This is a genomic window from Rhizobium anhuiense bv. trifolii, from assembly GCF_024346605.1.
GTDB lineage: Bacteria > Pseudomonadota > Alphaproteobacteria > Rhizobiales > Rhizobiaceae > Rhizobium > Rhizobium anhuiense.
Genome location: NZ_CP098804.1, coordinates 1 through 115,343, shown reverse-complemented (window position 1 = coordinate 115,343; position 115,343 = coordinate 1). Strand labels below are relative to the sequence as shown.

The window sequence follows — 115,343 nt, the reverse complement described above, 5'->3', positions numbered from 1 at the left end:
GATTGCACCCAAGGTTTCATACCGACAGGACAAATACTTCTCTTCACTTCAAAGAGAATTGTTTTCTTCATCTGAGTAAAGAAACAAAACGTTTAAGGTTATTCACCTAAAGGCGTATCTACTTATGACGACTTACGCCCTTATTCACGCATCGACCGACATTGGTGGTGGGGCCACCTCCCACACCCGTTACCGGACCCATGCCGGAGACGACGATTGTTTCCATGCATTTAGTGGCCCGCCCAAAATGCGGTGTAACGGCGCAGACTATTCTACAAACCGCCTAGTAATATATAAGTCTACCTTAGATTTATCATTCTATTTCCGCCTTACGATGGTAGTTGTGCGCTACTTAGCCTATATTAGCTACTGTAACGTTCCGCGAATTGTGGTATTCGATTCCTACTTTAGAGTTTCCTAAACCCCCGTATTGAGAGGGGTTGGTACTCGAAGCCGTAGTGAGAGCGTAAACGTGTTAGGGGAGGGTGAAGCTGTGAATTCAGCACTTATACCGAATTTAGACTCCAGGCAGGAGAACCTAGCATTTCCCCTTACGATAGAAAGTAATTCGACGGCACTTGCCTTGTCGACAAGACAAACGCATTCGCTTGTCATTCTCGATAATCGTGAACTCGATCGGCAATGCTTGGCGCAATGCATGGCTGCCCAAAAGACGGATTTGCAGATTCTGGCATTTGGATCAATTGAGGAGTGGAAGCAGAAGCGGGACGACTATCCTCCGCTTTCGGCAATCCTCTTGAACGTCGGCGGCAAAAAGATCGATGAACCGGCCGTTTCGGAGCAAATCCGGAAGCTCTCGTCGGAATTTGCATCAACGCCACTCATCGTATTGGCCGATAGCGACGATTTCGGCCAAATCGTCAGGGCGCTCGAGTACGGAGCCAAGGGGTTCATACCCGCCTCGGTCAGCGTCAGTGTGTGCATGGAGCTGATCGCGCTGTCGGTGGCGGGAGGAATTTTTGTACCTGCAAGCGCCCTGTTCGCCATGCGTCACTTGCTGGACTCGAGCAATTCGACCGCGCGCCCGCTAGCCGGCATATTCACGGATCGTCAGGTGGAAGTCGTTGAAGCGCTCCGACGCGGAAAGGCGAATAAAATTATCGCCTATGAGCTCAATCTGCGAGAAAGCACTGTAAAGGTGCATGTTCGTAACATTATGAAAAAGGTCAAAGCAACGAACAGGACGGAAGTCGTGTTCAAGCTCAACGACTTGTTCCAAACCAGTATTCCGGCATGAGCGTGGATAAGGCGTTGTACTGATCGTTGTTGAGGCAAACCTCTTCGTATCTTGGAACCACGGTCTTGCTCAAAAAACCCGATGGCGCGAATGCGTCACCGGGTTTTTTGATGCCGGGGTTCGTCTCCATCCCGTCTCCCGCGATCTTGGCATAATAGCGATCGAGCGCTCGACCACCTGACTGTTGTTTGCGTACTTGCGGATGAACGGCCCCGTCCTGCCCATTCATCCTGCAACGCGTCGCCCGATAGAATTCAGGGCGTACCAGTATTTTGGCCCGATTGTTTGCTTGCAGACCAATTTGATCCAGGGCAATGAATTTCGCACTTCGGGCGAAACTTCAAGAGCAAAGCGCTGAATAGCCATGGCTGTGGCAATATCGAAATTATTGAATGCCATGCCTGCCAGCCGAAGCGCCTCTTTCCCGAGATCCCTGGCAAGAAAACGTCTGAGTTTCTCATCTTTCCTGAGGCTTTCCGCGCCTTGACGAAACAGAATATCGAAAGCCTGTTTTCTTTGCCGGAGGTCGGGAAGGATACTTTGTCCATAGTATTGTAGCGACATGTTCGAAGCATGTCTGCGGTATACGGCTTGGTCTTGGTTGATGTAGCCCACTCCGGCATGTGATGCGAGCCGCAGCCACATCTCCATATCACCGGTATGCGGCAGTTCCTTATGATAGCCGCCGACCTGTTTTTGCAGCGTCGTTCTGATGACGGCCGTCGGTGTCGGAACCAGGTTGTTTGCTCCACTCAACCGTATGAATTGCGGGCCCGACAAGACCTGCATGGGAGCCACACCATTGTCCCCGAGAGGATCGACGCGCTTACTGACGCCGCTCGGCTCAGCTATGAGCGCGTTCCCGAAGGTGAACCCCACATTCGGATGATTGCGCATCAACTCCGAAGCGCGACCCAGCGCGCCCGGCAAGAGATAATCATCCGCGGAGAGAAGCAGGAATAAGTCGCCGCCCGCCCACTCGATTCCGCCATTATAGGTGGCGATGTGGCCCTTGTTTGCCGTGTGCCGCCGATAGGTGACCCGTTTGTCCCGGGATGCCAGAGCCTTTCCGACTTCCGGCGTATTGTCTGGCGAGCAGTCATCCAGAATAAGCACGCGTACATCGACGCCTGCCTGTGACAGAACACTTCCAACACATTCCTCAAGGAAATGAGCGTAGTTGTAGCAGGGAATGACGACATCAACGCGTTGCAAACTTAATCCTCCGCAGGCAATCGTTACGTTCGGGAGTATTTCATGGAACCCGAACCCGGCTTCGTTTCGCTCTGACGCGTTCGTCGCTCCCGATTCATTGGCGCGACGTCGATGCGTGTGCCCGCATCGCTGATTTCGTGCAGGACCATGCAGCTCTCAACAAGGAGGATCGGGCAAGCAGCCGCGAGCCTACACGCTTCAAGCCACTCCGAGCGCGCTCCCACCGGGTAAGCGCAAAACGGGTCCGGGACCGAAATGCATCGTAGAAGGCGACGTTCGGGCTCAAGCTTCCTGATTTCCAGGGCTTCACGTTGGTCACGAAATGAACGATCGCGAGCTTCTGCTCGAGCGCGATGCGGGCGATCGCCTGCGTTGGCTCGAACTGAAAATTCCAGGCGCGGTTCAGGATCTTCCACTTTCCGTCGCAGGCAAAGTTAAGGGCGTCCTGATCCGAATATTCCGTCGTCGGAAAGCGGTCGAGATACTCCAGCGAACGTTCCGTTATCCGCTCGTTTCGCCATTTTTCAAGGTCGATGAGAAGAATGCCGGCGTTGAAATAACGTTCGACCCGAGGGCCGCCTGTCGCACTTGGTCCGATGCTTACAACATTGTCCAGCCAGTAATCCGGTACGGCGCCGATCACTGCCTCGCCGAGATCGATATTCCACAACTGTTCAAGCGCAGTCAGGACCAGGATGTCGCCATCCAGATACAGAGCCCGATTGCAGGTCTGCGGAAGGAACTGCGGCAGAAGGATCCTTGCGAAGGTCATCCTCGATACGCCAGGGCGAGTGGAAAATCCATTTGCGAAGGACAATGTGGCGATGGGATGCCACTGAATGACTGCAGAATTTGCGGGCAGAGAGTCAAAGATCAGTCGCTTTATTTCTTCGCCTATTCCCTCATGAATGACATGGATATTCAAGGGCCATGCGCTTTGGTTATTCTCGGCGATCGATCTAAGGGCGGTCGCCAAGGGAACGGCGTAGGCCGCATCGACTGCAAAGACGATGGGGCCTAACCGCTGTTTTGCACCCGCAAGGGCGGCTCCTGTTGGTATGCTATGCACATTCATGTTTCCGGCACCATCCCATCGAAAGAACACGAGCTTGCAATGATCGATCTTTCTGTTCACGGCCCGATTGGTACGGCTTCCTGAACGGGAAGGCCGACGGCCGGGGTAGGCAGATGGGTGTAGGCCATTCGCGAGGACTGGACGCCAAGCGTGCTCTTGGTTCCGCCAGACAGCTTCCACTCGAAATACGCGATCGTTTTCTCAAGCCCCTGTCGCAGGTTTACGGTCGGCTGCCAGCCCAGGTCCTGCTTTGCGTGGGTGATGTCGGGCTTGCGCTGCGTCGGATCGTCAATCGGCAGAGGCTTGTAAACAATGCTTGATTTCGATCCCGTCATCTCGATGACCATTTCGGCCAGTTCCCGGACCTGGAATTCTCCTGGATTACCGAGATTGATCGGACCCGTAACGCCGGCCGGCGCCCCCATCAGGCGGATAAAGCCCTCAATCAGATCGTCTACATAGCAGAAGGAGCGCGTTTGCTTACCGTTGCCGAAGATGGTGATCGGCTCGTTTTGAAGCGCCTGAACGATGAAATTGGAGACGACGCGGCCATCATTGGTTTGCATGCGAGGCCCGTATGTATTGAAGATCCGTGCCACGCGGATCTCCACGCCATATTGGCGATGGTAATCGAAGAACAATGTTTCGGCACACCGTTTGCCTTCGTCATAACATGCGCGCGGCCCTATGGGATTGACGCTGCCTCGATACTCCTCGGGCTGAGGGTGGACTGCCGGATCGCCATAGACTTCGCTCGTGGATGCCTGGAAGATCTTCGCCTTGGTGCGTTTTGCCAGGCCGAGCATATTGATGGCCCCGTGCACATTGGTCTTCACGGTCTGCACGGGGTCGTGCTGATAGTGAACCGGAGATGCCGGACAGGCGAGATTGTAGATCTCGTCGACCTCCACATAGAGCGGGAAGGTAATGTCATGACGGAGCACCTCAAAGCGAGGATCGTCAAGAAGATGCAGCACATTGTCGCGCGAACCGGTGTAGTAATTGTCCACGCAGAGGACATCATTGCCCTCTCGCAAAAGCCTTTCGCACAGGAATGACCCCAGAAACCCGGTGCCGCCGGTTACCATAATTCGCTTTTGTCCGTGCATTGGTGTGCTCCGTTGTTGTGATGATTGCCGAAGGACGAGGAACAGGTCAGCAAGCTCCCTTGCCCTTTAAGACCGCAGGAATTGTGCTCAGAAGGATGTGCAAGTCGAACCACAAGGACCGGTTGTCGATGTAGAACTCATCGAGTTGCTGCTGCAGCTCGATATCCGCATTGCTTCGCTCGGATATTTGCCAGAGACCCGTCAGCCCCGGCGTGACGGAACGGCGTTTGGCCCGAAATTCGCCGTCCATCGCCGAAAGGTGGTACTCGGGAAACGGGCGTGGTCCCACGAAGGCCATCTCGCCCGCAATGATGTTTGCCAATTGCGGGAGCTCGTCGATGCTCGAAGAGCGCAGCATATGTCCGATGACCGGAAGGATGCGCGGATCGTCCTTGAGCTTGAAGTGGCTCAACCACTCGGCGCGCATGCTGGGGTTGTCTCGGAATAATGCTTCAAGGCGCTGTTCTGCATCTTGGTACATCGTCCTTAATTTCAGGACGTGCACCGGCTTGCCGGACCGCCCTTCCCTTGTATGCCGGAAGAAGACGGGACCTGGATCGATGGCATAGACTGCAGCCGCTGCGAACGCGATGAATGGCGCAACCACGATCGTTGCAGGGATGGCGATCGCGAGATCGAGGATTCGGCGAACCAGATCCGAGTTGACCCAACTCCCACCAGTGGTGAGGCGAATGCCGATCTCTCCGCCGACATCTGCAGGTCGCAATCCGCTTACCTTGAGGCTCGGCGTGTCGGACAGCAAAATGACTTCCACGAACTTCCGACGCATCGCCGCCAAGTCGGGTCCAAGCGAGCCTGTGTCGCCGGCAATCACGGCAATGGATGGCCCGCCATCGGGCAATGCCTCCAAAGTATCGGGGGAAAAGGGCTCCGGCCTGATACCACACTGCCAGTGGTCCTCGAAATGTGCCACAAGCGCGGGAGTAAGGTTGCGCGCCCCTATGACAACCGCGCGCTCCCCCCAGATTCCAAGTCTCCGGCACAGGCCTCGTGCAAGCCAATGCGCAAGTGGCTGGACAATCAGCCCGAGAGCGAGGAACCCAATAACGGCAAGCAGCAGTCGTTCCCCCTCCGGCAGGACAATTGCTCCGAATGCCGTCAGGACAGCCACCTTGACGGTAGCTATGGTGCGCCGCCGGAGATGTTCGTGGTCATACAACCGATATCCAGGATAGAGGCCGGCCGACGCGTAAAGGATCATCGCAGCGAATGCTGCGATCGTGAACGTACGCTCCACCATTGTGCCCTCCGAACCCATGGGGAGAACGGACAGGAGAACAAAGTAGGCAATCAAATAGCTTGCAATGTCGCCGGCGACCAGGAAAGACGATGTTGCAAGCCGAGCAAGCTGGCGCCCTAGTGCGACTGATATATTCAACGCTGCCTGTGCAAAGGGATCGGCGGTCTTAGCTGCTATGGGCGGCACGGAACCTGCCGGAATCGCCCGCGACGTCATGTCATTTGATGTGGATGCCTTCGACGGACCTGGTCTCATTGCTGACGAAGCAAATAGGGACATGATGGCTACACCTTTACAGCTGCCGCTTTTGGCACGCTTGATCCAAAAACCTTGTCTTCGATTGGAAACTTCCGAAGCCCCAGTCTCTGGAATGCCGTCAGTGAGATGAAGGTCGGCACGACGAGCGCATAGCGCCGCCACAGCCGTCGCGGCTCGCACAAGAGCCGAAACGCCCATTCGAAGCCGCTTCTTTGAATGAACCTTGGAGCCTGCCGCTTGAGGCCGGCGTGGAAATCGAATGCGGCTCCGACACCGATGAGCATCGATGCTTCCAGACGATCGCGCATGCGCGCCATCCAGAGTTCCTGCTTGGGACTGCTCAGCCCGACCCAGATGATATCGGCACCCGACCGATTGAGCCGGTCAGCAATATCCGTTTCCTCCCGCGTCGACAGGTTGCGAAAAGGTGGCGCATAGGAGCCGACGATCCGTGCTTGCGGAAATTTTGCCAGAAGGCGCGCCTGCAGTTGCTCGAGTGTTTCGGCCGTTGCGCCATAAAGGAAATGGCGCAAGCCCTTGGAGCTGCTGGCATCGAAGACGGATAACATCAGATCCGGTCCATAGACCCTGTCGCTTTCCACATGACCAGCATGTCTCAGCGCCCAAACAAGCGGCATGCCGTCGGGGGTTACGAGGAACGCCCGGTTGTGGATCGACCGGAGCTCGGGATCATCTTGGCAGCGGACGATGCCGTGTGCGTCGCGAACGCACACATATTCCTTTCTGCCGTCTTCGATCGCTTCTTGAATAAATCCCGTCGCGCTTTTGAGATTGACTGCCGAAACGCGAACACCAAGGACATTCGTCCATTCTAGGGAACCCTTTGGATGAAGAACTGAAGTTTGGCTGCTGCCTGCTGATTGATTTCCCATGACCTACGCTTTCGCGATCGAAACTGTCATCAGAATATCCCGGCAGGCCGATTGCCTCCATACTTGCCGCTCCAGCTATTGGACGTAGAAGAGATTTCATATTTACGTCTTATGCCGCGACGACGTACAATATTCGAAGTAAGTCCATGTACCCCACCGCTTGCCATATTGCTCTTTTTGATGACCGTTGGCCCGAAATGGCGCTTCGACCCGCGCAGAGCCGCAGAAGCTATTCACTCTAGCGTGATCAACGCTCGTGAGGTTTGAGCGCGAACAAAGTCGGGAAGAGAGACATGCTCAACCCGATAGGCGAGATGAAGACCCCGGCCGGCGAGCGTTCGGAGACGTCCGACACAACCAACCAGCTGCGGACAGATCTAAGTTCCAGCGGCGATGTGCCGTATAGTTATAGTCATCAGGGAATTCCTGACCCCTATGCCGGGAAGGCTGCAATCGCGATCTTGACGTTCGCGGAACGCTCAGTGCAGAGATGCTGAGACAGCTCGCTGCCAATAATATTGCCCCGCCCACTATGGGAAACCTGCCTCACCCTACCAGATCTCTAGGTCCCCGATTTTGATGCGCATGCCTGCATGCGCTATACCCGCAAGCCTCGCACAGCGCGGGCACGCCGTGGTTGAAGGGCGTTATAGGTCGCCATAGCTGCGGACTTTATCGCCGCATAACACCCCTCGTCGCGGCGCCTTTTGTTACTCGGGCGGCGCGACTACGCTTCCGGTGTCCTCTCCAGCCTTCTGAAGATCTCCTAGGCCGCCGAATTCTCCCGAAAGCATGATCTCCGGATGGACCCTGAAGCTCTTGTCGTTCAAGTTACCGCTGTAGCGGTTGCGCGCGAATTGCACAAATCCAAGCCCAAGATCGGGAGCGTTGACATAGGCCACAATGCCACTGTCACTGTCGACAGATACAACATTCTCCTCAATGCGATTGGGGCGTGCCCATGGCGGACGCCAACCCTTGCCGGTACCCTCATCGACCCGAAAAGCCGCGCCCGATCCGTGTGTGATGACGTTTCCCGCCACCAGGTTGCTCCAACCGCCATTGATACCGATCGCCGCGATGTTGCCCGAGAGCGTATTTCCCTCGATACGCAGTCCGCTCGCCTTCCCATCCGTATAGATCGCCCAGCTGATAGGAGACGGCCATTCGCTGGTATTCTCGTATCCGGGAGGCCAGAACGTTCCATCGACCCTGTTCATGAGATGACCGGTCCCGGTCACCAGATTGGAGCGGATGACGCTGTTGAGAGAGTCGGCTTGCTCCCCCATCATCTTGATGGCGCCGCCATCTGCCGTCTGCTGGTTGGCGTTATGGATCACGTTGTGCTCGATGACAGCGTTATAGACGGCGTCGTTGGAACCCCATAGCGAACCGCCGGCGATTCCGAACTGCGCCGTGTTTTCGATCAGATTGTTGGCGATCCTGACATTGTCAGCCGCCTGGAACCATATTCCTGCGGTTTCAATGTAAACCTTTCCGATGTCATGGATGTGGTTCGAAAGGATTCTGGAGCCGTTCGACTTGCCGAACGTGCCATAATTTGTGCCGACGTAAATCCCGTTGCCAGCCACATCGGCAATCACATTGCCGGCAATCAACGCATCCTTGCTTTCCGTCACATGGACCCCGACGCCGACATTTTCGATGCTGTTGCCGAGAATCTTGACGCCGTCAGCGTGTTCGATCCGTATGGCGCCAAATCCTCTGGTTTCCGTATAGAACTTGCCGCTGCCTTCAGGAGCGCCGTCTCTAAACTCGAGCCCTGATACAACCATCCCATTGGCCCCATCCAATTTGAACAAGGTCGGCAAAATGCCCGCAACGACTACGGAACTGGGTAACGACTGATCGACGGGGATATAATGAAGCTGGCCCGCAACAAGATCGTACCACCACTCTCCGGGAGCATCGAGCAAGGCCTTGGCTCCGGTTAGGAAATAGCGGCTGCCTTCTGCGGTAAAGAAATAGTCTGTGCCTTTGGTATGGACAGTTCGGCCGGCGCCATCGATCGATACAACTGGGAGCGTATCATTGCCCCACTGGCTTCCGGGTTGATACCCTCCAACGATGTCCACGACCAGTCCACTTGTATCACCCACTGCCGGAAGGTCGCCGGCATGGAAACAAAAGCGCGTGTTTCCCTCCCGCACGTCGATGGCAGGCTGGCACTTTGCGGCAAACAACCATCCTTTGCGTGGATCGCCATCAGCGGGAACGTCGGGAAATCGAGCCCGAGTTTGGCGTATCCCATTGACGAAAAGGTCACCGACCCCCTCATCCGGTGGCAATTTCAGCGGCGCCGTCCAGCGACCATCGGCCTGCTGCGTCCAGTTGAACACGCGTTGCCCCCCATGCAAAATCGGCGCTTCATTGCATCTTGCCGTGACGATCAAGCCCTTATCGCGGGAGTCAAAGACGATCGGGTGAGCAAGGTAGTAATCGCCTTTACCCAGCGCGATTGTGTTGTTGCCGCCCTTCTCACGGGCAGCATCACGGGCTCTTTCAATGCTGGCGAAAGGGCCGTCGCCGCCCTGCTGATCTGCGGTCGGAAGGAGGCCACTCCAGCTGTCTTTGCCATTGGGAGAAACGTAAAATATCGTCCGTGCCTCGGTGCTGCTGCTCAATACCTCGCTTAATGAAGTCCCATTCAACTTGGCGGACAAAGTCGGCGAAGCTTCCGCGCAAGTCGCCTCCCTGACGAGCATCTGCAAGCGCTCGGGCGCATCTATCTCTGTCCCGACCGGAGCCGGATTACCGGACTGCGGAAACAGCATGACAGGCAACATGCTCAGCGTCAGTCCAAAACGCCGCCTCATGATATCTGCAACCCGCTCGCAAGGCCGCGCGAGGGCGCTTGCCAAGGTGGCGCACGGCTGATCGAAACGACGGGCGCATATAGCGAAAACATGATGATGGCTGCGGTAAACAGGATGAAGATGGCGTCATTCTGAGTGAAAAAAATACTCTCGGTCAGATTCATCACCAGAATCATGATCGTAAAAACATTGAGCCAGAGCCACCCGTAGTGCGGATCATTGCAGTGAAGGGTCGCGCCTTGGCGGATTGCATGGAGAAGCAGCAGAACAAACGGAATCATTCCCATTATTCCAAAGCTCAACAAGATATCGCGGTATCCATTATGCGCGTGGGGTGCCGCCCATCCGATCTTCAACCACATGCGCGTCGCTTCGGGGTTCACGGTTGTCCAGAATGCCTGGTAACCGTAGCCAACCATCCAACGATCGGATATTTCGCGATCAACCAGCTCCCACAATGGCACCCGACCGGTCAGAGTCGCGTCCTTGCCGAGCGCTTCAAGGGCCGGAACCAGGAATTCGTGAAGCGAAATCAGAATGCCGAGCGACAGCTGAACGAAAAGCAGGACGACGACCACGCGGCCAATGCTGCTGCTTCTTTTCAGGAGGGTATAAAAGCCGATCAGGCAATACGCCACTGACGTTGCAATGATCGCGGTCATCGATCCGGAGCTTGCAAGGCAGATCACACCCGCGGCCAACAAGATGAACGCGGTTCGCCGCAGGCCGAGCGTCCCGTCGATCAGCACAGCCGTCGCCGCCAAGATCATCAGGGACGCGTACCAGCCCAGGACATTCTTGTGAATGAAAATGCCCCGCATTGTGCCATCCGGCATACTGGCGAGGCTTGGTGACACCACTGACATAACCACACTGAGGACGATACAGGCTCCGAGGGTTACAAATAACAGGAACAGCAGTTGCCTTGGGGTGAAACGTATCGCGAGCACATAGGAAAGAAGCACGCAAAACAAAAGACCGATTGCGCGCCTCAAGGTCGTTTGAGGCCCTATTGACCACAGGGTAGACAAAAACGGCAGGATAAGGATCGAGGGAACGATCAGATTTCGCCTGAGCGCTGTTAGAAATTGCGGAAAATTGCGTATCAGGATCACGATTGTAAAGACATATACAGGAAAGCAAGGAAGACGCAGTATAGATTTGGCGGATTCCCTGAGCGTTCCGTCCGCATCTGCCAGGATAAGCGGCAGAAGGGCGCCTGCCTGAAAAAAAAGGGATATGCCGGCACCCCAGCATTCTATAGCCCGCCAACTGATGGTTGGTCCGCTGGCAGTTCCGAGGCTATCTACTCTCATTGTCCGTCCCGACTGACTTGAAAAGACAAGCGACTGTTGATCGCGGCAGATCAAAAAACAGGTGTCGGCCTCCGCGCTGCGCTGCTCTCAAGCAATCATTCAGCCACAGCCGCAGTCAATCTGTCCTAGTGAAGGGCGGGCTACGCCTAATGCACCTTCGCTCCACCCAAAGACGGTGTTGGGCGTAAGCTTTCAGCCGGTCTTTACCCAAAAGACGGGTCTTCATGTCCGCGGATTGCCCTTAAGAGCAGGTGTTGCGCATGTCCGTTCGCCGGTACCGTGGCGATGAGTGTCTTGTGAAGCGTGGCGGGTAAGCCGCGGTTCTACTGGAATGAGGCAACAATTCTGACAGAGGCTCTCTCTGCAGTCGAAGCCTGGAAGGTTTAGGATTACTATGTTCCTGCGTCATGATCCTAGTTCTCTATGCAACACGACGGGCGCTCTATTCGTCGCGGCGACCTCACCGGTTCTGTGCGAGATGCTGTTCGGCCGACAAGCTATTATGGATATCACCATCGCCGAGGCTCCAAACCTCGATGGCTGCGTAAAGGTCGACCTCTCAAGCAACTTTGCGCTGCTGTACGGCGGTGCATCGCCGCAACCGGTCTGAGACGCGTCATGGAACGGCCGGCCCTCAGTGTCCTCATTAATAATTACAACTACGCTCGCTTCGTTGGGCGGGCGATAGACAGCGTGTTGAGCCAAGACGCCCGCAACGTCGAGATAATCGTCGTCGATGACGGCTCCACCGACCAGTCGCGGTCCGTTCTGGAAGCGTATGGCAGCCGAGTGAAGGTGATCTTCCAGGAGAACGCAGGACAGGCCGCTGCGATCAACGCCGCTGTGGGATTAAGCATGGGCGAGATCCTCTGCTTTCTGGACGCCGACGACTGGTGGGCGCCGAGCAAGCTGTCGGCGACGGCTGCAGCATTCCGCGCCAACCCTCAGGCATCGCTCGTCTATCACCGGCTGCAGCCAACGCTTGTCGATGGCACGCCGACTTCCAAGCCGATCCCTCGAAGCCTGTGTTCGGGCGCGTTGTCGGCGCTGCTCACCAGATCGGCTGGTTGGTGGCCTTTTCCGATGACGTCAGCCATCGCGGTACGACGTAGCGCATGGAATGCTGCGGGCAGCATTCCCGAACAATTCCGCATTTCAGCCGACGCCTGGCTCGTGGGCATCTACCCGTTTCTGGGGGACGTCATTGCCCTGCCGGATCCGCTTGGATTCTACCGCATCCACAATAACAACTGGTATCGCTCGACCGAGGATGCGACCACGCTGAGGAGGCGGATGACGCACTGGCAGCATACCGTTGAAGCGACGAACCTGTTTCTCTCAACCCATCAACTGCCGGCAAGACTACATCTGACGGATCACTATCCCTATCGCATCGCGTCGGCAAAGCTGCAGGGAGCCGATGCGCGCACCCGGTTCAAGCTTGCCGTCGAAGGCCTCTTCTTTGCCGGCGAACCAAACCTTGTCAGGCGGACGCGCGATAGTTTGCGCTCGGTGCGCGGCCTGTCACGGCTCGGTCTGGACGTCGGCTTGTCGGAGGCAGCAAAATGAAGGCGCTGCTGTTAGTTTCCGAACTGGAAGACTATACCATCTCATTTGCCAGCGGCGTTGCCCAACACCTAAACGTTGTGCTTGCCGTACCGCGCCGGCGCTATGCACATCTCGCCTCTTCCATTGATCCGGCTGTCGACCTGCACCTTCTGGACTGGCCGAGACACCGTTCTCTCTCCAATCCCTGGTTTCTGTACCAGCTTACGCGTCTGATCCGGCGGGAACGGCCGAACCTCATTCATCTCCTCAGCAATTCTACACTTTGGCTGAACCTCGCCGTGCCGTTCTGGCGCCCGATCCCGCTCGTGACCACCGTTCATGACGTGCAAATCCATCCCGGCGATTCCGATACGCGAACGCTGCCCGGCTGGGCCCCCGAATTGATGGTGAAACAATCCGGACATCTTGTCGTCCACGGCGAGGGACTGAAGCGGTTGGTCCTCGATCGATATTCAAAATCGCCGGACTGCGTCCATGTCCTGTCGCATCCTTCCATCCTTCGCTATGCGGAACTCGCCCGGCAACAGAAGATGGCGCCGCGCGAAGCGGATGGAACTATACGCGTCCTGCTCTTCGGACGGATTTTTGCCTACAAGGGCCTGGAACATCTGGTCCGGGCCGAGGCGATGCTCAAGGACGCACTTCCCAACCTGCGCATCACTGTCGCAGGCCGTGGCGACAATCCGATGATATTCCAGCCGCTCATGGGGGATGCCGGCCGCTACGATATTCGCAATCGTTTTATCGAGGATGCAGAGGTCGCCCAGCTTTTCCTGGACGCCGACATCGTCGTGCTTCCCTATACGGAAGCATCCCAAAGCGGTGTGCTCAACCTTGCCGCCGCATTTGGCAAACCGGTCATCGTGACGGATGTCGGCGAGTTGCGGGGCACTGTTCAGCCCAATGGGTTGGGAATGGTGGTCCCTCCCGGGGATCCCAAAGAGCTCGCGGCAGCTATCAGGACATTGGCAGACAACGGCGAGCTTAGAAACAATTTCGGTGCCAATGCACTCGAATGGGCCAAAGGGCCGAATTCGCCTGAACGCGTCGGCGCCCAGGCCGCGGCCGTTTATCGGGAGGTGGTCGGGTCATGCTGACAGAGGCCCTCACGGACAGAATTCGAGTGGCGGCACGGAGCGCGGCTAGCGTCCGCCACTATGTTCCGGGCGGCTGCGAGAACGGTGGCGGCATTGGCAGGCTGGTCGGCTATATCACAGAAACAGCCAAAGAGACCGGCACGAAACATTTCGTCACCGATACCAGAGGGGCTCGATGGTCCAAGGTGACGTCACCCGCACGGCTGCTCGGGGCCATCCTGACGATGGCAAAGGACCGGATTGTTGCGCCAGCCCGCATTCACCATATCCATATCGCCGGCCGCGGCAGCACCTCCCGAAAGCTGATCCTGACCGAGGCTGCCCGTTTGTTCGGGTGCTGCCATATATTGCACCTGCACGACTACGACTACGCCGGCGACTTCGAGAAACGCTCGCCGCGCCAACAACGGCTCATCCGTCGGATGTTTCAGAATGCCGATTGCGTTGTGGCGCTCGGCCGGCGCGATCGCATGACGCTGACGACACTTTTGGGCGTTGACGAGCGCCGCACGGTCGTTGCTCACAATTGCGTCCCCGATCCCGGGGCGCACGATATTCGCGTCGGTCAGACGCCGTTGATCGTATTCCTTGGCCGGCTGAGCGAACGCAAGGGGGTCACGGAGCTTCTGTTGGCCCTGAGCCACCCGATCATGAAAGAACTCCAGTGGCGGGCTGTACTGGCAGGCGACGGACCTGTCGAGGAATATCGCCGTCAGGCTGACGCCATGGCGCTTTCAAACCTGGTAGAGATGCCCGGCTGGCTTGACGCCGGAGAGGCGCGAGCCCTGTGTGCGCATGCAGATATCCTGGTCTTGCCTTCGCACGCCGAAGGTCTGGCAATGGCCGTGCTCGAAGGGCTGTCCCACGGCCTCGCCGTCGTCACCACGCGTGTTGGGGCCCATGACGAAGTCATTACCGACGGCGAAACCGGCATCTTCGTCCCAGTCGGAGACCAGGATGCCCTGGCTGCAGCCCTGGCGAAGCTGGTGTCCGATCCGGAAATCTGCATCCGCCTCTCGGTCCAGGGGCGCGCACATTATCTCAACCATTTCAGCATGATGGCCTATATGCGATCGCTCGAGAACCTCTACGAGACCGTTTCCGCGAAACCTCAAGCAATGGTTGGCGCACGATGACGATTTCCACTGTTCCGCCGGACCGCAACCTTCCCATCTCGCCGATGCGCTATGACCCTCGCTTTCAGGTGGAGACCAAGGCGGACAACTTCGATCTGGCATCCGCCTTCCGTCTCGTCCGGCGAAGAATGATCATGATCATCGCGATAACCGTGCTGCTGATGACGCCCACGGTGATTATTATCGCTGGGTTGAAGCCCACGTATCAGGCCTGGGCCCGATTGATCGTCCACCAGCCTCTCGCAACATCACTTGGTGCCGACGACAGCAGCCGCAGTGATCTACTTGACGCAAAATCGGAGACTGAGCGGCTTCTATCCAGAAGCATCGCAGAGCGAGTCGTCCGCGAACTGCGGTTTAACCTGCGGCCGGAATTCAATCCAGCGCTGCGCGAGGTCTCGCTCGTTGACAGTATCCGGGCAAAGTTGCGCGGCCTGTTCGACACGGAAAAACCCACCTCGCCGTCACGGGACAGCGTCGACGCCATCATCCCGGAATATTATAGGGCGCTCGGCGTGTGGCACGAAGATAAGAGTGACGTTATCCAGGTCAGCTTCACTTCCTATGATCCTCAACTCGCAGCCGCAGTCCCGAACCGGGTCATCAGCGTTTACCTCGATGAACGGAAGTTCAGTGTCAGTGGCCGCCTGGATTCAGCGCAAGAATGGATCCGACAGCGCATCACCGAACAGCAGGCCCGCGCGGATATTGCTCGCGAAGCTGCGCGCAACTATCAAGAATCGATGGACGTCGTCTCGAAAGAGGATGCTCAGGATGAACGGATCAAGTCACTCATAGAAGTCACTGGCCGCGAAGGGAAAATCGAAGAAAGCCGGCTTGAGGTAAAGGCGACGATATCCACGCTGGAAGCAACGGATAACGCTTCGGTCGCCGCGGAGAATATCGCCGTCCCCGACAACATTGCCACAAAACAACGCGATCTTCGCGCACAGGAGCAAGATCTCGCCCGTCTTCTTCAGACATATGACGGCAATGCCGAGGCCGTGGTGGATCTGCGTGGGAAGATCGAGCAATCCCGTGCCGATCTCAACCTTGCGACCAAGCAATATCTCCGAACAATGCGTGCCAAGCTCGCCGCACTCGATCACGAAGCGGAGGCAATACAATCCATCTTGGCTGAGGCTCATGAAAAACGCACACGCGATGCCATGGTGCAGACGGAATTGACGCGGCTGCAGCATATCGCCGACAAGGAACAAACGGCACTCGACAAGCTTGAGGACCAGCGCCGCGACCTCGCCGCGAAGGCCATGCTGCCGGGGGCGGAATTGGAAGTTTTGTCACCGGCTTCAGTGCCGCTCGCGTCACAGGGACGTGGACGGCTTTTCTATCTGGTGGGCGCCCTCCTGGCCGCAATCTCGGGAGCCGTAACGGCCGCTTTCGTGATCGAAATGTCGGACCGGACGGTCCGGAGTTTCGACCAGATAGCTGCGATGGCGCGTACGATACCGGCTGGACTTATCCCGCGTCTGGCGCGGTGGGAAAATTCGAAAACGATGTTCGAACATATGCCGGTCCCGATGTTTGACGAAGCAATCCGTACCGTGGTGCTTTCACTCAAGCAGTCCAATGGCGGCAAGTTGCCGAACAGTATCGTCGTTACGTCGGCTCACAGCGGAGAAGGCAAGTCGCTGGTCGCGAGATCGCTGGCTATCGAACTTGCCGCCGCCGCAATTCCGGTGCTGCTGGTTGACGGCGACCTCAAACGGGGAAAACTCAATTCGTTTTTCAGGTCGGGTCTAGTGCACGGACTGAACGAATTCCTGAATGGTCGGGCCGATGTCCGCGACATCGTCTACCGCCACCCAAGCGGTATCGATTTCATTCCATCTGGCAAATTCAGTCTTCAGCGGCGCGTCCGTTCGAACGGCCTGGCAGAAATCATCGAGATGGCGGGCGCGGCCGGCCAGATTGTCATCTTCGACAGCGCGCCTGTGCTCGCCTCGACAGATACCGTGCATTTGACCGCCCTGGCGGAAAGAACACTGGCAGTTGTTAGATGGGGAAAGACGAGCCGCCGCGCGGTCGAGTTCAGCCTGCAGCAAATGAAAAGCTCGCGAAACTCGGAAATTGTTGTCGCAATCAACAATGTAAATCCCAAAAACCACGCGCTTTATAATTTCAGTGACTCGGAATTATTTTCGAAATCTTTGATGAAATACTATAGCTTCAAGGAATGAATACTTAATATATTAGGAGATGCGCTTTCATTTTTGTGATACCGTACGACATGAACAGCATCATATACTTCTGCATTGGTATTCGAGTTGGAGGGCAACCATGGATATGGGAATGACAAAGAACCGAAAAGTCGCGCTAATTACCGGCATAACAGGCCAAGACGGTGCGTATTTGGCCGAGTTGCTCTTGGAGAAGGGCTATATTGTTCACGGCCTCAAGCGACGCTCATCGTCCTTCAACACCAGCCGCATCGAGCATCTATACGAGGATCCCCATGTCGAGAATCCTCGGTTTATTCTGCATTTCGGCGACATGACGGATTCAACGAATCTCATCCGTGTCGTTCAGGAAACGCAGCCGGACGAGATCTATAATCTCGCCGCACAGAGCCACGTTCAAGTCTCTTTCGAGACGCCGGAATATACGGCCAACGCCGATGGAACCGGCACCCTTCGGCTACTTGAAGCTATTCGACTCCTGGGGTTGACCAAGAAGACCCGCTTCTATCAGGCGTCCACCTCAGAACTCTACGGCAAAGTCCAGGAAGTCCCGCAGAGTGAAACGACACCGTTCTACCCTCGATCACCCTACGCGGCGGCCAAGCTCTACGCCTATTGGATAGTGGTCAATTATCGCGAGGCATACGGCATGCACGCCTCGAACGGCATTCTGTTCAATCATGAAAGCCCGATCCGCGGCGAAACATTCGTGACGCGTAAAATCACCCGGGCGGCGGCGGCGATCCATCTTGGACTGCAGGAAAGGCTCTATCTCGGCAATTTGGATGCCAAGCGCGACTGGGGACACGCACGAGAATATGTTCGCGGCATGTGGCTGATGCTGCAACAGGACGAACCGGAGGACTATGTGCTTGCGACCGGCGAAACGCACTCGGTTCGTTCCTTTGTCGACAAGGCCTTTGCCAAGGTGGGCATGCCGATTGATTGGCGTGGGAACGGGGTTGAAGAAAAGGGATACGACAAGACATCAGGCCAGTGTGTGGTGGAGATCGATCCAGCTTACTTCCGTCCGACTGAGGTTGATCTTCTGATTGGCGATCCGACGAAGGCGCACACGAAGCTTGGCTGGAAACATGAGACCAGTCTTGATCAGCTGGTGACGGAGATGGTTCGCGAAGATTTGAAAGTCATGGCACGAAATGTCCCGTCGGTCGGTGTCACGAAAGGTTTTGCCTATGCCTGAGGTGATCTACGGCCTTGCCGGAAAGAGGGTCTATGTCGCGGGCCACCGCGGCATGGTGGGCTCTGCGATCGTGCGGCGTCTCGCTTCCGAGGGCTGCGAGATTTTGACGGCCACCCGCGCCGAGGTCGATCTCAGACGGCAAGAGCAGGTGGAGACCTGGATGAGTAAGAATCGTCCCGACGCTGTCTTCCTGGCTGCTGCGAGGGTCGGCGGCATTCTCGCGAACGCCACCTATCCGGCCGACTTCCTTTACGACAACTTGATTCTCCAGGCGAACATCATCCACGCAGCCCATAAGGCTCAGGTCGAAAAACTGATGTTTCTGGGATCGTCCTGCATCTATCCGAAATTCGCCGATCAGCCGATCGTTGAGGACTCACTTCTGACAGGATCGCTCGAGCCCACGAATGAATGGTATGCGATCGCCAAAATTGCCGGATTAAAACTCTGCCAGGCCTATCGCAACCAGCACGGTAGAGATTTCATCTCGGCCATGCCTACCAATCTTTATGGTCCAGAGGACAATTTTGACCTGTGGTCAAGCCATGTCATGCCGGCGCTCATACGCAAGGCGCATGAGGCCAAGATCAACCAGCAGCAAGAGATATGCATCTGGGGTACTGGCACGCCGCGGCGCGAATTCCTGCATGTTGACGATTGCGCCGACGCCTGCATCCATCTCATGAAGACCTATTCCGCCGAAAGTCATGTGAACGTAGGTTCTGGCGAAGACATTACCATCCTCGAATTGGGATATCTCGTCTCCAAGGTCGTCGGTTTCGAAGGCAAGATCACGTGTGATCTCACCAAGCCAGATGGCACGCCACGTAAACTCTTGAACGTCGACAAGCTTCGCGCTCTCGGCTGGTTTCCTAAGATAGGCCTTGAGGAGGGTATCGCAGACGCCTACCGCTCCTTCCTTGCTGGCCATTATCTCGAACGCAGCAACAGCGCTGCGTCCGGCGACTTGATCGGTCAAAGCGACATCAGCTTTGAGAAAGCCAAGACTTCGGCGCTGCACGCGCCCATGCTCTCCACGGTCGCACATCATCCCTCGCGCTAGCGGATTTACGCGAGGGATAACAAGGTTTTGTCTCGGGGGAGGCATATGCTGGGGCGGAACGAATAGTGCAACCAGTAGAAATCAGGATCGCAGCGCTCATTTTCCTGATGGTCGTGTGGGCGGTGATTATCGGTGCGGTGATGGATTTTTTCGCGGTCGAGATGCCGACATCGCTGGTCGCGCTATTGCGCAGATAGTCCCACGTCGGATCGCGCCGCGAGATTGCCTTCAGCTGGACTGTCGAACGACACTCGCTGCGGTAAAGTCGGCAGGCCTGGCCACAGCCGCGCCGTTCAGCTGCCCGGTGCAGATCCCCGCGCTTTAGTTCTTTATCGTGCCGCCGGCAGCCCCGATATCGTCCGGCGTGTCGACGTCGAGGCAAGCTGCGTCGCCAATTTCGACATCGAGCACGGGCAGGCCTGACGTGGCGATGATACCGCGCGCACCGACGTCGCCTTCAAGTCGCAGGATCGCGGGATGGAGAGAACGCGGCAGAATGACAGGATTGCCGGGCTTGCCGCGCGAGACGGCGCGCACGACGGCTTGGCCGCCCGCATTGCGAAAGGCGACAATCAAGGCATCGAGGTGGGCGGTCGAAATGCCGGGCATATCGGCCAGCATGACGAGAATGCCGTCGGCACTGTGAGCGTGCCTTGATGACACCCCCGCGACGAGCGAGCTCGCCATGCCTTCCGCATAATCGGGATTATCGACGAGAGTGAGATCAATCCCAGCGAGCGCGGCCTCGATCTCGCGCCGGCGATGGCCCGTGACAACGACGACAGAGGCTGCGTCCGACCCGAACGCGGTCATTGCTGTCCGCCGCACGAGCGAAACGCCGTCGAACTCGGCCAGCAGCTTGTGTTTTCCGCCCTCGCCCATCCGGCTTGCCCGGCCGGCGGCGAGAATGACGATCGCCACCGACGCCTTAAGCAAAAGCCACCAGTCTTGCCGCAGCGATATCCGCCAGCACCGATAGCGCCAGCGACGTTGCATCCCGTGTCGGGCCGAACAGTCCGATCGGCGCTTTGATACGGCGGATGTCGTCCTCTGCGAAAGCCATGGCCGTCAACCGCTCGATGCGCCGGCGATGCGTCCGGGTGCTCCCGAGCGCGCCGATGTAGAAGCCGGGCGAGGCAAGCGCGGTCTCGAGAATGGCGGCTTCGGCGTCGAGGTCATGATGCAGGAGTACAACGGCCGTGAAAGGATCGATGGTGTCGGCTGCGACCCTGCCCTTCTCGCCCTGCTCCCGGACGATTACGTCGTAGCTGGAAGCCTCGGCCAGTCGCGCGACGGCCTGTGCTTCGATCGTCTGCCCGGAAAGAACGACGCGGGTGCGCGGACGATAGACGCCCACGAATTCTCGCCCGAGCCAGCATGCCCGTGGCGGTGGGCCGACCGGTTCGATCGTCTGCCGCGCCGGCGAATATACAAGGCCGGCGGCCCGCCTTCGTCGAAGACGATCCAGAACATGCTGCAAAGCGCCGACTTCCCTTAGAACATGGATCGCAACGGAGATTCCTCCGCCGCAAGGAAGGACGATGTCGAAGAAGGGCGAGCCTTCGCCGAACTTCACCGTGCGGTCGTGTCCTTCCGCCATTGCCAGAAGCGCTTCGGAAGCGACTGCGGCTTCGACGCATCCGCCGGAGACATAGCCGCAGAAGCGCCCGTCTGCGGCAACCGCCACATGCGCGCCGAGCGCGCGCGCGGCCCCGCCCCGGATTTCGACCAGGGTGGCGAGTGCTGCCGCACCAACACCATGGGCGTCTATTGCGAAGCGAAGCAGTTCCGCAGGATCGTCGCTGGACGAGGCTCTGACGGGAATTGGCGCCATTATCGGCGCGATTATCTGATTCATGGACAATCCTACAGGAAGCGACGGCGAGCCCACTTCGAGACCGCCGTCGAAATCATCAGGCCACGTCCGGCAGGCCGCCGATCAGCTTGTCGAGCGTGAGCGGATAATGCCGGACCCTCACGCCGGTCGCGTTGTAGACGGCGTTGGCGATCGCTGCCGCGACGCCGCAAAGGCCAAGCTCGCCGACGCCCTTGGCTTTCATCGGCGACGACATCGGATCGGTTTCGTCCATGAAGATCACCTCCTGGTGCGGAATATCGGCATGCACCGCCACTTCGTAGCTGGCGAGATCGTGGTTGACGAAGAAGCCGCGACGGGTATCGACCACGAGTTCCTCGGAGAGCGCTCCGCCGGCCCCCATCGTCATTGCGCCGATGACCTGGCTGCGGGCGGTGATCGGGTTGAGGATGCGGCCCGCCGCGCAGACTGCGAGCATCCTGCGAATGCGGCTTTCACCGGTGGCGATGTCGACGCCAACCTCCACGAAATGCGCTCCGAACGTCGATTGCTGATGCGTGTCGGTGAGATCGCCCCATGTGATCGTGTCCTCGCCGACAAGACCATCTGGACCGGTGGCCTCGGCAAGAGGCACTGAACGATCGCCCGAGCGGACCTCTCCATTCTCGAAGACGATGTCTCCTGAGTTGAAGCCGAGCTTTTTGGCGACGGCCTCACGCAGCTTGACACAGGCTGCGTAGACGCCCGAGGTGGAAGAATTGGCGCCGAACTGTCCGCCGGAGCCCGCCGAAACAGGAAAACGCGAGTCGCCCAATTGGACAGCGACCTTGTCGATCGTAACCCCCATCATTTCGGCGGCCGTCTGCGCGATGATCGTATAGCTGCCCGTCCCGATGTCGGTCATGTCGGTTTCAACCGTCACGACGCCTTCCCGGTCGAGCTTTACCCGAGCGCCGGAGGGAAGCACGAGGTTGTTGCGGACGGCAGCGGCAACACCCATGCCGACCAGCCAGTTGCCGTCCCGTTTGGAACCCGGCCTTCCCCGTTCACTCCAACCAAACCGCTCCGCACCGAGCCTGAGGCAGCCGATGAGATTGCGCTGGGAAAAAGGCCGCTGCGGTTTCTCGGGATCGATCTGCGTGTCGTTGACGATCCGGAACTGAACAGGATCCATACCAACTTTTTCGGCAATCTCGTCGATGGCGATTTCGAGCGCCATCAGTCCCGGCGCCTCGCCGGGAGCGCGCATGGCGTTGCCCTCGGGGAGGTGAAGCGTCGCCAGCCGCATCGCCGTCATCCGGTTCGCGCCGGCGTAGAGAAGACGGGTCTGGTTGACGGCGGTCTCCAGGCCTCCGCCGGGAAGGTCCCCGGACCAGCTTTCGTGGGCAATGGCGGTTATCTTGCCGTCACGCTCGGTTCCAATGCGAATTCGCTGGATCGTCGCCGGCCGGTGGGTCGTGTTGTTCATCATGAACGGGCGCGGCAAGGCAACCTTGACGGGGCGTCCAATCGCACGCGCGCCGACAACGGCAAGCACGGCATCCGCCCGCAGAAACAGCTTGCCACCGAAGCCGCCGCCGATGAAGGGCGACATCAGGTGGATCTTCTCCTTGTCGATGTCGAGTGTCGTTGCAAGATCGGACCGCCACCAATCGATCATCTGGCTTGATGTCCAGACCGTCACCTCATCGCCGTTCCAGGCGGCGATCGATGCATGCGGCTCCATCATCGCATGCGATTGGTCGGGCGTGGTGTAAGTCTCGTCCAGAGTGACGGGAACTGCGCTGAAGGCAGTCTCGAAATCGCCGGTCGCGGTATCGGGCTGCTGCGATTCATCCGGCTTGACCGCTGAGACCTTTGCCTCACCGAGGTCGAATACACCCTTTTCCTCGGCATAGTCGACCTTGACCAGCGCGGCTGCGGCGCGCGCCTGTTCGAAGGTTTCGGCGACGACGACCGCGATTGCCTGGTGATAGTGCTGAACCTCGTCGCCGCCGAAAAGCTTGGCGGTGTTGAACTTGCCCTTCTTCCGCTCGCCGATGTCGAGCGTCGTCACGACAGCAAGCACCCCGGGAGACCTCTTGGCGGCGGAGACATCCATCGACGTGATGCGGCCCTTGGCGATGGCCGAGCCGACGGGATAGCCATAGGCATAGCGCATGTTCGGGTCATGCCACTCATAGGCGTACATCGCCCGGCCGGTCGTCTTGAGCTGACCGTCGATGCGGTGGATCGGCTGGCCGACGACCTTCAGATTGTCGATCGGGTTGGTTGTCGCTGGTGTGTCGAACTGCATGGCTCACCCCCTTGCTTCGGCGATGACCGCGCCGAGCGTGCGCTCGACCAGGTCGACCTTGAAACGGTTCTGTTCTGTAGGATGGGCATCGGCAAGAAGAACGCCCGCCGCCGCCCGCGCACCTTTCGGCAATTCAGCTTCAGCTGCCTCGATGCGCCACGGCTTGTGAGCGACGCCACCGACGGCGATGCGTCCTGTGCCGTCCGACTGGATAACGGCGCCGACCGAGACCAGCGCGAAGGCATAGGAGGCGCGGTCGCGGACCTTGCGATAGATGTGGTTGCCGCCGATCGGCGGCGGCAGCAGGACCGCGGTGATGAATTCGCCACGCTCGAGAACAGTCTCGATATCAGGCGTGTCGCCGGGCAGCCGATGAAAGTCGGCAATAGGTACCGAGCGGCGGCTGCCGTCCGCCTTTACCGTCTCGATGACGGCATCGAGCGCCCGCATCGCGATGGCCATGTCGCTCGGATGCGTGGCGATACAGCTCTCGCTCACGCCGACCACCGCATGCTGACGGCTGAAACCGCCGATAGCGGAACAGCCGCTGCCCGGCTGCCGCTTGTTGCACGGCTGGTTCGGGTCATAAAAATAGGGACAGCGCGTGCGCTGCAGGAGGTTGCCGGCCGTCGTCGCCTTGTTGCGCAACTGCCCGGAGGCGCCCGCAACGAGCGCCCTGGAGAGCAAGCCATAGTCACGGCGAACGGTCTCATGGGCGGCAAGGTCGGTGTTGCGGACCAAGGCTCCGATGCGCAGCCCGCCCTCGGGGGTGGATTCGATCCTGTCGAGGCCGAGACCGTTGATGTCGATCAGATGCGTCGGTGTCTCGATCTCGAGCTTCATCAGGTCGAGGAGGTTGGTGCCGCCGGCGATGAATTTTGTTTCGGGATTGGAGGCGACCGCCTTGGCCGCGGCCTCGACCGACGAGGCGCGTTCATAGGTGAAGGCTCTCATGCTTTTATCCCCGCGACTTCCGAAATGGCATCGAGAATGTTGGAGTAGGCGCCGCATCGACAGATATTGCCGCTCATGCGTTCGCGGATCTCGACGGGAGTGACGACCGCCTGTGCCGTAAGGTCGCCGGTGACGTGGCTTGGTATGTTGGCCTTGATCTCCTCGAGCACCGCCACGGAGGAACAGATCTGTCCCGGCGTGCAGTAGCCGCACTGAAACCCGTCATGCTTCACGAACGCAGCCTGCATCGGATGAAGATTTCCGGGTTGGCCGAGACCTTCGATGGTAGTGATCCGATCGCCTTCGTGCATGACCGCCAACGTCAGACAGGAGTTGATCCGGTGGCCGTCGACCATGACGGTGCAGGCGCCGCATTGACCGTGATCGCATCCCTTTTTCGTGCCTGTGAGATGCAGGTGCTCGCGCAGCGCGTCGAGCAGCGAAGTTCTGTTGTCGACCTCAAGATCACGTCTTTCGCCGTTGACCGTGAAGGAAACTTTCGATGTATGCGCCATTTCATTTCCTGGGGACTGTGCCGCCGCGGGAGTGACGGCTCCGGTGACCGCGATCGTTGCGGCCGACGAGATAAGCAAATCTCGACGGGAAAGTTCCAGTTGTGTCTGGCTTGGCATGAACTGTTCCACCTTGCTCGTTGGACATAGGCGCGGGTCGACGCCGTCAGCAGAGGTAGTGCAACTCCGTCCTTTGATTAGGCCCTTTCCGTTGCATACGGTTATCAATCTGGTTCATGAATGCGTGAGCCATAGTCACCCAAAGCCCAGTCCATGGTCATCTTCAAATCAGCTTCGAATGTGATTTGCGGGGTTACCGACCATGCCCCTCGCCCTTATTCGTCGCATTACGTCACGCAGGCGTATGGATGACGCATTCCGCCTGCTGTTCGACGCATATGCCATCATCTTTCCCAGGCGTTCGCTTCATTATCGGCACCATGCCCCGGCTCAAGCACAGATAGGCAAACAATGATGAATATCGCGCAGATGCAGGAACAGCGACTGAAGGCGCTCGAATTGACCGGATCGGGCGCACCGAAGCGGCCTTCCAACCCGTTCTTCGGCGTCGGTCCGATCACGGATGCGACCACCGACGAAGTGGACAGCCGTCTTCGGAGCGCGGCCTTCGACGCGTGGATCGAGAAGACCTATCGCAAGTTCGATGACAGGGGTAACGACATCGGCGGCTTTACGACCGCCGAGATTTCCCGGAGCATGCATCGCGGCTATCCCGCAGACAAAATCCTGACCGACATGATGCGGGCGATCCATCGCTATTTCGGCTTTCCGAAGACGAACCGCATGGCAGTGGGACTCGGCGGCGGCCACAGCGGCTACACGGTCTGCATCCAGCATCTGATGAACGCCAACGACGCGACCCAGCATGTCTATGTCGATACGCCGCGGCCAGAGAGCGATCCCTCCAGGGCGGCCGGTTTCTTCCGCCAGTCTTGGGCCACGCAGTTGATCGAGATGCAGCGCTTCGCCGAAAAGGGCTGCGAGAGCCGCATTCATTTTGCCGCCTCCGAAGGCGTGATCCCGACGGCAGCGGAGCTGTCAGCCCTGGGCGTTTCGATCTTCGTCGGCGTCGGTCACGAAACGACCGGCGCCAATGCCTATACCAGCCGTGAGATCCGCGAGCTTTTGAACTGGCTCGATGGCGACCCGGCAAATCGCCATGCGGTGTTCGATGCCACCTCGATGCTCGGCGCCATGCCGTGGGAGCCCGAACTGGTCAGCGCCGTCATGGCGAAGTGCTGCCTGTTCATGCCGTTCCAGAAGGCGATCGGCGGGGTTTCCGGCTATTTCGTCGCCTCCTTCACGCCGCATGCTTTGGCATTGATCGAGAAGAACCAGCAGGATCCGGCCTGGGCGATCCCACGCCAGTTGAAGATCGCACCGCCGATCGATCCGAGGCGGCCGTTTTCGGCGAAGCGCTCCGTCGATGCAGGGCCGTTCTACGATGCTGCCGAAGACCGCATGCTCGGCGGCGTCATCAACACCTACAGCGCGCTCGCTTTTGCCGAGACCACCTTCGGCCTGTTGCAGTCGGAGGCCCGGGTCGGCTCCGTCGTCGAGCTCAATCGCCGCTCTGCCGCCAATCGCAACGTGATCGACGACTGGGTCAAGTCGCATCCGCTTCTGTCGCTGACCGTCACCGATGCCGAGCGGCGCGGCGCGGCGGTGACGCTTCTGAAGGTCGAGGATGTCGGCATCGCCGATGCCGACATCCATGCCCGCATCATCGCGCGTTCGAAACAACTGCTCGGCTATGAGGGCATGACCCATCCGAACGGCGAATACGAGCCCGGCCTCGACGCCGCCCGCTACGTCAATGCTTTCCCAGGCACACCCGGCGACTACCGCGCCTGGGTTGGCGGCATCCGCGAGCCGGATGATGTCGTCGCACTGCTGGAGAATCTGCAATACGCCTATCTGCGCGCCAAGATCGTCGTTCTCGAAGAGGAGTTGGCGAAGGAGGGCGTCACGTTCGAGGCGCCTGCCGGCGCTGGTGCAACGGCCCGCAAGGACGATCCGGCGCGCGCCTATACCGTGCTGATCGCCGACCTGGTCGGCCTGCGCTTCGACGCTGGCGGTCAGCCGGATCACAGCGAGATCAAGGCCTATATCGAGGAAAAGGGTGGCGTCTTCCACCTCAGGGCGCTAAGCGATCGCTCGGCGCTCGAGAAGGGCCGCGTCCATTTCTTCTATCAGCCGAACCTGAGCACGGAGGCAGAGATCCTGCCGCAAACCGACAAGGGCCAGTACGACGCGCTGATCGCGGCGGCGACCTTCGTTCCAAAAGCCTCCGTATTCCCGTTCGGCGGCGTGCGCATCGGTGCGGGCACCGGCAATATGGGCTCGGCCTCCTGGGGTGGCGGCAATGGCGAGGGCGGCAACGCGCCGCTGATGAATACGCCGGGCATCAACAGCCGGGCGACCGCTCAGATGGCGATCAAGGCGATCCTGAAGGTCGTGCCCGATCTGCCGGTCGACAGGCTGCATCGGATGGTCGCCGGGGGCGACTTCGATACAGGCCGCCAGCTCAAGGATTTTCCGACCGCCAAGCTCGAAGGCCGGAAAATCGCCATTCTCGGCTATGGCAATATCGGCCGCGAAGTCGCCAAGCTCGCCAAGGCTTTCGGCATGAAGGTGGCGATCTACGCCCGCCAGCATCACCAGCGCTGGATTGAGGCGGAAGGCTTCGACTACGCCAAGACTCCGGTTGAAGCGGCGAGCGGCGCCGACATACTCTCCGTCCATATCGGTCTCGGCCGCCTGGACGGGTCAACCGGCGTCTATTCCAACGCCGGCACTGTCGATGCGAAGGTGCTCGGCGCTATGAAGGATGGCGCGGTGCTGGTCAACTACGATCGGGGCGAGGTCGTCGATGTCGCCGCGCTCGACGAGGCCCTGTCGTCGGGCAAGATTGCTCATGCGGCGATCGACGCCGACCTCTTCAAGGACGCCGCGACCGGCAAGCTCAGCGGGCCGATACTTCCTTACCTGCCACTCGAAGAGCGCCATAAGGGCAAGCTGGAACTGCTGCCGCACGCCGCCGCCGACACCGACCATCCCTCACGGGTGAACGGCGCCAAGCAGGCGGTCGACCAGATCTTCGACGTCATCCGCTTCAAATCGGTCACCAATCTCAAGGGCGACCTGCCGGAGGGTTACGTGTCGGCCGGCAGCCGCACGCCGGCAGGCATCGGCCGGGTAACGAAGCAGGCAGTCGCGGAGGCCGGCGGCAAGACGGAGATCCTCAACGAGTTGCAGCAGACCTCGATGAAGGTCGCGGCGATCCTGGGCGGGCTCTCGGCCGTTTCGGATCCCTGCCATCGCAGCCGGCTCATCGATCGCTACACCGCCCTGCTCGTCGAAAGCGCCGACCGGCAGCGGGCGCTGCTCGACCAACTCGGGCTCTACGGTCCGGCGGAGGACTAACTTGCTGGCGGCCAACCAGCGCCGCCGGTCTTTGATGTCGCTCTGATGCCGCCGTGTTGCCATGGCGGCATGATTTCGGTCCTTTGACGCTCCACATTTGAGGATCGACAGCTATCGCGCAGCCCGAAAACAGTCAGTCGGGCCAAACGCCGTCGAATGCGTCCGTCAACAGCGCGCGAATGGCCGGTTCGGTGACGGGCGCCGGGTTCCAATAGGGATTGGAAGTTGCCTCGATGGCCGCCGTCCCTATGCCTTCGGCCGGCATTCCGATCTGCGCAAGTGACAGGGGTGCCCCGATCTCCTGTGCGAGGTTGCGAAGCCCGGTTGCGGCATTGTCCGCTCGGAGTGCCCGCGCGACCTTCTGGGCCGCATCGGGAGCGGCCTGCATATTATACCGCATCACGTAAGGCAGGATCACGCTGTGGGTTTCGGCATGCGGCAGGTCGAACATGCCGCCCAGCGTGTGGCAAAGCTTGTGATGGAGCGCCATGCCGACGCAACCCAGGCTGATGCCGCAGAGCCATGCGCCGTAGAGAGCATCCGAGCGGGCCTCCACATCCAGGCCATCGCGGCCGATACGCGGCAATGCCCGCGCCAGGGCGCGGATCCCGTCCTCTGCCATCAGATCGGTCACCGGATTGCGGTCGCGAGCATAGAGCGCTTCAACCGCATGCGCGATCGCGTTGAGGCCGCTGACCGCAGATAGACCCACTGGCAGCCCCAATGTCAGCGAGACATCATAGATCACCGTTTCCGGCAGCACGCGATTGTCCCGAAGCGTTGTCTTGCTGCCATTTTCGGTCTGTCCGAGAATGGGTGTCATTTCCGACCCTGCATAGGTCGTGGGCACGATGAGCTGCGGCAAATCCGTGCGAAGCGCGATCGCTTTGGAAAGACCGGTGGTCGAGCCGCCGCCAATCGCGATCACGCCGTCGGCGCCGGCTTCCGCAGCGACCTTCATCGCCTCCATCGTCACCTCGACGGGAGTATGCATGACGGCGCCGGAAAAGACCGCGGCCTGGGGTCCGATCAGGCCCGCCACTCTTTCCGCGTCGCTCACCTGATGCGGCGTCGAGAGGACCAGCGGCCGGGACATGCCGAGCCGCTTGGCCTCATCGGCAAGCTGTTTGAGCGTGCCGGTGCCGAAAATCACGCGCGTTGCCAATCCGGTATAGACGAAGTCCTCCATCTCAGATCTCAGCCCTTTTTGTCAGCACGAAATCCCAGTCCACCTGCCAATAAGGCGCCTTGAGGCCCTCGTCCTCGCCCACGGCGTCCTCCTGCTGCGTCCGGAAATCGGCGATGAGACTCTCCTTCACTCCGAACACCGCATCCTGATCCAGATATTGGCAATCAGGGGGGAACATATGGGTGACAACGGGATCATACCCCTCGGCGCTGACGATGAAATGGATATGCGCCGCGCGGTTCGGATGCCGGCCCAGGCGGCCCAGAAGCTTGCCCACCGGCCCGTCGTCGGGGATGGGATAATAGCGCGGCTTGACGGAGCGGAACCGATAGCTGCCCTCGCCGTCCGTCGTGAAGACACCACGCAGGTTCCAGTCCGGCTGCGTGCCCTTTTGCTGGACGTCATAGAAGCCGTCGTCATTGGTCTGCCAGACGTCGATCAATGCGTGCTCGATCGGATTGCCAGCGGTATCCCTGACGAAGCCGCCGACCACGAGCGGCTCGCCCTTGCCGTCGAGGCAGATATTCGCTCCCCGTGCATAACGCGGTGCTTCCGGCACGTAGAACGGACCGAGAATGGTGTTTTCCGTCGCGCCGGAAGGCCGGCGATGGTTGATCGCATCGACCAGCATCGAAACACCCAGCACATCTGAGAGCAGAATGTATTCCTGCCGCCATTCATTGCACATCTGGCCAGTTCTGGTGAGAAAGTCGATCGCCGTCAGCCATTCCTCATGAGTCGGCTCGATCTCTTTCACTGCAGCATGGAGATGCCGCACGAGAACCGACATGATCTCACGCAGGCGGGGATCGATATCCCCGCCCATGCGCGCATTGACGGCCTCGACCGAGTTTTCTTCGGTGAAAAGCGGGTACTTCGTCGCAGCCATCTCACCCTCCATCAAATGCCGAAGAGCAGTTTGGCATTTGTCCGGCCGATTTTCACCCTGTCCGCCTCCGCAATCGTCGTGGTGTCGAACCAATCGGCGGCATGATCGATATTCTCGAACGGCCAATCGGTCGAAAACAGGATCCGGTCGGCGCCGATTTCCAGCATGGCATCGATCAGCGTCTGGGTGCGGAAATTGCCTGAAGTCGTGATGTAGAAATTCTCGTTGAAATAGTCGGCGATGCGGCGTTTGGCCGGATATTTCGGCGGCACCTTGACCCAGGCGTTACGATTGTCGATGCGCCACATCATGTAGGGCAGACCTTCGCCCATATGGCCGAGGATGATACGGAGGTTCGGGTGTTCGTCGAAAAGTCCCGATCCCATGAGGCGCAACGCGTGGACCGCCGTCTCCTGGGCGAAGGCCCAGGTCGGCCCCATCAGCCAGGGGTGGCCCTCATAGATGCGGCTGTCCTCAGCCAGCGGATTGCGCGGGTGCAGATAGAAGGGCACATCGAGCGCGGCGACCGTCGCCCAGAAGCCGCGATATTGCGGCAGGTCGTAATAGAGCAGCGCATTAGTATCGGCGCGCTGGCTGAAGCCGTTGACCAGGGCTCCGACGAAGCCCATGTCCTTCACGCACCGTTCCAGCTCCCGTGCGGCGGCCTCGGGATCCTGGAGCGGCAGGGCCGCAAAGGCGCGAAAGCGGTCGGGACGTTTGGCGCATTCTTCGGCCAGCGCATCGTTGGCGCGGCGGGCAATATCTATGGCCCGTCCGGTTTCGGCGATTGCCTGGACGGCCGGTGCGTTGAGCGACAGGATCATGGTCTCGATCCCGTGCGCATCCATCAGCTTCAGTCGTTTGTCCTGAATGTCGAGCAATCGGGACTGAAGCTCTGTCCAGTAGTCTCCCGGGACGAAACCCGCCGAATCCATCAGCGTCTCGGGAATGGCGAAATGCTCTTCGAGCGCGATCTTGCCTTGCATGTTTCTCCTCCAACTTTCTCGTTTTAATATTGACCCTTGGGCTCGAGGCCGAGCATGTGCTGGCCGACCATCGTGCCGACGGCGTCCCAGTTCATGCTGATATGACGGCCGACGGCATTGGCGTCGCGCCAGGCGCGCTGAACCGGATTGTCCATGTTGAGGCCAAGTCCGCCGGTGGAAGCGTTCAGGGCTTCGACGGCCCGGAGCGCCAGGGTGACGGCAAAGGACTGGCCGCGCCGGCTGAGCAATCTGTCCTCGATGGTGAATTCTCGTCCTGAACCCGCCAGCTCCTCGGCGCGCGCCACATCCCGGAGCAGGATCTCGCGGGCTGCGTCGACGCTGGCAGCGGCATCCGCCACCCTGAGCTGGATTGTCGCAAATTCTGCCATGCGGCTGTTGCCGCCCGCGACCGCCCCCCGGGTCACACGGCTACCTGTTGATGCGACATAGCTTTCCAACGCGCCTTTCGCGGCGCCGACAGCGGCGGAAGCGAGGCAGGACGGAATGCCGGTGAGAAGCGGCATGTTGAAAAGGCCCTTGTCGGCATAGAGGCCGGCGCCCGGCGTCCGGCCGCTGGTGGCCTCCGGGAAAGTGAGCACGCGATGCTTCGGCACAACGACATTGGCGAGAATGAGGGTCTTGGAGCCGGTGCCCGCCAGTCCCGCGACATCCCATGTGTCTTCGATTTCATACTGCGTCGCAGGCACCAGCAGGAAGGCCGGAACCGGCTTGCTGGCACCTTCAGCGGGCAGGACGGCGGCGCAGAGCGACCAGTCGGCATTCTCGCAGCCGCTGGCAAAAGCCCAGCGGCCGTTCAGCCGATAACCGTCTTCGGTGGCCTCGGCCAAGGAGGCGGGCGCATAGGAGCCGCAGAGAAGCGCATCCGGATTTTTGCCCCAGACGTCATCCTGCGCGGCCTTCGGAAACATTGCGAGCAGCCATTGATGGGCTGCAAGAAGACCCGCGACCCAGCCGGTCGAGGCACAGGCCGAGGCCAGTTCGAGATTGGCGTCGACGAGATCGGCGAAAGGCCCGGGCGCGCCACCATAAGCGGCCGGCTTGACCGCATCGAAATAACCGGCAGCGCGAAGAGCTGCGATGTTTTCCGCCGGTACCCGGCGTGCCTTTTCGGTTGCCTGCGCACGGTCCTTGAAGGCCGGCAGGAGCGGCAGGATGCGGTCCTTCAGTACAGCGCCGCGAATGGGGCGTGCGATATTATCGGCACCGCCTTCGATGATCTCAAGCTTCATATTCTCCTCCTTGGCGGGATCAAGCCGCCGGCTGCGAGACGCAGTAGCGGGCGTCCTCGTAGATGAGCGGTATGGTGTTGGGGTCGACGGTCGCGTGAACGACCTGCCCGATGAAAAGTGTGTGAGTGCCATAGGGCACGGCAGCCATGCGGCGGCAGACGACATTGGCGTTGGCGCCGTCGAGGAGCTGCATTCCGGCTTCGTGCCGCCGCCAGTTCGCCAGTCCGAAGCGCGCATGCGGCTCGACTTTGCCGGCGAATGCCTCAGACAGCGGCCGCTGCGCGTGACTGAGGACATTCACCGCGAAATCCGGCTGACAAAGCAGCATTTCGTGCAGCAGGGTCCTGTTGTTGAGACAGACCACAAGCGAGGGCGGATCCATGGAAACGGAGGTGACCGCCGTGACCGTCATGCCATGGTCGACACCGTCCTTCACCGCCGTGATCACGGTCACTGTCGCTGGAAATTTGCGCATTGCGGCACGAAAATTCGCGCCGACCACTCCATCGGATAAAATCTGCATGATCTCTCTCCCATTCCGATTTCCATCATTTATTTGCATTTGCAATTATTGTCAACGCAAATAATTTTCCGTTCGTGATGACGAGAGCTGCGATTGGATAACCTGCAGATGCGTTCCCACCGCCTGCCGAAGATAATTTTGATCGCACCATATTTTCTATTGCAATATTTGCATTTGCAATATTCTATTGTCTTACGTATCGGGTGGGAGAGGATTATCGGGCAGCGTGCCTAGCGCGCCGTTCAGAAGCCCGATGACGACGGAGGTAATCTTTGATTTTCTAGGCTCCAGGACAGCTGAAGCCTTTTTCAAAGCGAGATCACGGAGGAGGAGCCATGTCTTCGCAGGAAATGAGCGCCATGGTGGCGCAGACCAAAACGACGGCAAGTGTCATTGCCATGTGCGGCTTCATGATATTGTTCGACGGCTATGACCTGGTCGTCTATGGGGTAATCGCACCAGCGCTACTCAAACAGGCGGAATGGGCGCTGGATCCATCCCTCGTCGGCCGTGCCGCCGCCTTGACCCTGTTCGGCATGCTGCTGGGTGCGGCAATCGCCGGGACGCTCGCCGATCGCATCGGCCGGAAAAAAGTCGTTCTCGGCAGCCTCGCCAGTTTTTCCTTCATGATGATCGCCAGCGGGCTTGCTCCGAACTTCCCGGTCTTCGCAGCCACGCGTTTCCTGAGCGGGCTCGGGCTCGGCGCACTTCTGCCGACCGTAACCGCGCTCATTCTCGAATTTTCGCCCGCCAAACGGAAGGCCCTGGCCAACTCCCTGTCCTTCATGGGCTATCTGCTGGGCGGCATCCTTTCCGGCATTCTCGGCATGCTTCTTCTTGAGCATTACGGCTGGCGCCCCCTGATGATCATTGGCGGCGCGCCTTTGCTGGCACTGCCGTTCCTGATCAAATCACTGCCCGAATCGCCCGACTGGCTCGCCGCCAAGGGCCGCCGCGCCGAGGCCGACGCGGTTTGCGACAGCTTTGGCCTGGAACGGGTTCCGCACCAGCCGACAACTTCGGAAAAACAGGGCGTACGGGCGCTGTTTGCGGAAGGGCGGCTTGCGCTGACGCTGAATGCCTGGGCGATTCACTTCTGCTCTCTGTTGCTGACTTTCGGCATGGTGAACTGGCTGCCGACCATCATGAACAAAATGGGCTACGACATCAGTTCGGCGCTGCTGTTTGCAATCATGCTCAATGTCGGCGCCGCCATCGGTATCGTCATTGCCGGCCGGATTGCCGATAGGGGCCATGTGAAGATGACTGTCGCCGTGCTGTTCGCCATCGGCGCTGGGGCGATCTACATGCTCACACTGAAGCAGGGTGTTTTCATGTACGCGCTTGTCGCTCTTGCCGGCGCTGGAACGATCGGCACCCAGATCCTCTCGAATGTTCTGGTTGGCCGCTTCTATCCAGTCCAGATCCGCGGAACCGGGCTCGGATTTTCGCTCGCGGTCGGCCGCCTTGGTGGCATGGCCGGGCCGCTGATCGGCGGCGCAGTGCTGCAGCGGGGGCTCGCACCGGAGTGGAACTTCTACATCTTCGCCATAGCGGCCGTGGTCGGCTGCGCTTTGACGGCCCTCACCTTCCTCCATGGCACGACCGAAAAGGGAGACGTCGTCGTGCACTGACTAGCTAAGGCAAGCACGCCCGCGACCATGGCCGGCCTCGATGAGGCCGGCTTTCATTTGTCCTGACGAACGCGACTTTTGATTGCACATGCTCTCGCCTAAGGCTATTCAGTGCGGATGCAATAGTTGTGAGCGAAAATGTCCTATCGATTTACCGGATCCTTTCCCTACCTTCTCAATCGCGTCGGCGTGCGCATGGGGGAGCTTTTTTCGGAGCGGCTGCACGATTTTGACGTTACCTTGCCCATGTACCGCGTCCTTGCGATCCTGAAGCAGGAGGGACCGCAAAGGCTGACAGATCTGAGCCCCATGGTTACGGTCGAGCTCTCCACCCTGTCGCGCCTGGTCACTGTGATGAAGAAGAAAGAACTGGTGTCGCGCACCCGGCCCGACGACGGCCGCACGGTTTCGATTGCGCTGACCCCCTCGGGCGATGCGCTGGTGCAGAAATTGATGCCGCTCGCAGCAGAATTCGAGGCGGTCGGCGTCGAGACGTTCAGCGAGGCGGAGGTGGCCTGGCTGAAATCGGCGCTGAAGATCATCCATACCAACCTGGACAAGCTCGAAGCACGCTGATCTGCTGATGTGGACGCAGGCCCGTCCCGATGGCGCAAAGGAGCGCGGGGAAGGCCCCGCACCACCTTCGACACGCCATCTTGATGACTATCCGAAGAGCAGCAGACCCGTCCGCGATTCTCCTGAATTCTCCGTACAATGTGGTTTTGATGCAGATAGGTAGCTGCCCACGTGTTCGCGGTCCATCGGCTTGTTAAACAAATAGCCCTGGAGGGTGGTGCAGCCCATTTCCAGCAAGCACATCGCCTGCCGATGGCTTTCGACGCCCTCCGCCGTGACCTTCATGTCGAGCTTCCGCGCCAGGTTGAGCACCAGTTCTACGATTGCGAGGCTCGATTCATCCACGAGCATGGTGTCGATGAAGCTCTTGTCGATTTTGATGATATCGACGGGCAGGCTCCGCAAATGTGTCAGCGATGCATAGCCCGTCCCGAAATCATCGAGCGCCACGGCCAAGCCTCTTTTCCGCAAACGTTGCAGCGTTGTTGCAACAGTGTCTTCCAAGCCCTGCAGGAAGACGGTTTCCGTCACTTCGAGCACGAGCTTATCGAGCGGAATGCCTCTCGACGCGAACGCACCAACGATGCGGCTTTCCAGGTCACCCCTCATGAAATCAGAGGCGCTGACATTGATGCCAACCCGTCCGAAACTCAGCCCCCGGTCCATCCATTTGCAGATATCGGTCGCGACATGATCGAGCATGCATGTCGTAATGTGATGGGAAACACTCGAGTCCGTGAAGGCTTCATGAAATTGCGCCGCCGATACGACTGATCCATCGGGACGTTGCATTCTCACCAGCGCTTCAAACGCCCATACCTGACCGTCGGCGCAGCTCACGATTGGCTGATAATGCGGCACCATTCGATGCTCGGTAAGCGCCAACTCCACCTCTCGGACGATCTGAATGCGATGGGCTATCCTCGAACGCAGGCTGGGCTCATATTGAACGTAGCTTCCACGCCGTGTTTCCTTGGCGTGATACAGGGCGAAGTCTGCGTTTTGCGAAAGCGTCGCCGCATCCATTTCACCTTCCGAAATCGCGCCTCCCACGGTTATCGTGGGATTTATCGTTGATCCCGCGACCTCCAGAGGGCGGCCGATATATTCAATCAGGTGTCGCGCGAGTGAACGCATTACCCGCGCGTTTGCGGGTGCGTCCAGAACAACCGAGAATTCGTCGCCGCCGAGGCGAAAGACCTTTCCGCGCTTTCCCAAGCGCTCGTCCAGACGAGATGCCACGCCTTTCAGCAGCAGGTCACCGGTCGCATGGCCCAGGATATCGTTCACCTGCTTCAGGCGATCGACGTCGACCAGCAGCAAACCAATGGAGGCGGCATCCGTCGCTGTGAGCCTCGCCATGTGAGCATTGTATGCCGCCCGGTTGGCAAGCCCGGTCAGGGGATCGGCATTTGCCGCCTGCAGCAAGCGTTGCTCGTAGCGCACTTTTTCGGAAACATCCTGAACGATGCCGAACAAACGTTTTGGCTCACCGTGCAGGTGTTCGATATCGCTGACCACGCGAATCCATCGTTCTTCGCCTTCTGGCGTTATGATGCGATACTCTTTGTCAACGCCGATCTCCGAGCCATTCAGGAGACCGCGAATCCTGCGACTGACGCCGTCGCGCTCTTCCGGAGCATAGCAGCCGATCACCTCCTCCGAGGTCATTCGTTTACCGACCGGCAATCCGACAGTGCGATAAATCTGGTCCGACCAGATGATCGTACCGGTGTTGAGATCCATCTCAAAGCCACCGACTTTGGCAGAGCGCTCGGTCTGTTCGAACCGAGCCTGCTTCAACTCCAGTTCACGTTGCTGCTCTTTCAGCTGGCTTTGCTGACGATGCTCCCGAATCAGGCCCACGATGACGCTTGCCAAGTTACGGAGCTGTTCGATATCCCGATCGCCGAAACGGCGGGTCTTCGTATCGAGGACACAAAAACTGCCGTAGCAGGTCTCCCCTTCCAAAAGCGGAACGCCCGCGTAGAATTGGACGGAACACTCGTTCACGAATGTGTTTTCCCAAAAGCGGGAATCTTTGCCGGCATCTTCAACGACGAGCGGCAACCCTGTTTCCACAACATGGCCGCAAAAGGAATGCTCGCGTGACGCCTCTTTCAAAGTGAAGCCTTGCTGGGCCTTGAACCACTGCCGCTGCTCGTCGACGAACGAAACCAATGCCATCGGCATGTTGAATATATTGCAGGCCAGACGGACGATAGCGTCGAACTCTGTCGTCGGCGGTGTATCGAGAATGCTTGCCTCGTAGAGAAGGTTCAATCTTTCATCTTCGGTAAGGGACATGCGACCTTACTCCTCGCAGTGCTGCGTGACGCGGAGTGAGACCCTTCATGGATCATGGAAGCGGACGAACTTGCCGCCGACAGCAATTTCTGGGTTGATCAGAATTCTTCCCAATCAGACTTCAGCGCGGCGGCGGCCGACCCGCGCTGGACGGACGCGGCGGGCGACGTACGAACAACTTTCAAAGCCGTCGGTGCGGGCACATGACGATCCGCCTGCGTGGATGAAAGTCTCGATATCGGAGCATCGTCGAAACGGAACTGTTCAAGAAGCTTGAAAAGTGCGGCGGCCTCGCGTGCGAGGCCATGGCTCGCAGCCGTCTGTTCCTCGACCATCGCGGCATTCTGCTGCGTTCCCTGGTCGACGGTGTTGATGGCCTGGTTGATCTCGCCGAGCGCCGTCGATTGCTCGCGCGCCGCCTCCACGATCGCCGTGACATTGGTGTTGATGTCGTGAACCTGACTGGCGATTTCCTGAAGCGCGGATCCGGCATTCGTGACGAGGGCGACGCCCTTTGCGACGTGAGAACCGGAGGCTGTAATCAGGCTCTTTATCTCCTTTGCAGCTTTCGCCGACCGCTGCGCCAACTCCCGGACCTCCTGAGCAACGACCGCAAAACCCTTGCCGGCCTCCCCTGCCCGTGCCGCCTCTACGCCGGCATTGAGCGCCAAGAGGTTCGTCTGGAAGGCAATCTCATCGATGACGCCGATGATATTGGAAATTTCGCGCGACGAGGTTTCGATCTGGTCCATCGCTCCGATCGCATCACGAACCACCTGGCCGGAATGTTCCGCGTGGTCTTTGGTGCGGGAGACGAGTTGACCGGCCTCCTCGGCGCGGCGGCTCGAATCCTTGACCGTCGTCGTGATTTCCTCAAGGGCGGCCGCCGTCTCTTCGACGGATGCCGCCTGCTGCTCGGTACGCTTTGCCAGGTCGTCGGCGGCGGTGCGGATTTCGTTGGAACCGGCCGAGATCGCCTTGGCATTTTCGGCCACCGTTGCCATCGCGTCCTTCAACTTTTCCGAAGCGCTGTTGAAGTCGGTGCGCAGCCGTTCCAGCGAAGGAATGAAAGGCTTCTGGATCGTCTGCGACAGGTCGCCATCTGCAAAATTCGTCAGGCAACGGGCGAGCTGTTCAACATTCTCGACACGCGCCGTGACATCGGTTGCGAACTTCACGACTTTGAACACTTTGCCGTTCAGGTCGAAGATCGGATTATAGGAAGCCTGGATGTAAACCTTCCGTCCGCCCTTGCCCACACGCATGAATTCGTCGGCAACCAGTTGGCCGCCCGCAAGTTTCCGTCAGAATTCCTTGTAGGCCTCCGACTTGGAATAGTCGCTTTCGCAGAACATCGAGTGATGCTTGCCCTGGATTTCGGCAAGCGAATAACCAAGCGCGGTCAGGAAATTGTCGTTTGCGGTCAGGATTTCGCCGGCCGGCGTGAATTCGATGATCGCCTGAGCCCGGGACAATGCGTCGATCTTGCCCGCATGCTCGGCAGATTTCAGCTTCTGCGCGGTGATATCGGTTGCAATCTTGATGACCTTGACCGGCTTCCCGCGACGGAACACCGGATTGTAGGACGCTTCGATCCAGACCTCGCGCCCGCCTTTGCCGAGACGTTTATACTGTTGTTGATCGAATTTTCCTGCTGACAGCTTCGTCCAGAAAGCCTTGTATTCTGCCGAGGATGCATAGGCAGGTTCGACAAACATGCTGTGATGTTTTCCGACGATCTCCCTCAACTCGTAACCAAGCGCCCTGCAGAAGTTTTCGTTTGCGGTGAGGATTTTGCCCGACAAATCAAACTCGATCATGGCTTGCGAATTCGATAGAGCCGCCAGAACAGCGACAGCATTTGCACCACGATCAAGAATATTCACTCGCAAATCCTCCTAGATTCATCGCTGTCGATCCAGCCATTTTGCGAATATTCGCTCATGCTCATTAACGGGGATTTAATTATGAATGTGACGTGCAGTATAATTTATTTTCAACCAGCGCTGCATTCATCAGGCGCATCCGGGGGCAAAGACAGCCGGCGGCCCGCCCTGCCGCGGGCAGCGATGCAGCCTCCCCGGGAACGGCGCACTGCGGGCCGCTCAGCTGCTTTTCAACTGCGCCACCGCAAGCAGCGTGTCAGCGCTTATTGTCGACGAGCCGGTCAGGATCGAAAGGGCTGACGACGTGGTGCCCGTACCGTTGGCCATGTCATACATGGCGGTGAAGCGTTGGATCAGATCGTCGACTTTGTCAGGATCCGACAGATCCTCCATGTCGATGAAATTGTTGACCATCTCGGCTTGCTTCTCGACGTCCATATTCGAGACGTAACTGGACAGGTTGAAGGTCGTCGTAAAGAACTCGAAGAGCGCGCTGTCGCCCAGAATATCATAGGCGTTCGAGATCTCCGGCGCCTTGCGTTCGAAATAGAGGGCAAGGCGCACGCCGGTGTTGCTGTCGCCCTGATCGTCTTCGAGCGTCAGCCTGACATAGGAGTCGATCGTTTCCAGCACGTCGCCGCGCTGCTGCACGGTCCCGGTCGGATCGGCGGAAATATTGCCGTCCTGATCGAAATTGAACGAGCCGACGAGTTCGGCGAAACGATTGTCGTCCTGCTTGTTGACATAACTATCTTCGTCGTCGAGATCGGAAGAGAACATCTTCTTCAGTTCGTCCGACGTGACATCGTCCGGATCGAGCCCCTTCGCCTCAAGCGCGAAGCTAACCAGGCGATCGTCGGCCAGGAATTCGCTGGCCGTCGTGATCGTCGCCATCTGCTCGCGAAAATAGGTGATCTCGTCATTCGCCGCGTCGGTCGCCTCGGTCAGCTCGTCGCCTTCAAGGTATCGGATCTTGTTCTGCTTGTAATAGGCGGCGTAGTCGTCGACGACGGATTCCGACATGGCCTGCAAGGGAACGGTGACGTCGCCATTGTCGTCGAAGTTGAATGCTTTGCGAAAGGCTACGAACCGGTCGTCCTTCAGGCTGTTGACATAGCTTTTCGAGTCCGTGGGATCGCTTTCGAGAATTTTCCGGACCTCGCTTCTCGAAACGCTGTCGGGGTCTATATCATAGGCGCGCAACGCCATTTCCCACAGCTCGGGGAGATCGTCGTTGTCGTCATCGTCGTCATCGGCATTCGACACGAGGAAATCATCGATCGAGGTGACGCTGGCGATGCGCGTCGTATAGTTGTCGGTGGCGTCTTCCGTGCTGGTATTGGCGACCAGCACTTCATAATTTTCATCGAAGGCTGCCGTGGTCGTGGCGGTCTGGTCCGAGGTCTGGGCGGTGTCGCCATCGGCAAGCGCGCCGTCCTCGTCGAAATTGAAGGCCTCGTGCAGGTCGGACAAGCCGATCGCTTCGGCGATGTCGGCGCTTTTCAGGGCCGCCGAAATGTAGCTGTCGGATTCGTCGTCGGAAAGACCGTAGGCAATCCTGAGATAGCCGACCAGCTTGTCGTCGCTCATCAATTGGTCGACGGAGGTGATGTTGCCAATTTCAGCAGCGAAATAGGTGTCGTAGGCCTCCCCGGTTTCCGTGGACGCGATCGTCGACGAGGCCACCGCATAGCCACTCGTCACCAGCGAGATCTGGTCTTCCGACATCACATCGCCGTCGGTCGAGCCATCCTCGTTGAAGTTGAAGGCCTTTGCCAGGCTGACATAGACGTCGTCGCCGAGCTGGTTGACGAAACTGTCGGCATCATCCAGATCGCTCGTCAAAACCTGCTTCAGGAAGCTGCTGGACGTGTATTCGGTGCTGAGGCCGAAGGCCGTAAGCGCATAGTTCTTCAGTCTGGAGCTCGACAGGAAATCATCGACCGAGGTGATCGACGAGATATTCTCTTCGAAATAATCCGTCTCATCCGTGATGTCGTCCGCCTCGGTGTCGAAGGATTCCTCATAGGCATCGAGCAGATTGTCCCGCTGCACGTCTGACTGCGCCGTCTTCGTCTCGCCCCCGAATTTGAAGGCGGCGGCGAATTCGGCATAGCGGCTATCGCTCAAAGTGTTGGCGAAACTCGATGAATCGCTGAGGTCGCTTTCCAGCACCTTCTTCATGAAGGCCTTGGCATAGGTCATGTCCTCTAGCCCGTATGCCTTCATGGCATAGGAGTAGAGTTTGTAATCGCCCATGAATTCATCGACCGTCGTGACCTTGTCGATGTTTTCCTCGTAGTAGTCACTGTCGCGGGAAACCGTTGCCTGTGAAGCCACACTCGAGAGACTGGCGCTCAGATTTCTGGCAACCGAGAGGTAGCTCACATAGGTGGAAACCAACGCCTGTCCCTTTCATGAGCATGCGCGCGCGAAAGCCTGCCGGCCGCCACGGTTGAAACTTTTCATGTTTGCTGAGATGTTGCCGCCGTTCATGGCGCTGACGGACCGCATTCATGCGGCCGAATCAATTTAATAGAACCACATGGTACTATAATTCTTCAAAAATGCAACAGGACGTCGAAAGCCGAGGGATCGCGGCTTTATCGGGTCACGCGGCGCCGACGCCCGCGGCAAAGATTGCAATGCAGCGCCGGAGATGGGCAAGCAGTGCCGCCCGGTCGGGCCAGGCCTGAGCACGCCCTTCCGGCGGCCCCATGCCACCGAAGATCATATCCATCAGCATGCGGGCTCCGCTGGTCGGATCATCAAGCGACAGCCTGCCTTCGGCCCCGCGGTCGCTCAGCCAGTCGGCAAGCTGCTGCCGGCTGGCACGCATGCCTTCGCGCTGCAGAATGTCGACGAGTTCGGGAAACTGCCCCGCTTCGCGAAAGACAAGTTGCAGGAAACCGGCACGATCGGCATCCTTGTCCTCATCCATGTCGATCATGAAGATGCGTTCAAGGCTCTCGGCGAGCGAGAGATCTTCCGGAGGCCGAGGCAGGTCGAGCATCATGCGCCGATGAGCACCGACCACGGCGGCAAACAGCTCTTCCTTGCTCTGAAACAGCTTGTAGAGCGTCTGTTTCGAAACACCCGCCTCGGTGGCGACGACCGCGGTCGTGCTTCCGGCGTAGCCGTATTTTACAAAAACGCGGCGGGCAATCTCGACGATATGCACGCGCTTGTCATCGTCGCTGGAGACTTTCGGCCGGCCCCGTTTGCGCGGCTCATCTGCGGCATCGTCGGCAACATCCATGATGATCTAGACCGCCTCATCGAAGCACAAGCCGACGCCCGCAGAAAGGAGACTACGATTTCTGAGGGACGATTTTTTCGGTTGTGGCATTAGTAATTTCGATTTAGAGAACTCATCAGTTCTGTAATGCGTTGCATCCCCACCCTCTAGCGATGGAGCGCTTATGACGACCATTTCCGCCGCAACGTCAATGTCTTCCTATTCCTATAGCAAGAGTTCGACGTCAGCGTCCCAGGACGTCCTATCCTGTAATACGGTTTCGGCAAAAAAATCAACCACAACCCAGCAGCTCAGCGAAGACGCGGCCAACAGCGCTGAGAAACTCATGTCGCAGTTGATGTCGCTGACGATGAACGGCCTCGCCGATCAGTCCGCTTCCAGCGAGCAGCAGGACGGCGGCGCAGACATGGACGTTGCGCAGCTGGACAGCGACGGCGACGGCTACGTCAGCAAGGCCGAGTTCGTCGCAGCCCGGCCGTCCGATGTGTCGGAGGATCAAGCCGGCACGCTGTTCGACAGCTTCGACAGCGAAGGTGCCGGCTCGCTATCGGTCGATGCGCTGACCGAAGCCATGTCCGCCCAGCAGTCGGAACGTGCCGAGGGGCCGCCACCCCCGCCACCTTCCGACGATGACGATCTTGCATCCCTGCTCTCCGATCTCGATACCGACGGCGACGGGCAGGTAAGCAAAGCCGAATTCGTTGCAGGTCGGCCGTCCGATGTGAGCGAGGAGCAGGCCGGCACGCTGTTCGACAGCTTCGACAGCGAAGGTGCCGGCTCGCTATCGATCGATACGCTGACCGAGGCCATGTCCGCTCAGCAGTCGGAACGCCCCGAAGGACCGCCGCCGTCGTCCAGTGACGATGACGACGACCAGTTTGCATCCCTACTCTCCGATCTCGATACGGACGGCGACGGGCTCGTGACATTGGACGAATTCATGGCGGGTAAGCCGGATGACGTCACCGAAAGCCAGGCGAGCCAGCTCTTTAGTCTGCTCGACACGTCAGGCGCCGGTTCATTGTCTGCACAGTCCACGAGCTGACGGTCGTTAAGCCGTCGCCATTGCGGTCGCTGGAGGATCTGCAATGAGACGGTTTTAAGCGACCCGGCAGTTGAGCCGGCAGAGCCTTCAGTCGGGTCGCTCCCGAAATATGGAAACGTTCGAAGTGTGCGCCGTCACAGGCGCACGGATAACCAGCGCGCGGATGAGCCGAAGCGCCTATCGCCATCACGGGGTCAGTCCAGACAATCAGATCATCGACCGGTGTCGGCTTTTGCCCGGCGCCAGCGATGTCGTGCGCCCGCCATCCGGGCTCTGGAAGCCTTTCGTCACATGGCATGTTCCCAAACCTTAAAGGATCGAGCCATGAGCATTTTTGGAAGCATGAAAACCGCCGTCTCCGGCATGAGCGCCCAGGCAAACCGGCTCAGCACGGTTTCCGACAATATCGCCAATGCCAACACCACCGGCTACAAGGCCGTTTCCACGTCCTTCTCGTCGCTGGTCCTGCCGTCTTCGTCGGGTAATTACAATTCCGGCGGCGTCCAGACTTCCGTGCGCCAGGCGATTTCCGAACAGGGCGACATCTCCTACACGACCTCCGATTACGACCTGGCGATCTCGGGAGACGGGTTCTTCATCGTGCAAGGTGCCGACGGCACGCCGGTGCTCACCCGGGCCGGCGACTTCTCTGTCGACAGCGACGGCAATCTCGTCAACGGCGCCGGCTACACGCTGATGGGATATTCCTATGATTCCGGCGTGCCGGCGGTGGTCGTCAACGGTTTTGACGGCCTGGTGCCGGTCAACGTGTCCCAGTCGGGATTGAGCGCCGTTGCCTCGAGCAGCGCCTATTTCAGCGGCAACCTGAACTCCGAAGCGACCGTCGTTACCGATACGACGACTTTGCCGAGCGCCAACACGTCTGATGTCACCGACGACACGCAGAAAATGTCGCTGGTTGCCTATGACAGCCTCGGCGCTACCGTCCAATACGACTACTATTTCACCAAAACCGGTGTGACGACGGATTCGAGCGGCGCGGTCACCGGAAGCACCTGGGAGGTCGCGGTTTATCGCAATGCCGACGCAACCACCGGCGGCACGACGTCCTTCCCCTACTCCTCCGACGCCGTCAGCGTCGCGACGCTCTCCTTCGACGCCGACGGACAGCTCACCTCGGCGACCGACACGGATATCGTCGATCCGACGACGGCACAGACGATCACCATGGACTATTCGGATTTCACCCAGCTCGCCTCCGACTTCTCGGCGACGGGCTCGGCCGACGGCCAGGCCGCGAGCGCTGTGAGTGCGGTCTCGATCGGCACGGATGGTGTGGTGTCGGTCTCCTATGCCAACGGCACGACGAAGTCTCTCTACCAGATTCCTCTCGCGACGGTCGCAAGCCCCGACAATCTGACGCTGCTCAGCGGCAACGTCTACACCGCCAACGGAATGTCCGGCGTGACGGTAACCGGCTTCCCGCAGACCAACGGCCTCGGCTCCATCCAGTCCGGCGCTCTCGAAAGCTCGAACGTCGATCTCGCCGGCGAACTGACGGAGATGATCGAAGCGCAGCGCAGCTATACCGCCAATTCGAAGGTGTTCCAGACCGGCTCCGATATCATGGATGTCCTCGTCAATCTGAAACGATAGGGAGGGCGTCGGCATGTCGCTCACCTCCGCCTTAAACAGCGCACAAAGCATCTTCAACAATACCGGCCAGCAAAGCAGCGTCGTCTCGACGAACATCGCCAATGCAGGAAACTCCGACTATGTGAGACGGGAAGCGTCGATCACGACATCCCTTTCCGGCGCGCAGGTCGTCAGCATCAGCCGGGCGCAGGAAACCGCGCTTCTGTCTCAGTACCTGCAGACGAATTCCAAGGACAGCGCCCAGCAAACGCTTCTGACCGGCCTTGAAAGCTTGAAGTCGCTGGTGGGCGGCAATGACTACGAGACCTCGCCAAGCACTTATCTCGCGGCATTCCAGCAGGCGCTCCAGACGTTCGGCACCTCGCCGAGCAGCACGACCGCGGCACAATCGGCCGTCACCGCCGCGCAGGATCTTGCCAATTCGCTGAATACCGCAAGCGACGGCGTTCAGTCGATCAGAACCGACGCCGACGCGGAAATCGCCACGCAGGTCTCGACGCTGAATACGCTGCTGTCGCAGTTCGAGACGGCAAACAACGCAGTCAAACTGGCGACATCGACCGGCGCGGATACATCCTCGGCGCTCGACGAGCGCGAAAAGCTCTTGAAGCAGATCTCCTCGATCGTCGGCGTCAATTCCGTCGTCCGCAGCAATAACGACATGGCGCTCTACACCTCAGATGGCACCGTGCTGTTCGAGACCGTACCGCGCACCGTCTCATTCACCTCGACAGCAACCTATGTCGCGGGAACGGAGGGCAATTCCGTCTACATAGACGGGGTTGCGCTCGACGCCGGCGAAGGATCAACGACCACTGCCTCGGGCAGCCTGCAGTCATTGCTGCAGCTTCGCGACGAGGTCGCCCCGACCTTCCAGGCCCAGCTGGACGAGATCGCCAAATCGCTCGTCCAGATCTTCTCCGAAACCGACGGCAGCACGAGCGCACCCGGACTTTTCGTGTGGACGACAGCGTCGGGCGCAACCGGGACAACGCCGTCCGACACCGACGATATCACCGGGATCGCGTCCACCATCTCGGTCAATACAGCCGTCGTCACGAGCGAGGGCGGCGATGCGACGAAGCTGCGCGACGGAACGATCAGCGGCATCACCGATCTCAATACGTCGGGAGACAGCGGCTTCTCGGACAATCTCGACGCCCTGTACGAGGCATTGACGGAACAGCGCTCTTTCTCTTCCGATGCCGGCCTCTCCACGACGCAAAGCCTGACGGACTATGCCAGCGCCTCCATCGGCTGGCTCGAGCAATATCGCAGCGATGCGACGACGGCCTCCGAAACCACTTCGGCGGCCCTGTCGCGCTCCGACGAGGCTTATTCCAATGAAGCGGGCGTGAACCTCGACGAGGAGCTGACGCTGCTTCTCGACATCGAACAATCCTACAAAGCGGCGACGAAAATCCTGAACGTCATCGACGACATGTTCAAGTCGCTCCTCGACATAGCGAGCTAGTCATGAAAGCATCTTTTGTCTCATCATCGGCGATGCAAAACGTTCTCAAGCTGACCATCAGCCAGTCCCAGTCCAAGCTGCAGAGCGCTTCGACAGAGGCAACGACGGGAACCTACAGCGATATCGGCACGGCCCTTGGTGCCGGCGCTGCAAAGTCTCTCAACCTCACCAGCGCCATCAACCAGGCCGCGTCGTTTCAAACGAGCAATTCCGTCGTCGCATTGCGCATGGACGCGTCGCAGACGGCCCTTTCAAACCTCAAGGATGCCGGCGACAGCCTGGTTTCGAACCTGACCGCGCTTCAGGCGAGCCAGGATACGACGAGTATCGCCGTCGCCTTGCAGACAGCGAGCTCCACGGTTTCGCAACTGATCTCGACGGCGAATACGGCCGTCAACGGCGAGTTCCTGTTTGGCGGGACAAACCTCGACAGCCAGCCCCTGACCGACCAAACTTCCACAGTCTCGGATACGATCGTGACGGCGCTGAGCGACTATGCAACCGGCCTTGGAAAAGACGTGAACGAGCTGACGGGCGAGGAAATCGGCACATTCATCACCGACACGGTCGAGCCGATGTTTTCCGAGAGCGCCTGGACGGACTCTGCAGACGGCTGGTCGACCGCCTCGAGCACCGACATGACAAGCCGGATCAGCGGATCGGAAACCATTACCTCGTCCACCAACGCGAATTCGGAAGGCATGCGTTATCTCGCGCTTGCATCCGTCGTCGTGTCGTCCCTCTTCGGTCAGGATCTCGCATCCGATGCGCAGAGCACCGTTGCATCCAAGGCTATCGCTTATGCGGCGCAGGCAACGGCCGGCATCGTCACGCAGCAAAGCGAACTCGGCCTCTCGCAGGAGCGGGTCGAAAAGGCAAATGATGCTCTCGACGCTCAATCAACCCTGCTTCAGGGCAAGCTCGTCGATCTCCAGGGCGTGGATGTCTATGAGGCGTCGACACTCGTCAACCAACTGCAAACGCAACTGGAAACGGCCTATACGCTCGTCTCGAAACTCCAGGGGCTGAGTTTGGTCAATTACCTCTGACGGATCTGACATGAAGGAGTTCAAGCGGTTGCAGATACCAGCCTTAAGCAAACAGCCCAGCACGGATTGCTCCGAAATCGTGACGGAAGCCGCCTTCGCGCTCGCCTCCGGCATTATCGATACAATCCCTTTCGTCGGCTGCAAACTCGACGAACAACAGCCGCGGGCATGGCCGCGATCAGGCGTTTTCACCGATGACGGCGTCGAGATGACCGGCACGCCGCCCGAAATATTCGAGCTGTGCGAGCTTTTGGCCGGCCATATCGAGAAAGGCGCGTCATTCGATGTCTTCGAGGTTTTCCACAAGATTGCACGTATCGACCGGCTGATCGACTGGAGCCATGGCGCGGTGCTCTCACCCGAGCCGCATCCGGTAACTCATTAACGGAGCACGCTAAATCTCCTTTCAAAGTCGGCACGATCGCGGCCGCGCCGCCCAGCAGCACGGCATAGCCCGGTCTTGCATCTGGCTTGTCCGTTGCAGCAGTCTGGACTTTACAATAGGGAGATGGAGGGCGACCGTCGAAGTCTGCCGGCAATGGTCTTTCAGGGACCGAGTGTATTGTTGATGTCAAAGCCGCGCGCGAAGCTTCCATTCTCCGAAGAGACCTTGCAGGCCATGCTCGTCCGCGTGCTTCGCCCGCTGGTCAAACTCGCTCTCGCCTCCGGCTTCAACTTCACTGCCTTTTCGGCCATTCTTCGCCGACTCTATATCGAGGTTGCGGAGAACGATTTTACGCTGCCGAACAAACAGCAGACGGATAGCCGTATCTCGCTTCTAACCGGCATCCACCGCAAGGACGTCAACCGGCTGCGTGGACAGGCCCTGACGGCATCCTTTCTCACCGTGAGTGTTTCGCAGACGAGCCGCATTCTTGCGAGATGGCTTGCCGAGCCACTCTATTGCGATGCGGAGGATAGGCCGAGCGCCCTGCCCCGCACATCCAGCGATGGCGGTCCGTCATTCGAAGGCCTGGTGAGCGACATCACCAAGGACGTCCATCCTCGCTCCATCCTGGACGAGTGGCTGGACAGAGACATTGTCGTTGTCGATCAGAACGGTTGGATCCAGCTCAACCTCGCATCGATCGTCCCGAATGCCGGGGACGAAGCTCGCCGGCATTATTTTACCCGCAACCTTCGTGACCACGTCCAGGCTTCGGTCATGAATCTGATGAACGACCCTCCTCCCTATTTCGAACGCGCCGTTCATTATGACGGGATATCTCCAGCGCTGGCAGCCCGGCTCGACGAGATTGGGCGCAAGGAAGGGATGGCGCTGCTCCTGAAGCTCAACAAGATCGCCCATCAGGCCATCAAGGACGATCCCGGCGGCAATAGCCGCTGGATCACGGGCGTCTATGTCATGACCGAGGAGGGTGACGCAGTTCCTCCGGCAGCCGCTTCCGAGAGGGAGACTGACGCATGAGCCCGTCAACGATCTCTAGAAGACAGTTTCTCCTGGGCGGAATAGCGCTCCAGGTTCTGATGCCAGCGATGACCGCCGCGCAGCCGACAGGCACCAGCGACCATGGCATCGGCGGCTCCGGTCTTTCCATTGCAGGTGGAGAGAACGAAGACCACGGTATCGGCGGAACCGGCATCGTCGGAACCATCCAGGGTTTTGGCAGCATCATCGTCAACAACATCCACATACCGTTCAGTGCGACGACGCCGATCGACATCGATGGACGACGCGCGCCTGCAAGCGCGATGAAGGTCGGTCATGTCGTCCGTGTGCTGCTGGCAGGAAAGCGTGCTGCCCGCATCGCGATCATCAGCGAGGTCCAGGGCCGCATCGACGAGATGGGTAAGACCGGGATGACCATCCTGTCGCAAACCGTCGACACGACCGGTTTGGTCACGAAGGGCTTACGAAAGGGCAAGCGGGTCGCCGTGTTCGGCATCCGCAAACCGGATGGCACCATCATTGCCAGACGCATCGAGCATCGCGCCGTTTCCGATGGCGCCCATGTTCGCGGTGTCCCCGTAAGGAGCGGCAATCGCGTCTTGCTCGGCGGCCTTTCGCTCGGGCAGGCGCAAGCACATTTGGTCGGCAAGCAAACCGTCGTGCGTCTCAGGACGGACGCCAATCGATCGGTCATTATACGCATTCAGGCCGAACCTGTGGTGCCGGGTCTGAAACGAGGCGTCGTCAACGTCGAGACCTTCAAACCCGCAGAAAAGGGCGGAGCTGGCGCAGGACCTGGGGGCTCAGCGCCTTACGGCTCGATGCGAATGTCTCCCGATGGCCATGGATTTGTCGACGTCACCGTTCGCGATTCAAGCAGAATGACGGGCTTTGCGGACAGGCAAGGCCCAGACGGCTTTGGTCCTCGCCCGCCGGATGGTCCTCCAGACGGGCCAGAGCGTGGCCATCCGTCTTTCGGCAGAGGCGGGCCTGGCGGAGATTATCCTGATCCGAACAGGCGGGGTCCGCCGCCGCAAGACCCCTTGCGCCGCGGTCCACCGCCTACGGATCCTCCAGTTCCGCGCTAACGCGCCATCAATCAGATTGACATATGGGAAAATTTCCCATTTATTGCTCTTGCGATTCCTGATTTGGGTTCCCAAGAAGGACTTGCCGATTGTCTATCGGGTTCGCCCCACACCCGACAGACAATCGTTTGATTTTCAATCGCTGCTGACTGCCGAACCAACCCGCCGTCGCCAAGAGGAATCAGGAATTGCTTTTGCTGGAACGCGAACCGGACGTGTCGATGGAAATGAACGAATCGACCGTCGTTGCAACCTGGGAAAACCGCGCGCAAATCATCGAAATCATGAGCAGCGCGCGCCAGACGAGCCAACAATTTCAACATCTTTGGCAGAGCAGCGCCGGAACGGGCCGGCTCAGCCAAGATGATACGGACAAGTTGGTCGAACTGCTCCGCCAGATCAGCGACCTGAATGAAATGCTCATGCGATTGGCCTGAAAGACGCTTGACGGCGCGCCGATCGACCCATTCAGAAGCTAATCGCTTGACAACGCTATCCGCGATAACCTCGACGCCGCGATAGGATATCCTTGGGCTTCGGTCTGCTCGACACCGCGGATGTCATCCCCTGAAGCGTTCAGCTTTCATGGAAACGCAGAACCGTTGGTATCGAGAAGATTCAAAGCTCGATGCCCATCCAATGCTGCCGGCCTTCGTTGATCGGGGCTTCAATACCGATGTCCGTCCCCGCGAAAGCCTGGCATGGAAGGACACCGCCGGTTCCCGTCCAGCTTCGCCTATCTCGTCCAATTCAAAGGTCCGCGTGACTATGGCGGCTATCGAGCCGTTTTCACGGCGAGCAAGATCACGCGCTTTTGCACTTCGTACGGAAAGCTGAGGGCAGCCAAGCTGATCTCCTTCACGATGAATGTGATGTCGCCTTGAGCCATCATGATGGCTGGTGATGGTTTGATAGCACCGCTTCAACCTATCAACCCAATTTTGGACGGTTGCCCCAGACCTGAAAGAGCTGGCTAAGCTCCGACCTCATAAGAATTAACCATATTTCAGTGTTCTTGCCAAATAATGCCGTACGTAGATCAGGTCTCTCGAAGTAGAGAGGCCAAAAGTTATTTGGAGACAGTCTTGGCATTCACCATCGCTCGCAGTCTGGTGGCGTTCGGCGTCGCCGTTTCAGTAGGTCTTTTCATGTCGATCGGATTGCAGCAGTCGGCGCTCGAACGGCTGAAGGTCAACGGTCCGGTTTACGAGCAGGTCGTCTACGGCAAGGATTTGATTGCCGATATTCTACCGCCGCCGCTCTTCGTGGTCGAATCCTACATGCTCTCCTTCGAGGCGAGCAAATTTCCCGAACTCACAGACACCAATCTTGCCAAGATCGCCAATCTCAAGGCTGCTTACGACGACCGCCGCGCCTATTGGAAAACCACCCGGCTGCCGCAGGTGTTGAAGGACGAGCTTGAAAACGATGTCATCGCCAAGGGCGATGCATTCTGGGGGGTGATGAACCGCGAGATCATCCCCGCCTTGAATGCCAAGGATGAAGACAAGGCGCATGGTGCGATCGAGCAGTTGCGCGTTGCCTTCCATTCGCATCAGGATGCGGTCGAGAAACTCGTTGCCAATTCCGACGCCTTCCTGAAGGGCGAGGAGCGCAATGCCGCTTCGGAAATCGTCACCTGGACGATCTATGCCGGTGCTGCGGGTTTCGGCTCGTTCGGCCTGCTGCTGATCGGCCTCTATCTCCTGCGCCGTCGCGCCATCGTGCCGCTCGACGGTATGAAGGCCTATATGGGCAACCTCGCCGAAGGCGATTTTTCGACCGAAGTTCCCTATGCCAACCGTTCCGACGAGATCGGCGCCATGTCCAAGGCCGTCGCGGTATTCCGCCGCAATGCGCTCGAACGGCAGGACGCGCAGAAGCGCGAGACCGCACTTCGCGACGCGGAATTCGAGCGCGAGCGCAGCCAGCTGGCCGAAAAGGCCGCTGAGGAACAGATCCGCGAAACGGTGATCGCCCAGCTGACATACGGCCTGGAACAGCTATCGAACGGCAATCTCGATTGCCGCATCACGACGCCCTTCGCCACGGCCTACGAAACTTTGCGCGCAAAGTTCAACGACAGCATGGATGCGCTTTGCGCTTCGATGGCCGAGATCGCCCAGACCTCCAAGCAAGTGGGCAGTTCCTCGGCCGGCATCACCGATGCCGCCGACAGCCTTGCCTCGCGCACGGAACAGCAGGCCGCGATGCTCGAAGAGGCCACAGCCGCGCTCGACGAGATGAATGCCAAGGCGAAAGACGCCTCCGATCATGCCGGCAAGGCAACCGGCATGATGACCGAGACCCGCACCAGCGCCGAACATTCGGCGGCCGTCGTTCGCGAAGCGATCGCCGCCATGGAACGGATCGAAGGTTCGTCCTCCCAGATCGGCGACATCGTCAATGTCATCGATGAAATCGCCTTCCAGACCAATCTTCTGGCGCTCAATGCCGGGGTCGAGGCGGCCCGCGCGGGCGACGCGGGCAAGGGTTTCGCCGTCGTTGCCCAGGAAGTGCGCGAACTCGCCATGCGCTCGGCCAACGCCGCCAAGGAGATCAGAGCGCTGATTTCCACCTCCTCGTCTCAGGTCTCCACCGGGGTGCAGCTCGTCAACCGCACCGGCAAGGCGCTTCTGGAAATCGAAGGACAGGTCGAGCAGGTTGCTGGTCTGATCGCCCGCATCGTCTCGGTGTCCTCCGAGCAGGCGGTGGCGATCGGCGAGATCAACGCCTCCGTCAACGCTCTGGATCAGGTCACCCAACGCAACGCCGCCATGGCCGTCGAAACCGCCTCGGCCTGCCGAGCGCTCGGCAGCCAGACGCAGACATTGGAAGGGGTCGTCAGCCGCTTTCAGATCGACGCGGCCGCCAGCCCGTCAAGAACGCAGAAAGCGGCCTGACGCGTCCGCGGCAAAGGGAAGGGCCGGGCCCTTCCCACCTCAGTCCGTAACGATCGCCACGACGGCAACGCAGTCGCCTGCTTTGACCAGCCCCGGGAAATGCCGGGCACAGAGAATGCCGTTCATGCCGGCGCGGATCTCGCGGGGCGCCATTCCGGTCCGGCCGATCGGATGGATGCGCGCGACGACGGCGTCTTCGGCCACGGCTTCACCGAGATCAATGACAGGCTCGATCAACCCGCCCTCCTCTGCGAAAGAGAAGCAGCGGCCGTCCGGCATATCGAGCCAGCTCGTCGGGCCGGTCTCGACGGCGCCCGCGACGATCCCCGCATGGCGCAGCACGTTGATGGTGCCGCGTTTGGCAATCGCCGCACTTTTGGCCGTGGCGGTGCCGCCGCCGCCGAGTTCCGTGGTGATGAAGATCTTGCCCATCTCCTCGGCCGCGGTGTCGTACATGCCGATCGCGTCGATCTCGAGCATCTTCATCGAATAGGGAGCTGCAAAGGCCGTCACCAATTCGAAGGCCTTTTTCTCCTGTTGCTTGTTCGCCAGGATGTGAGCCGCGCAGAACGGCAGAAAATCGAGCGTCTTGCCGCCGGAATGGAAGTCGAGGACGAGATCCGCCATCGGCAGAAGCACCCGCTGGAAATAGTCGGCGATTTTCTCCGTCACCGTGCCGTCCGGCCGGCCCGGGAAGCTGCGGTTCATGTTGCCCCTGTCGATCGGCGAGGTCCTGGTTCCCGCCTGGAATGCCGGATAATTCATGGCCGGCACGATGATGACAGTGCCGCTCACCTCCTCGGCTTTCAGCGTGCGGGCAAGATCGAAGAGCGCGATCGGTCCTTCATACTCGTCGCCGTGATTGCCGCCGGTCAGAAGAGCCGTTGACCCCTTGCCGTTCCTGATGACCGTTATCGGCACCATCACCGATCCCCAGGCGGAATCGTCGCGGCTGTAGGGCAACCGCAGGAAGCCGTGCTGGACGCCCTCGGCGGCGAAATTGACCGTCGCGCTGATCGGCGACGGTCGCAAGCCAATCTCTGTCATCGCAGCCTCAATCCTTGACCATCAGCCTGCGCGGCACGTTCGCGAAGCACTCGACACCGCTCTCGGTGATGAGGATGCTCTCGGTCGTCTCGAAGCCCATGTCGTCGAGCCAGAGGCCGGTCATGAAATGGAAGGTCATGCCGGGCTTCAGTTCCGTCCGGTCGCCCGGTCGCAGGCTCATGGTGCGCTCGCCCCAGTCCGGCGGATAGGAAAGGCCGATCGGGTAACCGGTGCGGTTGTCCTTGACGATGCCGTATTTTTTCAGCACCGCGAAGAAGGCGTTGGCGATATCCTCGCAGCTATTGCCGGGTCTGGCGACCGCAAGACCGGCCTCCATGCCCTCCAGCGTCGCCTTTTCGGCATCGAGAAAGGCCTGCGTCGGCTTGCCGAGGAAGACGGTGCGCGACAGCGGCAGGTGATAACGGTTGTAGCAGCCGGCGATCTCGAAGAAGGTGCCCTCGCCCGTCTTCATCGGCCGGTCGTCCCAGGTCAGATGCGGTGCGGATGCTTCGACGCCAGACGGCAGCAGCGGCACGATCGCCGGATAATCGCCGCCGATGCCGTCGACGCCGCGGGTGCCGGCATCATAGATTTCCGCGACCAGATCGCATTTGCGCATGCCGACCTCGATCTTGTCGAAGATGCGGGCATGCATCGCCTCGACGATGCGGGCGGCATTGCGCATATACTTGATTTCGGTCTCGCTCTTGACCGCGCGCTGCCAGTTGACGAGGGCGGTCGTATCGACGAAGCGCGCATTCGGCAGGTGCTTCTGCAGCGCCGCGAAGGCCGCCGCCGAGAACCAGTAATTGTCCATCTCGACGCCGATCGTCAGCTTGCCGAAGCCGCGTTCGGTCAAGATGCCCGAGAGATAATCCATCGGATGGCGTTCGGTCGATTGCACATAGTGATCGGGATAGCCAATGATGTTGTCATGCTTCAGATAGGCGGTGAACTTGGCGCCGTTGGCATCCTGGCCGCGGCCGAACCAGATCGGCTCTCCCTGTGGCGGCACGATCACCGCCTGGTGCACATAGAAGGACCAGCCATCATAGCCGGTGAGCCAGGCCATGTTCGACGGGTCGCTGACGATCAGCAGGTCGACGCCCTTCGCCTCCATGGCACGCCGTGTCTTTTCCAGCCGCGCGGCATATTCGCCGAGCGAGAATTTGAGGTTGGGCTGGGTCATGTCTCTTCCCTTCTTTTCCGGCGCCGCGCCGGTCAGCTTTCGAACGTGGTCCCGGCCTTCGCCGCGCCGGCTCGGGCAAAGGCGAGGGTGGCGATGGCGGTGTCCTGAATGCCGGTCCCGGTCAGGTCCGCAATGGTGATCTGGTCGTTGCTCGTCCGCCCCGGCGCCCGGCCGGCGACGATCTGGCCGAGTTCGGCGAAGACCGCATCGGCCGCGACTAGGCCGGCATCGATTGCATGATGCAGCTCGCCGAGGCGCCGTGTCTGCTTCAGGCTGTCGGCGACGTAGAGGCCGGCACCGGCGATGGCGGCCGGATCGATCTCGTTCTTGTGTTCGGCATCCGAGCCCATGGCCGTCAGATGCTGTCCGGGTTCCAGCCACCCCGCCTTGATGATCGGCATTTCCGACGGCGTGGTGGTGACGATGAGGTCGACGCCGGTCACTGCTCCCCTGGCGTCCGATGTCGCGATTACGGGAAAGCCGAGTTTTCCGGCCAATTCCGCAGCCGTGGCTTGCGCCTTGGCGGCATCGCGCGCCCATATCCTTGCTTCGCGGATCGGCCGCACCAGCGTCAGCGCTTCGAGCTGCAGCCGCGCCTGCATACCGGCGCCGAAGATCGTGGCCACGGACGCATTTTGGCGCGACAGATGTTGCGCCGCGACAGCGCCGGCTGCTGCGGTGCGCACGTCGGTGAGATAGCCGTTGTCCAGCAGCAGTGCCTGCACCAGTCCGGTCCGGCTCGACAGCAGCACCATCATGCCGTTGGTGCTCGGCAGGCCGATCTGGGGGTTGTCGAAGAAACCGGGGCTGATCTTGATCGCGAAGCCCTCGATGCCGGGCACATAGGCCGTCTTCACATCGACTTCGCCCCGATATTCCGGAATGTCGAGCCGCAGGATCGGGGGCATGGCGACGGCCTTGGTCGCAAGCGCTGCGAAAGCCTCCTCGACGCAGGCGACCGCATCTCGATCAAGCCCGATGACCTTCCTCAGTTCCGCTTCCGTCAGAATGATCATCCGGCTCATGGCCCCTCCTCGCCGTAGAGCGGCTGCGTCCCGTTGATCACCCGCAGGTGCTGACCCATGTCGACATTCGCCCCGGACAAGATCGCGACGATGGGACCGCCGCCCCTGATTTTTCCGGCAAGCAGCGCGGCGATACCGACCGCGCCCGCGCCTTCGACGACCTGGCGTTCGCAGGCATAGACATGGCGCATGCCGGCGGCGATTTCCGTCTCGGTCAGCAGGATGACGTCGTCGAGAAGTTCGCGGCACATGGCAAAGGTGACGCGGTTGTCGAGACCAATGCCGCCGCCGAGCGAGTCGGCAAGGCTCGCCACTTCCTCGACCTGCACCGGCTGCCCGGCATCGAGGCTTGCCTTCATCGCGGCACCCTTCTCCATGGTCAGGCCGATCACTTTGGTCGTCGGACTGATGGCTTTGACCGCGGCCGCAACCCCCGCCGCAAGGCCGCCGCCCGAGAGCGGCACCAGCACGCTCGCCGCCTCCGGCAAGTCGTCGATGATTTCAAGCCCCAGCGTCCCCTGCCCGGCCACGACATCGGGATGGTCGAAGGGCGGCACCATCACCAACCCTTCCTCGCGGACCAACCGGTCGACTTCCTGCTGCGCCTCGTCCTGCGATACGCCGACGATGCGGACATCGGCGCCGAGACGGCGGATCTCCGAAACCTTGTTCTCCGGCACCAGCCGCGACATGCAGATGGTCGCAACGGCACCTTCGGCCTTTGCCGCATAGGCAAGCGCACGGCCGTGATTTCCGGTCGAGGCTGCGACGACGCCACGTAAGCGCTGCGCCGGCGACAAGGACAGCACCGCATTGGTCGCCCCACGGAGCTTGAAGCTGCCGGTCGTCTGATGATGTTCGAGCTTGAGATGCACTGGCACGCCGGCCAATTCGCCAAGCGACGCGGACTGCACCATCGGAGTGGTGGTCACGCGGCCGGCAATCCGTCGCGCCGCCGCACGGATGTCGTCCAGCGAAACGGGCAAGGTGCTCACCATGATCTCAGCCTTCCCAATAGGACTTGGTCATCAACTGACCGAGTTCGGGCCGCGCCCGATCATCGCCGCAAAGCCTCAGACAGGACCAGGCCGTCGCCAGATTGCTGGTCACCACCGGCTTGCCGGTCTCACTTTCGATGCGGGCAGCGACCTGGGCTGCGCGCACCGCCGTACAGGAGATGAACAGCGCGTCCGATTGCGGCGCCAGCGCCTGGCGCGCAAAGGCAAGGATCTCCTCCGGTGCGATCCGCGCCATCTCGCGATCATCGGTCAGGCCGAGACAGGTGAAGCGGTCAATCGCAAAACCGAGATCCGAAAAATAGTCCGCCATCGGCCGACTGGTCTCGACCGTATAGGGCGTCAGCACCGAGATCCGTCTGGCGCCAAGCGCTTTCAGACCTTTCACGGCGGCCGCCGTCGGCGTCACGACGGGAATCCCGGGCTTGGCCGCATGGATCGCCGCCTCGATGTTGCGATCGCCGATCACCACCGAGGCGGAGGTGCAGGAATAGACGATGGCATCGAGCGCCTCGTCCGGCAGGATCAGTGCCGCGCCTTGCGTCAGCGACGGCTGCATCCTCAGGAGGTTTTCGGCCGTGACCGGATTGGCGTAGTGGATGCGGCTGACATAGACGCCGAGGCGATCGCTGGCGACCATGCGCTGGAAGTCGACTTCCGTCGTGTGGTCGGTCGCGAGGATGATCAGGCCGATGCGCTTTTCCAGCGGCCGATTCTCCAGTCGCGGCAGCCTGCCGGCAGGGATGATCTCAATCTCTACGGTCATGGTCAGTCATCCATCCTGGCGTAGCGTTCCTCAAGCCAGCGCAATCCCACTACGGAGATCAGGCTGATGACGAGGAAGAAGACGCCGACCAGCGTCATCGGTTCGATGTAGCGGTAGTTGCTGTTGGCGATGCTCTTGGCCTGGTTCATCAGTTCGAGCACGGTGATCGCCGAAAGCAGCGGCGTCTCCTTGAACATGGCGATGAAATAATTGGCGAGTGCCGGGATCATCGGCGGGATCGCCTGCGGCAGGACCACGTGGATCCATGCCTGGCGCGTCGTCAGATTTGTGGCCTTGGCCGCCTCCCATTGTCCGCGCGGCACATTCTCGATGCCGGCGCGATAGACCTCGGCGGTATAGGTCGCATAGTGAATGCCCATACCGATCACGCCTGCGACCAGCGGCGCCAGCCGAATGCCGATATCGGGCAGCACGTAGAAGATGAAATAGAGCTGCACCAGCAGCGGCGTGCCGCGGATGAATTCCGAGACGAAGCCGACCGTGCGGGACACGCCGGCGACCGGTGATCGCCGGGCAATCGCAAGAGCCAGGCCAACGATCATCGCGACGGCAGCGCCGAGGATGGTCGCGAGAATGGTGATCTGGAACCCTTCGAGAAGGGTCGGCATGATCTGCCAGACGAAGTCCCAATCCCATTCCATCCGATCAGGTCCTTATGCCGTCGAGGCTGCGCGCCATCCGCCGCTCCAGCCAGCGCATCGTCGCGGAGATCGCCGAGGCCATGAGAAAATAGAGGATGAGGATCGTCGCGAAGGGCACCAGCGTATTGCCGGTCTGCGCCCGCACGACCTGCGCCTGGAACGTCATATCCGTCAGCGAGATCAGCGACACGACGGCCGTGCCTTTGAGAAGTTCGATCGCATTGTTGCAGAAGGTCGGCAGCATCAGCGGCAGCGCCTGCGGCAGGATGACGTGGCGCATGCGCTGGTATCGCGACAGGTTGAGCGCGATGCAGGCTTCCGACTGTTCGCGCCCGACGGCCTTGACGGCGCCGCGCACCACCTCCGCCGCATAGGCACCGACATTCAGCCCGAGCGCCAGCACGCCCGCCTGCAGCGGCGTCAGGGTCAAACCCGCAAAAGGCAGCACAAAATAGACCCAGAAAAGCTGGACGAAGATCGAGGTGCCGCGGAAGAATTCGATATAGGCCGTCGCCAGAGCCCGCACGGCGAAGAAGCGCGACAGCCGGCCGAGGCCCGCCAGGAAGGCCATCACCAGTGCCAGCGCAGACCCCATGACCGTCAGTTCGAGCGTCACCAGGGCGCCCTCAAGGATCAGTGTCAGATAGCCGGACCATACCGACATCGGCAACTCACTTCCTAGAGCATGCCGCGCAAAACTGTGCAGCGGTTTTGCGATGACGACATGCGTAAAAACAAGGACCTAAAGCGCAACACGCTTTAGGAGATCGTTCGGGGACAACCCGGCCATGCCGATGGCATGGCCGGCTGCCACGATTACTTCGCCGCGGCGCAGAGCTTTTCGCGGCTCGTCGACATCGCGGCCTTGGCCGAGAAGCCGTAGGGCTCGATGATCTTGGCGAATTCGCCCGATTCCTTCAGCTTCTTCAGCTCGACGTCGAAGGCGTCGCGCAGGGCGACGTCCTGCTTGCGGAATGCAGCGCCATCGCAATAGACCGGCGCATTGACGACCGGAGCGACGGTTTCGAGGTTCGGATCGTTCGCCTTGGCCATCAGGTCATGGATCGACAGGACCGGCAGCGAGTAGACGTCGATGCGGCCGTCCTGCAGCATCTTGATGCCGCTCTGGCCATCCGGAACAACGATGACGCGGTCGCGCGGCACGCCGGCCTCAAGCGCCAGCTTCTCCTCGGTCCCGCCGCCCGGCGCGCCGATCTTGGCGTCCGGATTGTCGGCGATGTCCTTGTAGCTGGTCAGTTTCAGCGGATTGCCCTTCTTGAGAGCGAAAGCTTCGGCGTCGCAGAGGATCGGTTCGGAATAGGCGACGGCGGCGCAACGCTCGGGCTTCATGAAGAGGCCCGCGGTGATCGCATCGTGGCGGCCGGCCTGCAGGCCGGGGATCATCGCGCCATATTCCGAAATCGAGGCGACGACTTCCTTGACGCCGAGCTTTTCGAAGATGGCGCGCGCCACATCGGGTGCGGCGCCGGACACCTTGCCATCGGCGCCGACGGCGGTGAACGGCGGTTCGTTGGCAATGGCAATACGCGCAAAGCCCTGCTCCTTCAGCTGCTCGAGCTTGTCATCGGCAGCCGAGGCCGGGGCAGCTGCTGCAACCAGAAGCACCGACAGGCTGGCGGCGCTCAAAAAATATCCTGCTTTCATCGTTCCCAACTCCTCTGATTTTCCTTGAGTTTGTTCTTGCGGGCAATGTCTGAGCTCAGACGCGGTGCCCCGCCGCAATGATCTTGCGCAGGAAGGTCTGCGTCCTCTCCTGCGTCGGATTGCGAAAGATGTCGCCCGGCTTGCCTTCCTCGACGATCTTGCCGCGGTCGAAGAACAGGACACGGTCGGCGAAATCATGGGCAAAGCCCATTTCATGGGTGACGAGAAGCATGGTCATATCGGTCTCGGACGCCAGCCGCCGCATGACGTTCAGCACCTCCTCGACCAGCTCCGGGTCGAGCGCCGAGGTCACCTCGTCGAACAGCATGATCTTCGGCGACAGCGCCAGCGCTCGGGCAATAGCAACGCGCTGCTTCTGCCCGCCAGAAAGCTGCGCCGGAACACTTCTCGCCTTGTCGGCCAGGCCGACCATGTCGAGAAGCTCCATAGCCCGTTTTTCGGCCTGCGGCCGCTTGATGCCCTTGGTCAGCATCGGCGCCAGCGTCACATTGTCGAGCACGCATTTGTGCGGGAACAGATTGAAATGTTGAAAGACCATGCCGATCTTTTCGCGCATGCGGTGCAGATGCCGCTCATCGGCCGGCACCAGCCCACTGCTGCCGGGCATATGGTAGAGCTGTTCGCCGTCGACCTCGATATGGCCGCCGCTGATCGTCTCCAGCGTCATCAGAATGCGCAGGATCGTCGTCTTGCCGGAGCCCGACGGCCCGATCAGCGCCAGCTTCTCGCCCGGCATGACATTCATCGACAGGCTGTCGAGTACGGTCAGTGGGCCGTATTTCTTGACGATGTTGTCGATGCGGATGATGGGCGGAAGCATTCATGTCTCTCCCTGTTGAGACAAGCAATGTCCTAACGATGACTGCCCACCAAAATCATGTCAATTCGTAAAATAATATCATGACAATTATTCTGCGTATGCCCAAACGCAAGGCAGTTGCGTCAGATCGCAAGCAGCAGCTCTTCCGGATTGCCTTGCGCCAATGAGGCGACGATCCCAAGCCCGGTCCGCAACTCGCTTTCCGTCGTCGAACCAAGCGAGATGCGCACAGCCGGCGTCCAGCCCTGATCGGTGGTATGGAAGGATTTGCCGGGCGCGATCGCCACCCCGCGCAGTCTTGCCTGCGATACGAACCCATCCTCCGTATGATTGCCGGAGAGCGGCAGCCAGACGTGCAGGCTTTGCGGATGCGCCCGGTAGGGAAGCCCGGCCAACATCTCCGCCGCGATCGCGTGCCGGCTCAAAAGCGCACGGCGCTGCCAGTTGACGAGTTCCATTGCCGTGCCATCGCCGACCCAGCGGGTGGCGATCTCGGCCATGGCAGGCGTCGCCATCCAGTTGGACACGAGATGCCGGTTGGCGACGGCGGCGACATAGCGGTCGGGCGCGGTGAGATAGCCGATCCGCAGACCCGGAACGGTGATCTTGGTGAAACTCGTGACGTACAGTGTCCGCTCCGGCGCAAAGGCTGCCATCGGCGGCGCGCGGTTCTCGACCATCGGGCCGAGAATATCGTTTTCGATGATCGCGATATCATGCTTGGCGGCGACGGTGGCGAGCGCCTGCCTGCGCTCCGCGCTCATCAGCGCCGCCATCGGATTGATCACCGAGGGCTGCAGGAAAATTGCCCGGATCGGTCCCTTCCGACAGGCTTCATCCAGCGCCTCGGGGATCATGCCCTCCTCATCGATCGCCAGCCCTTCGAGATGCAGACCGAGATAGGTGGCGAGCGGAACCAGCGTATGGTGGCTGATCGCTTCGGTCGCAATCGTCGAGCCGGGCGGGGCAACGCTCATCAGCGCCACCGTCATGCCCGACGTCGCACCGTTCGTCAGGCTGATGTTCAGCGGCGATACCTCCAGCCCGCAGCGCGCCAGCCATTCCGTGGCGACGGTACGGTGGCGCGGAAACACCATGTTCGGCCTGAAGGAAAGGGCCGAACTGGAGGGCAGGTTTTCCGAAAGCCAGCCGAAGGCCTGCCGCAGCCTTTCCAGATGGATCTGCTCGCAGACCGGTTTCAGGATCGACAGATCGATCAGCTCGCCCAGCCGTTCCGGCAGGTAGGGCGGTTCCGGCTCGCGCGGGCGCGTCTGGACGAAGCTGCCGCGTCCAATCTCGCCTGATATCAGCCCCCGGCGGATCAGCTCGTCATAGGCGCGGCTGACCGTCTGCACCGAGAGATGCAGATCATCCGCCATCTTGCGGTGCGGCGGCAATTGCGTGCCGTCGGAGAGCTTGCCGTCTGTGATCGCGTTTGCGATCTGCTCGGCAAGCGAGAGATAGGCCGGCCGGCGGAGTTGCGAGGGATCGGGGCGCCACTTTGTCATGATTTCAACACTGCTGAAAATCAGTTCAATTGACAATGCCAAAATGCGCTTCCATTGTCTTTTCCCTGCGTTTGAAATGATTTCTTTCTAAAGAAAGCACCATGAAGCTCGACGCCATCGACCTGCGCATTCTCGACGCCGTCCAGCGCGACGGCCGCATCACCAAGCTGGCGCTGGCCGAAAAGGCCGGACTGTCGCCGACGCCCTGCTGGATGCGGCTGCGCAAACTCGAAAAGGCCGGTGTTATCACCGGTTATCACGCACGCGTCGCGCCACGACGCATCGCGCCGGTCGCCAGCGTGATGATGGAAGTGACGCTCGCCAATCATCGCCAGGCGGATTTCGAACGCTTCGAACGCGCCATCAGCGCAATCCCGGAGATCGTCGCCTGCTGGTCGGTCGGCGGCGGCGTCGATTACATCCTGAAGATCATCGCACCCGATATCGACGCCTATCAGCGGCTGGTCGACGGGCTTCTCGACCGCGAACTCGGCATCGACCGCTACTTCACCTACATCGTCACCAAGACGGTGAAGGAGGAAACAGTCCTTCCGATCTCTTCGTTCACTGCGGCCGGCGAAGAGACCGCGTCGTAGACAATCTCTCTGCCAGGCCGCCGTTCTTTAGACCATCTCTCTCTTTTTGCATCCGCCAACAGACAATCTCTCGCCAGCTCGCGTGGAAGACTGACGTCAACCGCCACGAGGAGATTGGACATGAGCGCTGTTTTTGCCCGCCCCGCCTACCATGACGCGCTGGCTCGGCTCGCCGACCGTCATCTCCTGCGCGATCTGGCCTATGTCGGCGGCCGATGGGTCGCCGGCAAATCAGGGAAAAGCTTCGAGGTCACCGATCCCGCCTCGTCGGCGACGCTGGCCTGGGTGGCAAGCCTTGGCGCAACCGAGACGGCGGTGGCAATCGATGCAGCGTCGCAAGCTTTCGCCGCCTGGCGCGCAATGCTGCCGCAGAGCCGCGCGGCGATCCTGCGCAAATGGTTTGAGCTGATGCTCGCGGCCAGGGAGGATCTGGCCCTGATCATGACGCTCGAACAGGGCAAACCGCTCGCGGAATCACGCGGCGAGATCGATTACGCCGCCTCCTTCGTCGAATGGTATGCCGAGGAAGGCAAGCGGCTGAACGCCGAGAGCGTCACCAGCCACCTGCCCGACGCGGAAATGATCGTTCGCCGCGAGGCGCTCGGCGTCGTCGGCATCGTCACGCCCTGGAATTTTCCCTCTGCCATGCTCACCCGAAAGGCTGCGGCCGCGCTCGCCGCCGGTTGCGCGGTCGTTGCTCACCCCTCCTCCGAGACGCCGCTTTCAGCACTTGCCCTTGCCGAGCTCGGCGAACGCGCCGGTATTCCGGCCGGCGTCTTCAATGTCGTCACCGGCCACGCCGCAACGATCGTCGGGCGGATGTGCGCCGACATCCGCCTGCGTGCCATGAGCTTCACTGGCTCCACCGGCATCGGACGTCTGATCGCCGCCCAGTGCGCGCCGACCCTGAAGCGGCTGGTGATGGAACTCGGCGGCCACGCCCCGCTGATCATCTTCGATGACGCCGACATATCAAAGGCGGTCGAGATCGCCGTCAACGCCAAGTTTGCCACGTCAGGCCAGGATTGCCTCGCCGCCAACCGCATTTTCGTCCAGCGGCGCATCGCCGATGCCTTCACCAAAGCCTTTGCAGACCGCATTGCCGAACTGAAGCTCGGTGCGGGGCTCGAGGATGGCGCCGAGATCGGGCCGCTGATGCATGAACGCGCCGTCGCCAAGGTCGAGGAGCAGGTCTCCGACGCGCTGGCGCGTGGCGCACAGCTGGTCACCGGCGGCAAACGCCACACGACAGGCCGGCTCTTTTACGAGCCGACGCTGCTGACCGACGTGCCGGCGGATGCGCTGGTCATGCGCGAGGAGACCTTCGGGCCGGTGGCGGCGGTTGCCACCTTCGACACGGAGGAAGAGGTCATCGCCCGCGCCAACGATACCGAATGTGGTCTGGTCGCCTATGTCGTCACGGAAAATGGCGCCCGCCAGCTGCGGCTCGGCCGCGCGCTGGAATACGGCATGGTGGCGATCAACCGCGTCAAGATCACCGGCGGGCCTATTCCCTTCGGCGGCTGGAAGCAGTCCGGCCTCGGCCGCGAGGGCTCCCGCCACGGGCTCGAGGCCTTCACCGAGCTCAAATATCTCTGCATCGACACGGCCGCCTGAGCCGCTCCATTTCAAGAAAGAGGCTACGACATGCTCGACAGAAGCAACGAACTCACCGCCTGGGACCGCGATCATTTCTTCCACCCATCGACCCATATGGGCGCGCATGCCCGCGGCGAGACGCCGACCCGTGTCATCGCCGGCGGCGAAGGCGTCTACATCACCGACACGACGGGCCGCAAAAGCCTCGACGCCTTTGCCGGCCTCTATTGCGTCAATGTCGGCTACGGCCGCCAGAAGATCGCCGACGCGATCGCGGAGCAGGCGAAGAACCTCGCCTATTACCACGCCTATGTCGGCCACGGCACGGAAGCTTCGATTACGCTGTCGAAGATGATCATCGACCGCGCGCCCGCCGGCATGAGCCGCGTCTATTTCGGTCTGTCGGGCTCGGATGCCAACGAGACCAACATCAAGCTCATCTGGTACTACAACAACATCCTCGGCCGTCCGGACAAGAAGAAGATCATCTCGCGCTGGCGCGGTTATCACGGCTCCGGCGTCATGACCGGCAGCCTCACCGGCCTGGCGCTCTTTCACAACGCCTTCGACCTGCCGCGCGCACCGGTGCTGCACACCGAAGCGCCCTATTATTTCCGCCGCCCTGACCGGTCGATGAGCGAAGAGCAGTTCTCGCAATATTGCGCCGACAAGCTCGAGGAGATGATCATCACCGAAGGCCCGGAAACGATCGCCGCCTTCATCGGCGAACCCATCCTTGGGACCGGCGGCATCGTGCCGCCGCCGAACGGCTACTGGCAGAAGATCCAGGCCGTGCTCGACAAATATGACATCCTGCTCGTCGCGGATGAAGTGGTCACCGGCTTCGGCCGTCTCGGCACGATGTTCGGCTCGGACCATTACGGCATGAAGCCGGACCTGATCACCATCGCCAAGGGGCTGACCTCGGCCTACGCTCCCCTTTCGGGCACGATCGTCTCGAACAAGATGTGGCAAGTCCTGATACAGGGGTCCGATCAACTGGGGGCGATCGGTCACGGCTGGACCTATTCCGCCCATCCGACCTGTGCTGCGGCAGGCATTGCCAATCTCGAACTGATCGACGAACTCGGCATTGTCGAGAATGCCGGCACGACCGGCGCCTATTTCCGTTCGGAACTGGAAAAGGCGGTCGGCGGCCACCGCAACGTCGGCGAAGTCCGCGGTGACGGGCTGATGGCGGCCATCGAATTCGTCGAGGACAAGGACGACAGCACGTTCTTCGATGCCGGCCGCAAGATCGGCCCTCAGGTCGCATCCGCCCTGCTCGAACGCGGCGTCATCGGCCGCGCCATGCCGCAAGGCGATATCCTCGGCTTCGCCCCGCCGCTTTGCCTGACGCGCGAGGAGGCCGACATTGTGGTCAAGGCCGCAGCGGACGCCATCGAAACTGTCTTCAAGAATATCTGAGGAGCAGATCGGTATGACGATCCCCGAAAAGATGGCAGCCGTCTTGCTCACCGACCATGGCGGTCTGGACAAGCTCGTCTATGACAGGGACGTGCCCGTCCCGACGCCCGCCGATGGCGAGGTTCTGATCCGTGTCACGGCCTGCGGCATGAACAATACCGACGTCTGGGTGCGCCAGGGCGCCTACGGCACCGAGGACGATCCATCGGCGGTCTCCACGTGGCGCAGGCAAGGCAACACGCTGACGTTTCCACGCATCCAGGGCACCGATACGGTCGGTCATATCGTCGCCGTCGGCGCCGGCGTTGATCCCAAACGTATCGGTGAACGCGTCATGGTCGACTTTTCGATCTACAACCGGGACGACGACAGCCTCGCCGACATCGATTACATGGGCCATGGCCGCGACGGCGGTTATGCCGAATATATGGCGCTGCCGGCTGAGAATGCCCATGTCGTCGCAACCGATCTGACCGACATCGAACTCGCCACTTTCTGCTGCGCCTATCTGACTGGCGAGCGCATGCTGGAACGGGCAAGGCTGTCGGCCGGCGAACGCGTGCTCGTGACCGGCGCTTCAGGCGGCGTCGGCTCGGCGATCATCCAGCTCGCGCGCGCTCGCGGCGCGATCCCGATCGCCGTCGCAGGTCCCGGCAAGGAGGGGGCGATGCTCGATATCGGCGCCGAGGCGGTGGTGACCCGCGGCAAGGGCGACCTGGTCGAAGCCGTCCATGCCGCCAGCCACGGCCAGCCGATCGATGTGGTCGCCGATCTCGTCGGCGGACCGCTGTTCAACGACCTGCTGAAGATCCTGCGTCCAGAAGGCCGCTACTCGACGGCTGGCGCCATCGCCGGCCCGGTCGTCCAGCTCGATTTGCGGACCATGTATCTGAAGCAGCTGGAACTGCATGGCTCGAGCCAGGGCAGCCGCGCCGACTTCCGTCGGATCGTCGGCTATATCGAAAGCCGGAAAATCCGGCCTCTCGTCGGCGGCGTCTATCCACTGTCGGAATTCCATCGCGCGCAGACCGATTTCATGGCGAAGAACTTCGTCGGCAAACTGGTCGTGGTTCCCGACGAGAGATGATCGTTGCTTTCGCGGGCGAACCTTATCGGGTTTGCAGCGTTTCACGGCAATGGAAAATCATGATGGCGCCGGCCCTTCGTTGCGTCGGACTATTTCGCGGCGATGCGACCAAATCGCTCCCACGCCCCTACTCGAGGGGGCGGCGCGATCGCGCGCGCCAAAAGGCTGCTGATGCCAGCTTCCGCCAGCGCGAAACACCTGACGTCTATCGAACTTGGACGAATTCGGCGCGCTGTCAGCATAGCGCGGCTGATGGATACCGCAGTCCGATTGCCTGTCATCGGCGTGCGTATCGGCGCGGACTCAATTCTCGGCCTTATCCCGGCCGTCGGCGACATTGCCGGATCCCTGATCGGCCTTTTCATCATCGATGAGGCGAGACGCCTCGGTATTCCCACCCACAAGCTCGCCCGTATGGCCGTCAATCTGGGGATCGACGCCGCCGGCGGAACGGTTCCCCTGATCGGCGATCTCTTCGACGTCTATTTCAAGTCTCATCGCCGAAACGTGGGTATCATCCTCGACCACTTTGGGATTAGCGAAGACGAGCTTAACCGGCGAGTCTGACGGCCGACGTCCCTTTGCAACTTCCCCTTCGAGGAATTTGTGCGAGCTGTCGGCGCCGGTTCCAACGAGGCCGCGCAGCCGGTGCTGTCGCCTTAAGACGACGAGCAACCAGCAAAAGTGGGCACTAGCTCGGCGCCTTCGCTTACAGTTCAGCCAGAACGCCTGCCGTCTTCACTGCGTGATCAAGAACGAATTGCAGCTTGGCGGCGTGGCCGAAACCAGGCTCATCCGGCTGCCCCTTTTGCACGGCATTTGCAAATCGCTGGAAATTGGTGATGACCGGTTCGACCTCGATCTTACGCCAGATTGCCTTGTCGGCATCGGGACCTTCACAGGCCCTGAGCGTCGAACCTTCCGGCGTGTGCACCACCTCCAGCGCGCCCTTGTCTCCATGCAGGCGCAGGCGCAATTCGTTCAGATGACCAGTCGCCCAGCGCGTTGCGTGGATGACACCGGCGGCACCGTTTTCGAGTTCAGCCATCATCAGGAAACTGTCATTTGCATCGAGCTCGTACTCCCCGATCCGATTTCCAGGGCTCTTGTCGAACACCTTGAGATGCGATGCGGCTGCCTTGACGTCACTTCCGGCGGCAAAAACCGCGAAGTCGAGAATATGAATACCGACATCGCCCAGCACGCCATTGGATCCGTGCTTTGTCGACAGCCGCCACAGCCATTGCGATTCCTTGGTCCAGTCGCCCCACGCCTTTGAGACCAGCCAGCTCTGGAGATAGGACGCTTCGAAGTGGCGGATCGCGCCGAGGCGTCCGTCCAGCACCATCTTGCGCGCTGCTTGCAGCGGCGCAACATTGCGATAGGTAAGGTTTACCATCGCAACCTTGCCGGACGCAGCAGCAGCGTCGGCCATCTCTTTAGCTTCGCGGTAGTTAACCGCCAGCGGCTTCTCGCAGAGGACATGTTTGCCGGCGCCGAGTATCTTCATTGTCGTGGAATAATGCGCGCGATCCGGCGTGACATTGGTCACGGCGTCAAACTCTCCCCAGGCAAGGGCGTCATCAAGTGCCGTGAAAGTAAGTGGGATATCATGCCTGAGCGCAAAGGCCCGCAGCCGGACCTCGTCCGTATCGACGGCAGCAACAATTTTTACGTCGGCGATTTCGGAAAAATTCATGGCATGGGTGTTTGCCCATCCTCCGGTTCCGAGAATGATCAAGCGCATTTTTGTCCTCATAGTCGTTTATCGAAATCATCAGCACCAAACCGTCGTCTTTCACGAGCGCCAGATGGTCCTGCCAAATGGTGAGCGACGGCTGTCAGCTCAGCGTTTTCCCGGGCCGAACGCACGCGTGGCGTCCGCGCCCAAGGAAGGTGTTTCAGGTCCTCAGCGGTAACCGGCTTCGCCAGCTTGGTGTAGTTTCGGGCCGCGTTCGACGATCGGCTCCAGTGCTTTTTCTACCGGCACATTTGGAGCGTCGGTGATACCCGTCAACGAGCCCTCAGGGTTATAGGCCCACTTCACGCCGTTGATCAGCACCTTCTGGACATTGACGTCGTGATAGGTTGGGTAAGTCTCGTGGCCGGGGCGGAAATAGAAGATGTTGCCGGCGCCACGGCGCCAGGTCAGGCCCGAGCGGAACACTTCGCCGCCCTGGAACCAGGAGATGAACACCGTTTCGAGCGGTTCCGGCACCGAAAACTGCTCACCGTACATTTCCTCGTTCTCGAGCTCGAAATGTTCGCCGATGCCGGCGGCGATCGGATGGCGCTGATTGATCGTCCACAGACGCTCGCGCTCACCCGCCTCGCGCCATTTCAGCGCGCAGGGCGTGCCCATCAGCCGTTTGAAGATCTTGGAGTAATGGCCGGAATGCAGCACGAGTAGCCCCATGCCTTCCCAGACGCGCTTGGCGACACGCTCGACGACGACGTCGGAGACCGCGCCGTGATCCTTGTGGCCCCACCAGGTCAAGACATCGGTTTCGGCAAGGCGGGCTTCGCTGAGTCCGTGTTCCGGCTCCTGCAGCGTCGCCGTCGTCGCCGAGATACTGGGATCGGTATTCAGCGCGTTGGCGATCGTCGTGTGCATGCCTTCGGGATAGATGCCCCGGACGACGGCATTGGTATTCTCGTGGATATTCTCTCCCCACACAACGGTGCGAATGGTCACGTCGTCCTCTCCTTATAGTTAAAAAACGGATCGAGTCCTGGGAAGAACATCGACCTTGGGAACATCAGGCAGCCCGAATGGAGGCTCGCTCAAGCGAACGGCCCGACCGGTCGAAACGGTGGATGTGGCCGGCAAGCGGCGCAAGGCCAAGCGTTTGGCCGGGCGCATGGCGGGAGACACCGGCTTCCCGCACGATGAGCGGCTCATCCGCCCCGATATCCACATAGACGAAGCTATCAGAGCCGAGGATTTCTGAATGGATGACCGTGCCGCTCCAAACGGGCGACTCGGGCGTGATGCGAACATGCTCGGCGCGCACGCCAATCGTATGGCTATCATAGGCTTGCGCCAGTTCGCCCGAGAGGAAATTCATTTTCGGCGAACCGATGAAGCCGGCAACGAAGACCGAATTTGGGCTTTCGTAAAGTTCCAGCGGCGTGCCGATCTGCTCGACGACGCCGTCCCTCAGCACGCAGATCCGATCGGCGAGTGTCATGGCCTCGACCTGGTCATGGGTCACATAGACCATCGTCGTGTTGTTCATGCTGCGATGAAGCTTCGCAATTTCCAGCCTCGTCGCGACGCGAAGCGCCGCATCGAGGTTGGACAGCGGCTCGTCGAAGAGAAAGACCTTGGGATCGCATACGATCGCCCGGCCGATTGCGACGCGCTGACGCTGCCCGCCGGAAAGCTGTCGCGGCAAGCGGTCTAAGTAGGGTGAGAGCTGCAGCATACCGGCGGCCTGTTCGACACGCTGGCGGCATTCGCCTCTGGTGCTCCCGGAAAGTTTCATGCCGAAAGCCATGTTGTCGAAGACCGTCATATGCGGGTAGAGCGCGTAGGACTGGAACACCATGGCGATCCCTCTCTTCGACGGCGCGTGCTGGTTCACCGTCTTGTTGTCGAAGGAGAGGGTTCCCGAGGTGATGTCCTCGAGCCCGGAGATAAGCCGCAGCAGCGTGGACTTGCCACATCCCGACGGCCCCACGAACACCATGAACTCGCCCCGGCGGATGTCCATCGTCACGCCTTTGATCACCTCGAAAGCGCCGAAGCTCTTGCGGATATTCTCCAGTCGGATTTCTGCCATGTCCTACTCCCTCAACCCTTGACGCCGCCGGCGGTCAGCCCCGAAATGATCCGGCGCTGGAATATCAAAACAAGCACGACAACCGGCACGGTGACGATCACTGAAGCCGCCATGATGTTGCCCCAGGGGATCTCGAATTCGCTGTTGCCCGAAAGCAGGGCGATCGCAACCGGGACGGTTCGCTGCGTATCCGACGATGTGAACGTCAGCGCAAAAAGAAACTCGTTCCAGGCGGTGATGAAGGCGAGCAGTCCGGTCGTCACCAGCGCCGGCCACATCAACGGCATGAACACCTGGGTGATGATGACCCAAGGTGAAGCGCCATCGACGATCGCCGCCTCTTCGATCTCGATCGGCAATTCGCGCATGAAGGTCGTCAGCACCCAGACGGTGAAGGGGAGCGTGAAGATCATGTAGGAAAAGATCAGCGCGAAGGGCGTGTTGAAGATGCCGATCCAGCGGATGAGTTCGAAGAGGCCCGCAAGAACGGCAATCTGCGGAAACATCGACACCGAGAGGATGGTCAGCATCAACAGTGCCCGCCCGCGGAAGTGTACCCGGGCCAAAGCGAACGAAGCGGTGATCGAAAGTAGCAGCGATGCTGAAACCACGACGCAGGCGATCATCGCGGAATTCACCAGACTGCGGACGAAGCCGCCCTGGCCCATCACGGACGTGTAGTTGCCGAAGGAGATCGAGGTCGGCCAATAATCGACTTTGAAAAGGGCCGTGCCGGTCTTCAGGCTCGTGAGGATTGCATAGTAGAACGGAAATACCGCAATGATGACGATGATTGTGACGAGCAGGTAGAAGAGCGTATTCTTGACGATCGAAAGCAGCATCAACGTTCCTCCCCGCCGAGCTTGACGCGACCGAGCCAGATATAAAGGACGGTTACGGAGGCAATGATGAGGAAAAGCACCGTTGACGCGGTGGCGCCGTAGGCGAACTTGTCGAAGTCGAAGAGGTTCTCGCGCGCCATGACCGACATGGTCTTCGTCTGCGCATTGTTGGGCGTCAGAACATAGATCAGGTCGAAGATGCGCATCGCATCCAGCATCCGGAAGATCACGGCAACCATGATAGCCGGTCGGATCAGCGGCAGCGTCAGACGCCAGAAAACCTTGACCGGATTGACGCCATCGATCTTGGCAGCCTCATAAATGTCTCCCGGAACCATCTGTAGTCCCGCAAGAATCAGAAGCGCCATGAAGGGCGTCGTCTTCCAGACATCGACGATCAGCACTGCGATCATCGCCGTTTCCGGATTGGCGGTCCAGGCAATCTTCTCACTGATAAGACCGAAGCCGAGCAGAATATCGTTCAGGATGCCGAACTGATCATTGAGCATCCAGGCCCACATCTTTGCTGAGACGATGGTTGGGATCGCCCAAGGAATGAGGATTGCGGCCCGTACGATCCCACGCCCGACGAACCGTGCGTTCAGCACCAAGGCGACGATCAGTCCGAGCACGGTCTCGATTACCACCGAAAGGACGGTAAACTTGGCAGTGTTCCAGACGGCGTTCCACCAGACCGGATCGGCAAGCAGTCCGCGATAGACGGTCCTTCCGCTCTTCAGCGTCACCCACGACAAATAATTGTCAAAGCCGACGAACTGCGCATTGCCAAGGTCGTTCAGCGACGCATTCGTAAAACTGAAATAGATCGTTCTGAACAGCGGCCAGCCAGCGACGATTGCCAAGATCAACAGCGTCGGCGCCAGAAACATCCATGCCGATCGGATGCGCTCGGACCGCAGCTCCGTGGAGGATCTGAAATGGGAAACCCTGGGCTTGACTGCTTGTGGAACTACGATTTCGCTCATGCAACGACTATCCCTCGCTAGCTCGTCCGAAGACCGGACCGGCGGCCTGACAGCCGCCGGTCGGAATACTCACCAAGCGTCGCCCTTGAGGGTCGTTAGGTCGGCTTCGAGAAGCTCGAGGTTCTCGGCAGCTGAGCCGCTGCCTGACAAGGTATTGTGCACTGCAGTCCAGAACTTCGAGGACACCTCGTTGTATTTCACCTTGGCCGTCGCCGAAGGGCGTGGCACGGCGTCCTGGAAAATGGGTTTCCAGTTCGGCATGAAGGGCTGCGCGGCAGCAACATCCTTGTCGTCATAAAGATCCGTCAGGGTCGGCAAATTGGACAGTTCGATGGCACGTGCCTTTTGCACGTCCTTCGACGCCAGGAATTTTACGAGCGCGATGGCTGCGTCCTGCTTTTCGGAATATTTCGAAACCGCCAGGTTCCAGCCGCCAAGTGTCGAAGACGGCTTATCGCCGACGGCCGCAACCGGTAGCGTCATCACGTCGAACTTGCCCTTCACCGCGCTGTCGGCACCGTTTCCGAGAGAATAGGCATACGGCCAGTTGCGCATGAAGACGGCGTTGCCGGTCTGCCAGACGCCGCGCGATTCTTCTTCCTGATATGCGAGCACCCCTGGCGGCGAGATCGTGCCGATCCAGCCCTTGGCCCGCTCGAGCGCTGCTGCCGCCTTCTCGTTATTGATCGAGATGGTCCCGTCCGGCTCGACGATCTGGCCGCCACCGGACGACTTCACCCATTCCAGTCCGTTGCAGGTCAACCCTTCGTAGGAATTGCCCTGGAAGACGTAGCCCCAGAGGTCCTTCTGTCCGGCCTGGCGTTCTTTATCCTGAACCTCTTTGGCTGTCGCAGCCATCTCGTCCCAAGTCTTCGGCGGCTGTTTTCCATATTTCTCTAGCAGGTCCTTTCGGTAAAACAGCGCCGGAGCATCGGTAAACAACGGCAACGCCACAAGCCGGTCATTGACAGTCTGAGACGCGATGATCGACGGGAAGAACTGGCCGACCACGTCCTTGGCTGCCTCCTTCAGATCGACGAACTGCTCGGCAAGCTGCGGCGCCCAGATGACATCGGTCTGATAAACATCGACGTCCTTGTTTCCAGCAGCAAGCCACAGGCGATATTGGGAAAACTGCTCGCTGCTCGATGACGGCATGGTGACGAGCTTGACATGATTGCCGGTATTCTTCTCGAAAATTGCAAGCTGCTTGTGAAGGAATTCGACGTTTTTGCCGGTGGTATTTGCGGCAAACGAAATTTCAGCGGCACGGACAGAGCCGGCAGCGATGGCGACGCTGAGTGCGGACAAGGCTAAAGCAAACTTTTTCATGATCTCCTCCCAGAAATTGAAATCGATTTGGCAACCAGACCATTGCAGAAGGCCGCAGAGGCGTCAAGCCATTACGATTGTCGATCTTCAGTTGTATTATGATAGGAAAATGCCATATATACAGCGATTAGAGGTACTTCTTGACCTCGCGAGCAAAGATTCAATGTCAAGAAATTGAAATCGATTTCAATTTTTGCCGGATTGGCACTTGCCCGTTGCGCATCGCCAACGCTTCGTCCATTGATTGCCGGGACAAAGAAGACATTCGATGAAACTTCGTGAATTTGCAAAGCAGCTTGGGCTCTCACCGACGACGGTCAGCCGTGCGCTCAGCGGCTATCCCGAGGTGAGCGAGGCCACGCGCGCCCGGGTTGCGGGCGAAGCAATGCGGCTTGGCTATCGCCCCGATATCAATGCCGTGCGGCTAAAGACCGGGAGAGCCGGGGCGATAGGCGTCATGATGGGGCGTTCGGGAGAAATCCATTTCGCTGAATTCATATCGGGGATGGCGCAGCGCTTGGAAACGGCCGATACCGATATTCTCATCACGCCTATTACCGCGCACAATGATGACGACGAAATGCAGGCCTACCGACGCCTGGTCGAAAGTCGCCGAGTGGATGCAGTGATCATTCATTCGCCGCGCCCCAAGGACCCGCGGATCGAGTTGCTGAACAGCTTGGGCCTGCCTTTCCTGGTTCACGGCCGCTCGGAGACCGAGCACGTTCACGCGTGGCTCGATATCGATAATGAAAATGCCGTGCGTAGAGCCACCGAACACCTGTTCGATCTCGGGCACCGGCGCATTGCCATGATCAACGGCCTGCGGGGCAAGACGTATTCGATCCATCGCGAACATGGTTTTCGGATTGCCCATCAGGAGCGTGGGCTCGTCGTCGATCCCAACCTGATGGTCTGCGATAAATTCTCCGACGAGAGCGGCTTTCGTCATGCCCGCTCTTTTCTGGAGAGCGCGAATGCGCCGACCGCCATCGTTGCCGGTTCCACGATGACAGCGCTTGGTGTCTACCGTGCCGTCCGTTCGCTTGGGATGACGGTGGGTCGGGATGTGTCGGTCATCGCCCATGACGACGTCTTCCCTTATCTGACGGCAGAAAGCATGGTACCGTCACTCTCGACAACCCGATCGTCCATGCGTGCCGCGGGCACGCGATGCGCTGAGCTAACGCTACAGCTTATCGCTGGACGTGCCGTGGATGAGGTTCACGAATTGTGGCCAGTCGAACTGATCCTGAGGGAAAGTACCACCCCGCCGCCCTGACGGAGAGCAACCTCTCGATACGGAAAGGCTCTAAAGCTGATCGATCGCAGGTACCTTGCCGGTCAGAAACGCCAGAGCCGCTGCGCCGACGAGGCCCGAGTTCTGATCCAATGCTGCCAGCATCACCTTGACATCTTTGAATGCCGGCATTGCCGATTGTGTGATGTAGCCTTGAATGCCGGGTTGGAGCCGGTCGAACTCGTGGGAAAGCCCGCCTCCCATCACAATGATATCCGGACTGAAAATGTGGATCAGGCTGGTGAAGCCTCGGCCGAGAATTTCCGCTTCTTCGTCAACCAGTTGATTTGCCAGACGATCGCCATTTCTCGCGGCTGCGAAGATGCTGCGGCTGTCGATGACACCGCCATCGCTGCCTATCGTCGTCCCGCTCGATTCCATCGCCCTTATTTGAGCGCGTCGTGCAAAAGCCGGTCCGGATCCGTAGGCCTCGAAGCAGCCCCTGTTGCCGCAAGGGCAGAGCTCTCCATTCGGCACGACCGACATGTGCCCGACATGGGCGGCCATGCCCTTGCGGCCGCGCACCACGCGACCGTCCGAAATAACGCCGCCGCCAATGCCGGTGCTGACGGTGACATAGACGAGATTATCAAATCCCTTGCCAATTCCGAACTGCCACTCGCCGATGGCAGCGGCAATAGCATCATTCTCGAGGTCGACTGCAAACGGGAACCGCTTCTGCAACTCCGCCTTCAGCGGAAAGTCGACAAAGCCCGGGAGGGTCGGGATATCGGTGGCGACGCCCGTGACCGTATCGAGCGGGCCTGGAGCGGATACACCGACGCCCACCACCGAAGCCGGGTTCGATGCCGCGAGCAGTCCATCGGCCAGGCCGCAAATCTGGGCGAGCACGCGGTCGGGGCCTGCCAGCGCATCCGTTGGTTCGGCTGCGCGCGCCAGAATCCTGCCGTGCTCATCGACAAGGGCAGCGCGGACCTGCGTCCCACCGAGGTCGATTCCAATGGCAACCTGCTGCATGTGAAGACCATGAGTTAGAGTGCGCGGAGCCATGCCATACGCTCGTCGAGCGATGGCGCATTGAAAGCCAGGGAGCCGAGAACGACCGTCTCCGCACCCGACTGGCGCAGGAGAGGCACGGTGTGCTCGCGAATACCGCCGTCGGCCGCAAGCACGATCCGATGCGCCGCACCGCAGCCGGCAATGATCTGCTTGGCCTGTTGCAGCCGGGCGCCGGCCTTTTCGTCGAGGCCCTGGCCCTTCACGCCGATCGCCGTGCCGAGCAATGTCACGAAATTCAAGCGGGAGACATATCTTTCGATCCGCTCGACGGGGGTATCGACCTTGAGGACCATGCCGGCGGCGACACCGCGACGGTCGAGAAGATCGAGAGCCTGGTCGGCGACGCTTTCATTTTCAACATGAAGACTGATCAGGTCGCTGCCCGCATCGGCGAATTGCTCGATCTGCGACAGGATGATGCTGTCGGCGACCATCAGGTGAACATGGATCGGGCGCGCGGAGACTTTGCGCACCCCGGCAACGAGGTCGGGGAAAAACAACATGGCCGGCGCGAAATGGCCATCGGCGACATCGATATGCAGAATGTCGACGTGAGGATCGACACGCGCGAGATCATCCGCCAAATGCACGAGATCGGCCGACCAGACGGAGAATTCCGCGATCAGGCGATCCTTCGGAAGGTCTCCGATCCAGGTCCTGGAGGGGGTCGTCATTGTTTCAGAGCTCCTTCAGATAATTGCTCATGGCAAGCCGGAAGTCCGCGACATATCGCGGACGGCTCTCAGTCTTCGGGGTGATCTGCGCGAAGCGCGCGCCGGCAATCCGCTCGGCAAGCGCGCGCGCATAGGCAAGAGGATGAATGCTGTCCCGCTCATGGCCGATGACGAGCGTCGGCGTAGTGAGAGCGCGGACTTCCTCTTCGGTCACATCAGGACCGTCATTTGAGATCCTGGTGAGCAGTTCGGCGGTCACATCCAAAGGCGTGCGGGAGAAAAAACCGGCAAGCGAGGCCAGATTGTCCGGCGCCTCGGCGGCGAGCCGCACGCCCACCGGCCCGGCCAGGAATGCGGCCTTCGCCTCGCCCGGCGGCAGAGTTTTCACAAGCCGCCCGACTTCGGCGTTGGGCGCCATATTCTCCGGCGCCGACGCCGTCAGCCAGGCCGGCCTTGCAATGATCAGAGCCTTGACGAGATCGGGCCGTTTGACTGCGAGACGCAAGGCGATCGCAGCCCCCATCGAGATGCCGCCGATCACGACCGGCCATGCGAGGTTTTTCTCGATATAGGCGGCGATATCATCGCAGAAGGTCGCGATCGACATTTGCTCCGGATTGCCGGCTTGGGACTGGCCGTGGCCGCGCGCTTCGATGGTCACCCGGCGGAAACCCATGTCGGGCGGAAAGACCTCATCGGTCTGCGCCGCATCTCCGCATAGGCCATGCTGGAAGATGACGGACACGCCCTCGCCCGCCGTATCCACATTGAGAATGGTCCCGTCGCTGGTTTCGAACGGTTGACCTCGTCTCATCTTCCTGCCTCCGCAGAATTACCGTCGAGGCTATTCTTCAGGAAGGCCGCCACACCGGCCGCCTCCGAGGCCGAAAGACCATGCGTGACGAGACTGCCGTCAAAGCCGATCGCCTTGAGACGGCCGAGATAATGCCCGTAGTCGAGGACGCCCTTGCCGGCGGTCGCGAAACTCCCGTCGGGATTGCGGTCTTTCGCATGCGCCATGACGATCCGGTCGGCCAGAAGGTCGATGGCGGAAGACACGATGCTGCGCTGCTCATCCAGCGTCGCGACCTCGAAGAGATTGGCCGGATCGAGCACGATCTTGATGCGGGGGCTCTTCAGTGCCGTGATCAGCCGATCGGCTTTCTCAGCCGAGTTGACGACATTGGCAAGCTCGGGCTCGATGCCGAGATCCACATCATAGCGCTCGGCAATCTCGATGGCCGTCTCCATGGCTTCGAGGAGATCCCGCCACGCCTCCGGCGTGTCGTTGTCGCCGTGGGCCTTCCACTGGTCGATGGGGTCGCGCGTGCCGGTGCAGAGCGTAATCAGGTCGGTCGACATGCCGGCGCAACGCTCGGCCAATGTCGCCAGATTGCGAAGGCCGGCCTCGCGCACGGCGGGATCCGGATGGATCATGTTGAAGGTGCCGGAAACGGCAACGATCTCGACGCCGCTGCTCAGCGCAGCGTCGGCGACCGAGCGGGCCTGGGCTGGCGTGATGCTCTCCGGCATCGGCGGAAGGCCTGAACAGGCCATATTGTATTGGGCGCAGGTGAACCCGGCCGCAGCGACCGAATTCAAAACGGTCAAGGGCTCCGTTCCCTCGAAGGTCTTTGCGAAGATCCCGAGCTTCATCACACGCCGCCCGTGACGTCAGCCAGCGCAACCGACTTGCCGCTTTCGGCCGAACGCGCGACGGCGACCATGGCTCGTACGGATGCCACGCCATCATCGATGTCGGCGCCTTCCATCACCGCGCCCTCCAGAATGGTGCGGGCGAAGCCTTCGACCTGGCGGCGGTAGAAATGGCCGTCGGCGCCGAGAACGCGATGAGTGGCGCCGTCCGCTTCGCGGAAAATGTCCACCTCGCTGGTCTTGTAGTACCATGGGTTATAAGTTTTGCCCAAAATGCTGCCATTTCGGCCATAGATCTGGAAGCCTTCGTGCCAGTCCATGCGCACCTGGACGGTGAGATCGAGATGGCCGAGCGTGCCGGAGGCAAATTCCACGTCCACGAACCAGCACCAGATGCCCCCGCGCTCGGACAGGCGCGCGTTGACGGAAACGATGTCGCCGGCGAAATAACGTGCGGTGTCGATCAGATGGCAACCGTGCGCAAGCATGTAGTAGCGCCGCAGGTCGGCTTTCGGATTGGCCGAGGGCTTTTTCGCATTGGCGCTGGTGACGATCAGGGGCTGGACCGCATCGGTCATCGGATAGCGGTGCGTGCTGTCGCAATACCAGGCTTTCAGAGCGACTATCTCGCCCATTTCATCGCGGATGAAGGATTTGGCAGCCTGGAGTCCCGCGTCGAAACGCTTCATGTGCCCGACCTGAAACACCTTTCCCGACGTCTCGACAGCGGCCTTCAGTTCAAGGCATTCCTCAATGGTGACACCGACGGGTTTCTCGCACAGGACATGCTTGCCCGCCTGAAGAGCGCGAATGGAGGCCGGGACGTGAAACGCATCGGCGGTGGCGATGATCACGGCATCGAGGTCGGGATCGGCCAGCATCCTGTCGTAATCACCATAGGTTTTTTCCGCTCCGTGGGTGATTGCCATACGTTCGCGGAGATCCTCGGCAACGTCGCAAATCGCATAGAGGTCGGCATTGGCCGCCTTGGTGCAGCTCTCGAAGTGCGCGGCCTGGGCAATCTGGCCCGCTCCCAATACGCCGATGCGGAGACGTCTTTCCTGTTTTGCTGGCATCGATGAGCCCTTCTTTCGCTCGTCACTTCAGAGCGCCATATGCGTTTGAGGATGGAAAAAGTGTAGTTTCGCCGGGTCGATTGCCAGATCGATCGATTGACCTGTCTCGACCCCGCTGACCGCTTCGAACCGCGCGACGGCGTTGGCGGCCCCGCTCAGGTCTTCAACGGCGTCGGGATCGCCCGAGTCGATCCGGACCGCGTCGATCTTCAAATGCACGATCAGCTCGGAGCCGAGTTCCTCGATCGACTTCACGACCACCGGGATCGTTGGATACGAAGCACCGGACGGCAACCGGCTGTCATAGAGATCCTCAGGTCTGACCCCAAAGATCACGGAATTTCCCTCGAAGGCGGAAAGACCGGGCGCGCGCTCGAAGGCGCCGTCGGTCAAGGGAATGGAGAAGCCCGGCAGATGAATTCGCCCGCCCTCCAGACGCCCCTCGAACAGGTTCATCGACGGCGAACCGATAAAACCGGCGACAAAGGCGTTGACCGGGCGGTGATACAAAGCCTTGGGCGTATCCACCTGCTGAAGCACGCCGCCCTTCAGCACCGCGACCCGATCGCCCATGGTCAGCGCTTCGGTCTGGTCATGCGTCACGTAGATCGTCGTCACGCCCAGCTGTCGCTGCAGGCTGGCGATCTCCGCCCGCATCTGCACGCGCAGCTTCGCATCGAGGTTCGAGAGCGGTTCGTCCATGAGGAATGCCGCCGGCTCGCGGACCATGGCGCGGCCCATCGCAACACGCTGGCGCTGGCCGCCGGAAAGCTGTGCGGGCTTGTTGCCCAACAAGGCTTCCAGCTGCAGGATCTTGGCGATCTCATGCACGCGCTTGGTGCGTTCGGCCTTGCTCTTTCCGGCCAGCTTCATCGAGAAAGCGATGTTGTCGAACACGGTCATGTGCGGGTAAAGCGCATAGCTTTGAAAGACCATGGCAATGTCCCGGTCCTTGGGCGCGAGATCCACCACGTCCTGGCCGCCGATGCTCAGGGTTCCGCTGCTGATTTCCTCGAGCCCGGCAATCATGCGCAGCGCCGTCGATTTTCCGCATCCGGACGGACCGACCAGGATCAGAAACTCGCCGTCATGGATCGTCAGGCTCAGATCCTTGATCGCATGGTAGCTGTTGCCATAGGTCTTGCAGATTTTGTCCAGTACAACCACGGCCACGTCTCGTCCTCCCGTACCAGTCGGATCACATCTTCAGACGGCGCTCCCCGCCGTCTCCGATCCTTTCGACAAGAAGGCTCAGGACTGCGCCTCAAAGTCAACAAAAGAATCGAGGTGTGACTCGCCAGAAAGTGCCGCAAATTCTCCATATATATTTGAAAAATATAGCTATTTATGAAGTTTAGTTGCGAGATTTTATTTTTTATCGCGCGTAATTTTTATGGCCGTGCTGCAGGTGTTGAGATCTCGCCGTGCGATCAATTATCCACCAGCGAGGTTTCACTCGATCGATCGGCAAGTGTCGGCATCAGTCACCCCGCGCTCATTCCCGGCATTGGGGCAACGCGAGCGGCACCGGCGCATTCTCCGCCGCCATCCATGCCAGGCATGTCCGGTTGTCCGGCAGGCCCCGGCGCCCTCCCCGTGCGGTCACGGAAATGGCGGCAGCCGCCGTAGCATAGGCAACGCAATCCAGCGGGCTTTTCCCTTCCGCGAGGGCAAGAGCGTAGGCCCCGTGAAAACAGTCCCCGGCGCCTGTGGTATCGACCGCTTGAACTGGATAAGCCGGCACATGCCACCGGACGGCATCGCCACTCTGGTGGAGGTAGGTCCCCCGTTCGCCATCAGTGAGGACAACAGCGGACCGATCCGCAGACCAGAGCTTGTCCAGGATCATCGTCGGATCACGCTCGCCGGTATATTCCTGCCCGAAGGCGAGCGGCAGCACCAGATGGTCAGCGAAAGCCAATATTCGATCCGTCGCGGGACCGACCGTCCATTCGATATCGGCAATCACGGCCAGGCCCAAAGAACGTGCGCGGGCCACGACGCTTTCCGAGTGCGTGGCATAACCGTCGATCAGCAGCACCGGGGCCTGCAGCAGAACATCGTCGGGCAGCGCATCCGACGTGCCGTGCAGCACATCGTCGTCATAGGCAATGAACCGGTCGCCGTCGGGACCGACCGTGATCACGGAGCGGATCGGCGCGGCATCCGCATGGCGGGGAGCCAGCGATATGTCGACGCCGTCACGCTCGAGTTCGCTGCCGGCCACATCAGTCGCGGGCTCATCGCCGAGCCAGCCGATGAAGCCGGCGCGCCCGCCCAGCCGGGCGACGGCAACAAGGGCCGTCGCCACGTTGCCGCCATGGTCGGTGGCGCGTTTCGTCACCTTCCCCTTGCCGGCCGTCAGCCCCCGATCGACATAGATGATGTCATCGATTGCCAGGGCGCCGAAGCCCAGAACCTGGAAAGGGCGCGACACGCCTCAAGCACCGGCCGCCGCCAGCGCCTCCTCCGGCGCCATCCCCTTATGAATGACGAGCTTGAAGGCGCGCGCGGCCATGGTCGTATCGCCATGACCCCAAAGGTTGCGACCGACAACCGCGCCTTTGGCGCCAGCGCGCAACGCTTCGGAAGTCTGGACGAGCGCTCCGAGCAGCGTATCGGTTTTCGGGCCGCCGGCGATCACCACCGGAATCGGGCAGGTCGCAACGGTCTCCCGGAAGGACTCGAAATCGCCGGTATAGCCGACCTTGATCACGTCGACGCCGGCCTCGAAGCCGATGCGCACCGCATAGGCAATCTCATCCGGCGTGAACACGATCTTGCCGCCGTCGGAGAAATCGCGGGGATAGACATGGGCGACGACCGGCATCTCGAAACGGGCGGCGGCGTTGACCGTATCGGTGAGCCAGCGGATATACTCTCCTTCGGTGGCGCCGCGCACGGGAATGGCGACCGCCAGAGCGTCCGCACCATAGCGCACGGCATCTTCCGGGGTGGCAATGAGCTGGCGAATGCGGTCGTCGGCGGTGAAGCAACCGCCCTGAATGACGAGCGCTGCCTTTCCGGCATATTCCGACCAGAGGTGACGCGCCGCACCAGGCTGGATGCTGATGTAGTCCGGCCCCCCAGCCATGACGCGCCGGAGCGCGCCCGGCAGGTCGGCAAGCCCGCCCTCACGCACATTGCCATAACCGACAAAATGATCGACGGCGCCTCCGAACAAATGACCCGAGGGGTTCGAGAACAGGCGTGCGAGGCGGACTTTGGTTCCGAGACCCATGGCGAGACTTCCCTTTGTGATGGCTGGTTTTGCAATTGTTGGAGAACCCTAACTCGAAAACAAACAAACATTCAATATTTCGATTTCTTTCGTTTTTACGTGACGAAGGAATTTTTGACGTGCATTTTCGTCGTTCAACGGCTAGTTTTGCAGCAGAAGCTGTGAGCTGGGAGCTCAAGCTTTCGTTTTTCAAAAGTCAGATAGTCGCAAAAAGCGACAGTCGGGATCACATATGCTTGCAGAACAGAGGCGGCAGCAGATCATGCTGGAACTTCAGCGGGTGGGTCAGGCACGCACCCGCCAGCTGGCTGAATTCTTCGAGGTCTCGGAAGTGACGATCCGCTCCGATCTCGAAATCATGGACGCGAAGAAGCAGCTGATCAAAACGCATGGCGGCGCGATCGCCCTGCCGTCCGACTCGCCGGCGGCGGCCTTCGAGGAACGCATGCAGCGCAATTTCGATGCGAAACGGCGTATCGCCCAGATGGCTGCGCGGCAGATCATCGACAACCAGTCGATCGTCTTCGACAGCGGCTCGACGCTGCTGCAGGTTGCCATGCAGATGCCGCCGGTCAACAACGTCGTGGTTGCGACGACGGCGATGAACATCGCACAACATCTGATGTACCGGCCAGGGCTCGACGTGCACATGATCGGCGGCCGCGTGTTTCCGAGCACCGTGAGCACGATCGTTTCGGACTCCGACAAGGCGGTCGGTGGCCTCGTCGCCCACCAGGCCTTTGTCGGCGCCCACGCGATCGATCAGGCCTTCGATGTCGTCGACGTCTCCGAGGACATCGCCCGGACCAAGCGCAACCTGGTTCGCATGGCCCGGCGTGTCGTCCTCGTGGCGGATTCGAGCAAATTCGACATCGGCGCCTCCTCGAAAGCCTTCTCACTGTCGCGCGTCGATCTGATCATCACCGACAGCAACATGCCGCACAGCATCCGCCACCGGCTGGACAAGATCGGCGTGGAGGTCCGCTACGCGTGACCTGCCGTCCACCTCTTCGCTGCGTAAGAACGCCAGCAGAGACTTGGGCTCCGATCGACGGTTCAGGCCGACAGCGGGGAAAACGAGGCCGGCTAAAATCCGAGACGTCGAAGCGTCTCGCGGTTCACGCGAACCGCCGCGGCGGGATCGGTTCCGGCGTGGTCCGATTCTTCCTCGACCACGATCCAGCCGGTAAACTTCGGCGCATCCCGAACGGCCGAAATCACGGCAGGCACGTCGCAGACGCCGTCGCCCAGCATCGCCCAGACGCCACCGGCGTCGACATCCTTCAGATGCACGTAGCGGATACGCTCCCGGTAGGCCGCCAGCGTATCGCCGATCTGCTGGCCGCCACGCAGGATATGGCCGGTATCAGGCACCCAGCCCACGCGCGAATCCAAGAGAGCAAACAGGCGGTCATAGTCCTCGCGGGTGAAGAGGAGCGTGTTGTGGTGCGAGGAAGGATGGACGGCAACGGCGACACCGGCCGACTGCCCAATCTCGGTCGCACGATTGTAGCACTCGGCCGCAATGGCGAACTTCTCATCGCGCGGGCCATCCGAAACGACCGTCGCCGATCCCATCGAGACCATCGCACCGGGAAAGTTCGCCGCGAAATCGACCCATCGCCGCGCCGTGTCGAGATCGGAGGCAATCTTTTCCGCCACCGTGAAGCCGCTGGCGGAGCCGAAGGCAAAGGAAACCAGCGTCAAACCGGCGTCTGTCAGAGTACGGGCAAAATCGGCAGGATTGAGCGCGTAGTGACCGATCATCGTGTCGGTGATTTCGATGCCGGTATATCCGCCATCGGCGACGGCGCGCACCAGATCGTCCGGGCCGCCGCTCCAGCCTGCGCCGAGCATCTCCCAGGTGAATGTCTGGCAGCCGATCTGCAGCTCAGCATTTTTCATATCTTGGTCCTGACCTATTTGTTGATAGCAGCCGATACCGAAGTCCTCGGGGCATTTCGCCTCGCCGGCCGAAAGCCCTTCCGCAGGGAGTGCGGATCGAAAACCGGAAGGGCGGCTCTTCTTCGGAGATTGCGACCCCAGTGTCTTGTCATTACGTACGGTCAAATGTTACCGTGCGTCAATATAATTTATTCCCTGCGCTTAAAACGTAACGCACCCTCAACTCTCCGCAGCCGCAACGGCAAAATCAGGTTCCTCGATGACACAGACCAATGGCATGAAACTCAGGATCGGCGTTGTGGGATGCGGCAACATTTCGCTCGCCTATATGCGCAACGCGCCGCTGTTCCGCGGCGTCGAAATCATTGCCTGTGCAGATCTTAACGCCGACGCCGCCAAGCGCCGCGCGGCGGAATTCAATCTGCGCGCGGCCGACGTCGATAGCCTCATTGACGACAAGGACATCGACCTCATCCTCAATCTGACGATCCCGGCTGCGCATTTCGACGTTTCGATGCGGGCGCTGTCGGCAGGCAAGCATGTCTTCACCGAGAAGCCGCTCGGCGTCACGGCCGCGGAAGGACGCCGGCTGGTGGATGCGGCCGCCACCAAGGGCCTTATGCTCGGCTCGGCGCCGGACACGTTCCTGGGGGCAGCCGGACGCCATGCCCGGCGGCAGATGGAAGCCGGCGCCATCGGCAAGCCGGTGACGGGAACGGCCTTCATGATGGGGCGCGGCATGGAGCACTGGCATCCCGATCCCAGCTTTTACTACCAGGCCGGCGCCGGCCCGGTCATGGATATGGGGCCTTACTATCTGACGATGATGGTCAATCTCATGGGGCCGATCCGCCGTGTGCAGGCGGTCGCCACAAGCGGGCAGGAAGAACGGCTCATCACCGCCGAGGGGCCGAAACAGGGCACCACGTTCAAGGTCGGCACGCCGACCAGCGTGCTGTCGCTGCTGGAATTCGATTGCGGCGCCACCGTCACCTTCGGCACCTCCTGGGACGTCTTCCGCCACTCCAACCACCCGATCGAGCTCCACGGTACCGAAGGCTCGCTGCGCCTGCCCGACCCCGACAATTTCGGCGGCTCCGTCGCGCTCTCCAGCCGTGGCGCTCCCTGGCAGGAAACGGATACATCAGGCGAACTCTTCGGGGCCGTCAACTGGCCGATCGCCGCGCCTGATCGCGCCAACTACCGCATGCTTGGCCTTGCCGATCTCGCGCGCGCAATCATCGAAGGCCGCACGCCACGCGCTTCGTGCGATCTCGCCCTGCATGTGCTCGAAGTCATGGAAGCGATCCTGCGTGCGGGTGAAACCGGCGTCGCGCAGACCATTGCGGGTATCGTCGCGCAGCCGAAAGAATTGCGGGAAGACGAAGCAAGGAGCTTGCTCGCATGACGCAACTGGACGAATCCGCCAAACGCGCCCTGGCATGGCCTGGCGATCCGGAAACGGCGGTGGAAAGCTGCACTCCGGCGCAGGCGCGGCAGCAATATCTGGACAGTTTCGCAGGCATCCAGTGGCCACTCGAAGAGGTGGCAGAGATGTTGGAAAGACGTGTGGGCGCCATCAGGGTGAAGATATGGCGCGGCCAAGCAGCGCCGCGCCAAGGGGCGCCGGCCCTGCTTTATCTCCATGGTGGCGGCTTTGTGATCGGCGCGCCGGAAACCCATGAGGATATCTGCCGGACGCTTGCCAATATGGCAGGCGCCGTCGTGGTTTCACCCGATTATCGCCTGGCACCGGAACATCCGTTTCCGGCCGCGATCGACGATTGCGCTGCCACACTTGTTTGGATGACGGAGCAGGCCGATGCACTCGGTATTGATCCCTCGCGCATTATCGTCGGCGGCGATAGCGCCGGCGGCAATCTGGCCGCCGTCGTTGCCCTCCTGGCGCGGGACGGACAGGTGCCGGCCGTCATCGGCCAGGTGCTGATCTATCCGGTGACCGACCAGTTGCAGGCCGCAGACAGCTACTCACGTTACGCAGAGGGTTTCGGCCTGACGGCAGCGGCGATGAAATGGTTCCGGGACCACTATCTGCCGGAAGCCGCGAGCAGGTCGGACTGGCGGGCTTCGCCGCTCAGCGCGATGTCGTTGGCCGGTGTGGCGCCGGCCTTCGTGATCCTTGCCGGACACGACGTGCTGGTCGACGAAGGGGCAGGCTATGCCGAGCGGCTCAGCCGGGAAGCGCAGGCCACAAGCCGGACCTGGCCCGGACAGATCCATGGCTTCGTATCGAAGAGACGGGCCATTCCGGAGGCGCAAGAGGCGCTTGAGGCCATTGCAATGGCGTGGCGCACCATGGACCCCGCGCTTACCCGCTGAGGCCGTAACCCTCGCCGGATCTCAAGCCGACCGGATCTCAAGCCGAGTCGCGCATGACAAGCGTTGCCTCAAGGATCACCTTGTTCGTGGCGGGGGTCGTTCCGTCATCCTCGCTCTCGATATGCGCGAGCAAAAGCTCCACGGATTTCGCGGCGATCTCGGATGCGTTCTGGGCCATCGTCGTCAGCGACGGGCAGGTATATCGGCTCAGCGGGTGGTCGTCGTGCCCGGCGATGCGCACGTCGCAAGCCTCGTTCCGGCCGATTTTCAGTCCCGAGGCGAATGCCGCCGCCATCGCGCCGAAGGCGAACCGGTCGTTGGCGCAGAGGAGCGTTTTGCCGGGAAGTCCGCCATTCGCAAGCATCCTCTGCATCTGCTCGTATCCGAGACGCTCGAACTCCCAGGAAGGCGGCGCGTCGCAATCGATGACGAGCGGGGAATGCCCTTCCCTCGCCATGGTCGCGCGATAGCCCGCCTGCCGCTCGCCGGCATTTTCGGTCATATGCGGAATTTCCAGGAAGATCGGCGGCTCACCGGATCGGCAGAGATATTGCACAATGGCTGCCATGCTTTGCGCGTTGTCGTTGCCGACATAGGGAAGGTCACCGCTGGCAGGATTGTCGAAGCAAACGACGGGGATTGCATCCCTTAGTCTTTCCAGCGCGGAACGCCGCGAACCGGCGCCCAGCGGCGCCACGATCGCACCCGCGACCTTCAGCGAGAGCAAGGTCCGCACGGCCTCCGCCTCCAGCTCGGGCCGCGTGTGCGAGGAGATCTGGACAGGCCAGAATCCCCTTTCGCGCAACTCCAGCTCGATCAGCGACACGACCTGCACATAAAAGGGATCCGACATGGTCGGGACCAGAATCCCGATATTCCTGGTCCGCTTGCGATTGAGATGCCGCGCGAAAAGATTCGGCTCGAAGTTCGACTTCTTGAGAGCCGCCTCGATACGCTTGCGGGTCACTTCCTTGATCTGCGAGGGATCATCGAAATATTTCGACAGCGTCGGACGCGATACGCCGGAGGCGGCCGCAAAATCGTCCATCGATTTATAACTTTTCTTGGCCATTCAGTTCCTTAATCGGCGGCGCGACGGTGCGCTGAATCGAAAATGATGTCGCATCACACGCATTCGGCAATTTGTACAGGGTGGTCTTCGTTTTCCGGAATCGGGGAAAATCAACGGGCAGGCCGGCATGACTTTTCGCTGCGGACCCGGCTCTCTTTCGAAAAACGAAATATTCTCCTCTCTTGCGACGTCAGGTGCTCGCGCCGCATGGTTGCAAAAACGCTTGTTTCAGGCCCCGAATTCGAAAATTTGCGGTGAGGACGGCGGGCGTCTCCGCTTTTCGTTTTGTTGGGCAAACTTTCATTTGTTTACGAAAGTAAAGAAAAAAAGCGTCACAAGCAACACAAATGCTCCGAAAAAATTCGGACGATAACGAATAATTTTGTTATTATATTTCAATTAGTTGTGTGCGAACTCGCCATGAATACGGGCCTCCCATCTTTTCTCGATCGCAGTTCTTCATTGACAGATAGGCGCCTCAGGGAACCTACTTTGCCTACGATCTTGAGGAGGATCGATTAACTGAAAATCTATGGGAGGCACACATGAATATCAGAAAATTCAGCGTGACGATGCGGGCTGCCGTGGCGGTATGGGCGCTCTGCGCCACATCGGCGTTTGCCGACACCACCATCGAATTCATACAATGGTGGGAACCCGAAATGCCGTCCGGGGCGCTGCGCGGCATCATGAACGATTTCGAGGCCGCCAACCCCGGCATCAAGGTGACGCTGGTCAGCGGCCCCTATGCCACGACGCGTGACCAGATCGTCGTCGGCGCCGCCTCCGGAACGCTGAGCGACGTGGTGGGCCTGGATGGCGCCTGGGTAAACGGGCTGGCCAAGCAGGGCGCAATCGCCTCCATGGACGAACTGATGGACAAGGCGAAGTACGACAAGAGCCAGATCACCGATATCGTCAAGGTCGATGGCAAGAGCGTGATGTTCCCGCTCGCTTCCTTCGTCTATCCCGTCTTCGTCAACCTCGATATCGCCAAGGCATCCGGCGTCGACAAGTTGCCGACCACACGCACGGAATTCGCTGAAGCCGCGAAGAAGATGACCGATGCGCCGAAGAACCAGTATGGCTGGGTCCTGCCGCTGTCGCTGCAGTCGCCGAGCGGAATCCAGAACGACGTCATGTCCTGGGTCTGGGCCTCGGGCGCCTCGATGCTGAAGGACGGCAAGCCGGATCTCGAAAATGACGCTGTCGTCGGCACGCTCGATTATATCGCGTCCCTCAACAAGGAAGGCGTTATTTCGCCCGGCATTTTCGCCAAGAAGGAACAGGACAAGGTCGAGGAATTCGTCAACGGCCGCGTCGGCATGATGGTCGACTCGCTCGCCCACGTGAACCTCATCCGCGAGCGCAATCCGAAGCTCAACTTCGGCATCTCCGCCTTGCCGGCCACTGACGGCTACACCGGCAAGCGCGGCATGCCTTATGCCTCCTGGGGCATCGGTATCAGCGAAGGCAGCCAGCACAAGGAAGAAGCCTGGAAGCTTGTGGAATATCTGATGAGCCCAGACGTCAACGGCCGTCTGGTTTCGATTGCCAACGCCTTCCCCGGCAATGTCCACGCCAAGCCGGATTTTGTGGCATCGGACCCGATCTTCGCCGAAGCTTTCAAAATCTTCCAGAGCGGCTATCCTGCCAATGAATTCGTCGGTCTTCCGGTTGCCGAAGAGCTGATGCGCGACATGAACGTCGAAGTTCAGAAGATGTTCGACGGCGGGCAGTCGGCCAAGGACGCGGCTTCCAATACCCAGAAGGCCTGGCTCGCGAAGTTCTAAAGCACGTCGCTTTCACGAATCACCGGCAGCGCCAGATTGCGCTGCCGGTGCAAGTCGTCAAATCTCGGCAGAATGGGAACTCACAGCTCATGAATCATTCCGCTCCGGCTCTGGTCGCTGCGCACGCCAAAGCGCCAAGAAAAGGATGGCTTCGTTACAGCACCTTGAGGAAGCTGGTGCCGTATTTCTACGTGTCGCCCGCCACTCTGCTGCTTGTTCTGCTGATGCTGTTCCCGATGGTGATGGTCTTCAAATATTCGCTGATGGACGGCGCCATCATGAAAAAGGATGCGGCGTTCGCAGGCGTCCAGAACTACCTGACCATCTTCGAGAATCCGGTCTTCTGGCAGTCGGTCGCCCAGACGCTTTATTTTACCATCATGAGCGTCGTCTTCCATTTCATCATCGGCCTGGCCTTCGCGCTGCTGTTGAACACCAACCGCGTCGATCCGCTCATTCGCAGCATCCTGCGCGTGCTCTTCATCCTGCCCTGGCTGTTCACCGCCGTCATCATCGCCATCATCTGGCGCCTGCTGCTCGATCCGAACGGCGTCGTCAACAGCGTGCTGATGGCGCTCCATATCATCAACTTCAAGGTCGAGTGGTTCTCTTCGACGCGCACCGCCATTCATGCATTGACCTTCGCAAACATCTGGGCGGGTTACCCGCTCTACATGGTCAGCCTGCTCGCCGGCCTCCAGGGCATTTCGAAGGAGCTTTACGAGGCAGCCGGTATCGACGGTGCCAACGAACTCGAAAAATTCTGGTACATCACCATTCCGCAATTGATGCCGATCATCATCAGCATCGCGCTTCTCGACTTCATCTGGACGATGCAGGTTTTTCCACTCGTATGGATGACGACGGGCGGCGGTCCGATCTATTCGACGGAAGTGCTCTCGACTTTCACCTACAAGCTCGCCTTCTCCCAGTATGAGTTTTCCCTGGCTTCGGCGAGCGCGATGATCATCCTCATCATTTCGATGAGCGTCACCTACTTCTACATCAAACACCAGCAGCGCAGGTGACCGCCATGGCAAAGCGTTCCTTCAAAAGCTCGGCATTGCCGACCATCCTGACCTATCTCGGCCTGGCGATCGGCCTGGTCTTTTCGACCTTCCCGATCGTCTGGATGTTTTTCAGTTCGCTGAAATCGAATACGGAAATCTTCGCCCTTCCGCCGCGGCTGCTGCCGGATGACTTTACGGTGGCCGCCTATCTGACGATCTTCAACGATCCGGTGAAAGTGCGCTTCTTCATCAACAGCTACTTCGTCGCCGGCGTCGTCACCTGCCTGACCCTGGTTATCGCCATCCTGACCGCCTACGGATTCAGCCGCTATCAGTTCCGCTTCAAGAACACTTTGAACATCTTCATCATCAGCACCCAGACCGTTCCGCCGATCACCCTTCTCATCCCCTATTTCGGCATGGTGGTCGCCTTCAGGATCTTCGATACCTATCTGGCGCTGATCCTGACCTACATGGTCTTCACGCTGCCTTATGCCATCCTGCTAATGACAGGCTATCTCAATACCTTGCCGAAAGAGCTGGACGAGGCCGTCCTTGTCGACGGCGGCTCGAGCTGGACGGCGCTCTGGCGCGTCATCGTTCCGGTCTCCATCCCCGGGATCGTCGCCACGGCGGTCTACACGTTTCTGCTGGCCTGGAACGAATTCCTCTTCGCGCTAACGCTGACGAAATCGATGGATCTCAGAACCGTTCCGATCGGTATCCAGCTTCTGATGGGCCAGCACGCCTTCGAATGGAACGAGATGATGGCGATGAGCGTGCTTGGTTCCCTGCCCCTTCTGGTACTCTACCTGGTTGCCCAACGCTATTTCCTGGCAGGCATGACCGCCGGCTCGGTCAAAAGCTGACGGCTGGTGGCCACGGCTGCGCAGTATGATTTCGCGGAATTATTTCTCTAGAGCCGTCACCCCGCCATGACACGAAGTCGATCGTCGTTCATTCACCTGCGGCTGCTGCTTGCAAGATCGTTCTCGCAATATCAGCAAAACCAAGGCCGGCGGGCTGCAACGAGACCCACTTCGGTGCGTACTGCAATTGCGGAAGGACGGGAATGATATTGTTGACGCCGAAGGAGTTGCGGATAAAGCCGAACATCGGGGCATCGTTTCGAGAGTCGCCGACGAAGGCGGTAACGGCGGGAGTTTCAGCCGGGTCGATACCGAATATCTCGGTTAAGACGCGTTCGCTCATCGACCGCTTGTCGTAATTGCCGATCCACGTGTTGATGTGAATGGAGCTGATCGCAACCGTTCCGCCAATGGCTTTTATGCTGGACGCGAGATCCTCGACCTCATGCGGGTCGTGACCCTGGATATCGATCGCGACGTCCGCCAGCCGGAAGACCTGATCGTGGGCAATTCTGAACGTCTTGCCCCTTCGCGAAACCAGCTCTTTCACTGACTGGAGATGCAGGCGTTGGCGCTCAGCCTGCAGGGTGGCATCTTCCCAATAGTCGAAGACGACTGCGCCGTCCCTACGGGTGACACAATATGCGCCGCTTTCGCCGACGACCGCGGCCACCGGCCAGGCACGAACGATGTGTTCGCACCAACCGGCGGAGCCGCCCGTAACCGGCACGACGGCAATGCCTGCCCGGCTGAGATCCCAGAGAGCTTGGTAGGTTTGCGGAAGTAGCTTGCCTTCGGTGGTCAGGGTATCGTCGATGTCGGTGAACAGGTAGCGCACGTCCCGTAACTCACGAGCTGATGGCGCAAGGTCTACATAGCTCATGCCATATCCTCGCTGCATGTCACCACGTCCAAGCCGCTCTCGGAGAGGGCATTGGTGGCGGCCGCTTCGCCAGGCAGCCGATCCGTATAAAAGCGGGTGAGTTTGCTGAATGGCGCCACACGCACGGAAGCGTTTCGCGTCCACTTGCTGACGTCTGCAGCCAGAATCTGCGTTTGTGAATTCTCAAGGAGGGCATTGGTGATTTGGGCTTCGCTATAGCTGAAATCCATCAGACCGTTGAGCGGGCTTAGAGCGCCTGCGCCGACGACGGCGTAAGTCGCATAGAATTTTTCGACGAACCTGATCACATCCGTGCCCACCACGTCGCGATCGTCGTGACGCAAAAGGCCGCCCGTCAAATGCACCTCGACACTCGGTGCATCGCAAAGGCTCAAGGCGACGTGGATGTTGTTGGTAATCACCGTCAGGCCCTGGTGATCACGCAGCGCCTCGGCAACGAACCGAACCGTGCTGCCGATCCCCAGGAACACTGTCGCGTCGACCCCTATGTCGGCGGCGACGCGCTTGGCGATAAGCCGCTTGGCCCTTCGGTTGAGCTGGGCGCGAGCGTTGAGCGAGATGTTGCTGCCCTCGACCGGCAGGTCGACGCCACCGTGGAAGCGGCGCGCGTGCCCGAGATCGCACAATGCATTGATATCGCGACGGATCGTCTGCGTCGTCAGATCGTACCGACGTGCCAGTTCCTCGATGTACTGAACACCGTCCGTTTCGATCAGCGCAAGGATCTCACGTTGTCGGCTCGATATGATCCGCTGCCCCATCGCCGCTCCTTACGTGAGGTAGACACTGGGGTCGTCTGTTATCACCCCAGTCAAACCCACCTCCCAGAAAGACGCGAGCAGCTTGGGATCATTGCAAGTCCATGCCCGCACCGCGATGCCGCGACGCACGGCCTCCTCGAGAAACCCGACACTCAGAGCCTTGTAGTCGAGATGGATGGTCTTTGCGGGAATTGACCGAAGGATATCCAACCAATCCGCGGGCAGGTTGCTCCACAGCATGGCGAGCTCGTAGCTTGGATCGACTTCGTGCATTCCCTTCAGCGCAGCGGCATCAAAGCTCGAGATCATGATCTTGGTGTGCGCCGCCCGCCCTTTCAAATGTTCATCAACGACTTTGACCAACTGGTCGAGTGATTTGTGATGAGCATGCTGCTTGATCTCGACGTTGGCATTGAGACCGAGTTCGCCCAAGGCGGAAACGACACGGGCCAGCGTCGGCAGCGGTTCGCCTTTGAATTTTGGGCTGAACCACGAGCCAGCGTCGATTCTCGCGAGATCCGACGCGTTGAGGTTGGCCAGATTTCCCTTTGACGAGGAACAGCGGTCGATGGAAACGTCGTGGATCACGACCGGCGTACCGTCGGCAAGAAGTGCAACGTCGAGTTCGACCCATTCCGCGCCCTGGTCCGCGGCCGCTCGAAAGGCAGCAATCGTATTTTCAGGCGCAACGGCAGAAGCGCCTCGATGTGCCTGAACTTCACCGCGTCTCGGCCCGGATCGCGACTCTACGGTCGTCATCGTCTCATCTCTTTCGTCTTCTTCGAAGGTTGGATGGAGAAATAATAAACTGGAGTCAATCTGTGCGTTTTCCCGTATCGCTATTAAAAGGGTGCATCGCGTCAACACGTGCAAAGATGTCGATATTCGCATTCTCGGCAAAGTCCGGACGACCCGGTACGGTCAGGACAACCGTCTGCTGGCCCCCCCCCAATCGCACATGCAGATGGCTTTCTCCCCCGATTGGCTCGAGCAACTCGACGGTTGCGTTGAGACGGACGGAAGGCTCTGCCGGCCTGGCAACAAGTAACGCGTCCGGGCGGAGCCCGACCATGTCGGTACCGGCAGGCAATGCCAGGGTCCCAGCGCCGTCGGCCGCCCTGAGGACGTCGATCGGTACCAGATTCATCGGCGGCGAGCCGATGAAGCCTGCGACAAACAAGCTTGCCGGACGGTCGTAGACTGCCACTGGCGTTCCGACCTGTTCGACAAGTCCGCCGTTCATGACGACCAATCGGTCTGCGAGGGTCATCGCTTCAAGTTGGTCATGGGTGACGTAGATGCTGGTCGTCTTGAGACGCCGTTGCAGCCGACGAATTTCAACTCGCATCTGCACGCGCAATTTGGCATCGAGATTGGACAGCGGCTCATCGAACAGGAAGGCGGCCGGCTCGCGAACGATCGCGCGCCCCATCGCAACCCGCTGGCGCTGCCCGCCGGAGAGTTCGCGAGGTTTACGATCCAACATCGGTCCGATTTCGAGGATCTCGGCGGCTTCCGCCACACGACGGTTGATTTCGGCCCGTTCGGTGCCGCGATTTTTCAAACCATATTCGAGATTTCCGCGTACCGTCATATGCGGATAAAGCGCATAGTTTTGAAAGACCATGGCGATATCGCGGTCGGCCGGCTCTGCCTTATTGACATTGCGGCCCGCAATCTCGACCTGGCCTTCGCTGATCGTTTCCAACCCGGCAATCATGCGAAGCAGGGTGGATTTGCCACAGCCCGAGGGGCCGACGAGGACGATGAGTTCGCCGTCTGCAACGGATAGGTTGATGCCTTTGACAGCTGGAACGGTACCATAATTCTTCTTGACGTCGATGATGTTGATCGTTGCCATTTCATTTCTCCGTTTCGACCAGGCCTTTGACAAAAAGGCGTTGCATGGCGACGATGACGAGGACGGGTGGCAGGGCGGCGAGAATGACCGCTGCCATCACGAGGTTCCAGCGGGGCTCGGCATCGGCAACCGCTGCCATGCGCTGGATTCCCATCACGACTGTGTAGAAGCTCTGGTCGGTCGTTATGATGAGCGGCCAGAGATACTGGTTCCAGCCGAGTACGAAGAGGATGATGAAGAGCGCCGCGATATTGGTGATCGACAACGGCAGCAGAATATCCCGGAAGAACTTCATCGGTCCCGCTCCATCGACGCGGGCGGCCTCCATCAGTTCGTCAGGGACGGTCAGAAAGAACTGACGAAACAGGAAGGTTGCCGTTGCCGAGGCGATCAGCGGGATGATGAGGCCGCTGTAATTGTTCAGCATTCCAAGATCGGCGACGACTTTGTAGGTCGGCACGATACGCACCTCGACCGGCAACATCAGGGTGATGAAGATCATCCAGAATGCCAGGGTCCGGAACGGAAACCGGAAATAGACGATGGCAAAGGCCGAAAGGATCGAGATGACGATCTTGCCGACGGCGACGCCAACCGCCATGATCAACGAGTTGATCATCATCGGCCCGATCGGCGGCGCCCCGGAGCTCGTCATCCCGGATGAGAGCATCGTCGAATAGTTCTCGATGATGTGGCCACCTGGTGTCAGCGGCACGACGCCTGACAAGAAGTCGTTTGGGCCATGGCTTGATGCAATGAAAGCCACGTAGACCGGAAACACCACGATCGTCACGCCAATGATGAGGACAAGGTGCGCCAGGAAATTTAGGAAGGGGCGATTCTCAACCATCCTTGGAATTCCTCAATATTGTACGCGGCGTTCGATAAAACGGAATTGGACGGCCGTCAGAGCGACGACGATCACCATGAGAATGACCGACTGTGCCGCCGACGAGCCCAAATTCAGCCCGATAAACCCGTCGAAATAGACTTTGTAGACAAGGATTTCCGTCGCGCGCGCCGGTCCGCCTTGGGTGGTTGCATGAACGATGCCGAATGTGTCGAACATCGCGTAGACGATATTGATGACGATCAGATAGAAAGTCGTCGGTGAGATCAGCGGGAACACGATCGTCCAGAAACGCTTCATCGGACCGGCTCCGTCGATGGCCCCGGCTTCCTGAAGCGAGCGTGGGACGGATTGCAGCGCAGCCAAGAAGAACAAGAAATTATAGGAAATCTGCTTCCACGTCGCCGCGATCACGATCAGGACCATGGCATCGTCGGGATTGATCAGATGATTCCAATTGATTCCCATTGCCCGCAACATATAGGCGACGATGCCGATCGATGGATTGAACATGAACCACCAAAGAATGCCGGCGATCGCGGGGGCGACGGCATAGGGCCAAATGAGCAAGGTCGAATAGATTCGAGAGGTGCGCAACACGCGCATTGCCGCTGCAGCCAGGAGCAGCGCAATCGACGTTGATAGGACCGTCACGAGTATGGCGAAGATGAGCGTGTGGCCGAAGGCATTGATGTAGATCGGATCGGCAAAGAGCCGACGGTAGTTTTCAAACCAGACGAAGGTCGTTTTGAAACCGAAAGCGTCCTGACGCAGGAAAGATTGCCAGAATGCAGTTCCCGCAGGCCAAAGGAAAAATACCACGGTCACGAAAATTTGGGGAGCGATGAGCAGGTAAGGCAAAAGCTTGTTGGGAAATACGGTCCGTTTGGTTTGCATGGGCCCTCACACTGACGGATGGGAAACGGGGGCCGGTCTTTCACCAGCCCCCGTCACGGAGCCCATTAGTTGGCGGACTGGAAATCGCGAAGCTGTTCGTTGCCTCTTGCGACCACGGAATCAACTGCTTCCTTCGCCGTCTTCTTCTCGCCCAGCAAGGCCGCAAACTCATCGTCGATAATGCCACGCACCTGGACGTAGTTGCCGAAACGGATGCCCTTGGAATTGTCGGTGGGTGTCACCCGCGTCAGTTGCTTGATGCCGATATCTGCTCCGGGGTTCTTCTCGTAATAGCCCTGATCCTGGCCCAGCTTATAGGCAGCCTCCGTTATCGGCAGGTAGCCCGAGAACTGATGCCAATCGGCTTGGACTTCCGGCTTCTGCAGGTAGGTGAAGAACTTCGCGACACCTTTGTACTCCTCTTCCGGGCGACCTTTCAGTGTCCAGAGAGTGGCGCCGCCGATAATCGAGTTGAGCGGCTGCGGAATAACGTCGTCATAGTAGGGAAGCGGCGCAAAACCGACCTTGAAAGCCTTTGCGTTGTTGATGACCCCTGCCCGACCGGCGGACGAATTCATGTACATCGCGCATTCCTGAGAATAGAACATCGGAGGAGCGTTATCGCCGCCGCCAGGTCCTCCAAATTTGAAGAGCCCCTCGTCCTGCCACTTCTTCAGATTGCCCCAATGGCGGATCGTGAGATCATTGTTGAAGGTGAATTCTGCGTCCAAGCCGCCAAAACCGTTGGCCTTGGTGGAATACGGCTTATCGTGCAGGGCATTCAGGTTCTCAGTCTGGATCCAGGAGATCCAGGCGCTGGTGAAACCGCATTTAGCTGCGCCGGACTTCATGATCGTCCGCGAAAAGGCTTCAACGTCCGCCCATGTTTTCGGCGGCGTTTCCGGGTCAAGCCCTGCTTTCTTGAAGATATCCTTGTTGTAATACAGGATCGGCGTCGAGGAATTGAACGGCAAGGACAGAACGTTGCCGCTGGTGTCAGAGTAGTAACCGACGACCGGAGCAATGAATTTGCTCTGGTCCCAGGCCTCACCTTCGTCCTTCATCAACTGGTAAACGGGATAGACCGCACCCTGTGCTGCCATCATGGTGCCGGTACCAACTTCATAGACCTGTACGATTGCGGGCTGCTGGTTGGCGCGGAACGCAGCAATGGCGCCCGTCAGCGTCTCGTCATAGGTGCCCTTGAATACCGGAACGATCTCATAGTCAGATTGAGATGCGTTGAACCCCTTGGCGATCTGTTCAAGCTTCGCGCCATTCTCGCCGCCCATTGCGTGCCACCACTGGATCTTCGTGGCTGCCATTGCCGGAACGGATAACGATAGGCTGGTCAATCCTGCGGACAGGAAAAAAGCGATCTTGTTCATCCTCACTCCCACTTGTTGTCGGTCCGAAGCCTCCCGCTACGAACGTGAGCCCGATGGTAACAGGCGAAGTTCACTTTGCAAGAATGAAATGTTCAAATGAACATTTGCGGCCGGCGATCACCTGCGGACTGGCGCAATGCTGGCGACAGCATCAGGTTCGAGGTGGGCGGTTCTCGGGCCGAGGATATGGGATTGAGGGCCGTGACCCGGCGGCATGGGCTTGGTCGCCTTTGGGTGGCAGCACAAGCGTGATCAAGTGAACACCTCCATGGCGTTCACCATTAACGACGTTGCTGCCTGGATTGTCACAACTCTTCCGGTGTGATCACTTTCATCGTCGCCACCGCCGGGCGCCAATCTTGAAGCACCTTGCAGACTTCGGCTCTGGTCGGCGCGCCGGTGCGACCGCCGAAGACCTGGCACTTGAGCGCCGCCGCCATAGACGACAGGCGCATCGTCTCTTCGATCGGCATGCCTTCCGCGATAGCCAACACGAAAGCGCCATGGAAGATATCCCCGGCTGCAAGCGTATCGACCGCTCTCACCTTTGGAGCGGCAAGATGGCAGACTTCGCCGGTTGCGTCATCGAACCAGAAGCAGCCATTTTCGCCAGCCGTGACGCTGATGAAGGCATGCTCGAACTTTTGCTTCAGCAGGCCGACGACTGTCACCGGGTCGGCCGTTCCCGCAAGCCGCTCAGCGGCTGGTTGCGAGAACACGATATGGCTCGCCGCCGGCGCAAGCATCTCGACCACGCCATCGCCGGCAACGTCGCCATCGAGAATGGCCGGCTTGCCCGCCTCTCTCGCTGCCAACAGCGTCCGCAGCGCAAGCTTCGGCCAGCGGACGTCGACCAGCACCGCGTCGAAGGAGGAAATGTCCTGTTTTGTGACCGGCTTGACCGTCTCGTGCAGGCCAGCATCGTAGAAAGGCACGATCAAGCGTTCGCCCTGATCATCGACAAGGATCGTCGAGACGGCCGAGCGGGCGCCTGCCACACGCACCATACCGCTCGTGTCTATGCCGCTCTCGCCGAGGTCGGCAATGATGCGGTCGCCGGTGGCGTCATCGCCGACCGCGCCCCAAAGGCTGGCATGGCCGCCAAGCCGGGCAACGGCAAAGGCGGCGCTCGATGCCATGCCCTCGGCAATCTGCAGCATATCATAGGGCAGAAATTTGCCCTGGCCGGTCGGTAACGAGCGCACACGAAACAACGTATCCATAACCGCCGCGCCGACGCACAAAACGCGGCGCGCCTGACCGGGAGGCGGGTCGAAGGCAGAAGTCGTCAAAACCGTCGTCTCACCCGCTCACTTGACGGCTCCGGCCGTCAGGCCTGCCACGATCTGCCGTTGCGCAAACACCGTCAAGATCAGCACCGGCAAGGTGACGATCAATGCGGCTGCCGCGAGCGGACCCCAACTGACCTGTTCGAACGAGAGCATGTTGTAGACCGCGACCGGAAGCGTGCGCGTCTCGCGACTGGCGAGCACGATGCCGAAGACGAAATTGTTCCAGGAAAAAATGACCGACAGGATGAAGGCGACGACGATGCCCGGCCTTGCGATCGGCAAGGCGACCAGACGGAAAACCTGCCAGGGTGTCGCGCCGTCGATGCTTGCAGCCTCTTCCAGCTCCATCGGGGTCGTCTCGAAATAGCCGATCATGATCCACACGACGATCGGCACGGTGACCACGAGATGGATGATGATCTGCGGCAAGAGCGTGCCGAGCAGGTTCAGCCATTGGAACAGCAGGAAGAGCGGGATCAGGAAGGAAAGGCCCGGTGTCATGCGCGCGATCATGATGACCATCGCGGACTTCTCCGCCTTCAGCCGGGCGATGCCATATCCGGCGGGCACGCCGATCAGCAGCGCCAGAAGCGTGGCCGCACCCGTCACCAGCACCGAATTCCAGAGATAGAGGAAGAAATTGTTCTCCTCGAAGACTTTCAGATAGTTCGACCAGGCCAAGCGCTCCGGGATGAAGATCGGCGGATAGGCGCCGTTGTCGATTTCATACTTCAGCGACAGCGAGATCATCCAGAGGAAGAACAGGACGACCGGCGAGATCATCACCAGGGCGACGAACAGCAGTCCGATGCGATCGAGCGTCTTGCGCTTCATCAGCGTGCCTCCCCGTCGGACCAGTTCACGCGCTGCCTGAGCATCATAAGGACGAAAGAAAGCAGGACGATGAGGATGAAGAAGACAACCGCCATGGCCGAGCCATAGCCGATATCGTAATAGGCGAAAGCGGTGTTGTAGAGATAGATGTTGATCGTTTCCGACGCCGTGCCGGGGCCGCCTTGGGTCATGGCATAGATGATGTCGAAACTTTTCACTGCATCGATGCTGCGGATGATCACGGCGATCATCAGGAAAGGCGCGATCATCGGCAGCGTCAGATAACGGAATTTCTGCCAGACATTGGCGCCATCGATCTCCGCACTTTCATAAGGTTCGCGCGGAACCGCCGCCAGGCCGCCAAGCACGATCAGCATGATAAGCGGCGTCCATTGCCAGGTCTCGACCAGCACCAGCGACGGGATGACGCTGCTCTGATTGTAGATCCACTCCTGGGGACCGATGCCGATGAGGGAGAGGAGATAGTTGAGAACGCCGAGCTGCGGATGGAACATCATCGTCCAGACGAGTGCGATGGCGACGGGTGTGGCCATCATCGGCATCACGAATATGCCGCGGATGAGACCGCGCAGCGGAAATTGAGCATCGAAGATCAGCGCGGCGAGCGTTCCCAGAAAAAGGGGAACCACTACGGAGAGCGTCGTATAGAGCACCGTATGCCACAGCGACTCCCAAAAGCGCACGTCGCCGGCGAGGCGCACATAATTGTCCCACCCCGCAAAGACCTGCGCTTGGCCGAGCGTCCAGCTGTTGACGCTCATCCACACGGTAAACACCCATGGAAAGACGATCACGGCCGATATGACGATGAGCGCCGGGATGACGAAGGGCCAGTAGTTGGGAGCAAACCGATCCGGTTTGCTCCTTCCTTTCGACGCCTTGGCCGCTGTGGCCGTTTCGATGCTTGCCGAGGCCATTATCCCTCGCTTTTCGCCAGGACGGGTTCGAACTGTGCCGTCGCTGCCTTCAGTTCGGTTTCGGGATCAGCGCCGCCGATCATGTTGGTGAGACCGACGCCATAGATGTCGCGGAACTCGGTGACCGGAATGATGACCGGCAGCGCGAGCTGCGAGATCTTGCCCGAACCGACGACGGCATCAAGCCACGCGCCCGGCATCTTGACGCCTTCGCGAACCTTCGCATCCTCGAGGACGGACTGCCGGAAAGGAACGCCGGCGCCGGCCTGCAGCAGACGGGCGCCCATTTCATGCGAAATCGCCCATTGGCAGAAGAGGTAGGCTGCTTCCTTTTTCTGGCTTGCTGCGACGACGCCAAGGCCGTCGCCGAAGGTGCCTGCGGCCTGTGCCTTCGGGCCTTTCGGCATGATGCCGTAACCGACCTGGCCGACGACGCGCGACTTTTCCGGATTTTCGATCGGCGGTGCAAAACCGACGCCATCAAGCCACATGCCGATCTTGCCCTGCAGGAAGGCCGACTGCGCCTCCGCCCAGTTGAAGCCGGAGACGCCGGGAGGGGCGGTTTTGGTCATCAGTCTCTGGTAAAGCTTGGCCGCATCGATCGCTTCCGGCGATGTCGTGCGCAGCTTGCCGTCAGGGCCGAGCGGGCTCGAACCATAGCCGAGCAGCAGCGACGTCCAGACCGGCGTATTGGCGTTCTTCAGGCCGCGGGCAACGAAGCCATAGGTGTTGGTCGAAGCGTCGGTCAGTGCCTCCGCAGCACTTGCCAGCTCTTCGAAGCTCGAGGGGTAAGCAAGCCCCTTCTTCTCGAACAGCGCCTTGTTCCAGTAGATGATCCAATAATCGACTGAAAAGGGAAGAGAGCGCAGAACACCTCCGGCGTCCTTGGCGAAGGCGAGGCCGGCTTCGGCGAAATCGCCCTCCGTCAGGGACGGGTCGGTCAGCGAAGGGTCCTTGAGGAAACCGCTGATATCGGCAAGCCAGCCGCCCTTTTCGAACTGCCGCTTCTGGACATGGTAGCTCATATGCACGACGTCGAAACTCGGCTTGCCGGAGCTGAGCTCGATCGTCGTCTTCTGGCGCTGCTGCTGTTCGGGCGTCGCTTCGGCATTGACCTTGATGCCGGTGAGCGCCTCGAACTCGGACAGGTACTTCAGCAGTATTTCGCTGCGCGGGCTCTTGACCAGGTTGACTTCGAGCGTCGTGCCGGCAAAACGCTTCCAGTCGACGGCGGCCGATGCGAGCCGCATGCCGAGCATGCTGCTCGCCCCAAAAGCGGCTGTGCCCGCCAGAAAGCCGCGTCTCGTCGGATTCAAAAACGATGACATGTGATTCCTCCTCCTTTTGCCGGCGATCTCCTCACCCCCGGCTGTTTATTTCCGATTATATCCTGAGCGCACGATCTCTTGCATGATTGATGTGTGCGACAAGGCTGTTGACGGCGTCCTCCGCCGATCGTCGTTCGATCGCCTCGAGCACTTTCAGGTGCTCGCCCATGACAGGTCCGACGTGACCTTCGATGCGAAAACGATCCTGACTGATCAGGCGCATCTTGATCGAGTTCACCCGATAGGCGTTCGAAATGATGGAATTTCCCAGGGCATCGATAAAGGCGTCGTGCATACCCCAATCGACGGCCTGCGCGTGCACTTCCAATTCGTGCGATGTATCGCCGCTTCGAATGGCATCGGCGATATCCCGATGCTGCTTCAAAAGCCCGGCGATCGTCTCGTCAGACGCAGAGCGGGTGAAAAGCGCGACGGCCTCCTTCTCCAGGAACACGCGCAGCTGGAAGGCCTCGCGAATGAGGTTGAGGTCGATATGAGCAATCTGCAAACCCCGCTGGGGGACCGTCTTGATCAGCCCTTCGGCTTCGAGCCTCGGGATGAGCTCACGGATGGCGCCGAGCGTCAGTCCCGTCAGCTCGACGAGACGGCGCTGGGAGACGAACTGGCCGGGACGCACGTCACGCGCAAGAAGATGGCGCGTGAAGCTCGCATACGCCTTTTCCCGCAGCGTTGGCTGCTCGTCCGTTTCGTCCATCGCCTCTTCCCGAAACATGTCTGACCTATGCCGCTTTCGACTGGAAAAGACGATCGAAAGCAAGAGCGAGCTGCGCCTGCCCTTCGGCGGATATTGAAGCGAGCGGCGGGCGCACCGCAAGCCAGATCTCTTCGGACGCCACGTGCGCCATCATGGCTTTCACGGCCGGGACAACAGGATATTTGAGCAGCTCGGCCACAAAACCCTCGATGCGGGGATCGTCCTTGCCTTCTTCGGCCATCAGCTTGACGTCGCGGGGCACAAAATTCGCCATGCCGGAGATCGCCCCCTGGCCGCCGAGCCGCACGCCCCTGGCAAGATGCCGTTCATCGCCCACCAGGATAATGAGATCGCCATGCGCCTTGAGCAGGCTTTCGGTATACGGCCAGTCGCCGGAAGAATCCTTGACGCCTGTCACGATATTGGGGAAGGCGGTCCGCAGCCGTCCGATCAGCGACACGGTCAGCGGGACCATGGTGAGCGAGGGAAGATTGTAGACGATGATGTCCCGCGCCTTGTCTCCCAGAATGGCGAAGACGGCCGAAAACCACTGGAAGACACCGTCGTCGCTGACATTCTTGAAATAGGACGGCGGGGCAAGAAGAATATTACGAACGCCCTGGGAAAGAGCATGATCTGCCTGGATCGCCGCATCCTCGGCGGCATCGACCAGCACACCGACGATGATGTTTTTTGCCGCGATCCCCGCATCGAGGAAAGACGCGAGGACGCGGTCACGTTCCCGGCTTCCGATGGAGGAGCCTTCACCCGTCGTTCCGAACAGGGTTACGCTGGAACATCCTGCAGCGAGGCTTCGCCTTGCCTGCACGATCATCGCATCGATCGCAATATCGCCATTGCTGTCAAACGGCGTGGCAAGAGCGACTGACAGGCCGAATTTCTGGGTCAAATATGCTTCCTCCCGATTGTTGAGATTAGATGTAGCAGACTGACATGTTAGCTGTAAAGAGGTGATTGCAGACTCCTCGTTACGCGCGCCACGTCACTTTTCGCAGAGCCGCCGGCCGCCGGAATATGGCTGATAGGTACAGTCGGACGGCCGGAAGGAGCGGTAACTGCGCGAGCAGGCGGTGATGTTACAGGACTGCGGTGCGCCTTGACCATCGCTTGCCGCTTCTGTCGATCGCACGCCATTCAGCGGAGGTTCGGCCGTCGCCTGGCGCATGAAATCCCGCCAAATATGCGCTGGCAGGGCGCCGCCCGTCACCCCCTTCATCGGCGCGTCATCATCATTGCCAACCCAGACACCGACGACAAGCGCTTCCGTGAAGCCGACGAACCAGGCGTCACGATTGTTCTGGCTCGTGCCGGTCTTGCCGGCCGCAAACGTGCCGGGGTCCGCTCCACGCCCAGTACCGCGCTCGACCACCAACTGCAGGAGGCCGAGGAGATCGGACTGGTAGGGCGAAAGATCGACGTTCGGCTTTGATTGTGAGCCAACTCGAAATGTCTTGGGCTGCCCTGCCGCTTGAAAGTCGATGATGCCCCAGGGCTTGACAGGTGCCCTACCGAGTTGGACGGACGCATAGGCGCTGGTGAGGTTAAGCAGATTTACTTCGGATGTCCCAAGCGCCAAAGACGGCGTGTTGGCGAGTGGTGCATCGATGCCGAGTTCACGCGCTGCGGCAATCACATTGTCTAAACCAACCTCTTCGGCAAGCGCGACTGAAGCGGCATTGAGCGATCGCGCGAACGCCTCGGCAAGCGTTACCCAACCGCGATAGTTGCCGCCGGAATTTTCTGGCGACCAGCCAGCGATGTCAATTGGCGCGTCCAGAACCTGGTCAGACAAGGTGAACCCGGCCTTCAGTGCTGCGTAATAGACGAATAGCTTGAAGGTGGAACCCGGCTGGCGCATCGCTGCGACGGCGCGGTTGAACTGGCTTGCCTTGTAGTCGCGCCCGCCAACCATCGCGACGACCGCGCCATCGGGCGTCATCGCAACCAACGCGGCCTGCGATGCTCCAACTGCCTTCCCTTCACCGTCCAAGGCTCCTTTCACGACCCTTTCGGCGATTTGCTGCAATTGTGGCACCATCGTGGTTCGCACCGACGTCGAACCTGGCGAGGAGCCGGCGATTTCGCTCGCTTGCGGCGAAATCCAGTCCGCAAACCAGCTTCCCGAGCGCGGCGTCGGCGTCGTTGGATGCAGCTTGGCAAAGCTCGCCTTGGCCTCCGCCGCCTCTGGCGCGGTGATTTTTTCATTGGTCGCCATCGCATCGAGAACGACCATGCTACGCTGCCGGGCGCCTTCGAAATTGTCGATGGGATTCCATTGACTTGGAGCCCGCAGCAACCCCGCCAGCATCGCCGATTCCGGCAAGTTAAGGGCGTCGATATCCTTGTTGAAATAGATCCGCGCGGCGGCAGGCATGCCTGTCGCGCCAGCGCCAAGATAGACGCTGTTGAGATAGCGCGTCAGGATTTCCCGCTTGCCGAGCTTCCACTCCAGCCAGACTGCGATCACAACCTCCTGTATCTTTCGCTTTATCGTTCGATCGCTGTCCAGATATTGCAGCTTGATGAGTTGCTGGGTGATGGTGCTGCCCCCCTCCACCACCGAGCCAGCCTCCAAATTCCGGAGAAACGCCCTCCCGATCCCTCTCGGATCGACGCCGAAATGGTCCATGAACCGGCGGTCCTCAATCGAAAGGACGGCATCGATCAGATGGGACGGGAACTGGTCGTATTGCGTATATGGCCCTTGATAAGGTCCCTGCCTTACGAGCGGCGCACCGTCAGCGGTTTCCAGCACAACAATCGGCTTCAACGTTCCGTCACGAATCTCGCTCCAGGGCACGTCTTTTAGTGCCCACACCAGCACGCTGCCTATGAGGAGGCACACAAGCAAGGCCCAGCCCATAGCGAATTTCCACCAGTTCGCCGGAAGCCATCGGCGCCGGCGACTTTCGCGCGGCTTGCTATGCCAATGGCGAATGCCGCGCCCGGCTTTGATCGGAGCAGTCGTCATCCATTTGGTGAGAGCCGATGTGCTTCCCAGCCGCATCGACCTCGTCAGCCTCGTTATCAAAAACAAAGCCATCGACTTGATCTTCGCCAGCACAGGACTTGCCTGCAAATCGTGACGCAGCGCACGTAACAGATTGCTCGCGGCCTGGCGAGTTTGGACGAAGGGTCGGTGAGGGAGTTGCGGACTGTCGGCCTGGGTGGTTCTCGGCGAATCCGAGGCGGTCACTTGCGTTGCCGAAACTGCTTGCTGATTGCCACCCGTGCTCGATTTGCCAACGCTTTCGCCTGAGGATTCGGGAGGATTGGGCATCGGTTACCGCCAAAAGGCCAACGTGGCGTGAACTTTATAGCCGAGCGATGCTGCGTGTTCTACCGCAAAAGGCCCCAATCACTCCGAGGCGTTTTGGCCGGAATAAGCCCCTGATCGAACAGGCGTCGTAGACTTTCAATGCGGCGCTTCGTCCAGAGCCGACCTGCTTCTGCCTCAGGCTTACGACCATCACTTGTCTATTTTTTTCAATGCGCTAAATTACAAGAATTAGTTGCATCGGTTTGTCCCCGCTCGATTGGGGCGGATGCTGCAGAAGCGATACCTTCGGATGCCAACATGATCTGGAACCATCGCATCACACGCATTGTTGTCGGCCTGCTGCTGCTGGCACTGGTGACTCTCGTTTCATTGCCGACGATTACCGGCTTTACGAGCCTTGATGGCACGGTCAATGCGCGGTTTGCGGTCGTTAATGCCCCAATCGATGGCACAATTGCGGAAGAATCCCTCAAGGTCGGCAGCCCGGTCAAAGCGGGACAATCCCTCGCAGAAATCAGAAATACGCGCGTCAATCGCGCAATCCTCGCGTCGCTCGAGGCAGATCACAACACGGCGCTCGACCGCGTCGCGGCACTGAAAAAGGAACGGGAGGAACTCTCCGCGCTTCGCGAGGAATTGTCTACCAGATTGGAAGTCTACAAGCAGACCACCATTGCCAATCTCGAACGCGAAGTCGAAATCCTGCGGAAGAAAGTCGAAGTGTCGCAAGCTCAGGATCTGGTCGCCCAGGTCGACTTGAGCCGCCGGATGCAGCTCGAGTCAAAAGGCATTCTCACGCAGAAGCTGGTTGAGGCCGCGCGTGCCGCGGGCGCTGCGACCGGCGGCGAGGTCGAAATCAGCAACCTGACTGTCGATCAATTGCAACAAAGGCTCAATGCGGTCCGCCAGGGTATCTTTGTCTTCGGCGACGGGCAGAATGACGTGCCTTATTCGAGACAGCGTGAAGACGAGGTAGTCGTTCGCATCAATGACTTGAACTCGCGCATAGCGGAAAATGAAACACGAGCCACCGAAGTTCAAAAGCAGCTGGTCAAAGAGGCAAATCGCGTCAGCAGCCTTGAATCCGCAACCGCGATAGCGCCCTTTGACGGCGTTGTTTGGGCGAGGAGTATCGTCAGCGGTTCGAATGTTGTGCTGAATGACGAGTTGATGCGCCTCCTCGACTGTCGAGAGCTGTTTGTGGATATCCTTGTTCCCGAGGTCAATTATGACGAGATCTATCCGGGACTTGTCGCGCAGGTGCGTTTGTTCGGCCGCAGCGATGTCTTCAAGGGCACGGTCATTTCTGTCAGAGGCAGTTCGGCTTCGGTCGAGACCGATTCCTTTGCCGCCACTTTGCCGCCGTCGACTCAGCGCAATGCCCGCATTCGGGTTCGCCTTGATCCATCCTTCATGAACGACGACTTTGCGAACTCCTGCCAAGTGGGGCGCACAGTGCAGGTAAGGTTTTCCAAGCACGGCATCGACGTGTCCAACTGGGTCAAAAGCCTGTGGTTCAGTATCTTGTAGCGCTGGTTCCGACCTTTCTCGTTTTGGCCTTCTTTTGCCTGGGGCCGTTCAATTGGTCGCGCCGTCACACCTGGACACGGGCGGTGACCTGCGCGTTTGTCGCTGCAGTCGCATTGCGATACATGTTCTGGCGCTTGACGGAGACAGTGCTTCCCTATCCCAACAACGGTGCGAGTTTCTACTGGGTTTGGATCCTCTTCGTCGTCGAGATTCTGGCGTGCGTCGAAGTCATCCTTTTTCTGGTATTGATGAGCCGCTACGTCGACCGGAGCGCGGAAGCGGACAGGCTGGCTCGTGGTTTCTTTGCGCGCGACAAGCGTGAGCTGCCGACTGTCGATGTTTTCATTCCAACCTATAACGAGCCACTCGACGTGCTCGAGCGAACCATCATCGGCGCCCGCTCGCTGGATTATCCTCCCGACAAATTGAATGTGTACGTGCTTGACGATCAACGCCGGGACTGGCTGAAGGCCTATTGCGAAGAAAAGAACGTCATCCACGTCATGCGCGGCGACAACAACCACGCCAAAGCGGGCAATATGAACAATGGGCTGAAGGTCAGCTCGGGCGAGTTTATTGCGGTCTTCGACGCCGATTTTGTTCCCTATCGACATTTCCTTCGCCGAACGCTGCCCTTCTTTTGCGACGAAAGCATCGGCATCGTCCAGACGCCTCAACATTTCTTCAACGCCGATCCGGTGCAATCAAACCTCGGCCTGGAGAATATCTGGCCGGACGAGCAGCGTTTGTTCTTCGACGAGATCGCGCCCAGCAGAGACGCCTGGGACGTCAGTTTCTGCTGCGGGTCATGCTCGATTGCCCGCCGCAAGTCCATTGACGCAATAGGAGGATTCCCGACGGAGTCGATCACAGAAGACCTGCTGACAACTCTTTCAATGCTCAACAAAGGCTACAAAACGCGCTACCTGAACGAGCGGCTGTCGATGGGATTGGCTGCCGAAAACCTAACCGGTTATTTTGTGCAGCGCGAACGGTGGTGTCAGGGAGGTATTCAAACCCTTTACCTGCATAATGGCCCGCTGCGTGGCCCCGGATTGACGCTCTTTCAACGGATCATGTTCCTGCCGGCGTCCTGGCTGGTGCAGTATCTGGTCCGCTTCATGATATTGCTCGTCCCCATCGTCTATCTCTGGTTCGGCCTGCTCCCCCTCTATTTCACTGACATAGCCGATTATGTGTCTCATCAGGTGCCGCTGCTGGCAGCGTATTTTCTGCTTATGCTATGGATCACGCCGACGCGCTATCTGCCTGTGATATCAAGCGCCGTCGGGACCTTTGCGACATTCCGCATGTTGCCTACCGTGGTCTCCAGTCTCGTGAGACCATTTGGCAAGCCGTTCAGGGTGACGCCGAAGGGCAGTGGCAACGAGTCGAACCAGTTCGACCGCTACAGCTTCGCCTGGATCGCAAGCATCATCATGATCACCGTCCTTGGTCTGCTGGTCAACATCGTCCCGGAAACGGCGCATGTACAAGGCCAGTTTTCGCCGGTCGCGGCCTGGTGGTCAGGTATCAATATCGTCGTGCTGCTCATCGCATCGCTCATCTGCTTTGAGAAACCCCGACGCTTGTTTCATGCCTTCAAGCTCGATGAACCCGCGATCGTAGACGATGTACCTGGCCAAATCGTAAGTTTGGCCTTGGACAAGGCGGTCGTTGCGGTCCCCACCATGTCCCGATTTCAATCCAAATCCGTCGTGCTTAAACTGCCCGGCTTTGCTCCGTTCAAATCTGAGCTCAGACTGGTCACCCAACGACGCAGGAGCATAAGTCGCGGCGGTGACAAGCAATCTTACTACCTCCACCTGTATTTCGAACTCATTGGCTCTGCTCGCGACAGCATGATCGTGAAGCTCTACACTGGTCAATATTCGCAGGACATTCGCGACATCGATAAAGTCGCGGTCTCTCTTAATCTTCTTCTGCGTTCGTTCGGGCGAACGCGCACGTTGTAGTCGACGGTCAACCTCGGATCGTCCGGCCGGCGTCCTCTCGAGCGTTGCCGCAACAGAGCCGGATTATTCCATCGAAGGGGCGCCAACCAAACCCGCCCTCAGCGGCGGGTTTTTCTTTGCCTTGTTGCCGCTTTGTCAGCGTTGCGGATCATTGTCGTAGCCGCAACTTCCTTACGATCAACCGGCATGTCGCCGCACTCCACTGTTTGCCCGCACCAGCGCCATCAGCATCGGGCCGATAGCAAATTCGCCCCTCTCGGTTCTTCGGGTCAGATCGCGGAGATAACCGCCAGGCGAGTTGATATGCCCTCCCCTTTCCAGGATGCAGGCGATCACGGTTGCGGCATTTTCCGGCCCCATGCCCGAGCAGGCTTCCTCATAGGCCGAGGGGCTGACGCCGAGCATCGAGCGCACGATGACGGCAGCCGACATCAGATCCCGCCAGTTGCCGATCGTTCCACCCGGCCCGTAGTCGAGAATTTGAGGGCAGGCCTGGAGGACGAGGCCAAGCGGGAAGGATTTCAGGCTATGCCCGGCCCCTGGATCTGCCGTGTCTTTCGCCTTGTTGCCCATCCCGCCGGAAGGCTTCGGTTGTTTCAATCTTCGCTCGTCCGGCGCTTCGGCGTTCGGCTCATTATCGGCCACCGCCCTTTCGCCCTGCTTCGTTTCGAAGCTTGGTTCAAGTTCATAAGTGGAGTAGGGATTTGAATTCTGTTTGTGACGCTCAATCTGAAACTCATTGGCGTTTATTTTTTGTGTTTTTATCCGTCTTTCCAATGCGTTGATGATCTCATCGCGCAGTAGTCCCATCTCGTCGAGCAGCGGCGCCAGTGCTTCGGCCGTCGCAACGCGCGGAATTCGGGCAAGGAGCGTGCGGAACATCGCCGAAATTCCCTCCCAGTCACCGGAGACCTCCTCTTCGATGGCTGTCGCGATCAGCTTGGAGATATCGCGCCGGCACACCGTCAGGCGTTCCCTGGTCACCCTGAGCAATTCCCGGTCGGCGACCGCCTGGGCGGCCAGGTTTTCGATTTCAACCGCACGCGCGAGCAGCGGCGCGACGCTGAAGCCGAAGGCCTCACCGACGGCACCTGCTTTGTCGCGGCGCGCATAGCGCTTTCCATTCGGACTGTCCTTGCGCAGGATCAGGCCGGCCTCGACCAGGACGGCAAGATGCCGCCTGAGGGTGGCTGCCGTCATGCCGCGGGCACGCAGCGAAAGCTGCGCATTCGACGGGAAGACGATCAGGCCCTTTTCTTCGGAAATCTCGTCGTCAGGGTAGAAAGTCAGAAGCGCATCGAGCACCGTCAGCGCCCGATCGGTCACGCCGAGCGCCGGCCGCGCCTCGCAGATTGCCCTGAACAGCTTCCACTTGCTGCGCTTCATTCCCGGCTCGATGGTCTCGGCCAGTTGCTGGCTTGCCAGCATGCCAAGCGACATCGGCCGCCGCCCAAAGGGCGTCGTCACATATCCACTCTCCATTTGCCTTCACCTTCGTTCAGGCAAAAGAAAACCATCCACCAATTTGGTGCCTAAGACGCTTGACTGTGATTCGTGGAAATGCGATTCTCGATGTGCTTAAGATCTGAGAAGGGCTTCCACGACGGCGTCGTTGGGGGCCTTTTTCTTTTGCGCGTTACGCTCCTCTGTCCTTGTTGAATTCCTGGAACAGGCCCTTCAGCCTTTCCTGGACGAATTGATCGAAACCGGGTGCGGTCTTGCCGTCGAAGACGAAGGTTGCACCGGATGCTGTCTTTTTGATCACCACCGGCACGCCGCTGACTAGGGTTTTGGCGATCGCCGGCTTCGGCGCTGCCGTCCTCTTCGTTGCCAGAACGAGTGCCCGATGAAACCGCTCGTCGCTTGAGATTTTGCGAGCGTCGTCCGCGGACAACTCCGCGATGATCTTCTCGATGTCGGCGCCTTCCAGCCGCTCGCCCAGCTCCAACCAGCGTCGACGGCCGATATCGGGGGCCGCGCCGATGGCGTTGACGAGCGCCAGGGGGACCTGCCGGATGACGATCAGCATTCTCGACAGCGCCGCCTTATCGACGCCGAGAGCCGCCATGATGACATCGCGGCCAAAGCTGCGTTCCTCCAGCCGCGATGCGAAGAGCGCACGCTCGATATAGGAGAGATTGGTTCGAGCGCTGTTTTCCTGACCCTGGCTGACGACCAACTGACCGTCAGTAAGATCGCGGACGACCGCGCGCACCCTGATGCCGATTTCTCGGGCGGCAGCCAGGCGACGATGGCCGTAGGCAACCTGATAGCGTCCCCTAGTTTCGGGATGCGGACGAACAAGGATCGGAACCTGCTGCCCATGCTCGCGGATCTGCTCGACAAGCTGGGCGAGTTCGGCCGCATCGATCGCCAACCGATCGCTAACGAAGGAAGCGTCGATCAGGCCGGGATCGAGCTCGACGATGGTCTGGCCGGCGGCAAGCTGCCGTTCCAGTTCACTCGCCCGCTCCATTTTCTCGGTAATGTTGCCGAGCGTCTTGGTGATGCCGCCGACCGGCGCCGCACTGCGCTCCTGCGGCACGAATCCGGCGATCGGACGATTGTCGCGCGGCGCGACTGCCTCCACCCTTGCCGGGTTCGGAGCGGAGATTTCGATGAGGTTCTTGCGCGCCATCTCCTATTTCCTTCCCCAGGTCGAGCGAATATGCGCTTCGATCTCGCCATTCACGAGGTTGAGGGACTCCAGAGCCCGGTCATAGGTTCCGCGTGTGAACTGCGACCGCTCGACCTCGTAGAGAGTCTGCTTGGTGACGCCGGCGTCGGCGACCGCCGTCGACTTCACCATGGCATTGTGAAGCATTCGATTGCCGAAGATCGCCCGCATGAAGCCGGTCATCTGACTTTGCGGCCCGTCGTTCGGCTCGAAACGGGTCACGAGATAGCGCATCCAGTCATAGCTGGTGCGACCACCCGCCTTTTCCACGACCGACATCAGCTCACTCGTCATCGTCAGGAACTGCGACATCGACATGACATCCAGCATCTGCGGGTGAACCGTGATCAGGACCGAGGTTGCCGCGCAGAGCGCCGACATCGTCAGGAATCCCAACTGTGGCGGGCAGTCGATGACGACGATGTCGTAAAGGCTTTCGATCTCCGTCAGGACCTCGCCGATGCGGGCAAAGAACATCGTCTCCGCCGTTCCCGAGGCCATCGCCTTCGGTGTCTCGTGCTCGAATTCCATCAGCTCGAGATTGCCCGGAATCAGATGCAGATTGGGCGTGTAGGTGGCGCGCACGATGTCGGCGATCGGACGCGGCTCCTCATATCGGATCGCGCCATATATGGTTTCGCCCTCTCCGACGTCGAACTCCGGCTGATGGCCGAACAAGGCGGACAAGGAAGCCTGCGGATCGAGGTCGACGGCGAGCACGCGGTAGCCCCTGAGCGCCATGAACTGCGCCAGGTGGGCCGCCGTGGTGGTCTTGCCCGAGCCGCCCTTGAAATTCATGACGGAGACGATCTGGAGCTTTTCGCCCGGCCTGCGGGCCGGCACATATTTCGGCGTGCCGTTTCGCTCGTCGAGGACCCGGCGAATCCGATCCATATCCAGGGCACTGTAAAGCCGCCGTCCGTTTGCGAGCGGATCAGGGCCATGGCCATCGGCAGCCACCTGGCGGAGATAGCCTTCGCCAATGCCGATGAAGGCCGCAGCTTCCGCCGGCGAAAATGTTCTGATGGTCTTTTGCGACAGCGGGGGGAAGATTTTTGCCTGATGCTGCTGAAGTTGATAGGATAACTCCTTCGCATCTGTTGCCAGAAGCGACGGGAGATGCTCTTGATCGTCCTGAAGAGCAAGACTCGGCTGCAT

98 protein-coding genes and 2 pseudogenes are annotated in these 115,343 nt (G+C 59.8%); 35 read left to right on the top strand and 65 right to left on the bottom strand.

Going from position 1 to position 115,343, the window contains the following annotated elements; genetic code table 11:
- Positions 1-493 precede the first annotated feature (493 nt).
- A complete protein-coding gene (locus NE851_RS32350; protein WP_029733098.1) occupies positions 494-1,258 on the top strand; it encodes a response regulator transcription factor in 765 nt (254 codons plus the stop codon).
- A 225-nt stretch (positions 1,259-1,483) separates the two neighbouring features.
- Here NE851_RS32350 and NE851_RS32345 read toward each other — a convergent pair whose 3' ends face one another.
- The 7 genes from NE851_RS32345 to NE851_RS32315 all read right to left on the bottom strand — a co-directional run bounded on the left by NE851_RS32345 (position 1,484) and on the right by NE851_RS32315 (position 11,222).
- Complete coding sequence (locus NE851_RS32345) at positions 1,484-2,473, bottom strand: glycosyltransferase family 2 protein (RefSeq protein ID WP_028757615.1); 990 nt, start codon at positions 2,471-2,473, stop codon at positions 1,484-1,486.
- 94 nt (positions 2,474-2,567) lie between these two features.
- Positions 2,568-3,548, bottom strand: coding sequence for a glycosyltransferase family 8 protein (locus tag NE851_RS32340; protein WP_048338511.1), 981 nt, complete (start codon positions 3,546-3,548; stop codon positions 2,568-2,570).
- 56 nt (positions 3,549-3,604) lie between these two features.
- Positions 3,605-4,657, bottom strand: a complete 1,053-nt coding sequence (locus tag NE851_RS32335; RefSeq protein WP_029733095.1) for a UDP-glucuronic acid decarboxylase family protein — start codon at positions 4,655-4,657, stop codon at positions 3,605-3,607.
- Between the two features lie 46 nt (positions 4,658-4,703).
- Positions 4,704-6,197: a sugar transferase gene (locus tag NE851_RS32330; protein ID WP_254962601.1), complete on the bottom strand. Its 1,494-nt coding sequence runs from the start codon at positions 6,195-6,197 to the stop codon at positions 4,704-4,706.
- A gap of 5 nt (positions 6,198-6,202) precedes the next feature.
- Entirely contained in the window at positions 6,203-7,069 is an 867-nt protein-coding gene (locus NE851_RS32325) for a WecB/TagA/CpsF family glycosyltransferase (protein WP_028757515.1), read from the bottom strand.
- A 710-nt stretch (positions 7,070-7,779) separates the two neighbouring features.
- The gene (locus NE851_RS32320; protein WP_254962600.1) at positions 7,780-9,906 is read right to left on the bottom strand and encodes a right-handed parallel beta-helix repeat-containing protein; all 2,127 of its coding nucleotides are present in this window, start codon (positions 9,904-9,906) and stop codon (positions 7,780-7,782) included.
- Complete coding sequence (locus NE851_RS32315; RefSeq protein WP_254962599.1) at positions 9,903-11,222, bottom strand: O-antigen ligase family protein; 1,320 nt, start codon at positions 11,220-11,222, stop codon at positions 9,903-9,905. The genes NE851_RS32320 and NE851_RS32315 overlap by 4 nt, the downstream gene beginning before the upstream one ends.
- A 394-nt stretch (positions 11,223-11,616) precedes the next feature.
- Between NE851_RS32315 and NE851_RS32310 the strand changes: the two genes are divergently transcribed.
- The 8 genes from NE851_RS32310 (at position 11,617) to NE851_RS32275 (ending at position 19,689) form a co-directional block, all read left to right on the top strand.
- Complete coding sequence (locus NE851_RS32310) at positions 11,617-11,832, top strand: hypothetical protein (RefSeq protein ID WP_028757675.1); 216 nt, start codon at positions 11,617-11,619, stop codon at positions 11,830-11,832.
- 8 nt (positions 11,833-11,840) lie between these two features.
- Entirely contained in the window at positions 11,841-12,791 is a 951-nt protein-coding gene (locus NE851_RS32305) for a glycosyltransferase family 2 protein (protein WP_028757676.1), read from the top strand.
- Positions 12,788-13,888 carry a glycosyltransferase family 4 protein gene (locus NE851_RS32300; RefSeq protein WP_097545093.1) on the top strand — a complete coding sequence of 367 codons (1,101 nt, stop codon included), beginning with the start codon at positions 12,788-12,790 and terminating at the stop codon, positions 13,886-13,888. The genes NE851_RS32305 and NE851_RS32300 overlap by 4 nt, the downstream gene beginning before the upstream one ends.
- On the top strand, positions 13,882-15,024 hold the full coding sequence (locus NE851_RS32295; protein ID WP_097545092.1) for a glycosyltransferase family 4 protein: 1,143 nt from the start codon (positions 13,882-13,884) through the stop codon (positions 15,022-15,024). The genes NE851_RS32300 and NE851_RS32295 overlap by 7 nt, the downstream gene beginning before the upstream one ends.
- Complete coding sequence (locus tag NE851_RS32290; protein ID WP_254962598.1) at positions 15,021-17,225, top strand: GumC family protein; 2,205 nt, start codon at positions 15,021-15,023, stop codon at positions 17,223-17,225. Before NE851_RS32295 ends, NE851_RS32290 begins: the two co-directional genes overlap by 4 nt.
- Before the next feature lie 100 nt (positions 17,226-17,325).
- Positions 17,326-18,429: a GDP-mannose 4,6-dehydratase gene (gene gmd / locus NE851_RS32285; RefSeq protein WP_047619747.1), complete on the top strand. Its 1,104-nt coding sequence runs from the start codon at positions 17,326-17,328 to the stop codon at positions 18,427-18,429.
- On the top strand, positions 18,422-19,492 hold the full coding sequence (fcl, locus tag NE851_RS32280; protein WP_254962597.1) for a GDP-L-fucose synthase: 1,071 nt from the start codon (positions 18,422-18,424) through the stop codon (positions 19,490-19,492). Before gmd ends, fcl begins: the two co-directional genes overlap by 8 nt.
- Before the next feature lie 65 nt (positions 19,493-19,557).
- Positions 19,558-19,689, top strand: coding sequence for a hypothetical protein (locus NE851_RS32275; RefSeq protein ID WP_254962596.1), 132 nt, complete (start codon positions 19,558-19,560; stop codon positions 19,687-19,689).
- 124 nt (positions 19,690-19,813) lie between these two features.
- On the opposite strand, the gene NE851_RS32270 is transcribed toward NE851_RS32275, so the two are convergent.
- Genes NE851_RS32270 through paoA form a run of 5 tightly spaced genes read right to left on the bottom strand, consistent with a single transcriptional unit; the run spans position 19,814 to position 25,202 of the window.
- Entirely contained in the window at positions 19,814-20,428 is a 615-nt protein-coding gene (locus NE851_RS32270) for a nucleotidyltransferase family protein (protein WP_097545088.1), read from the bottom strand.
- Entirely contained in the window at positions 20,421-21,350 is a 930-nt protein-coding gene (locus NE851_RS32265; RefSeq protein WP_097545086.1) for an XdhC family protein, read from the bottom strand. Before NE851_RS32265 ends, NE851_RS32270 begins: the two co-directional genes overlap by 8 nt.
- Positions 21,351-21,405: 55 nt before the next feature.
- Entirely contained in the window at positions 21,406-23,604 is a 2,199-nt protein-coding gene (gene paoC / locus NE851_RS32260) for an aldehyde oxidoreductase molybdenum-binding subunit PaoC (protein WP_097545084.1), read from the bottom strand.
- 3 nt (positions 23,605-23,607) lie between these two features.
- Positions 23,608-24,558, bottom strand: coding sequence for an FAD binding domain-containing protein (locus tag NE851_RS32255; RefSeq protein ID WP_127431844.1), 951 nt, complete (start codon positions 24,556-24,558; stop codon positions 23,608-23,610).
- Positions 24,555-25,202 carry an aldehyde dehydrogenase iron-sulfur subunit PaoA gene (paoA, locus tag NE851_RS32250; RefSeq protein WP_097545080.1) on the bottom strand — a complete coding sequence of 216 codons (648 nt, stop codon included), beginning with the start codon at positions 25,200-25,202 and terminating at the stop codon, positions 24,555-24,557. The genes NE851_RS32255 and paoA overlap by 4 nt, the downstream gene beginning before the upstream one ends.
- 339 nt (positions 25,203-25,541) lie before the next feature.
- On the opposite strand from paoA, the gene NE851_RS32245 reads away from it, so the two are divergent.
- Positions 25,542-28,517 carry an NAD(P)-dependent oxidoreductase gene (locus NE851_RS32245; protein ID WP_097545079.1) on the top strand — a complete coding sequence of 992 codons (2,976 nt, stop codon included), beginning with the start codon at positions 25,542-25,544 and terminating at the stop codon, positions 28,515-28,517.
- A 133-nt stretch (positions 28,518-28,650) separates the two neighbouring features.
- On the opposite strand, the gene NE851_RS32240 is transcribed toward NE851_RS32245, so the two are convergent.
- From NE851_RS32240 to NE851_RS32220, 5 genes are read right to left on the bottom strand one after another with little or no spacing between them, the layout of a single operon-like run.
- On the bottom strand, positions 28,651-29,706 hold the full coding sequence (locus NE851_RS32240) for a maleylacetate reductase (RefSeq protein WP_254962595.1): 1,056 nt from the start codon (positions 29,704-29,706) through the stop codon (positions 28,651-28,653).
- A gap of 1 nt (position 29,707) precedes the next feature.
- The gene (locus NE851_RS32235; RefSeq protein WP_127431843.1) at positions 29,708-30,595 is read right to left on the bottom strand and encodes an intradiol ring-cleavage dioxygenase; all 888 of its coding nucleotides are present in this window, start codon (positions 30,593-30,595) and stop codon (positions 29,708-29,710) included.
- A gap of 11 nt (positions 30,596-30,606) precedes the next feature.
- Positions 30,607-31,581 carry a gamma-resorcylate decarboxylase gene (gene tsdA, locus NE851_RS32230; RefSeq protein WP_047619739.1) on the bottom strand — a complete coding sequence of 325 codons (975 nt, stop codon included), beginning with the start codon at positions 31,579-31,581 and terminating at the stop codon, positions 30,607-30,609.
- A 23-nt stretch (positions 31,582-31,604) separates the two neighbouring features.
- Positions 31,605-32,831 carry an acyl-CoA dehydrogenase family protein gene (locus tag NE851_RS32225; RefSeq protein WP_052213517.1) on the bottom strand — a complete coding sequence of 409 codons (1,227 nt, stop codon included), beginning with the start codon at positions 32,829-32,831 and terminating at the stop codon, positions 31,605-31,607.
- A 19-nt stretch (positions 32,832-32,850) separates the two neighbouring features.
- Positions 32,851-33,354 (bottom strand): flavin reductase family protein, encoded by a 504-nt coding sequence (locus NE851_RS32220; protein WP_047619736.1) that lies wholly within the window; start codon positions 33,352-33,354, stop codon positions 32,851-32,853.
- 335 nt (positions 33,355-33,689) lie between these two features.
- On the opposite strand from NE851_RS32220, the gene NE851_RS32215 reads away from it, so the two are divergent.
- Both NE851_RS32215 and NE851_RS32210 read left to right on the top strand, forming a co-directional pair.
- The gene (locus tag NE851_RS32215) at positions 33,690-34,988 is read left to right on the top strand and encodes an MFS transporter (RefSeq protein WP_047619734.1); all 1,299 of its coding nucleotides are present in this window, start codon (positions 33,690-33,692) and stop codon (positions 34,986-34,988) included.
- A gap of 138 nt (positions 34,989-35,126) precedes the next feature.
- On the top strand, positions 35,127-35,564 hold the full coding sequence (locus NE851_RS32210) for a MarR family winged helix-turn-helix transcriptional regulator (protein ID WP_047619733.1): 438 nt from the start codon (positions 35,127-35,129) through the stop codon (positions 35,562-35,564).
- Between the two features lie 87 nt (positions 35,565-35,651).
- Here the strand turns inward: NE851_RS32210 and NE851_RS32205 are convergent, their stop codons facing one another.
- The 4 genes and pseudogenes from NE851_RS32205 to NE851_RS32190 form a co-directional block, all read right to left on the bottom strand.
- Complete coding sequence (locus NE851_RS32205) at positions 35,652-37,871, bottom strand: EAL domain-containing protein (RefSeq protein WP_127431842.1); 2,220 nt, start codon at positions 37,869-37,871, stop codon at positions 35,652-35,654.
- A 98-nt stretch (positions 37,872-37,969) separates the two neighbouring features.
- Positions 37,970-39,757, bottom strand: a pseudogene (locus NE851_RS32200) (methyl-accepting chemotaxis protein).
- A 219-nt stretch (positions 39,758-39,976) separates the two neighbouring features.
- Positions 39,977-42,160 (bottom strand): DUF1217 domain-containing protein, encoded by a 2,184-nt coding sequence (locus NE851_RS32195; protein WP_254962594.1) that lies wholly within the window; start codon positions 42,158-42,160, stop codon positions 39,977-39,979.
- A gap of 208 nt (positions 42,161-42,368) precedes the next feature.
- Positions 42,369-43,016, bottom strand: a complete 648-nt coding sequence (locus NE851_RS32190; protein ID WP_254962593.1) for a TetR/AcrR family transcriptional regulator — start codon at positions 43,014-43,016, stop codon at positions 42,369-42,371.
- 163 nt (positions 43,017-43,179) lie between these two features.
- Between NE851_RS32190 and NE851_RS32185 the strand changes: the two genes are divergently transcribed.
- The 8 genes from NE851_RS32185 (at position 43,180) to NE851_RS32150 (ending at position 51,137) form a co-directional block, all read left to right on the top strand.
- Complete coding sequence (locus NE851_RS32185) at positions 43,180-44,061, top strand: EF-hand domain-containing protein (protein WP_127431840.1); 882 nt, start codon at positions 43,180-43,182, stop codon at positions 44,059-44,061.
- Between the two features lie 324 nt (positions 44,062-44,385).
- Positions 44,386-45,678 carry a flagellar hook protein FlgE gene (locus tag NE851_RS32180; RefSeq protein ID WP_047619723.1) on the top strand — a complete coding sequence of 431 codons (1,293 nt, stop codon included), beginning with the start codon at positions 44,386-44,388 and terminating at the stop codon, positions 45,676-45,678.
- Between the two features lie 13 nt (positions 45,679-45,691).
- Positions 45,692-47,152, top strand: coding sequence for a flagellar hook-associated protein FlgK (gene flgK / locus NE851_RS32175; protein WP_254962592.1), 1,461 nt, complete (start codon positions 45,692-45,694; stop codon positions 47,150-47,152).
- A 2-nt stretch (positions 47,153-47,154) separates the two neighbouring features.
- Complete coding sequence (locus tag NE851_RS32170; protein ID WP_132575451.1) at positions 47,155-48,201, top strand: flagellar hook-associated family protein; 1,047 nt, start codon at positions 47,155-47,157, stop codon at positions 48,199-48,201.
- 10 nt (positions 48,202-48,211) lie between these two features.
- Positions 48,212-48,586 carry a hypothetical protein gene (locus NE851_RS32165; RefSeq protein ID WP_254962591.1) on the top strand — a complete coding sequence of 125 codons (375 nt, stop codon included), beginning with the start codon at positions 48,212-48,214 and terminating at the stop codon, positions 48,584-48,586.
- 153 nt (positions 48,587-48,739) lie between these two features.
- The gene (locus tag NE851_RS32160) at positions 48,740-49,630 is read left to right on the top strand and encodes a DUF6502 family protein (RefSeq protein ID WP_254962590.1); all 891 of its coding nucleotides are present in this window, start codon (positions 48,740-48,742) and stop codon (positions 49,628-49,630) included.
- A complete protein-coding gene (locus NE851_RS32155; protein ID WP_183906006.1) occupies positions 49,627-50,700 on the top strand; it encodes a DUF5666 domain-containing protein in 1,074 nt (357 codons plus the stop codon). Before NE851_RS32160 ends, NE851_RS32155 begins: the two co-directional genes overlap by 4 nt.
- 188 nt (positions 50,701-50,888) lie before the next feature.
- Positions 50,889-51,137: a hypothetical protein gene (locus NE851_RS32150; RefSeq protein WP_047619707.1), complete on the top strand. Its 249-nt coding sequence runs from the start codon at positions 50,889-50,891 to the stop codon at positions 51,135-51,137.
- A gap of 181 nt (positions 51,138-51,318) precedes the next feature.
- Here the strand turns inward: NE851_RS32150 and NE851_RS32145 are convergent.
- Positions 51,319-51,569: pseudogene (locus NE851_RS32145) on the bottom strand (plasmid stabilization protein).
- Positions 51,570-51,785: 216 nt separating this feature from the next.
- Here NE851_RS32145 and NE851_RS32140 point away from each other — a divergent pair.
- Entirely contained in the window at positions 51,786-53,603 is a 1,818-nt protein-coding gene (locus tag NE851_RS32140) for a methyl-accepting chemotaxis protein (protein WP_127431837.1), read from the top strand.
- A gap of 39 nt (positions 53,604-53,642) precedes the next feature.
- Here NE851_RS32140 and doeB read toward each other — a convergent pair whose 3' ends face one another.
- From doeB to ehuR, 10 genes are all read right to left on the bottom strand, one after another.
- Positions 53,643-54,650: a N(2)-acetyl-L-2,4-diaminobutanoate deacetylase DoeB gene (doeB, locus tag NE851_RS32135; protein ID WP_047619701.1), complete on the bottom strand. Its 1,008-nt coding sequence runs from the start codon at positions 54,648-54,650 to the stop codon at positions 53,643-53,645.
- A gap of 7 nt (positions 54,651-54,657) precedes the next feature.
- Positions 54,658-55,839, bottom strand: a complete 1,182-nt coding sequence (gene doeA / locus NE851_RS32130; protein WP_097596214.1) for an ectoine hydrolase DoeA — start codon at positions 55,837-55,839, stop codon at positions 54,658-54,660.
- Between the two features lie 32 nt (positions 55,840-55,871).
- Positions 55,872-56,864 carry an ectoine utilization protein EutC gene (eutC, locus tag NE851_RS32125; RefSeq protein ID WP_127431836.1) on the bottom strand — a complete coding sequence of 331 codons (993 nt, stop codon included), beginning with the start codon at positions 56,862-56,864 and terminating at the stop codon, positions 55,872-55,874.
- Entirely contained in the window at positions 56,861-57,862 is a 1,002-nt protein-coding gene (gene eutB, locus NE851_RS32120) for a hydroxyectoine utilization dehydratase EutB (protein WP_254962589.1), read from the bottom strand. Before eutB ends, eutC begins: the two co-directional genes overlap by 4 nt.
- Before the next feature lie 4 nt (positions 57,863-57,866).
- Positions 57,867-58,646 (bottom strand): ectoine utilization protein EutA, encoded by a 780-nt coding sequence (gene eutA / locus NE851_RS32115; protein WP_097545049.1) that lies wholly within the window; start codon positions 58,644-58,646, stop codon positions 57,867-57,869.
- Positions 58,647-58,648: 2 nt separating this feature from the next.
- Positions 58,649-59,308: an ectoine/hydroxyectoine ABC transporter permease subunit EhuD gene (gene ehuD, locus NE851_RS32110; protein ID WP_097545047.1), complete on the bottom strand. Its 660-nt coding sequence runs from the start codon at positions 59,306-59,308 to the stop codon at positions 58,649-58,651.
- Between the two features lie 4 nt (positions 59,309-59,312).
- Positions 59,313-59,972: an ectoine/hydroxyectoine ABC transporter permease subunit EhuC gene (gene ehuC / locus NE851_RS32105; RefSeq protein WP_047619689.1), complete on the bottom strand. Its 660-nt coding sequence runs from the start codon at positions 59,970-59,972 to the stop codon at positions 59,313-59,315.
- 152 nt (positions 59,973-60,124) lie between these two features.
- Positions 60,125-60,973 carry an ectoine/hydroxyectoine ABC transporter substrate-binding protein EhuB gene (ehuB, locus tag NE851_RS32100; protein ID WP_047619777.1) on the bottom strand — a complete coding sequence of 283 codons (849 nt, stop codon included), beginning with the start codon at positions 60,971-60,973 and terminating at the stop codon, positions 60,125-60,127.
- Between the two features lie 55 nt (positions 60,974-61,028).
- The gene (gene ehuA, locus NE851_RS32095) at positions 61,029-61,814 is read right to left on the bottom strand and encodes an ectoine/hydroxyectoine ABC transporter ATP-binding protein EhuA (RefSeq protein ID WP_127431834.1); all 786 of its coding nucleotides are present in this window, start codon (positions 61,812-61,814) and stop codon (positions 61,029-61,031) included.
- A 122-nt stretch (positions 61,815-61,936) separates the two neighbouring features.
- Positions 61,937-63,322: a MocR-like ectoine utilization transcription factor EhuR gene (gene ehuR, locus NE851_RS32090; RefSeq protein ID WP_127431833.1), complete on the bottom strand. Its 1,386-nt coding sequence runs from the start codon at positions 63,320-63,322 to the stop codon at positions 61,937-61,939.
- A 101-nt stretch (positions 63,323-63,423) separates the two neighbouring features.
- Here ehuR and NE851_RS32085 point away from each other — a divergent pair, with 101 nt between their 5' ends.
- From NE851_RS32085 to NE851_RS32065, 5 genes are all read left to right on the top strand, one after another.
- The gene (locus NE851_RS32085; protein WP_127431832.1) at positions 63,424-63,918 is read left to right on the top strand and encodes an Lrp/AsnC family transcriptional regulator; all 495 of its coding nucleotides are present in this window, start codon (positions 63,424-63,426) and stop codon (positions 63,916-63,918) included.
- A gap of 120 nt (positions 63,919-64,038) precedes the next feature.
- Positions 64,039-65,535: an NAD-dependent succinate-semialdehyde dehydrogenase gene (locus tag NE851_RS32080; RefSeq protein WP_254962587.1), complete on the top strand. Its 1,497-nt coding sequence runs from the start codon at positions 64,039-64,041 to the stop codon at positions 65,533-65,535.
- 30 nt (positions 65,536-65,565) lie between these two features.
- A complete protein-coding gene (locus NE851_RS32075; protein ID WP_127431830.1) occupies positions 65,566-66,945 on the top strand; it encodes an aspartate aminotransferase family protein in 1,380 nt (459 codons plus the stop codon).
- 13 nt (positions 66,946-66,958) lie between these two features.
- Positions 66,959-68,032, top strand: coding sequence for an alcohol dehydrogenase family protein (locus NE851_RS32070; RefSeq protein ID WP_127431829.1), 1,074 nt, complete (start codon positions 66,959-66,961; stop codon positions 68,030-68,032).
- Between the two features lie 171 nt (positions 68,033-68,203).
- On the top strand, positions 68,204-68,599 hold the full coding sequence (locus NE851_RS32065; protein ID WP_028758816.1) for a DUF4112 domain-containing protein: 396 nt from the start codon (positions 68,204-68,206) through the stop codon (positions 68,597-68,599).
- A 142-nt stretch (positions 68,600-68,741) separates the two neighbouring features.
- Here NE851_RS32065 and NE851_RS32060 read toward each other — a convergent pair whose 3' ends face one another.
- From NE851_RS32060 to NE851_RS32035, 6 genes are all read right to left on the bottom strand, one after another.
- Positions 68,742-69,779 carry a Gfo/Idh/MocA family protein gene (locus NE851_RS32060; RefSeq protein ID WP_127431828.1) on the bottom strand — a complete coding sequence of 346 codons (1,038 nt, stop codon included), beginning with the start codon at positions 69,777-69,779 and terminating at the stop codon, positions 68,742-68,744.
- 162 nt (positions 69,780-69,941) lie between these two features.
- On the bottom strand, positions 69,942-70,727 hold the full coding sequence (locus NE851_RS32055; RefSeq protein ID WP_254962585.1) for a ThuA domain-containing protein: 786 nt from the start codon (positions 70,725-70,727) through the stop codon (positions 69,942-69,944).
- 64 nt (positions 70,728-70,791) lie between these two features.
- Entirely contained in the window at positions 70,792-71,817 is a 1,026-nt protein-coding gene (locus tag NE851_RS32050) for an ABC transporter ATP-binding protein (RefSeq protein ID WP_254962584.1), read from the bottom strand.
- Positions 71,818-71,828: 11 nt separating this feature from the next.
- Positions 71,829-72,659 carry a carbohydrate ABC transporter permease gene (locus tag NE851_RS32045; RefSeq protein ID WP_063473705.1) on the bottom strand — a complete coding sequence of 277 codons (831 nt, stop codon included), beginning with the start codon at positions 72,657-72,659 and terminating at the stop codon, positions 71,829-71,831.
- On the bottom strand, positions 72,659-73,645 hold the full coding sequence (locus tag NE851_RS32040) for a carbohydrate ABC transporter permease (protein ID WP_028758608.1): 987 nt from the start codon (positions 73,643-73,645) through the stop codon (positions 72,659-72,661). Before NE851_RS32040 ends, NE851_RS32045 begins: the two co-directional genes overlap by 1 nt.
- Before the next feature lie 69 nt (positions 73,646-73,714).
- A complete protein-coding gene (locus NE851_RS32035; protein ID WP_254962581.1) occupies positions 73,715-74,977 on the bottom strand; it encodes an ABC transporter substrate-binding protein in 1,263 nt (420 codons plus the stop codon).
- A 268-nt stretch (positions 74,978-75,245) separates the two neighbouring features.
- On the opposite strand from NE851_RS32035, the gene NE851_RS32030 reads away from it, so the two are divergent.
- The gene (locus NE851_RS32030; RefSeq protein WP_028758610.1) at positions 75,246-76,259 is read left to right on the top strand and encodes a substrate-binding domain-containing protein; all 1,014 of its coding nucleotides are present in this window, start codon (positions 75,246-75,248) and stop codon (positions 76,257-76,259) included.
- A 30-nt stretch (positions 76,260-76,289) separates the two neighbouring features.
- Here the strand turns inward: NE851_RS32030 and NE851_RS32025 are convergent, their stop codons facing one another.
- The 8 genes from NE851_RS32025 to NE851_RS31990 all read right to left on the bottom strand — a co-directional run bounded on the left by NE851_RS32025 (position 76,290) and on the right by NE851_RS31990 (position 83,944).
- Positions 76,290-77,255, bottom strand: coding sequence for an ROK family protein (locus tag NE851_RS32025; RefSeq protein ID WP_097596092.1), 966 nt, complete (start codon positions 77,253-77,255; stop codon positions 76,290-76,292).
- Between the two features lie 14 nt (positions 77,256-77,269).
- The gene (locus NE851_RS32020) at positions 77,270-77,971 is read right to left on the bottom strand and encodes a ribulose-phosphate 3-epimerase (RefSeq protein ID WP_254962579.1); all 702 of its coding nucleotides are present in this window, start codon (positions 77,969-77,971) and stop codon (positions 77,270-77,272) included.
- A 4-nt stretch (positions 77,972-77,975) separates the two neighbouring features.
- A complete protein-coding gene (locus NE851_RS32015) occupies positions 77,976-78,785 on the bottom strand; it encodes an alpha/beta fold hydrolase (RefSeq protein ID WP_254962578.1) in 810 nt (269 codons plus the stop codon).
- Positions 78,782-79,627, bottom strand: a complete 846-nt coding sequence (locus NE851_RS32010; RefSeq protein ID WP_254962577.1) for a sugar phosphate isomerase/epimerase family protein — start codon at positions 79,625-79,627, stop codon at positions 78,782-78,784. The genes NE851_RS32015 and NE851_RS32010 overlap by 4 nt, the downstream gene beginning before the upstream one ends.
- The gene (locus NE851_RS32005) at positions 79,627-80,703 is read right to left on the bottom strand and encodes a Gfo/Idh/MocA family protein (protein ID WP_254962576.1); all 1,077 of its coding nucleotides are present in this window, start codon (positions 80,701-80,703) and stop codon (positions 79,627-79,629) included. The genes NE851_RS32010 and NE851_RS32005 overlap by 1 nt, the downstream gene beginning before the upstream one ends.
- Positions 80,704-80,730: 27 nt before the next feature.
- Positions 80,731-81,876, bottom strand: a complete 1,146-nt coding sequence (locus NE851_RS32000) for an ABC transporter ATP-binding protein (protein ID WP_254962575.1) — start codon at positions 81,874-81,876, stop codon at positions 80,731-80,733.
- A 322-nt stretch (positions 81,877-82,198) separates the two neighbouring features.
- Positions 82,199-83,140 carry a PfkB family carbohydrate kinase gene (locus NE851_RS31995; protein ID WP_254962574.1) on the bottom strand — a complete coding sequence of 314 codons (942 nt, stop codon included), beginning with the start codon at positions 83,138-83,140 and terminating at the stop codon, positions 82,199-82,201.
- Between the two features lie 3 nt (positions 83,141-83,143).
- Positions 83,144-83,944 carry a beta/alpha barrel domain-containing protein gene (locus tag NE851_RS31990; RefSeq protein ID WP_047619009.1) on the bottom strand — a complete coding sequence of 267 codons (801 nt, stop codon included), beginning with the start codon at positions 83,942-83,944 and terminating at the stop codon, positions 83,144-83,146.
- Positions 83,945-84,176: 232 nt separating this feature from the next.
- Here NE851_RS31990 and NE851_RS31985 point away from each other — a divergent pair, with 232 nt between their 5' ends.
- Positions 84,177-84,938 carry a DeoR/GlpR family DNA-binding transcription regulator gene (locus tag NE851_RS31985; RefSeq protein WP_254962573.1) on the top strand — a complete coding sequence of 254 codons (762 nt, stop codon included), beginning with the start codon at positions 84,177-84,179 and terminating at the stop codon, positions 84,936-84,938.
- A 92-nt stretch (positions 84,939-85,030) separates the two neighbouring features.
- Here the strand turns inward: NE851_RS31985 and NE851_RS31980 are convergent, their stop codons facing one another.
- The gene (locus tag NE851_RS31980; RefSeq protein WP_063473713.1) at positions 85,031-85,849 is read right to left on the bottom strand and encodes a sugar phosphate isomerase/epimerase family protein; all 819 of its coding nucleotides are present in this window, start codon (positions 85,847-85,849) and stop codon (positions 85,031-85,033) included.
- A gap of 259 nt (positions 85,850-86,108) precedes the next feature.
- Between NE851_RS31980 and NE851_RS31975 the strand changes: the two genes are divergently transcribed.
- On the top strand, positions 86,109-87,257 hold the full coding sequence (locus NE851_RS31975) for a Gfo/Idh/MocA family protein (RefSeq protein ID WP_127431105.1): 1,149 nt from the start codon (positions 86,109-86,111) through the stop codon (positions 87,255-87,257).
- Positions 87,254-88,189, top strand: coding sequence for an alpha/beta hydrolase (locus tag NE851_RS31970; RefSeq protein ID WP_047619017.1), 936 nt, complete (start codon positions 87,254-87,256; stop codon positions 88,187-88,189). The genes NE851_RS31975 and NE851_RS31970 overlap by 4 nt, the downstream gene beginning before the upstream one ends.
- 37 nt (positions 88,190-88,226) lie before the next feature.
- Here NE851_RS31970 and NE851_RS31965 read toward each other — a convergent pair whose 3' ends face one another.
- Entirely contained in the window at positions 88,227-89,261 is a 1,035-nt protein-coding gene (locus tag NE851_RS31965) for a LacI family DNA-binding transcriptional regulator (RefSeq protein WP_047619020.1), read from the bottom strand.
- Positions 89,262-89,806: 545 nt separating this feature from the next.
- Between NE851_RS31965 and NE851_RS31960 the strand changes: the two genes are divergently transcribed.
- The 3 genes from NE851_RS31960 (at position 89,807) to NE851_RS31950 (ending at position 92,933) form a co-directional block, all read left to right on the top strand.
- On the top strand, positions 89,807-91,054 hold the full coding sequence (locus tag NE851_RS31960; protein ID WP_063473714.1) for an ABC transporter substrate-binding protein: 1,248 nt from the start codon (positions 89,807-89,809) through the stop codon (positions 91,052-91,054).
- An 89-nt stretch (positions 91,055-91,143) separates the two neighbouring features.
- Positions 91,144-92,082 carry a carbohydrate ABC transporter permease gene (locus NE851_RS31955; RefSeq protein ID WP_028758669.1) on the top strand — a complete coding sequence of 313 codons (939 nt, stop codon included), beginning with the start codon at positions 91,144-91,146 and terminating at the stop codon, positions 92,080-92,082.
- A 5-nt stretch (positions 92,083-92,087) separates the two neighbouring features.
- Complete coding sequence (locus tag NE851_RS31950; protein WP_028758670.1) at positions 92,088-92,933, top strand: carbohydrate ABC transporter permease; 846 nt, start codon at positions 92,088-92,090, stop codon at positions 92,931-92,933.
- 88 nt (positions 92,934-93,021) lie between these two features.
- On the opposite strand, the gene NE851_RS31945 is transcribed toward NE851_RS31950, so the two are convergent.
- From NE851_RS31945 to NE851_RS31880, 14 genes are all read right to left on the bottom strand, one after another.
- Positions 93,022-93,816, bottom strand: a complete 795-nt coding sequence (locus NE851_RS31945; RefSeq protein ID WP_048338470.1) for an HAD-IIB family hydrolase — start codon at positions 93,814-93,816, stop codon at positions 93,022-93,024.
- Positions 93,813-94,598, bottom strand: a complete 786-nt coding sequence (locus NE851_RS31940) for a DeoR/GlpR family DNA-binding transcription regulator (RefSeq protein ID WP_047619028.1) — start codon at positions 94,596-94,598, stop codon at positions 93,813-93,815. Before NE851_RS31940 ends, NE851_RS31945 begins: the two co-directional genes overlap by 4 nt.
- Before the next feature lie 9 nt (positions 94,599-94,607).
- Entirely contained in the window at positions 94,608-95,357 is a 750-nt protein-coding gene (locus NE851_RS31935) for a glycerophosphoryl diester phosphodiesterase (RefSeq protein ID WP_047619032.1), read from the bottom strand.
- Positions 95,358-95,412: 55 nt separating this feature from the next.
- Positions 95,413-96,459: a sn-glycerol-3-phosphate import ATP-binding protein UgpC gene (locus NE851_RS31930; RefSeq protein WP_047619035.1), complete on the bottom strand. Its 1,047-nt coding sequence runs from the start codon at positions 96,457-96,459 to the stop codon at positions 95,413-95,415.
- Position 96,460: 1 nt separating this feature from the next.
- The gene (gene ugpE, locus NE851_RS31925; protein WP_028758675.1) at positions 96,461-97,309 is read right to left on the bottom strand and encodes a sn-glycerol-3-phosphate ABC transporter permease UgpE; all 849 of its coding nucleotides are present in this window, start codon (positions 97,307-97,309) and stop codon (positions 96,461-96,463) included.
- Between the two features lie 12 nt (positions 97,310-97,321).
- Positions 97,322-98,206 (bottom strand): sn-glycerol-3-phosphate ABC transporter permease UgpA, encoded by an 885-nt coding sequence (gene ugpA, locus NE851_RS31920; RefSeq protein ID WP_048338469.1) that lies wholly within the window; start codon positions 98,204-98,206, stop codon positions 97,322-97,324.
- Between the two features lie 65 nt (positions 98,207-98,271).
- Entirely contained in the window at positions 98,272-99,594 is a 1,323-nt protein-coding gene (gene ugpB, locus NE851_RS31915; RefSeq protein WP_127431104.1) for a sn-glycerol-3-phosphate ABC transporter substrate-binding protein UgpB, read from the bottom strand.
- Positions 99,595-99,899: 305 nt separating this feature from the next.
- The gene (locus tag NE851_RS31910) at positions 99,900-100,886 is read right to left on the bottom strand and encodes a sugar kinase (protein ID WP_047619043.1); all 987 of its coding nucleotides are present in this window, start codon (positions 100,884-100,886) and stop codon (positions 99,900-99,902) included.
- Positions 100,887-100,904: 18 nt separating this feature from the next.
- A complete protein-coding gene (locus NE851_RS31905) occupies positions 100,905-101,720 on the bottom strand; it encodes a carbohydrate ABC transporter permease (RefSeq protein ID WP_027664817.1) in 816 nt (271 codons plus the stop codon).
- Positions 101,720-102,658 carry a carbohydrate ABC transporter permease gene (locus NE851_RS31900; protein WP_047619046.1) on the bottom strand — a complete coding sequence of 313 codons (939 nt, stop codon included), beginning with the start codon at positions 102,656-102,658 and terminating at the stop codon, positions 101,720-101,722. The genes NE851_RS31905 and NE851_RS31900 overlap by 1 nt, the downstream gene beginning before the upstream one ends.
- Positions 102,658-103,986: an ABC transporter substrate-binding protein gene (locus NE851_RS31895; protein ID WP_063473716.1), complete on the bottom strand. Its 1,329-nt coding sequence runs from the start codon at positions 103,984-103,986 to the stop codon at positions 102,658-102,660. The genes NE851_RS31900 and NE851_RS31895 overlap by 1 nt, the downstream gene beginning before the upstream one ends.
- 55 nt (positions 103,987-104,041) lie before the next feature.
- Positions 104,042-104,719 (bottom strand): GntR family transcriptional regulator, encoded by a 678-nt coding sequence (locus NE851_RS31890; RefSeq protein ID WP_174824481.1) that lies wholly within the window; start codon positions 104,717-104,719, stop codon positions 104,042-104,044.
- A 7-nt stretch (positions 104,720-104,726) separates the two neighbouring features.
- Positions 104,727-105,611 carry a dihydrodipicolinate synthase family protein gene (locus NE851_RS31885; RefSeq protein ID WP_097543795.1) on the bottom strand — a complete coding sequence of 295 codons (885 nt, stop codon included), beginning with the start codon at positions 105,609-105,611 and terminating at the stop codon, positions 104,727-104,729.
- A gap of 93 nt (positions 105,612-105,704) precedes the next feature.
- Positions 105,705-108,002: a PBP1A family penicillin-binding protein gene (locus NE851_RS31880; protein WP_097543794.1), complete on the bottom strand. Its 2,298-nt coding sequence runs from the start codon at positions 108,000-108,002 to the stop codon at positions 105,705-105,707.
- Between the two features lie 297 nt (positions 108,003-108,299).
- Between NE851_RS31880 and NE851_RS31875 the strand changes: the two genes are divergently transcribed.
- Both NE851_RS31875 and NE851_RS31870 read left to right on the top strand, forming a co-directional pair.
- A complete protein-coding gene (locus tag NE851_RS31875) occupies positions 108,300-109,532 on the top strand; it encodes an HlyD family secretion protein (protein ID WP_047619055.1) in 1,233 nt (410 codons plus the stop codon).
- A complete protein-coding gene (locus NE851_RS31870; RefSeq protein WP_047619057.1) occupies positions 109,514-111,508 on the top strand; it encodes a glycosyltransferase in 1,995 nt (664 codons plus the stop codon). The genes NE851_RS31875 and NE851_RS31870 overlap by 19 nt, the downstream gene beginning before the upstream one ends.
- Before the next feature lie 177 nt (positions 111,509-111,685).
- Here NE851_RS31870 and repC read toward each other — a convergent pair whose 3' ends face one another.
- The 3 genes from repC to repA form a co-directional block, all read right to left on the bottom strand.
- The gene (gene repC, locus NE851_RS31865; protein WP_127431103.1) at positions 111,686-112,990 is read right to left on the bottom strand and encodes a plasmid replication protein RepC; all 1,305 of its coding nucleotides are present in this window, start codon (positions 112,988-112,990) and stop codon (positions 111,686-111,688) included.
- 154 nt (positions 112,991-113,144) lie between these two features.
- The gene (gene repB / locus NE851_RS31860) at positions 113,145-114,146 is read right to left on the bottom strand and encodes a plasmid partitioning protein RepB (RefSeq protein WP_127431102.1); all 1,002 of its coding nucleotides are present in this window, start codon (positions 114,144-114,146) and stop codon (positions 113,145-113,147) included.
- A gap of 3 nt (positions 114,147-114,149) precedes the next feature.
- Positions 114,150-115,343 (bottom strand): plasmid partitioning protein RepA, encoded by a 1,194-nt coding sequence (repA, locus tag NE851_RS31855; RefSeq protein ID WP_047619065.1) that lies wholly within the window; start codon positions 115,341-115,343, stop codon positions 114,150-114,152.

What these genes read in the sequence shown, in the direction of transcription:
- NE851_RS31975 (WP_127431105.1), top strand. Translation starts at nt 86,109, where the DNA reads ATGACACAGACCAATGGCATGAAACTCAGGATCGGCGTTGTGGGATGC.
- ehuA (WP_127431834.1), bottom strand. Translation starts at nt 61,814, where the DNA reads ATGCTTCCGCCCATCATCCGCATCGACAACATCGTCAAGAAATACGGC.
- NE851_RS32005 (WP_254962576.1), bottom strand. Translation starts at nt 80,703, where the DNA reads ATGCCAGCAAAACAGGAAAGACGTCTCCGCATCGGCGTATTGGGAGCG.
- NE851_RS32320 (WP_254962600.1), bottom strand. Translation starts at nt 9,906, where the DNA reads ATGAGGCGGCGTTTTGGACTGACGCTGAGCATGTTGCCTGTCATGCTG.
- NE851_RS32045 (WP_063473705.1), bottom strand. Translation starts at nt 72,659, where the DNA reads ATGCTGCTTTCGATCGTCAAGAATACGCTCTTCTACCTGCTCGTCACA.
- eutC (WP_127431836.1), bottom strand. Translation starts at nt 56,864, where the DNA reads ATGAGCCGGATGATCATTCTGACGGAAGCGGAACTGAGGAAGGTCATC.
- NE851_RS31965 (WP_047619020.1), bottom strand. Translation starts at nt 89,261, where the DNA reads ATGGCCAAGAAAAGTTATAAATCGATGGACGATTTTGCGGCCGCCTCC.
- ugpE (WP_028758675.1), bottom strand. Translation starts at nt 97,309, where the DNA reads ATGGTTGAGAATCGCCCCTTCCTAAATTTCCTGGCGCACCTTGTCCTC.
- NE851_RS32185 (WP_127431840.1), top strand. Translation starts at nt 43,180, where the DNA reads ATGACGACCATTTCCGCCGCAACGTCAATGTCTTCCTATTCCTATAGC.
- flgK (WP_254962592.1), top strand. Translation starts at nt 45,692, where the DNA reads ATGTCGCTCACCTCCGCCTTAAACAGCGCACAAAGCATCTTCAACAAT.
- NE851_RS31945 (WP_048338470.1), bottom strand. Translation starts at nt 93,816, where the DNA reads ATGAGCTATGTAGACCTTGCGCCATCAGCTCGTGAGTTACGGGACGTG.
- NE851_RS31955 (WP_028758669.1), top strand. Translation starts at nt 91,144, where the DNA reads ATGAATCATTCCGCTCCGGCTCTGGTCGCTGCGCACGCCAAAGCGCCA.
- ehuC (WP_047619689.1), bottom strand. Translation starts at nt 59,972, where the DNA reads ATGTCGGTATGGTCCGGCTATCTGACACTGATCCTTGAGGGCGCCCTG.
- NE851_RS31880 (WP_097543794.1), bottom strand. Translation starts at nt 108,002, where the DNA reads ATGCCCAATCCTCCCGAATCCTCAGGCGAAAGCGTTGGCAAATCGAGC.
- NE851_RS32165 (WP_254962591.1), top strand. Translation starts at nt 48,212, where the DNA reads ATGAAGGAGTTCAAGCGGTTGCAGATACCAGCCTTAAGCAAACAGCCC.
- NE851_RS31950 (WP_028758670.1), top strand. Translation starts at nt 92,088, where the DNA reads ATGGCAAAGCGTTCCTTCAAAAGCTCGGCATTGCCGACCATCCTGACC.
- fcl (WP_254962597.1), top strand. Translation starts at nt 18,422, where the DNA reads ATGCCTGAGGTGATCTACGGCCTTGCCGGAAAGAGGGTCTATGTCGCG.
- NE851_RS32290 (WP_254962598.1), top strand. Translation starts at nt 15,021, where the DNA reads ATGACGATTTCCACTGTTCCGCCGGACCGCAACCTTCCCATCTCGCCG.
- eutA (WP_097545049.1), bottom strand. Translation starts at nt 58,646, where the DNA reads ATGACCGTAGAGATTGAGATCATCCCTGCCGGCAGGCTGCCGCGACTG.
- repB (WP_127431102.1), bottom strand. Translation starts at nt 114,146, where the DNA reads ATGGCGCGCAAGAACCTCATCGAAATCTCCGCTCCGAACCCGGCAAGG.
- NE851_RS31980 (WP_063473713.1), bottom strand. Translation starts at nt 85,849, where the DNA reads ATGAAAAATGCTGAGCTGCAGATCGGCTGCCAGACATTCACCTGGGAG.
- NE851_RS32240 (WP_254962595.1), bottom strand. Translation starts at nt 29,706, where the DNA reads ATGGAGGACTTCGTCTATACCGGATTGGCAACGCGCGTGATTTTCGGC.
- tsdA (WP_047619739.1), bottom strand. Translation starts at nt 31,581, where the DNA reads ATGCAAGGCAAGATCGCGCTCGAAGAGCATTTCGCCATTCCCGAGACG.
- NE851_RS32225 (WP_052213517.1), bottom strand. Translation starts at nt 32,831, where the DNA reads ATGAAGCTTGAGATCATCGAAGGCGGTGCCGATAATATCGCACGCCCC.
- NE851_RS32035 (WP_254962581.1), bottom strand. Translation starts at nt 74,977, where the DNA reads ATGAAAAAGTTTGCTTTAGCCTTGTCCGCACTCAGCGTCGCCATCGCT.
- NE851_RS32085 (WP_127431832.1), top strand. Translation starts at nt 63,424, where the DNA reads ATGAAGCTCGACGCCATCGACCTGCGCATTCTCGACGCCGTCCAGCGC.
- NE851_RS32190 (WP_254962593.1), bottom strand. Translation starts at nt 43,016, where the DNA reads ATGGATGTTGCCGACGATGCCGCAGATGAGCCGCGCAAACGGGGCCGG.
- NE851_RS32325 (WP_028757515.1), bottom strand. Translation starts at nt 7,069, where the DNA reads ATGGGAAATCAATCAGCAGGCAGCAGCCAAACTTCAGTTCTTCATCCA.
- doeB (WP_047619701.1), bottom strand. Translation starts at nt 54,650, where the DNA reads ATGACAGAGATTGGCTTGCGACCGTCGCCGATCAGCGCGACGGTCAAT.
- NE851_RS32075 (WP_127431830.1), top strand. Translation starts at nt 65,566, where the DNA reads ATGCTCGACAGAAGCAACGAACTCACCGCCTGGGACCGCGATCATTTC.
- NE851_RS32235 (WP_127431843.1), bottom strand. Translation starts at nt 30,595, where the DNA reads ATGGCTGCGACGAAGTACCCGCTTTTCACCGAAGAAAACTCGGTCGAG.
- NE851_RS32210 (WP_047619733.1), top strand. Translation starts at nt 35,127, where the DNA reads ATGTCCTATCGATTTACCGGATCCTTTCCCTACCTTCTCAATCGCGTC.
- NE851_RS31895 (WP_063473716.1), bottom strand. Translation starts at nt 103,986, where the DNA reads ATGTCATCGTTTTTGAATCCGACGAGACGCGGCTTTCTGGCGGGCACA.
- NE851_RS32070 (WP_127431829.1), top strand. Translation starts at nt 66,959, where the DNA reads ATGACGATCCCCGAAAAGATGGCAGCCGTCTTGCTCACCGACCATGGC.
- NE851_RS32310 (WP_028757675.1), top strand. Translation starts at nt 11,617, where the DNA reads ATGTTCCTGCGTCATGATCCTAGTTCTCTATGCAACACGACGGGCGCT.
- NE851_RS31940 (WP_047619028.1), bottom strand. Translation starts at nt 94,598, where the DNA reads ATGGGGCAGCGGATCATATCGAGCCGACAACGTGAGATCCTTGCGCTG.
- NE851_RS31900 (WP_047619046.1), bottom strand. Translation starts at nt 102,658, where the DNA reads ATGGCCTCGGCAAGCATCGAAACGGCCACAGCGGCCAAGGCGTCGAAA.
- NE851_RS32180 (WP_047619723.1), top strand. Translation starts at nt 44,386, where the DNA reads ATGAGCATTTTTGGAAGCATGAAAACCGCCGTCTCCGGCATGAGCGCC.
- NE851_RS31960 (WP_063473714.1), top strand. Translation starts at nt 89,807, where the DNA reads ATGAATATCAGAAAATTCAGCGTGACGATGCGGGCTGCCGTGGCGGTA.
- NE851_RS32255 (WP_127431844.1), bottom strand. Translation starts at nt 24,558, where the DNA reads ATGAGAGCCTTCACCTATGAACGCGCCTCGTCGGTCGAGGCCGCGGCC.
- NE851_RS32205 (WP_127431842.1), bottom strand. Translation starts at nt 37,871, where the DNA reads ATGTCCCTTACCGAAGATGAAAGATTGAACCTTCTCTACGAGGCAAGC.
- NE851_RS32080 (WP_254962587.1), top strand. Translation starts at nt 64,039, where the DNA reads ATGAGCGCTGTTTTTGCCCGCCCCGCCTACCATGACGCGCTGGCTCGG.
- NE851_RS32245 (WP_097545079.1), top strand. Translation starts at nt 25,542, where the DNA reads ATGATGAATATCGCGCAGATGCAGGAACAGCGACTGAAGGCGCTCGAA.
- repA (WP_047619065.1), bottom strand. Translation starts at nt 115,343, where the DNA reads ATGCAGCCGAGTCTTGCTCTTCAGGACGATCAAGAGCATCTCCCGTCG.
- NE851_RS32315 (WP_254962599.1), bottom strand. Translation starts at nt 11,222, where the DNA reads ATGAGAGTAGATAGCCTCGGAACTGCCAGCGGACCAACCATCAGTTGG.
- ehuD (WP_097545047.1), bottom strand. Translation starts at nt 59,308, where the DNA reads ATGGAATGGGATTGGGACTTCGTCTGGCAGATCATGCCGACCCTTCTC.
- NE851_RS32340 (WP_048338511.1), bottom strand. Translation starts at nt 3,548, where the DNA reads ATGAATGTGCATAGCATACCAACAGGAGCCGCCCTTGCGGGTGCAAAA.
- ugpB (WP_127431104.1), bottom strand. Translation starts at nt 99,594, where the DNA reads ATGAACAAGATCGCTTTTTTCCTGTCCGCAGGATTGACCAGCCTATCG.
- NE851_RS31905 (WP_027664817.1), bottom strand. Translation starts at nt 101,720, where the DNA reads ATGAAGCGCAAGACGCTCGATCGCATCGGACTGCTGTTCGTCGCCCTG.
- NE851_RS32015 (WP_254962578.1), bottom strand. Translation starts at nt 78,785, where the DNA reads ATGAGACGAGGTCAACCGTTCGAAACCAGCGACGGGACCATTCTCAAT.
- NE851_RS32335 (WP_029733095.1), bottom strand. Translation starts at nt 4,657, where the DNA reads ATGCACGGACAAAAGCGAATTATGGTAACCGGCGGCACCGGGTTTCTG.
- NE851_RS32160 (WP_254962590.1), top strand. Translation starts at nt 48,740, where the DNA reads ATGGTCTTTCAGGGACCGAGTGTATTGTTGATGTCAAAGCCGCGCGCG.
- NE851_RS32155 (WP_183906006.1), top strand. Translation starts at nt 49,627, where the DNA reads ATGAGCCCGTCAACGATCTCTAGAAGACAGTTTCTCCTGGGCGGAATA.
- NE851_RS32060 (WP_127431828.1), bottom strand. Translation starts at nt 69,779, where the DNA reads ATGCGCTTGATCATTCTCGGAACCGGAGGATGGGCAAACACCCATGCC.
- NE851_RS32040 (WP_028758608.1), bottom strand. Translation starts at nt 73,645, where the DNA reads ATGAGCGAAATCGTAGTTCCACAAGCAGTCAAGCCCAGGGTTTCCCAT.
- NE851_RS31890 (WP_174824481.1), bottom strand. Translation starts at nt 104,719, where the DNA reads ATGTTTCGGGAAGAGGCGATGGACGAAACGGACGAGCAGCCAACGCTG.
- NE851_RS31970 (WP_047619017.1), top strand. Translation starts at nt 87,254, where the DNA reads ATGACGCAACTGGACGAATCCGCCAAACGCGCCCTGGCATGGCCTGGC.
- NE851_RS32265 (WP_097545086.1), bottom strand. Translation starts at nt 21,350, where the DNA reads ATGAATCAGATAATCGCGCCGATAATGGCGCCAATTCCCGTCAGAGCC.
- NE851_RS32020 (WP_254962579.1), bottom strand. Translation starts at nt 77,971, where the DNA reads ATGACGACCCCCTCCAGGACCTGGATCGGAGACCTTCCGAAGGATCGC.
- NE851_RS32330 (WP_254962601.1), bottom strand. Translation starts at nt 6,197, where the DNA reads ATGTCCCTATTTGCTTCGTCAGCAATGAGACCAGGTCCGTCGAAGGCA.
- NE851_RS32295 (WP_097545092.1), top strand. Translation starts at nt 13,882, where the DNA reads ATGCTGACAGAGGCCCTCACGGACAGAATTCGAGTGGCGGCACGGAGC.
- NE851_RS32215 (WP_047619734.1), top strand. Translation starts at nt 33,690, where the DNA reads ATGTCTTCGCAGGAAATGAGCGCCATGGTGGCGCAGACCAAAACGACG.
- gmd (WP_047619747.1), top strand. Translation starts at nt 17,326, where the DNA reads ATGGATATGGGAATGACAAAGAACCGAAAAGTCGCGCTAATTACCGGC.
- repC (WP_127431103.1), bottom strand. Translation starts at nt 112,990, where the DNA reads ATGGAGAGTGGATATGTGACGACGCCCTTTGGGCGGCGGCCGATGTCG.
- NE851_RS32220 (WP_047619736.1), bottom strand. Translation starts at nt 33,354, where the DNA reads ATGCAGATTTTATCCGATGGAGTGGTCGGCGCGAATTTTCGTGCCGCA.
- NE851_RS31875 (WP_047619055.1), top strand. Translation starts at nt 108,300, where the DNA reads ATGATCTGGAACCATCGCATCACACGCATTGTTGTCGGCCTGCTGCTG.
- NE851_RS32010 (WP_254962577.1), bottom strand. Translation starts at nt 79,627, where the DNA reads ATGAAGCTCGGGATCTTCGCAAAGACCTTCGAGGGAACGGAGCCCTTG.
- NE851_RS32065 (WP_028758816.1), top strand. Translation starts at nt 68,204, where the DNA reads ATGCCAGCTTCCGCCAGCGCGAAACACCTGACGTCTATCGAACTTGGA.
- NE851_RS31990 (WP_047619009.1), bottom strand. Translation starts at nt 83,944, where the DNA reads ATGGGTCTCGGAACCAAAGTCCGCCTCGCACGCCTGTTCTCGAACCCC.
- eutB (WP_254962589.1), bottom strand. Translation starts at nt 57,862, where the DNA reads ATGGTGAGCACCTTGCCCGTTTCGCTGGACGACATCCGTGCGGCGGCG.
- NE851_RS32050 (WP_254962584.1), bottom strand. Translation starts at nt 71,817, where the DNA reads ATGGCAGAAATCCGACTGGAGAATATCCGCAAGAGCTTCGGCGCTTTC.
- ugpA (WP_048338469.1), bottom strand. Translation starts at nt 98,206, where the DNA reads ATGCAAACCAAACGGACCGTATTTCCCAACAAGCTTTTGCCTTACCTG.
- NE851_RS32300 (WP_097545093.1), top strand. Translation starts at nt 12,788, where the DNA reads ATGAAGGCGCTGCTGTTAGTTTCCGAACTGGAAGACTATACCATCTCA.
- NE851_RS32305 (WP_028757676.1), top strand. Translation starts at nt 11,841, where the DNA reads ATGGAACGGCCGGCCCTCAGTGTCCTCATTAATAATTACAACTACGCT.
- ehuR (WP_127431833.1), bottom strand. Translation starts at nt 63,322, where the DNA reads ATGACAAAGTGGCGCCCCGATCCCTCGCAACTCCGCCGGCCGGCCTAT.
- NE851_RS31935 (WP_047619032.1), bottom strand. Translation starts at nt 95,357, where the DNA reads ATGACGACCGTAGAGTCGCGATCCGGGCCGAGACGCGGTGAAGTTCAG.
- doeA (WP_097596214.1), bottom strand. Translation starts at nt 55,839, where the DNA reads ATGACCCAGCCCAACCTCAAATTCTCGCTCGGCGAATATGCCGCGCGG.
- NE851_RS31930 (WP_047619035.1), bottom strand. Translation starts at nt 96,459, where the DNA reads ATGGCAACGATCAACATCATCGACGTCAAGAAGAATTATGGTACCGTT.
- NE851_RS31985 (WP_254962573.1), top strand. Translation starts at nt 84,177, where the DNA reads ATGCTTGCAGAACAGAGGCGGCAGCAGATCATGCTGGAACTTCAGCGG.
- paoC (WP_097545084.1), bottom strand. Translation starts at nt 23,604, where the DNA reads ATGCAGTTCGACACACCAGCGACAACCAACCCGATCGACAATCTGAAG.
- NE851_RS32030 (WP_028758610.1), top strand. Translation starts at nt 75,246, where the DNA reads ATGAAACTTCGTGAATTTGCAAAGCAGCTTGGGCTCTCACCGACGACG.
- ehuB (WP_047619777.1), bottom strand. Translation starts at nt 60,973, where the DNA reads ATGAAAGCAGGATATTTTTTGAGCGCCGCCAGCCTGTCGGTGCTTCTG.
- NE851_RS32170 (WP_132575451.1), top strand. Translation starts at nt 47,155, where the DNA reads ATGAAAGCATCTTTTGTCTCATCATCGGCGATGCAAAACGTTCTCAAG.
- NE851_RS32025 (WP_097596092.1), bottom strand. Translation starts at nt 77,255, where the DNA reads ATGCAGCAGGTTGCCATTGGAATCGACCTCGGTGGGACGCAGGTCCGC.